Source organism: Paenibacillus sp. FSL R5-0517 (assembly GCF_037974355.1).
In the GTDB taxonomy this organism is placed as follows: domain Bacteria; phylum Bacillota; class Bacilli; order Paenibacillales; family Paenibacillaceae; genus Paenibacillus.
In genome coordinates, this window is sequence record NZ_CP150235.1 from 2,825,899 (window position 1) to 2,941,241 (window position 115,343).

90 protein-coding genes (2 of these 90 only partly in view) are annotated in these 115,343 nt (G+C 45.8%); 69 read left to right on the forward strand and 21 right to left on the reverse strand.

Features of this window, described 5'->3' with window-relative positions:
* Window positions 1-1,788: the 5' portion of a Na+/H+ antiporter subunit A gene (locus MKX40_RS12865; protein ID WP_339243040.1), read on the reverse strand. It extends 1,167 nt beyond the left edge of the window; 1,788 of the gene's 2,955 nt are visible here — the first part of the coding sequence; the start codon lies at window positions 1,786-1,788; its stop codon lies off the left edge, out of view.
* Window positions 1,789-2,085: 297 nt separating this feature from the next.
* On the opposite strand from MKX40_RS12865, the gene MKX40_RS12870 reads away from it, so the two are divergent.
* Together MKX40_RS12870 and MKX40_RS12875 are read left to right on the forward strand one after the other, a co-directional pair.
* Window positions 2,086-3,729 (forward strand): diguanylate cyclase, encoded by a 1,644-nt coding sequence (locus MKX40_RS12870; protein WP_339242072.1) that lies wholly within the window; start codon window positions 2,086-2,088, stop codon window positions 3,727-3,729.
* A gap of 71 nt (window positions 3,730-3,800) precedes the next feature.
* Window positions 3,801-4,322, forward strand: coding sequence for a hypothetical protein (locus tag MKX40_RS12875; protein ID WP_339242074.1), 522 nt, complete (start codon window positions 3,801-3,803; stop codon window positions 4,320-4,322).
* A 117-nt stretch (window positions 4,323-4,439) separates the two neighbouring features.
* On the opposite strand, the gene MKX40_RS12880 is transcribed toward MKX40_RS12875, so the two are convergent.
* Window positions 4,440-5,570, reverse strand: coding sequence for a GGDEF domain-containing protein (locus MKX40_RS12880; protein WP_339242076.1), 1,131 nt, complete (start codon window positions 5,568-5,570; stop codon window positions 4,440-4,442).
* A gap of 235 nt (window positions 5,571-5,805) precedes the next feature.
* On the opposite strand from MKX40_RS12880, the gene MKX40_RS12885 reads away from it, so the two are divergent.
* The 4 genes from MKX40_RS12885 (at window position 5,806) to MKX40_RS12900 (ending at window position 14,838) form a co-directional block, all read left to right on the forward strand.
* The gene (locus MKX40_RS12885; RefSeq protein ID WP_339242078.1) at window positions 5,806-12,519 is read left to right on the forward strand and encodes a hypothetical protein; all 6,714 of its coding nucleotides are present in this window, start codon (window positions 5,806-5,808) and stop codon (window positions 12,517-12,519) included.
* On the forward strand, window positions 12,516-14,207 hold the full coding sequence (locus MKX40_RS12890) for a DUF11 domain-containing protein (RefSeq protein WP_339242080.1): 1,692 nt from the start codon (window positions 12,516-12,518) through the stop codon (window positions 14,205-14,207). The genes MKX40_RS12885 and MKX40_RS12890 overlap by 4 nt, the downstream gene beginning before the upstream one ends.
* Window positions 14,208-14,360: 153 nt before the next feature.
* Complete coding sequence (locus MKX40_RS12895) at window positions 14,361-14,618, forward strand: YolD-like family protein (RefSeq protein ID WP_339242081.1); 258 nt, start codon at window positions 14,361-14,363, stop codon at window positions 14,616-14,618.
* A 100-nt stretch (window positions 14,619-14,718) separates the two neighbouring features.
* Complete coding sequence (locus MKX40_RS12900; protein WP_017688846.1) at window positions 14,719-14,838, forward strand: hypothetical protein; 120 nt, start codon at window positions 14,719-14,721, stop codon at window positions 14,836-14,838.
* Window positions 14,839-14,896: 58 nt separating this feature from the next.
* Here MKX40_RS12900 and MKX40_RS12905 read toward each other — a convergent pair whose 3' ends face one another.
* Window positions 14,897-16,156, reverse strand: coding sequence for an amino acid permease (locus MKX40_RS12905; protein ID WP_339242082.1), 1,260 nt, complete (start codon window positions 16,154-16,156; stop codon window positions 14,897-14,899).
* Window positions 16,157-16,328: 172 nt separating this feature from the next.
* Here MKX40_RS12905 and MKX40_RS12910 point away from each other — a divergent pair, with 172 nt between their 5' ends.
* The 3 genes from MKX40_RS12910 to MKX40_RS12920 all read left to right on the forward strand — a co-directional run bounded on the left by MKX40_RS12910 (window position 16,329) and on the right by MKX40_RS12920 (window position 19,034).
* Window positions 16,329-16,832: a ferritin gene (locus MKX40_RS12910; RefSeq protein WP_339242083.1), complete on the forward strand. Its 504-nt coding sequence runs from the start codon at window positions 16,329-16,331 to the stop codon at window positions 16,830-16,832.
* 471 nt (window positions 16,833-17,303) lie between these two features.
* Window positions 17,304-18,047, forward strand: coding sequence for a polysaccharide deacetylase family protein (locus MKX40_RS12915; protein WP_339242085.1), 744 nt, complete (start codon window positions 17,304-17,306; stop codon window positions 18,045-18,047).
* Window positions 18,048-18,125: 78 nt separating this feature from the next.
* Entirely contained in the window at window positions 18,126-19,034 is a 909-nt protein-coding gene (locus MKX40_RS12920) for a hypothetical protein (RefSeq protein ID WP_339242086.1), read from the forward strand.
* Between the two features lie 197 nt (window positions 19,035-19,231).
* Here the strand turns inward: MKX40_RS12920 and MKX40_RS12925 are convergent, their stop codons facing one another.
* From MKX40_RS12925 to MKX40_RS12935, 3 genes are all read right to left on the reverse strand, one after another.
* A complete protein-coding gene (locus MKX40_RS12925) occupies window positions 19,232-19,831 on the reverse strand; it encodes a response regulator transcription factor (RefSeq protein WP_307537205.1) in 600 nt (199 codons plus the stop codon).
* The gene (locus MKX40_RS12930; protein ID WP_339243042.1) at window positions 19,828-20,976 is read right to left on the reverse strand and encodes a sensor histidine kinase; all 1,149 of its coding nucleotides are present in this window, start codon (window positions 20,974-20,976) and stop codon (window positions 19,828-19,830) included. The genes MKX40_RS12925 and MKX40_RS12930 overlap by 4 nt, the downstream gene beginning before the upstream one ends.
* 87 nt (window positions 20,977-21,063) lie before the next feature.
* Window positions 21,064-22,122 (reverse strand): fatty acid desaturase, encoded by a 1,059-nt coding sequence (locus MKX40_RS12935; protein ID WP_339242089.1) that lies wholly within the window; start codon window positions 22,120-22,122, stop codon window positions 21,064-21,066.
* A gap of 375 nt (window positions 22,123-22,497) precedes the next feature.
* On the opposite strand from MKX40_RS12935, the gene MKX40_RS12940 reads away from it, so the two are divergent.
* From MKX40_RS12940 to MKX40_RS12990, 11 genes are all read left to right on the forward strand, one after another.
* Window positions 22,498-23,337, forward strand: a complete 840-nt coding sequence (locus MKX40_RS12940) for a YitT family protein (RefSeq protein ID WP_339242091.1) — start codon at window positions 22,498-22,500, stop codon at window positions 23,335-23,337.
* Between the two features lie 545 nt (window positions 23,338-23,882).
* A complete protein-coding gene (locus MKX40_RS12945) occupies window positions 23,883-25,109 on the forward strand; it encodes an ROK family protein (RefSeq protein WP_339242092.1) in 1,227 nt (408 codons plus the stop codon).
* 36 nt (window positions 25,110-25,145) lie between these two features.
* On the forward strand, window positions 25,146-26,204 hold the full coding sequence (locus tag MKX40_RS12950) for an ROK family protein (RefSeq protein ID WP_339242093.1): 1,059 nt from the start codon (window positions 25,146-25,148) through the stop codon (window positions 26,202-26,204).
* A 42-nt stretch (window positions 26,205-26,246) separates the two neighbouring features.
* Window positions 26,247-27,470, forward strand: a complete 1,224-nt coding sequence (locus MKX40_RS12955; protein WP_339242094.1) for an MFS transporter — start codon at window positions 26,247-26,249, stop codon at window positions 27,468-27,470.
* A gap of 21 nt (window positions 27,471-27,491) precedes the next feature.
* On the forward strand, window positions 27,492-29,735 hold the full coding sequence (locus MKX40_RS12960; protein WP_339242096.1) for a helix-turn-helix domain-containing protein: 2,244 nt from the start codon (window positions 27,492-27,494) through the stop codon (window positions 29,733-29,735).
* Between the two features lie 236 nt (window positions 29,736-29,971).
* Complete coding sequence (locus MKX40_RS12965; RefSeq protein ID WP_339242097.1) at window positions 29,972-30,343, forward strand: hypothetical protein; 372 nt, start codon at window positions 29,972-29,974, stop codon at window positions 30,341-30,343.
* A 395-nt stretch (window positions 30,344-30,738) separates the two neighbouring features.
* Window positions 30,739-32,340 carry an extracellular solute-binding protein gene (locus MKX40_RS12970; RefSeq protein WP_339242098.1) on the forward strand — a complete coding sequence of 534 codons (1,602 nt, stop codon included), beginning with the start codon at window positions 30,739-30,741 and terminating at the stop codon, window positions 32,338-32,340.
* 111 nt (window positions 32,341-32,451) lie between these two features.
* Window positions 32,452-33,354, forward strand: a complete 903-nt coding sequence (locus tag MKX40_RS12975; RefSeq protein ID WP_339242099.1) for an ABC transporter permease subunit — start codon at window positions 32,452-32,454, stop codon at window positions 33,352-33,354.
* Between the two features lie 39 nt (window positions 33,355-33,393).
* A complete protein-coding gene (locus MKX40_RS12980; RefSeq protein WP_339242100.1) occupies window positions 33,394-34,266 on the forward strand; it encodes a carbohydrate ABC transporter permease in 873 nt (290 codons plus the stop codon).
* Between the two features lie 205 nt (window positions 34,267-34,471).
* Window positions 34,472-36,190 carry a hypothetical protein gene (locus MKX40_RS12985; protein WP_339242102.1) on the forward strand — a complete coding sequence of 573 codons (1,719 nt, stop codon included), beginning with the start codon at window positions 34,472-34,474 and terminating at the stop codon, window positions 36,188-36,190.
* A gap of 55 nt (window positions 36,191-36,245) precedes the next feature.
* Window positions 36,246-37,211 carry a TIM barrel protein gene (locus MKX40_RS12990; RefSeq protein WP_339242104.1) on the forward strand — a complete coding sequence of 322 codons (966 nt, stop codon included), beginning with the start codon at window positions 36,246-36,248 and terminating at the stop codon, window positions 37,209-37,211.
* A 133-nt stretch (window positions 37,212-37,344) separates the two neighbouring features.
* Here the strand turns inward: MKX40_RS12990 and MKX40_RS12995 are convergent, their stop codons facing one another.
* The 4 genes from MKX40_RS12995 to MKX40_RS13010 all read right to left on the reverse strand — a co-directional run bounded on the left by MKX40_RS12995 (window position 37,345) and on the right by MKX40_RS13010 (window position 43,408).
* On the reverse strand, window positions 37,345-37,980 hold the full coding sequence (locus MKX40_RS12995) for a response regulator transcription factor (RefSeq protein WP_339242106.1): 636 nt from the start codon (window positions 37,978-37,980) through the stop codon (window positions 37,345-37,347).
* On the reverse strand, window positions 37,977-40,058 hold the full coding sequence (locus MKX40_RS13000) for an ATP-binding protein (protein WP_339242108.1): 2,082 nt from the start codon (window positions 40,056-40,058) through the stop codon (window positions 37,977-37,979). The genes MKX40_RS12995 and MKX40_RS13000 overlap by 4 nt, the downstream gene beginning before the upstream one ends.
* Window positions 40,059-40,444: 386 nt before the next feature.
* Window positions 40,445-42,490: a serine hydrolase gene (locus MKX40_RS13005; protein WP_339242109.1), complete on the reverse strand. Its 2,046-nt coding sequence runs from the start codon at window positions 42,488-42,490 to the stop codon at window positions 40,445-40,447.
* A gap of 333 nt (window positions 42,491-42,823) precedes the next feature.
* Complete coding sequence (locus tag MKX40_RS13010) at window positions 42,824-43,408, reverse strand: AAA family ATPase (RefSeq protein ID WP_339242110.1); 585 nt, start codon at window positions 43,406-43,408, stop codon at window positions 42,824-42,826.
* Window positions 43,409-43,679: 271 nt separating this feature from the next.
* On the opposite strand from MKX40_RS13010, the gene MKX40_RS13015 reads away from it, so the two are divergent.
* Both MKX40_RS13015 and MKX40_RS13020 read left to right on the forward strand, forming a co-directional pair.
* A complete protein-coding gene (locus tag MKX40_RS13015) occupies window positions 43,680-44,015 on the forward strand; it encodes a helix-turn-helix transcriptional regulator (protein ID WP_253434636.1) in 336 nt (111 codons plus the stop codon).
* On the forward strand, window positions 44,012-45,361 hold the full coding sequence (locus MKX40_RS13020) for an FtsW/RodA/SpoVE family cell cycle protein (protein ID WP_339242113.1): 1,350 nt from the start codon (window positions 44,012-44,014) through the stop codon (window positions 45,359-45,361). Before MKX40_RS13015 ends, MKX40_RS13020 begins: the two co-directional genes overlap by 4 nt.
* A gap of 60 nt (window positions 45,362-45,421) precedes the next feature.
* Here the strand turns inward: MKX40_RS13020 and MKX40_RS13025 are convergent, their stop codons facing one another.
* The gene (locus MKX40_RS13025) at window positions 45,422-47,212 is read right to left on the reverse strand and encodes an ABC transporter substrate-binding protein (RefSeq protein ID WP_339242115.1); all 1,791 of its coding nucleotides are present in this window, start codon (window positions 47,210-47,212) and stop codon (window positions 45,422-45,424) included.
* Window positions 47,213-47,347: 135 nt separating this feature from the next.
* On the opposite strand from MKX40_RS13025, the gene MKX40_RS13030 reads away from it, so the two are divergent.
* From MKX40_RS13030 to yidC, 3 genes are all read left to right on the forward strand, one after another.
* The gene (locus MKX40_RS13030; protein WP_339242116.1) at window positions 47,348-48,967 is read left to right on the forward strand and encodes a DUF4173 domain-containing protein; all 1,620 of its coding nucleotides are present in this window, start codon (window positions 47,348-47,350) and stop codon (window positions 48,965-48,967) included.
* Window positions 48,968-49,059: 92 nt separating this feature from the next.
* Window positions 49,060-49,410 carry a hypothetical protein gene (locus MKX40_RS13035; protein ID WP_339242117.1) on the forward strand — a complete coding sequence of 117 codons (351 nt, stop codon included), beginning with the start codon at window positions 49,060-49,062 and terminating at the stop codon, window positions 49,408-49,410.
* On the forward strand, window positions 49,347-50,234 hold the full coding sequence (gene yidC / locus MKX40_RS13040) for a membrane protein insertase YidC (RefSeq protein ID WP_339242119.1): 888 nt from the start codon (window positions 49,347-49,349) through the stop codon (window positions 50,232-50,234). Before MKX40_RS13035 ends, yidC begins: the two co-directional genes overlap by 64 nt.
* Window positions 50,235-50,410: 176 nt before the next feature.
* Here the strand turns inward: yidC and MKX40_RS13045 are convergent, their stop codons facing one another.
* Window positions 50,411-51,520, reverse strand: a complete 1,110-nt coding sequence (locus MKX40_RS13045; RefSeq protein ID WP_339242121.1) for a helix-turn-helix transcriptional regulator — start codon at window positions 51,518-51,520, stop codon at window positions 50,411-50,413.
* Between the two features lie 129 nt (window positions 51,521-51,649).
* Between MKX40_RS13045 and MKX40_RS13050 the strand changes: the two genes are divergently transcribed.
* The 13 genes from MKX40_RS13050 (at window position 51,650) to MKX40_RS13110 (ending at window position 66,973) form a co-directional block, all read left to right on the forward strand.
* Window positions 51,650-52,357, forward strand: coding sequence for a class I SAM-dependent methyltransferase (locus MKX40_RS13050; protein ID WP_339242122.1), 708 nt, complete (start codon window positions 51,650-51,652; stop codon window positions 52,355-52,357).
* On the forward strand, window positions 52,341-53,444 hold the full coding sequence (locus tag MKX40_RS13055; protein WP_339242123.1) for a saccharopine dehydrogenase NADP-binding domain-containing protein: 1,104 nt from the start codon (window positions 52,341-52,343) through the stop codon (window positions 53,442-53,444). The genes MKX40_RS13050 and MKX40_RS13055 overlap by 17 nt, the downstream gene beginning before the upstream one ends.
* A gap of 74 nt (window positions 53,445-53,518) precedes the next feature.
* Window positions 53,519-53,812 (forward strand): hypothetical protein, encoded by a 294-nt coding sequence (locus MKX40_RS13060; RefSeq protein ID WP_339242124.1) that lies wholly within the window; start codon window positions 53,519-53,521, stop codon window positions 53,810-53,812.
* 78 nt (window positions 53,813-53,890) lie between these two features.
* Entirely contained in the window at window positions 53,891-55,183 is a 1,293-nt protein-coding gene (locus tag MKX40_RS13065) for an amidohydrolase (protein WP_339242125.1), read from the forward strand.
* Window positions 55,184-55,375: 192 nt separating this feature from the next.
* Window positions 55,376-56,431 (forward strand): dockerin type I domain-containing protein, encoded by a 1,056-nt coding sequence (locus MKX40_RS13070; protein ID WP_339242128.1) that lies wholly within the window; start codon window positions 55,376-55,378, stop codon window positions 56,429-56,431.
* A gap of 91 nt (window positions 56,432-56,522) precedes the next feature.
* Entirely contained in the window at window positions 56,523-58,454 is a 1,932-nt protein-coding gene (locus MKX40_RS13075; RefSeq protein ID WP_339242130.1) for an S-layer homology domain-containing protein, read from the forward strand.
* Window positions 58,455-58,741: 287 nt separating this feature from the next.
* Window positions 58,742-60,706, forward strand: coding sequence for an ATP-binding cassette domain-containing protein (locus MKX40_RS13080; protein WP_339242132.1), 1,965 nt, complete (start codon window positions 58,742-58,744; stop codon window positions 60,704-60,706).
* Window positions 60,707-60,734: 28 nt separating this feature from the next.
* A complete protein-coding gene (locus tag MKX40_RS13085) occupies window positions 60,735-61,403 on the forward strand; it encodes a response regulator transcription factor (protein ID WP_339242133.1) in 669 nt (222 codons plus the stop codon).
* Between the two features lie 2 nt (window positions 61,404-61,405).
* A complete protein-coding gene (locus MKX40_RS13090) occupies window positions 61,406-62,737 on the forward strand; it encodes a HAMP domain-containing sensor histidine kinase (protein ID WP_339242135.1) in 1,332 nt (443 codons plus the stop codon).
* Window positions 62,738-62,949: 212 nt separating this feature from the next.
* Entirely contained in the window at window positions 62,950-64,785 is a 1,836-nt protein-coding gene (locus MKX40_RS13095) for a UbiD family decarboxylase (RefSeq protein ID WP_339242136.1), read from the forward strand.
* Window positions 64,786-65,068: 283 nt separating this feature from the next.
* Window positions 65,069-66,160, forward strand: coding sequence for an HD domain-containing phosphohydrolase (locus MKX40_RS13100; protein WP_339242137.1), 1,092 nt, complete (start codon window positions 65,069-65,071; stop codon window positions 66,158-66,160).
* A 163-nt stretch (window positions 66,161-66,323) separates the two neighbouring features.
* Window positions 66,324-66,797: an SRPBCC family protein gene (locus MKX40_RS13105; RefSeq protein ID WP_339242138.1), complete on the forward strand. Its 474-nt coding sequence runs from the start codon at window positions 66,324-66,326 to the stop codon at window positions 66,795-66,797.
* Between the two features lie 14 nt (window positions 66,798-66,811).
* On the forward strand, window positions 66,812-66,973 hold the full coding sequence (locus MKX40_RS13110) for a hypothetical protein (RefSeq protein WP_339243262.1): 162 nt from the start codon (window positions 66,812-66,814) through the stop codon (window positions 66,971-66,973).
* Window position 66,974: 1 nt separating this feature from the next.
* On the opposite strand, the gene MKX40_RS13115 is transcribed toward MKX40_RS13110, so the two are convergent.
* Window positions 66,975-68,195: an MFS transporter gene (locus MKX40_RS13115; protein ID WP_339242140.1), complete on the reverse strand. Its 1,221-nt coding sequence runs from the start codon at window positions 68,193-68,195 to the stop codon at window positions 66,975-66,977.
* A 228-nt stretch (window positions 68,196-68,423) separates the two neighbouring features.
* On the opposite strand from MKX40_RS13115, the gene MKX40_RS13120 reads away from it, so the two are divergent.
* Complete coding sequence (locus MKX40_RS13120) at window positions 68,424-69,005, forward strand: TetR/AcrR family transcriptional regulator (protein ID WP_339242142.1); 582 nt, start codon at window positions 68,424-68,426, stop codon at window positions 69,003-69,005.
* 80 nt (window positions 69,006-69,085) lie between these two features.
* On the forward strand, window positions 69,086-70,054 hold the full coding sequence (locus MKX40_RS13125) for a D-2-hydroxyacid dehydrogenase family protein (RefSeq protein WP_339242143.1): 969 nt from the start codon (window positions 69,086-69,088) through the stop codon (window positions 70,052-70,054).
* A 123-nt stretch (window positions 70,055-70,177) separates the two neighbouring features.
* Here the strand turns inward: MKX40_RS13125 and MKX40_RS13130 are convergent, their stop codons facing one another.
* On the reverse strand, window positions 70,178-71,215 hold the full coding sequence (locus MKX40_RS13130; protein ID WP_339242145.1) for a LacI family DNA-binding transcriptional regulator: 1,038 nt from the start codon (window positions 71,213-71,215) through the stop codon (window positions 70,178-70,180).
* A gap of 389 nt (window positions 71,216-71,604) precedes the next feature.
* Between MKX40_RS13130 and MKX40_RS13135 the strand changes: the two genes are divergently transcribed.
* The 13 genes from MKX40_RS13135 to MKX40_RS13195 all read left to right on the forward strand — a co-directional run bounded on the left by MKX40_RS13135 (window position 71,605) and on the right by MKX40_RS13195 (window position 87,569).
* Window positions 71,605-72,654 carry a 2,3-butanediol dehydrogenase gene (locus MKX40_RS13135; RefSeq protein ID WP_339242147.1) on the forward strand — a complete coding sequence of 350 codons (1,050 nt, stop codon included), beginning with the start codon at window positions 71,605-71,607 and terminating at the stop codon, window positions 72,652-72,654.
* A 183-nt stretch (window positions 72,655-72,837) separates the two neighbouring features.
* Window positions 72,838-74,151, forward strand: coding sequence for a hypothetical protein (locus tag MKX40_RS13140; protein ID WP_339242149.1), 1,314 nt, complete (start codon window positions 72,838-72,840; stop codon window positions 74,149-74,151).
* Between the two features lie 335 nt (window positions 74,152-74,486).
* Window positions 74,487-75,590: an NADH:flavin oxidoreductase gene (locus MKX40_RS13145; protein WP_339242150.1), complete on the forward strand. Its 1,104-nt coding sequence runs from the start codon at window positions 74,487-74,489 to the stop codon at window positions 75,588-75,590.
* A gap of 425 nt (window positions 75,591-76,015) precedes the next feature.
* Window positions 76,016-77,344, forward strand: coding sequence for a beta-N-acetylhexosaminidase (gene nagZ, locus MKX40_RS13150; RefSeq protein ID WP_339242152.1), 1,329 nt, complete (start codon window positions 76,016-76,018; stop codon window positions 77,342-77,344).
* Window positions 77,345-77,385: 41 nt separating this feature from the next.
* Complete coding sequence (locus tag MKX40_RS13155) at window positions 77,386-78,090, forward strand: response regulator transcription factor (RefSeq protein WP_339242153.1); 705 nt, start codon at window positions 77,386-77,388, stop codon at window positions 78,088-78,090.
* The gene (locus MKX40_RS13160) at window positions 78,087-79,070 is read left to right on the forward strand and encodes a sensor histidine kinase (protein WP_339242155.1); all 984 of its coding nucleotides are present in this window, start codon (window positions 78,087-78,089) and stop codon (window positions 79,068-79,070) included. The genes MKX40_RS13155 and MKX40_RS13160 overlap by 4 nt, the downstream gene beginning before the upstream one ends.
* Before the next feature lie 310 nt (window positions 79,071-79,380).
* On the forward strand, window positions 79,381-80,151 hold the full coding sequence (locus MKX40_RS13165) for an ABC transporter ATP-binding protein (RefSeq protein WP_339242156.1): 771 nt from the start codon (window positions 79,381-79,383) through the stop codon (window positions 80,149-80,151).
* On the forward strand, window positions 80,126-82,084 hold the full coding sequence (locus tag MKX40_RS13170) for an ABC transporter permease (protein WP_339242157.1): 1,959 nt from the start codon (window positions 80,126-80,128) through the stop codon (window positions 82,082-82,084). Before MKX40_RS13165 ends, MKX40_RS13170 begins: the two co-directional genes overlap by 26 nt.
* A gap of 127 nt (window positions 82,085-82,211) precedes the next feature.
* Entirely contained in the window at window positions 82,212-83,657 is a 1,446-nt protein-coding gene (locus MKX40_RS13175; protein ID WP_339242160.1) for a 4-hydroxyphenylacetate 3-hydroxylase N-terminal domain-containing protein, read from the forward strand.
* 226 nt (window positions 83,658-83,883) lie between these two features.
* Window positions 83,884-84,591: a response regulator transcription factor gene (locus MKX40_RS13180; protein WP_339242161.1), complete on the forward strand. Its 708-nt coding sequence runs from the start codon at window positions 83,884-83,886 to the stop codon at window positions 84,589-84,591.
* Complete coding sequence (locus MKX40_RS13185; RefSeq protein ID WP_339242164.1) at window positions 84,569-86,026, forward strand: HAMP domain-containing sensor histidine kinase; 1,458 nt, start codon at window positions 84,569-84,571, stop codon at window positions 86,024-86,026. The genes MKX40_RS13180 and MKX40_RS13185 overlap by 23 nt, the downstream gene beginning before the upstream one ends.
* Before the next feature lie 35 nt (window positions 86,027-86,061).
* Complete coding sequence (locus MKX40_RS13190; protein WP_339242165.1) at window positions 86,062-87,141, forward strand: AI-2E family transporter; 1,080 nt, start codon at window positions 86,062-86,064, stop codon at window positions 87,139-87,141.
* Between the two features lie 29 nt (window positions 87,142-87,170).
* Window positions 87,171-87,569: an Asp23/Gls24 family envelope stress response protein gene (locus tag MKX40_RS13195; protein ID WP_339242167.1), complete on the forward strand. Its 399-nt coding sequence runs from the start codon at window positions 87,171-87,173 to the stop codon at window positions 87,567-87,569.
* A gap of 77 nt (window positions 87,570-87,646) precedes the next feature.
* Here the strand turns inward: MKX40_RS13195 and MKX40_RS13200 are convergent, their stop codons facing one another.
* Entirely contained in the window at window positions 87,647-88,492 is an 846-nt protein-coding gene (locus MKX40_RS13200; RefSeq protein ID WP_339242168.1) for an AraC family transcriptional regulator, read from the reverse strand.
* A gap of 201 nt (window positions 88,493-88,693) precedes the next feature.
* Between MKX40_RS13200 and MKX40_RS13205 the strand changes: the two genes are divergently transcribed.
* The 3 genes from MKX40_RS13205 (at window position 88,694) to MKX40_RS13215 (ending at window position 93,039) form a co-directional block, all read left to right on the forward strand.
* Entirely contained in the window at window positions 88,694-89,698 is a 1,005-nt protein-coding gene (locus tag MKX40_RS13205) for an aldo/keto reductase (RefSeq protein ID WP_339242169.1), read from the forward strand.
* Window positions 89,699-90,015: 317 nt separating this feature from the next.
* Window positions 90,016-91,557, forward strand: a complete 1,542-nt coding sequence (locus tag MKX40_RS13210; protein WP_339243043.1) for an acyl--CoA ligase — start codon at window positions 90,016-90,018, stop codon at window positions 91,555-91,557.
* Window positions 91,558-91,794: 237 nt separating this feature from the next.
* Window positions 91,795-93,039, forward strand: coding sequence for an aminopeptidase (locus MKX40_RS13215; protein WP_339242171.1), 1,245 nt, complete (start codon window positions 91,795-91,797; stop codon window positions 93,037-93,039).
* Window positions 93,040-93,356: 317 nt separating this feature from the next.
* Here the strand turns inward: MKX40_RS13215 and MKX40_RS13220 are convergent, their stop codons facing one another.
* Entirely contained in the window at window positions 93,357-93,815 is a 459-nt protein-coding gene (locus MKX40_RS13220; RefSeq protein ID WP_339242173.1) for a GyrI-like domain-containing protein, read from the reverse strand.
* A gap of 157 nt (window positions 93,816-93,972) precedes the next feature.
* On the opposite strand from MKX40_RS13220, the gene MKX40_RS13225 reads away from it, so the two are divergent.
* Window positions 93,973-95,133: a leucine-rich repeat domain-containing protein gene (locus tag MKX40_RS13225; protein ID WP_339242175.1), complete on the forward strand. Its 1,161-nt coding sequence runs from the start codon at window positions 93,973-93,975 to the stop codon at window positions 95,131-95,133.
* Between the two features lie 49 nt (window positions 95,134-95,182).
* On the opposite strand, the gene MKX40_RS13230 is transcribed toward MKX40_RS13225, so the two are convergent.
* On the reverse strand, window positions 95,183-95,815 hold the full coding sequence (locus MKX40_RS13230; RefSeq protein WP_339242177.1) for a nitroreductase family protein: 633 nt from the start codon (window positions 95,813-95,815) through the stop codon (window positions 95,183-95,185).
* A 130-nt stretch (window positions 95,816-95,945) separates the two neighbouring features.
* On the opposite strand from MKX40_RS13230, the gene MKX40_RS13235 reads away from it, so the two are divergent.
* Window positions 95,946-96,185 carry a hypothetical protein gene (locus MKX40_RS13235; protein WP_339242178.1) on the forward strand — a complete coding sequence of 80 codons (240 nt, stop codon included), beginning with the start codon at window positions 95,946-95,948 and terminating at the stop codon, window positions 96,183-96,185.
* 139 nt (window positions 96,186-96,324) lie between these two features.
* Here MKX40_RS13235 and MKX40_RS13240 read toward each other — a convergent pair whose 3' ends face one another.
* Both MKX40_RS13240 and MKX40_RS13245 read right to left on the reverse strand, forming a co-directional pair.
* Window positions 96,325-97,098: a M15 family metallopeptidase gene (locus MKX40_RS13240; RefSeq protein WP_339242180.1), complete on the reverse strand. Its 774-nt coding sequence runs from the start codon at window positions 97,096-97,098 to the stop codon at window positions 96,325-96,327.
* Window positions 97,099-97,523: 425 nt separating this feature from the next.
* Complete coding sequence (locus MKX40_RS13245) at window positions 97,524-97,886, reverse strand: iron-sulfur cluster biosynthesis family protein (RefSeq protein ID WP_339242182.1); 363 nt, start codon at window positions 97,884-97,886, stop codon at window positions 97,524-97,526.
* Between the two features lie 167 nt (window positions 97,887-98,053).
* On the opposite strand from MKX40_RS13245, the gene MKX40_RS13250 reads away from it, so the two are divergent.
* The 7 genes from MKX40_RS13250 to MKX40_RS13280 all read left to right on the forward strand — a co-directional run bounded on the left by MKX40_RS13250 (window position 98,054) and on the right by MKX40_RS13280 (window position 104,808).
* The gene (locus MKX40_RS13250) at window positions 98,054-98,638 is read left to right on the forward strand and encodes a TetR/AcrR family transcriptional regulator (protein ID WP_339242184.1); all 585 of its coding nucleotides are present in this window, start codon (window positions 98,054-98,056) and stop codon (window positions 98,636-98,638) included.
* Window positions 98,639-98,791: 153 nt separating this feature from the next.
* Window positions 98,792-99,214, forward strand: a complete 423-nt coding sequence (locus MKX40_RS13255) for a nuclear transport factor 2 family protein (protein ID WP_339242187.1) — start codon at window positions 98,792-98,794, stop codon at window positions 99,212-99,214.
* Window positions 99,207-100,067 (forward strand): ergot alkaloid biosynthesis protein, encoded by an 861-nt coding sequence (locus MKX40_RS13260; RefSeq protein WP_339242189.1) that lies wholly within the window; start codon window positions 99,207-99,209, stop codon window positions 100,065-100,067. The genes MKX40_RS13255 and MKX40_RS13260 overlap by 8 nt, the downstream gene beginning before the upstream one ends.
* A 209-nt stretch (window positions 100,068-100,276) precedes the next feature.
* Complete coding sequence (locus MKX40_RS13265) at window positions 100,277-101,251, forward strand: ABC transporter ATP-binding protein (protein WP_339242191.1); 975 nt, start codon at window positions 100,277-100,279, stop codon at window positions 101,249-101,251.
* The gene (gene opuFB / locus MKX40_RS13270; protein WP_339242193.1) at window positions 101,244-102,758 is read left to right on the forward strand and encodes an osmoprotectant update ABC transporter permease/substrate-binding subunit OpuFB; all 1,515 of its coding nucleotides are present in this window, start codon (window positions 101,244-101,246) and stop codon (window positions 102,756-102,758) included. Before MKX40_RS13265 ends, opuFB begins: the two co-directional genes overlap by 8 nt.
* 50 nt (window positions 102,759-102,808) lie before the next feature.
* Complete coding sequence (locus tag MKX40_RS13275; protein WP_339243045.1) at window positions 102,809-104,155, forward strand: NAD(P)/FAD-dependent oxidoreductase; 1,347 nt, start codon at window positions 102,809-102,811, stop codon at window positions 104,153-104,155.
* 44 nt (window positions 104,156-104,199) lie between these two features.
* On the forward strand, window positions 104,200-104,808 hold the full coding sequence (locus MKX40_RS13280) for a DUF1349 domain-containing protein (protein WP_339242195.1): 609 nt from the start codon (window positions 104,200-104,202) through the stop codon (window positions 104,806-104,808).
* Window positions 104,809-105,027: 219 nt separating this feature from the next.
* On the opposite strand, the gene MKX40_RS13285 is transcribed toward MKX40_RS13280, so the two are convergent.
* Window positions 105,028-105,501: an SET domain-containing protein gene (locus MKX40_RS13285; protein ID WP_339242197.1), complete on the reverse strand. Its 474-nt coding sequence runs from the start codon at window positions 105,499-105,501 to the stop codon at window positions 105,028-105,030.
* Between the two features lie 197 nt (window positions 105,502-105,698).
* On the opposite strand from MKX40_RS13285, the gene MKX40_RS13290 reads away from it, so the two are divergent.
* Together MKX40_RS13290 and MKX40_RS13295 are read left to right on the forward strand one after the other, a co-directional pair.
* Window positions 105,699-107,255, forward strand: a complete 1,557-nt coding sequence (locus MKX40_RS13290; RefSeq protein ID WP_253434780.1) for an ABC-F family ATP-binding cassette domain-containing protein — start codon at window positions 105,699-105,701, stop codon at window positions 107,253-107,255.
* A 450-nt stretch (window positions 107,256-107,705) separates the two neighbouring features.
* Window positions 107,706-112,931, forward strand: a complete 5,226-nt coding sequence (locus MKX40_RS13295; protein ID WP_339242199.1) for an S-layer homology domain-containing protein — start codon at window positions 107,706-107,708, stop codon at window positions 112,929-112,931.
* Window positions 112,932-113,100: 169 nt separating this feature from the next.
* Here the strand turns inward: MKX40_RS13295 and MKX40_RS13300 are convergent, their stop codons facing one another.
* Complete coding sequence (locus MKX40_RS13300) at window positions 113,101-113,661, reverse strand: NAD(P)H oxidoreductase (protein ID WP_339242200.1); 561 nt, start codon at window positions 113,659-113,661, stop codon at window positions 113,101-113,103.
* A 175-nt stretch (window positions 113,662-113,836) separates the two neighbouring features.
* Between MKX40_RS13300 and MKX40_RS13305 the strand changes: the two genes are divergently transcribed.
* Both MKX40_RS13305 and MKX40_RS13310 read left to right on the forward strand, forming a co-directional pair.
* Entirely contained in the window at window positions 113,837-114,226 is a 390-nt protein-coding gene (locus MKX40_RS13305) for a winged helix-turn-helix transcriptional regulator (protein WP_339242202.1), read from the forward strand.
* A gap of 218 nt (window positions 114,227-114,444) precedes the next feature.
* Window positions 114,445-115,343: the 5' end (the start) of an assimilatory sulfite reductase (NADPH) flavoprotein subunit gene (locus MKX40_RS13310; RefSeq protein WP_339242204.1), read on the forward strand. The gene runs 937 nt beyond the window's last position; 899 of the gene's 1,836 nt are visible here — the first part of the coding sequence; its start codon is at window positions 114,445-114,447; its stop codon lies beyond the right edge, outside the window.

Below are 115,343 nucleotides of genomic sequence, written 5' to 3' on the forward strand. Positions count from 1 at the left end.
ATAATTACGAACCGAGCCATTCATATAGGCTTCCGTCCATTTGCGTGCATAATGCTGAAGATTATCCAGTACAACATGGTACATATTGTTAATGGTTAATCCTTGCGGATAATGCTCATAAATATTCCTCCATCGTGGCAACAGCTTGTAGAGAGTGATTCCGAGAATCACAACTCCGATCGTCATAATCAGTTCCGGAGTCCATCCATGCCACAGGGAAAAATGTACATCGAAGCGTTCAGTTCCATCTAAGAGGGATGGAAGTACGGCTGCCATGGCCGGTTCAATCAGTGATCCGGCCAGCAGATTCGGGAAGAGTCCGAATACAACGACAAGAACACCTAGAACAACGGGCGGAATGAGCATACCAACGGGCGCTTCGTGCAGCTTCTCGGCAGGGATCTCGCTTTGGCTACGACCGAGGAATGTTTTGAACACGATAATCAGCGCATAGATCAGGGTAAACACACTTGCAAGCCAAGCCAATACCGGCAATAGAATACTCCAGGAACCAAGTCCAAAGATTCGCAGATGCGTGACTTCGACCATCGCCTGGAAGAATAACTCCTTGCTCAGGAATCCGTTGAATGGCGGTATACCCGCCATAGCAAGTGATCCGATCAATGCTACGGTGAATGTAATTGGCATGAATGAAGCAAGTCCACCGAGCTTTCGGATGTCACGTGTACCCGTTTCATGATCAACAATGCCTACGACCATGAACAGAGCGGCCTTGAAGGTCGCGTGATTAAACAGGTGAAGCAGCGCAGCGGTTATTGCCACGGTGTACATCGCAGAGGATTCGCCATATCCGAAGAAGAGAGCAGCAGATCCCACCCCTAAGAGGGACATGATCAGACCAAGTTGAGAGATGGTTGAATAGGCGAGAATCGCTTTGAGATCGTTTTTTTTCACCGCCAGGAATGATCCATAACACAAAGTCAGGAGACCAACGCCGGTAACAAGCCAGAACCAGAGCCCCTGTCCACCGAAGATCGGTGTAAACCGGGCCACAACATACAGTCCTGCCTTGACCATCGTGGCGGAATGCAGATAGGCGCTGACAGGTGTCGGAGCTTCCATGGCATCCGGCAACCAGATATGGAACGGGAATTGGGCTGACTTGGTGAAAGCACCAATTAAGATCAAGACAAGTGCGGGGAGGAATAGTGCGCTTTCCTGAAACTGACCCAATCCTGCAATGGTTGCACGAATACTGAACGTTCCGGTAATGAGATACATCATCATGAATCCGGTAAGCATGGCGAAACCGCCAAATACCGTAATCAGGAAAGATTTTTGTGCTCCTGAAGTGGAAGCTTTGCGTTTGTAATGAAATGCAATCAACAGGAAAGACGTAATACTGGTCAATTCCCAGAACCCGTAGAGCACGATCATATTATCAGACAGCACCACGCCCAACATGGCTCCCATGAACATCAACAGATAAAGGTAGAAGCGGTTTAGCGCCTCTTTCATATCCATGTAGAAGATGGAGTAGAGAACAACGAGGACACCGATTCCGGTGATTAGCAGTGTCAGCATGAGGCTCAGACCGTCCAGATAGAGGTTAAATCCAATGTCCAGTGAAGGAATCCATGGAATATTTCCGGATACAGTATCGCGCTGTGACACAGCGGGTATGAGACTCGCAAAGTATACAAATAATAGTGCCGGGACGATGAGGACCGGCCATCCCAAATGAATTTTACGGAAGAAACGATGCAGCATGGCAAGGAGAATGCCAGCGGCAAAAGGCAGAATAACAGCAACATGAAGCAGGCTCAACATTACACCCCCAATGTTTAGTATTTCGACTACTCTCTCTGTGACATACAGGCGCATAATCCTCAAAGGGATATGCTTGCTCTCTATATTCATAACCCAAGTATGTATATACAGAATCGTGTCTATTCTTTGAATGGAAGAAACACGGTGAAGATTTCCGTAATTATTGTATGGGCTTGTATAATAAAAAAACACACAAGTTCCGATAAATATGAAAACGATTAGGTGACATCCCGTGTACCCTTTGCAGCATACTAATGTTGAAAAGCAAGATGGTTTCACCGTGTAATGGAGGAAATGATGTCATTCAAGATTAGAACTGTGCTTACTGTCATCTTCGCTGTGTTATCCCTGCTGGTTACCTTGACGATTGGATCTGTTTTTAGCAAAAAATCATTCGTTGCTGTGGAGACCGAGATTGGTCATTCACTTACAGGTACGGCCTCACAAGCTTCGGACAAACTGGATCGGTTTATGTCCGCGCGCGCCGGTGAACTGGATCTTCTGGGCAAAATGGCTTCGCTAGAAGATGGGTTTCAGCCTGATGAGATTCAGATGTTGCTGGATCAGCTACAAGATAGCTTTCCCTCATTCTCATGGGTTGGATTCATGAACCCGAAGGGAAAAGTGCTAGCCGCGACAGATGGTATATTGCTTGGAGAAAATTTATCAGAGCGACCTGTGTATCAGGAGGGGATCAAGGGTAAATTCATTGGAGATGTGCATAACGCAGTACTTCTTGCCAAGCTGTTACCAAATCCAACGGGAGAGCCGTTGCAATTTGTCGATATCAGTTTTCCACTGAAGGATAACAAAGGACATATTAGGGGTGTGCTCGCTGCACATTTAAGCTGGGCATGGGCGAAGGAAGTCGAAGAATCCGTGCTTTCCCCATTGAAAAGAGAAGAAAAGGACATTGAGTTCTTTATCGTAAGCAAAAAGGAACATACAGTGTTGCTGGGGCCAAAGGAATGGATTGGTAAACCTTTGGCATTGCCTGGCGTCGAAGAGGCCCAGCGCAACCAAAGCAGTTGGTCCATTGAAGAGTGGCCTGATGGTAAGGAATATGTAACAGGGTTTGCCTACAGCCAGGGTCATCTGGATTATCCCGGATTAGGCTGGACTGTGGTTATTCGTCAAGTCAAGTCGACAGCGTTTGCATCTGTTTTTGACCTGATGCGGTTTAATGTGTGGGCTGGTCTTGCGGTTACTGCGCTGTTTGCACTGATTGGCTGGTTTGTCTCACGTCTGATCTCTGCCCCGCTTGTACGTCTCACTAGAGTGGCCAATCGACTCCGGGCAGGTGAAGAGATTGAGATTCCTGAAAATAAGGGGATTAAGGAGATTGAAGTGTTGTCCCGCTCGCTTCGCGATATGCTGACCTCTCTGATGAATAAAGACTCAGAGCTGGTTGTAATGCAGAATCTGGCACATTTTGATCAGTTAACAAGTCTGCCGAATCGTACTGCCCTTGAAGTGTATCTGGAGGAGTCTCTGGAGACCGAAAGTGAAAATCACACGCTGACTTTTCTCTATCTGGATCTGGATGGATTCAAACGAGTCAACGATACACTTGGACATCAGGTTGGAGATGTTCTTTTACAAAAAGTGGCCCAACGTCTGTCCTCTCTTGGTCAGGAGAAGGGCATAACGGTTCGATTGGGCGGAGATGAATTCCTCATTGTACTTCAGTCGGTCGGAAGTCATCCGAGGGAAGAAGCCTGCGCTTATGCAGAAGCCATCATTCAAAGTCTGAACAAGCCGTTTATTATTGAATACGAGCGAATTCGAATTGGATGTAGCATCGGAGGGGCTGAATATCCAACCAACAGCAACAACCCATCTGAGATTATCCGAATGGCGGATGAAGCATTGTATGAGTCCAAACGTGCAGGCAAGAACAGAATGACATTTTATTCCGAGTTGAAGCAGAATCAATAGCGTATAATAACAGGAGCTGGGTTATCCCAATCACCTTACTGCGGATCATCATATAGACAAGGAGGGGTGAAATGTCTGGTAAATATACATCGGTACCTTACGGTTATGAGCCACCTGCGGCCAGCCATAAAGGGACACTGACTTTTTATGACTCGTTTGAACGTGTGACTGATGAGCAACTCGAACGTGCCGTTGCAACGATGGATACTCGTTCATTCTTACAGCTCGTGCTGTATCCTTTACACGAGAGTACATTTAAGCGAATGAGCAAGGATACAATCCAGGCATATTACAAAAGAGAAGACCGTCTGCATGATTGGCGGCGGGAGCATCCCAATTCACGTATACGTGTGGAGGGGCTTGAGGGCAAGAGAAAGAAATATACGCCTGTGGATAGTGCACTGCGACATATCACTGCGGAATATCCCGCTCCTCATTTTTTGTATATGACAACTGAGATGGCAAATATGTTTGCTTCGTTTGACTCTTTCAAGGATTGGATCAAAGAGCTGCGTCTCATCATTGATGGATCATCCGGTGATCTTCATCCCAGGCTGGAGCAAAATCGTCACCGCTGGGAATGGGCGGAATGAGCACATTAAACGTATGAAGAGAATCAGCCTGCTGATGTTATGCAAACCCAAAAAAAGTTGTGTTGTACAAACCGGGATTCCGGAGTACAGCACAACTTTTTTTTATTTATATTTTCTCTACGAATGCGAAGTCAGTTCAAGTGATGTTACGGTTTTATTTTTACCTGTTCGTTTGGCGGCATACAAACAGGCATCCACTTCTTCAAACAATTTGTCTTTGCTTAGATTAGGACTGTAGCTTTTGAGACCGATACTCACCGTGATGGGGGCTCCTTCAAGTTCCAGATGGCCCATCAGGGCAATCTTCTGACGAATCTGTTCCACCAAGGCATAGGCCTGCTTGAAAGATTGCTCAAACATCAATAAGGCGAACTCTTCGCCCCCGTACCGTGCGGCAATATCACTGGAGGTAATGGTTTCCTGAATGATCAGGGACACCTTCTCCAGAATGATGTCTCCAACCCGATGACCATAAGTATCATTAATGGATTTGAAGTCATCAATATCAATCAAAGCCAGATGCAGACTCATGCCGCTGTTGGCATACTCGAATGCCTTTTCGTAATAATCCTTGAATGAGCTTTGATTATAGAGGTTGGTTAAACCATCTGTTTTGGACTGTTTGGTCATAATGGCATTTCGCACAATAAGGTCCTGCTTGGCAAGCATACTGGCCTGAAGATCGTCCAAGACCTCAACGCCGCTAGTCACGATAACCTGTGCTACATATGTACCTAAGATTAGAAAAGCAGGAATGGATACCATATCAAATGAAGACAGGTACAACCGGTAGGCCGGATCGAACAACACCAGAAGGTAACCTGTCATCTGCATCAGAAAGACAATCCAGACTCTTTTTTTATTGAAGAACAGCACCGAAGCGAAGATGGGCAACAGGCAGATGGCTAATATAATCCGAATATCATAATTGACATGAATAATCGTCCAGGCAATAACGGTGCTGGCGATAGACATGGTATAGAAGGAATAGGAACTGAAGCGTCGATCAACCCAGCTTGCGAACAAAATGCAAGAACTGCTGATGGCCGTAGGCCAGAACAGGACATTCATCAAGAAATCTCGAGGTGTGCGATCATACTCCAGAAACAGGAAACAGCCAACCTGAATGGCAAAATGTGCAATGATGACAACCCAGTAGGCATGAAGCATTTTCTGAATCCATTTGGAATGCTTGAACTCGTATTCGGTTGGAATGTGGCTGCTATTGTATGTATGGAACCTTTTCATATATCACCGCTGACTGCATCATAATGGTACGACAGAATGACTCTCGTATATGATGATTATAAATCACAATGGACAAAACGCAAATCATTATATTCTAAGCATGAGAACTAAGCTTACATTATATCAAATAGAAAGGCAGAAACTTTCCGAAAAAGGGACATACAAATTTCGGTGAGAGCATCATAGACTGTTAAAAGGCTCCGAATCACAGGATTGTTATTTTGCTGAAGGGGAGGTGAAATCCATTCCTCTTGTCGTTCGTTCTACCGTCAACGCTACGGGAGCGATTACGTTTACAGGTAATACGCTTGGACTGAGTCGTTCGGAAACAGCAGGGGTACCCGGAACACAGGACAGTATTGGAGCTTTTACCACAACCAACACCAGCGTCCAGTACGGCACATATCCACTGGGAACCACAAGCTCGTACCAGAGTAACAGTTCCGCTGCCATCCTTGTTCTTCCTGCGGGTAGTACCGTCCTGTATGCAGAATTAATCTGGGGCGGAAGTTATATCAACGGAACGGTCAATCTGAGCTCAGCGATCAACAATCCGGTAACGTTCATCACCCCCGCAGGTTCATTCAGTGTTACACCTGACCCGGTGACTTACAACCAGTTTGACCTGGGTAACAATGCTGCGGGTTATGTACGTTCAGCCAACGTGACGACACTTGTGCAAAATGGGGGAGCAGGTACATATATCACCGGAGCAGTCGTGGGAACGATTGTGATTACGAATGATGCTACAGCCAATCATGCCGGATGGACGCTTGGCGTTATTTATCAGAATCCCAATCTCCCTTTTCGCAACATGTCTTTGCGTGCAGGCGGCGTACTTGTGCAATCCACTTCACCACCAGTAGTAACAACACTGACAGGATTCGCAACCCCTCTCTCCGGTGTGCTCGGGGGAAGGGCGCTGTTTAGTGCCCAGGAAGGTGATGCGAATCGAACAGGTGATCAGGCCTTATTCGGGCCGACCTCTGCGACTTCAGTGGCCTTATCCGGGCCGAACAATCTGGCTGCGAATTTTTTTGCATCTCAAATCAACGGTGACACGGGGGCACTTAACACAACGGGCACTTTCGGCACTCGAAATCAGACGAATGGTGCTCCGGGTTCCAACATTGTCGGTGGTCGTCAAGGCTGGGATATCACCAATGTGGATGTGTCTGCCAGACTGGTTAACAATCAATCCTCGGCAGTGCTTACGCTAACGACTTCAGGCGATGCGTACATTGTGAACGCCAATGCAATACAAGTTGATATCAACGCACCCAAAATTACGGTGGCCAAGGCATCGACTGCCTCCGGAGCAGTAGCGGGAGATAGTGTTCTTTATACCGTTACCGTCAGCAATGCAGGCACAGCCAGTGCGGCCAGTGTTGTGTTATCCGATTCACTGCCTACAGGGCTTACCTTCATTCCAGGTAGCGTCACGGTTGCCGGGATACCCCGTCCAACACTTGATGTCACAGCTGGTATTCCTCTGGGTTCGTTAAATCTGTCCAGTAGTGTCGTTATAACCTATCGTGCACTAATCGCTCAGGACGCAAGCATCTTGCAATTGGTAAATTCGGCAAATGCAGCTTTTACTTTTCAAAGCGTTGCAGGCGGTGCAGTTATCACAGGAGTCATTCCGTCAAATAATTCTACTTTACCTGTGTATTCACCGAACCTGTCCATTGTGAAATCAGCAAGCACAACGAACGCTACGGTTGGAGATCAGGTGACGTACACGCTACAGGTAACGAATGGGGGAAACGTAGGCGCCAACGTGACGATTACCGATAATATTCCAAGTGGCAGTACCTATGTTCCGGGCAGTTTCCGCGTGAACGGAACTGTCATCGCAGGTGCCAATCCGGTTACTGGTGTTAATTTGGGCAGTCTTGCAGCGGGAAGCTTAACCACGATAACCTTTCAAGTGTCGGTCACGAATCTTCCTACACCGCCTACGTTGGTGGATCAGGCTACGGCTTCCTATTCGTTCCTTTCCCCTGACGGGCGAACCATAACGGGTTCGCTAGCATCAAACACACTGACGATTCCGGTAACCTTACCGAACGTATCCGTTGTGAAGAATGCAACGGTTACAGACGTTGCTGTTGGAGAGACGTTTACCTATTCTGTGGTTACGACAAATGGCGGGATCCAAACGATAAATAACGCCGTCCTAACCGATAGTCTTCCGACAGGTCTGACTTTTGTCCCCGGAAGTGTTGTAGTCAGGGGGGTTAATGTAACGGCAGCCAATCCGGCCAGTGGTATAGCGCTGGGTACCTTAACAGCAGGAAGCTCGGCAACTGTCACATTTCAGGTCAATGTGCAGTCTTTGCCTACTGCGGGTTCGTTCGTCAATCGGGCGGCCGTATCATATAGTTCAGGCGCGTTCACTGGAATCTCTAACTCCAATTCCATCACAACACCTGTATACCAGCCTGTGATTACGATCAATAAATCGGCGAATGAGACCAATGCGACGTTGGGTGATCAGCTTGTGTTTACACTGCTCGTGTCCAATAGCGGGAACATTGCAGCACAAGTAAGCGTGACTGATACGATTCCATCAGGGCTCACGTTCATTCCTGATTCGGTAACCGTGAATGGTTCCGCGCGTCCAGGGGTCAGTCCTTTAACCGGGATCACGCTGGGGAGTCTTCTGCCTGGAGGGAGCGCCACAGTGGTGTTTCGTACGTCACTTACGACACTCCCGACACCGCCAACATTGGAGAATCAGGGAACGGGAAATTACACCTATCAGCTCCCGAGTGGGCGTAATCTGGCAGGAAGCGCACTTTCCAATATCGTTCGTATTCCCGCTTCCGCACCCAACATATCCATTGCCAAAACAGTCAATACAACAGATGCCACTGTAGGAGATGTACTTACCTATACAGTTGTAACCACGAATTCCGGCAGTGGGGCAGTTCAGAACCTGATTCTATCAGATATGCCTTCTACCGGTTCTGAATTTGTATCTGGTAGTGTCACGATTAATGGGGCGGCTGCAAGAAATGCAAACCCGGTTTCGGGCATTGCTTTGGGAACGTTGAACAGCTCCAGTAACGTAACTGTGACCTATCAGACAAGAGTGACCTCTGTTCCTGCCTCGGGTTCGGTCAGCAACCGGGCAAGTACAGCTTTTACGTCCGGCAGTTTTAATGGTGTTTCCTCATCTGTGACCGTAAATACTCCAGTATTTCAACCTGTTGTTCAAGTCTTGAAATCGGCTAGCACAACGAGCCTGACTGTAGGAGACACCTTTAATTACACCCTCCAGATTACGAATTCTGGCAATATTGCCGCAACGGTTACTTTAACAGATCCGGTTCCTGCCGGAGCAATATTCAATACGAACAGTGTCATCATTAATGGTTCTCCAGCACCCGGCATCAGTCCGAACTCCGGCATCAGTCTTGGAGTACTGGCATCGGGGGCAAGCGCGACAGTCACTTTCCTTGCAACAGTCACAAGTCTGCCAGATGCAAGGCAGCTAATCAATCAAGCCCTCGCATCCTATAGCTATGCTCTTCCTAGCGGGAGGAATATTTCAGGTTTTGCATCATCAAACACAATCACCATTCCTGTATCCCTGCCGAATGTAAGCATTGTAAACAGTGACAATGTGGATTACGCCGTATCTGGAGATGTCATCAGGTATACTTCAGTCATTCGTAACAACGGAACGGTGGCAGTGAACAACGTGGTATACACAAACCCTCTACCTTCGAACACCCCATTTATACCCGGAAGTGTCATTGTGAACGGGACTTCATTCCCGCTCTCCAATCCGACCGCCGGCATTCCAATCGGTACATTGGCCCCAGGGGCTGAAGTAACCGTAACTTTTGAGGTGAGGATAACTATGCCGATCCCTTCACAGATTAACAATCAGTCGACGGTCAGTTTCACATCCGGTTCATTTTCGGGTTCATCATCGTCCAATACCACACAGACTCCGGTCATACAGCCACAGATTTCCCTTGTCAAAACAGCGAATACAGTCAATGCAACTGTAGGTGATACGGTAGTATATACTGTGACGGTGAGCAATACAGGTAATTTGCAAGCCAATGTAACGCTGACGGATACCATTCCGGCAGCGACAACTATTGTTCCCAACAGTGTGGTGGTTTCTGGAGTGCCACAGCCGGGAGCAACACCTGGAGCAGGTATCCCGGTTGGTATTGTTGCAGCGGGAGCAACAGCTGTGGTTACGTTTGCCGTAGTCGTGAATTCACTTCCATCGCCTCAGCAGCTCAGCAATTTTGCAACGTCATCCTTTACATTTACACCCCCTGACGGGAGAACGTTGACGGGTACAGCCACTTCCAATACATTGACTTTCCCAGTATCATCGCCTAATGTCGCTGTGGTCAAAAGTACTACATCGACTGCTGCTGCCGTGGGCGATACTGTTAGCTATTCCATCCTGGTTACGAATAGCGGGATAGCTCCGGTAAGCAATATCCAGTTTTCAGATCCAATTCCGGCTGGGGCGACATTCAACACAGGCAGTGTTACCGTGAATGGGGGAGTCCTACCTAATGCTGATCCGGCAGGTGGGATATCACTTGCTACACTGGGACCTGGGACATCCGCGACAGTGACGTTCAGTGTCAGGGTCAACGAGATTCCGCCAGGAGGACAGTTGAGTAATCGTTCGACGGTCAGTTTTACTTCTGGAGCTTTCTCAAGTACGACATTTTCGAATACAGTGGTTACTCCGGTTTTCCAGCCAATTCTTTCGGCACAGAAGACAGCAAGTACTCAGAATGCTACCGTCGGTGATACCGTCAGCTATACGATTACCGTGAGTAATCAGGGGAACTACGGTGCCCAGATCAATCTGTCGGATAACCTTCCGGCCGGTACCATTCTTGTTCCGAATAGTGTCATTGTGAACGGTCAACCTCTACCTGCTGCAAATCCGGCAGCGGGTATTCCCGTAGGAACTGTAGCTGCCGGAGCTACAACTACAATTACGTTTTCCGTAGTTATTGATACACTGCCAACTCCACAGCAACTCGTGAATCAGGCTTCGGTTGCGTTATCCTTTACACTGCCGGACGGACGGAACATTACAGGCAACGTGTTATCCAATGTGCTTACCATCTCCGTTTCCGCGCCGGATGTGGAAGTGGTCAAATCCACCACATCCACAGCTGTTTCCGTCGGTGATACCGTCACTTACAGCATCGCTGTAACCAATAACGGAATTGCAAGTGTAAGCAATGTGATTTTTACAGATGCCGTGCCAGCAAGCACCCTTCTTACTGCAGGAAGTGTATCTGTTGACGGTGTTCTACGCCCGGGTGCGAACCCTTCAACCGGAATAACGCTGGGCTCCATTGCACCGGGCGTGACGGTGACGGTTGTATTCAGCGTGCAGGTGACATCACTTCCGGCAAGTGCCGTTTTGAACAACCAGTCAACGGTGAGTTTTACATCCGGTGCATTCTCTGCCACCACATTCTCCAATACCATTACAACGCCGGTGTACCAACCTATTTTGGCTGCTGTCAAAACAGGAGATCAAGCTGTAGCAACTGTCGGGGATACGGTGGTTTATAGCATTACCATTACCAATACCGGAAACTACGGAGCATCCGTCACGTTAACGGATACCATTCCGGCTGGAACCGAACTTGTACCGAATAGTGTCATTATTAATGGAGCTTCAGCACCAGGTGCTGATCCGGCTTCAGGTATTCCCCTGGGGGTTGTTGCCACAACAACCACGATTATATTCTCTGTTGTGATTGTGACATTACCTTTGAGTCAATCCATCACCAATCAGGCATCTGCGACATTTGCGTATACATTACCTGATGGAAGGACACTTGGAGGCACAATTACGTCCAACGCACTCAACATTCAAGTATCTGCTCCAAATGTCAGTGTTGTGAAAACCACTGCGGTCATTGACGCTGTGGTAGGCGATACGATTGTATACGAGATGGTTGTAAGCAATAACGGGATTGACCCGGTTAACAACATTGTGATCACAGATCCGATTAGCCCGGCTACCACATTTGTGACAGGCAGTGTTCTGGTGGATGGTGTCCCACGCGCCTTGGCCAACCCTGCACTTGGAATTGCTCTGGGGACACTAGCACCGGGCGCAACTATAGCCGTTTCATACGCGGTTCGGGTCAATTCACTTCCAACACCACCACAAGTGAGTAGCCAATCTTCTGTAAGTTTCACATCCGGTGTTTTCTCTGGAGCTACGTATTCGAATACAGTTGTAACACCTATTTATCAGCCGATAGTGTCTTTAAGCAAAACAGCGAGTACCTCAAATGCAACGATTGGTGACACCATCATCTATTCTTTCACCATCAACAATAGTGGGAATCTTGCAGCCAACTTGACCTTGACGGACAACATACCTGCTGGAGCTGTACTGCTCCCTAACAGTGTTCTGATTGATGGTGTTCCACAGCCAGGAGCTGACCCGGAATCAGGAATTGTGGTTGGTACGATACCCCCAGGTGGATCAGTGAACGTAACGGTTACACTTGAAATTACGGTAGATTCATTGCCTCAGAATCAGCAGTTGATCAATCAAGCCACTGCCAGCTATACCTTTAGTCCTCCGGATGGCCGTGTGTTGACGGGAACTGTATCTTCCAACGTGCTGGTGATCCCTGTATCTGCACCAAATGTTGTTGTTGCCAAAAGCACAAGTGCCATTGATGCAGTTGTTGGCGATGTAATCACATATACGGTTGTTGTAACCAATAGCGGCATTGAAGTGGTGAATAATGTTGTCATGGTTGACCCTGTACCGGCAGGAACGGTATTTGTGACGGGGAGTGTGACCGTGGATGGTGTAGCGAGACCTACCGGAAATCCGAATACAGGAATTACACTTGGTTCCATTGCTGCCGGTGCTTCCGTTACTGTTACATTCCGAGTAGAGGTCGTTGTGATATGAGTCCTAACTCAGGTCCGTTGTCCCACTGGCTTCAGAATCAGTCGCTGGTTCGATTCAGCTCGGGTACGACTGAACTGGAACAGGTGGCTTATTCCAATACAGTTACTACTCCATGGGTCGGGCCTAGGTTGGAAGTGAAAAAGCAATGCAATGTAGCTATCGCTACACTGGGCCAGTCCCTGACTTATATGATCGAGATTGTTAACACAGGCAATTGTACGGCTACAGTTCATGTTGTGGATTCATTGTCTGCTGAAACATCCCTTCTTCCTAATAGTGTATTACGAGATGCAATTCCACTACCGGGGGCATCACCAGAGAACGGGCTGCCTGCAGCAGAGATCGCACCGGGAGCAACGCTGAGATATCATTTTCAAGTCGTGATTTTGCGGATACCGGCTGGCTTAAAGCTGCTCAATCAAGCTGAGGTTAACTATGCATTTGTGGCATCTGAAGGCAGAACAGTCAGAGGTGTGGAGAGATCCAACACGGTGGAGGTGAATATGGTCTCGTCCAGGCTTGAAGTCAGCCTGCAAGCCGAGCGGGACCAAACCTTCTCAGGGGATATTATCATGTACACCGTCATCGTAAGCAATCCGGGTTTTGTTGCAGCGACGGGTGCGCAGGTAACGATCGCTTTGCCGCAAGGTATTGTTTTTATACCTGCCAGTGTCATAGTAGATGAGATGTTTGCGCCACAAGTAACGCCTGATACGGGCGTAGAACTTGGAGAGATTTTGCCCGGAAGCTCCGTTAGGATACAATATCGGGTTCAGGTTGTGGGGGGAAGCGATGCGAACGGAATATCAAGTGTGGCTGTACTGACTTATATCTCCGCAGGGCAGCGCGAGACGGTTTACTCCAATCAGGTTACTTTGGAAGTGATACAGCCCCGAATTTCTGTGGTGAAAACGGTGCTCCCGGTAACGGCCACATGGGGTGATACCGTGCAATATAATATTACCGTCTCCAACGCAAGCAGCTACGCGGTAGACGGAACCCTCATGGATATATTGCCAACAGGTATGACATTTGTCGAAGGAAGTCTGGGCTGGAATGGAGTTAAACGTCCCGGAACTAATCTGGCTAAAGGTCTCAATCTGGGGACATTGACTGCCCGGTCTAATCTGAATATTCAGTTCGAAGCGAAACTTGCAGAACGAGGTGAATCGATACCTGATGACTATAAGTATGTGAATCATGCCAGCCTGATATATACCTTTCGCTTGCCGGATTCACGATCAGTACAGCGGATGATTACATCCAATGAAGCTGTGATTGAATTAAAAGCACCGTTCATTCAGGCTTATGTTCAAGTAAAACCCACGTTGGTCGAGCAGGGAGATACAGTGACTTTTGAGGTACGTGTGATGAATACGGGTAATGTGACGGCACGCGTGCAGTTGGGAGGCATTTTGCCTGAGGGCTCCAAATGGCTTGGGCAAGCTGCGGGTCAGATCCAGTGGAACATTCCGGAATACTCCACGCCTAGAGTTCTCCATGTGGGTGAGATTAAGCCTGGAGAGGAGAAGAACAACTCCTATGTAGTGCAGCTGGCATCCGACAAGACGGGTACGCTGCAAGGAGCCTTGATCGCTAGGTATACGTATGAATGGAATGGACAAAAAAAGGCAGGCGAATCCCGATCGAATGAGTACAGTATCATTGTGGAGTATGGAGAAGAATAAGGAGAATGTGGTTAAAGTTAAAATGCCTGAGGATTTTGCTGATTCTTGGATGCCATGACATTACACGAACGTAAATGAATGGTATACTAATTGAATATGAACTCGGCAATCAACCCGTGGAATCGGGACGTCGGAGTAGAGGAGGCAGCCACATTGGCAAAAGCAAAAGTAGCAAAAAGACCTACACGGGATGAGTTTGAACTTGAAGAGTTGGGAAATCAACTGGTTGAAGCCTTTCGTGAACGTTCGGAAGTACTATTGACCGTATGGGGCAAAGAAGACCAAGTGCAGGGCGTCATTGTCAAAATGGACTCGCGTACAAGACTCGTGCATGTAGAGTATACAGAAGAAGAGTTCACGGCGAAGGTGCCTTTCATGGATATCATGCGGGTGCAGTCTCCCAGATACTGAACGAAAAAAACAGCAATCTGAATAATTAGGGCATCCGCCCTGTCAAAGTCGTACTTCCTGCATAAGATAACCCATACCTGTTGCAGAGGAGGTACGGTCAATGAGCGAAGTATTAGGTGGAGAAACAAGAGGCTACGGATACGGAGGTTTCACTTCTGTAGGTGCCATTCTGGTTCTGTTCATCCTGTTGGTTATCATCTCCAAAGCGTTCTTGGTATAATTGCATATTTCTAAAGAATGAAAGAAGCTCTGCCATCACGGCAGAGCTTTTTTTTCGTTCAGATCTTGGATGGTTGTTTGCGGCTGAACAAGCCATAGAGAATTACAATAAGAACCGGGTACAGTACCGCCCATCCGGTAAAAGGGAATACGATCGCTGTGGCTACAAAGGAAATCCAGCTGATGGTCACGCCGGTGCGACTTCCTTTTAATAATCGGATTCCTGCTGCACAGCCCCCAAGATATGTGAGGATAAAGGTTGCATTGGGAAGCTGAATCAGTGTTGTAAGTGATACGATGCCGCTGGCATAGACACTTAGCACCAGAATGAAGCAGATCCCGAGGAATCCAATTGCTGCTACGGGTGTGTGGAATCGCTTGGACAGATGAGCCATCCAACGCGGTGCAGCACCTTGTCTCGCGAGTGCATAACCAACTCTTGAAGCTGCCCCGGCATAGGCAATGACGGTTGCTGTACAGATAAATATGCCAGTCAGTCCAGCGATCCAGGCACCCCAGATACCAAGGGGTTGACTAATGATCCATACGAGGGACACATCGGCCCCGCCATGCAGATAACTTTGCGTGCCTACGGTAGCCAGGGCTGTCAGGAAGTAGAGTACACCTACAATAATCGCAGCGATAGTCACACCTGTAATGGCTGCTTTTCGAGGGTCAGTGAATTCTTCGGAAAGATGGGATACCGCCTCCCAGCCAATAAAACACCAGAACAGAATCGCTCCGGCTTGACCGATGCTGACCCAGCCATGCGGCATGAATGGGGTGTAATGGATGGAGTCCATGTTGGGAAGAGCCAGTACAAAGGCCATCACGAGCACGGCAACAATAGCGATGACGACACCAATCTGTACTTTACCAGCAACTTGCATACCAACGATATTAATGATCAATCCAATCGCCAGCATTATGGCGGCAATAAGGATTCTGATATGTTCACCTAACCCCAACGCTGCCGTCATATATCCTGCACCCGTCAGAGCTGCTACAGGAGCTCCTATGGGTACCGACATCAAAAAGAACCAGCCAATGATTGTTCCGGCACGTTGTCCGAAAGCAAGGGTAACAAAATGGGATACACCACCTGCATCGGGATATCGGGCAGATAATAGTCCCATGGATAAAGCGAGTGGCAGAATTAGCAGGACCATGCCGCCCCAAGCCAATAGCGAAGCTGGACCGGCCAGTTCAGCAGCCAGTCCGGGTATAATCAGGACACCTGAACCGAGTACTGCACTTACATAGAGCGCAACGGCTTGCGGCATGCCGATTGTTTTTTTGAGCTGTGAAGAGGTGTTCATGTTCTTGTATTAGCCTACCTTCCAGATTGGAATTATTCTGATAATGACTATGTAATTATATAGGAGGACAACCATTCAGTCATTGGCGAATTTTGTAGAAAATCGGTGTAAGTCCTGCTGGCGTTATGTTAGAATATAACCATCCCTAGAGAAAGAAAGAGGTGTTTGGATAATGAGCCAAGAGTTAACAGCATCTTTAAATGAACAGATGAATTTCGAGTTTTATTCCGCTCATGTATATCTGGCTATGGCAGCCTATTGTTCCAGCAAGAGTTTGGATGGATTTGCGAACTTCTTCATCGTGCAAGCCGAAGAGGAGCGATTCCATGGTATGAAAATATACAAATTCCTGAATGATCGTGGACACCGTGCTACATTAGCCGCTTTGCCAGAACCGAAGAATGAATATGCTTCGATGCTGGATGTCTTTGAGCATGGTTATGCTCATGAACAGCAGAACACGAAAAAATTCTACAATCTGGCTGACATCGCCTTGAACGAACGTGAACATGCGACAATGTATTTCCTGAAATGGTTCATTGATGAGCAAGTGGAAGAGGAAGCCTTGTTTGACAACATTATTCAGAAGCTGCGTCGCATTGAAAAAGACAGCAATGCCTTCTATATGCTGGATGCCGAATTTGGCAAACGTTCATTCACTGCTCCCGCTGAATAAATGCACGTAGGGAGTCGAGAAGATTCCAAGAACAAAAGACTTTTACATACGGCGTAAGGAAATCACCCTCAAAGCATTAGGAGTTAGGTCTCCATGCAAAGGATGACCGGTTGATGCCATATGCTGAAGAAGACGAAAGAAGCTTGCACTTGTGCAGGCTTTTTTTGCATGTATAGTTATTTTATTTTTGTATTGATTTGCTTGAATTGGAGCAAAAGTCTATCAAAATCCTGAATGTGGGTAATAAAGGATATGTCACAATTGATCTATCCTGACGGGATCTTTATTTTGCTCAAATCTATCAAATTCGTATTAAATTTTAGGTTTATCTGACAAAAGTGTAACTCTACCGTAGCCTTTGAAGCGAGAACAGGAGTCTATTCCTTTGATAGTATTAAGATTATCGCCAAGGGATGAAGGTAGAACAACATGGACACCCGGGGAAATATAACACACAAGGGAGATTTTTTAATGATGTTACATATTCGCAAATCTATCATGGTCACACTTGCTATTTTACTAATCATTCCACTTTTATTGCCGCAGTCGGTATCTGCCCAATCCGCTTCATCGAAGGATCGTGCAAGCAAAGCAAATGCCAAAATCATATATCTGACTTTTGATGATGGGCCAACCGCTCATACGGGTCAGTTACTGGATATTCTGGATCAGTATAATGCGAAGGCTACGTTTTTCATGCTGGGTCCTCAGATGGAGAAATTTCAGAAGGCTACCAAACGAATTGTAGCTGACGGGCATGGATTGGGTCTGCATGGTGTGAGTCATGTTCCAAGCAAATTCTATAAATCCGCATATAGCGGTTTGAAAGAGATGCAACAGGCCAATGTAAGTCTGAACAAGGTTGCTGGAGTTAAAACAAGTCTCGTTCGGACGCCATATGGTAGTAAACCATATCTCAAACCGGCATTCCGTAACGTGCTGCTGGGTCAGGGTGGATTCCATCTATGGGATTGGAATGTGGATTCGGAAGACTGGAAGTACAAGCAAGATCACCAGAAAGTCTATAACAGTGTAATGAAGCAGATCCACACCGTACAAAAGAGTGGAACAACGCCGGTTGTGCTGATGCACGACCAGGAAGCAACGCTGAAAGTATTACCGCAAGTATTAAAAACATTGAAGGCAGAAGGGTATCGTTTTGAAGTATTAAGCAAGAAGGTGCAGCCGGTTAACTTCTGGAACGACAAACGTTAATATTTTCAATTTTCCGATTCGATCGGACGATAGATAGAGCCTGATAACAGATTGGTTAAAACGAAGGAGGTACACATCATGAAGAAACAATCATTATGGATGACCATTCCGGTAACGACAGCCGTTTTACTTGCACTGGCAGGATGTGGCGGACCGGACTCGAATGCAACATCAGAGAGTAGTACTTCGCCAACGACAACAGTGGGTGAGCAAACCGAGACCGGCAGCGGTGGTGCTGATTTCTCTAATGAAAATGAAACAGGAACCAAAGAGAACACGGGTACAGTGAATAGTGTAGAAACATCAGGAGCGCAGTCGGGCGGAAACCATACTGCGACAGGTCAATCCGGTGTGAATGATGTGATCAAGCAAGTTCGCAACCAGTTGAAGATGGAGGATGCAGCGTTACCCACTTCGTTCCCCTTGGATAAAGGCGCATATTTGGGTGCGGCAATACCGTCCAATACGGCTGATGCATTCAAAGTGAACTTCTACGCGTCCACGCAATCCGTTGCCGTTAATGATCCATCTTTAACGGCTTCCGACAGTAAGGTACCTTTACTGGCTTCCTATGAAGTGAAAACGTATAAGGACCCTGAGCAGGAAAGTATTTTCCCAGAGACAGACCTGAAAGATATTCCAGCAGATATGGCTGTGGATCTGGGACATGGCATCAAAGGCATGGCTGAAGGTGCCGCAGGCAGTCAATATCTGACTTGGCAAGAAGGCAGATGGACGCTGCAAATTCGTTCCGTCTCCGAAGATGAAATGAATAACCCCGGCATAGCGAAGAAAATGGTGGAGTACTTGGAATCACATACATTGCCTGTACCCAAAGATAAAGGGTATATCAAGGTTGAATATCCAAGTGGTGGAAAGTCTGTTCATGTAACGGTCTCATGGCAGGACGGTCATAAAATTCATCAGCTTAAGACTGATCAAGTACCACTGGAGGCTCTTGGCATGACTGTATCTGTGAAATCTTAAGGATTTAATGGATATTCTGAGTTGTAGAAGAGACGCGTATTGGATGGTTGTAATAAACTAAAAGAGCTTGGTCCAGATTGGTTTCTGGGCCAAGCTCTTTTAGTTGTAGCATGTTATGGCAACGTGTGAAAAATTATTGCGGCTTATGCAGTCGGGGTACATACTTATTTTTGTTTCAATGGGTTAAAGCGGTACTTTCATTTGAACCACCCTTTTTCCTTAGAGCGAGTGATGGCCTCAATGCGGTTACTGGCATTTAACTTGTTGAGAATAATGGAAATATAGTTACGCACCGTACCCGTTGTGATGAATAGATGCCCGGCGATTTCCTTGGTGTTTTTGCCATCGGCCATGAGGCCTAGTACGGCATTTTCGCGCTCTGTCAGAGGATTTTCTTCTACATAAGCTTCGTCTACCAAGTCGGGAGCGAAGATACGTCTGCCATTCATAACTTGGCGGATCGCCTCAGCAAGTTCTTCAATTGGACTGTCCTTAAGCAGGTAACCACGGACACCACCCTTTAAGGCGCGTTCGAAATATCCGGTCCGGGCAAAAGTGGTTAGGATAATGACCTTACAGCTCATTCCTTTGAGTTCTTCTGCGGCTTCGAGGCCGCTTTTCACGGGCATTTCTATATCCATCAGACAGATGTCTGGTGCAAGCTCCTGTACAAGGGTAAGGGCTTCCTGGCCGTTGCTGGCACGTCCGACGACTTCCATATCTTCCTCCAGATTGAGAAGGGAAGACAAGGCACCGAGCATCATGCGCTGATCTTCCGCGATTACAATTCTAATCATGATTCTGCCTCCTTTATCGGTTTGCGGACGAGTTTGGGAACATGAATAATTATCTCTGTACCCTGAATGTCTGCATCAGATCGAATATCCAAACAGCCATTTACAAATTCAAGTCGTTCTTTCATGCCCAAAATTCCTGTTCCGCGCCGCTCTTGTCTGTGTGATCGTTCTATTCCGACGCCGTTGTCTTGTACTGTGAGTACATTATTGGCGGGTGTTTCCTCAATGACGATGGTACATGCTGTTGCCTGACTATGTTTGACCACGTTGGTGACCGCTTCTTTCAAGCACATGCCAAGCACATTTTCATTCAATTGAGACGTGTCTTGTAGCTTCGGATTGCCATCCAGTATAAATTCAATTGAAGCGGCCTTCAGAATCTGCTCCGCCCGGAACAGTTCATCGACCAATTGTGTACCACGCATGGTGGTGACCATTTCCCGGACTTCCTTCAAAGCTGTACTTGCCGTTTGCCTGAGGTCGTTCAATTCAATCTCGGCCTGATCGGGATTATTACGGAGCAGCCGCTTCGCCAGATCGGTTTTTAGACCGATCAGAGAGAGCTTCTGTCCAAGGGTATCGTGCAGGTCACGAGCGATACGCTGACGTTCTTCCATTTTCACGAGATCGTCAAGTCGCTTGTTCGCATTCTCCAATTGGCCTTCCAATTGTTCAGTCTTATTTTTATTATACGTACTGATTGGAAGCAGGATGGAGGCCATTAAACTGATGAATACAAACGGGAACTGACTCACGAGCAATGAACTCTGATTGATAAAACCATAATTAATGGTTAGGAAACTGGCTCCCAGGTTCACCGAATAGAGCGTGAAGAAACCAGCTTTATTTTTAATATTCCCAATAAAAAAAGCAAGAAACAATGAAAAGTAGGCATAATCATAGGCGATTGTCATCGTAATGGATATGGCAATGAGCAATCCAATCCACATGTATACCTGCCAGCCCTTGGTGATGAAGGCGAGCAGATAACATACGAAGAAAACGAGAATGATTACAATGCCGGTTACCATCGTCCATAATTTGGAATATTGTGAAATGTAATAGAAGGGCAGGATGAAAAAGACAAGCCATACATAAGGATTTAACCCTGTATTTTTATAAAAAATCTGCATCCACTTCTGAATATGATTCTCCTCCTTGCACTTGTACTCAACCGTAGCATGACTGTAGCATGACTATGGCTTGAACACAAGAAAACGAATCCGACAGAGTTAAGGCTTCTCTGTCAGACCCGCTGGATTCGTTACACGGATAGTTGGTTGAACATAAGGTTTGCGGGATAGATGTTTGAGCTGTCTAAAGCTAATGAACTGTTTAGAATCTTCATCCCACAGACGGAAGCGCAGGGCAACCAAACTTGAACGCAGTGTAATGGTAGTTGCCTTTTGCAAGGGTGGTGTTGCATTATGTGCTTCTTCCAAGAAATAGTTAGGTACACGCGGGCTCAAGTGATGCACATGGTGAAACCCAATATTGCCACTGATCCATTGCAATAATTTTGGCAATTTGTAATAAGAACTACCTTCGACAGCGGCTTTTACATAACTCCATTCATCTTCGTGTTCAAAATAAGTCTCTTCAAACTGATGCTGCACGTAGAACAGCCAGATCCCAAAGAAACCGGAGAAGAAGAATATAGGTGCCTGCACCATTACAAAAGCCTGCCATCCGACTAACCAGCACATGAATGCATAGAGGGCTACGATTAATACTGTAGTCAGATGTGTATTGATGCGTTCTTTACGTCTTGCACCTTTACGGTTGAAACGGTAAGCCAACAGAAACACGTAGATAGGTCCGATACAGAACAATACGAACGGATTACGATAAATCCGATAGAAGAGGCGTCCCCAAGGAGAAGCTTCTTTGTATTCGTCAACCGTCATAACCCAGATATCACCAACGCCGCGTTTGTCAAGATTACTGCTTGTCGCGTGATGGATAGAGTGCTCATTTTTCCACTGTTGATAGGGTGTCACTGTTAATACACCAGTAATGGTACCGAGAATATCATTGGCACGTTTGCTCTTGAAGAATGAACCATGACAGCAGTCATGGAAGATAATGAATGTCCGTAGTACAAATCCGGATGCCACCAAGGCAATCGGGAAGGTCAGCCAGTAGGATACTGATAAGCTAAAGTAAGCCGCAGCCCATAGCAGGAAGAGCGGAAGCAATGTATTGATTAACTGTCGGATACTTAATCTGAGATCATTTTTTTCGTAAGGGGTGACTTCTTTTTTTAGCGCCATTTCTTTATTTCTACTCATTGACGTGTGTCCTCCTTCAATCGTTATAACTGTATCAGCTACAACTTGACGTTTCCCGGTAAGACTTTCCTCTAGGAAGCGTTTTTATCATTGTAAAACAATCGGATCATGACAGTAAGTCATAAACGTCAGCCCTCTGTAATGATGAATATCAATGATGGACCATGACATTTGTCATGGGTGTATGATGCTGAAAGGCTTGGCGGAAGTCTAAAAGAGTACGTTTTACAAATTCCTTTGCACAAATCACGCAACAATTTGTATTATGTATACAATTTTTGTTGTGAGCATGGTAAAATCTATCTTTGAGTGATTATGACAACTTATGAGACGGGTCGATTAGGTTGATTTCTGATGGATTGGATGGAATGCTTAATGAAGAAACGAATTACGGATATTCTATTTATTATGGCAGGTGCATTTCTGTTTGCGCTGGCGGTGAACCTGTTCGTCATCCCGAACGATTTGGCTGAAGGCGGGGTAACGGGTATAACGATTATTTTGTATTACCTGTTTGAATGGTCACCAGGACTGATGAACCTGATCCTGAACGGTATTTTGTTAATTGTGGGATACCGGTTTCTAGATAAAACGACTACGGTGTATACGATTATTGCGGTTGTGTTCAATTCATTGTTCCTGCATCTGACAGAGAGCTGGACCATTGACTCGCATGAGCTGTGGATTAATACGATATTTGGTGGATTGTTTGCCGGTCTTGGGATCGGCTTGATTGTTAGAGTAGGGGGAACAACAGCCGGAACCGTTATCTTGGCACGGCTTGCCAATAAATATTTGGATTGGAACATCAGTTATGGATTATTATTTTTTGATCTGATTGTGGCATTCTCATCTTTCTTCATTATAGGGCCGCAAGGTCTGATGTGTACGATTGTCTTGCTGTTCGTGGGGACCAAAACGATGGAGTTCATTATTGAAGGACTCAATCCGAAAAAGGCGGTTATGATCATCTCCTCCAAACAGGATGAGATTGCGAAGCAAGTGATTGAGAAGATGGACCGTGGTGTAACCGTGTTATCCGGACATGGGTATTACACGAAAAATAAGAAAGAGATCCTCTACATTGTCATTAGCAAGCAGGAAGTTTCCATGCTGAAGAAGATTGTACGAGCGGAAGATGAGATTGCTTTTATCACCATTCATGACGTGCGTGATGTATTCGGGGAAGGATTTATCGAACTTTCCAAAACTTAAGTAATAGGTATATATGCATTAGGTATATATGAAAGAAGGGAGTTGCGGTGAAATATCACCGCAACTTTTTTGATAGGATTGAACCGGGTATTAATCTAGTTCAAAAAGAAAGAACCCTTCTCATAGAGAAGGGCAAAAGAATATTAATAATGTCTTCTTTTTTTGACTCCACAGTATTCAACAGTGACATGACAGTGTTTTTTACATTTTGTAGGGACATATTTAATTTTAGTAACACAAGTTTTCGTGATTTTTTTGTAAAAACACTTTGGTTTTGGGTGACATCCTTTATGCTTTCTGTACATATTGAACCCTCCCTGATTGTGATAAGGTATTGTATGAACAGGGCAATGTATCGGTAATGTATAAACGTCTATTATTGTATAATAATTCCTTTATTAGGCTTTTGTGTTACTAGTGAAGGCGTGGTTCTTTCTATTAAAAGAATACAATGACAAAAAGCTGTACACCTATCAATCACGATGATATATTAAATTTAATTAATTTGTTAATAAACTTAACTAACTATTAAAGGAGGCGATTGCATGGCTGGCACACCGCAATATATCCGTAATCTGAATGAAAACCTCATTATGGATGCCCTGATAACTCAGGGAACCATGTCTAGAGCGGATATCAGCCGTCAGACCGGACTTAGTAAACCAACGGTGTCGTTGGCTGTAGAACATCTGATTGACCGTAATCTGGTGAAGGAAATGGGGAGAGCTGACAATGCTCAGGGTCGCAAAGCAACCCTCATCCGTTTCAATGAAACGGCTTATTATGTCTGTGGTATAGATATCGGCGCAACACGTATTCGGATCGCATTATCCGATCTGACTGGAGAAATCATTGCCTATCGAACACATCCCATGGTTGTCCAAGAAGGTCAGGAGCGAGCGGAAGCGACGATGCTGGAGCTTCTTCGAGGCCATCTGAATGAATTGCTTGATGAGAATCATCTGAACTGGGATCAGATTCAGTGCATCGGGTTCGGTATACCGGGCGTAGTCTTGCCTGATTCGGGACGTATCCATCGTATTGTGGACCCGTTAGTTGGTCTGGAACAAGCATTCTCTCTAGAGTCGTTGTCAGGCGCTTTTCCCTGTGAAGTGATTCTGGAAAATGATGTGAATCTTGCGGCGCTTGGGGAGTATCGAAGTGGTGCAGCAGCAGGTTGTAACTTGTTTGTTTTTTTCTCCATCGGTACAGGGACGGGCGCTGGCATTATGGTACATGGCCAACTGCTACGAGGTCTTGGTGGGTTAACCGGAGAGATCGCAGAGATGTTGATGGAGGATGGCCGTCGTCTGGAGGAAGTGCTGTCAGCCGATGGTCTGATGCAGTTGGCGAAACGTCACCTTAATCCGCATGATGAACTATTGCAAGTTGCTGATTCGGGTGCGGATGTAAATGTAGTTGCAGTTGCAGATGATCTTCACAGACACTTGACTCCCGAGAAGTTATTTGAAGCCGCACGCAATGGAGAAATAGATGCCTTGGATATTTTACAACAATACAGCCAGATGATTGCTTCAGCTCTGCGTCATATTAGCGTTGTGCTTGCTCCAGATCTTATTGTGCTTGGCGGGGGCGTAGGAGGAAATGGCGATGTATTATTGCCTTTACTGAGACAGGTCATATCTGAGCAATTCCCGGTGCAACCACAGCTAATCTGCTCCAAGCTTGGTGAGCAGGCTGTTGTCACTGGCGCAGTGCAGGTGGCCATAAAACAAACGATGCTGAACCTTCAGCAGGAAGCGTTGGAATAAAAGATTGGATACACAATATCTGAGGAGGGAAACGGGATGACAGAATTCTTGAAAAACGTAAGTAATGATTATTCGTCTAATCAGGATGGTACGGTTGGAGGTGATCTATCCGGTTGGATTGCAGGTATTGATATTGGAGGCACCAAAACATTGATGCTTTTGTCATCACGACAGGCTGGAAGCAAAGTTCATGAACGTATCTTGCCTACGCGTGTCAGTGATCAGCCGGATGAGTTCTTCCGATGGTTATTCGCTGAACTGGACACCTTCTGCCGCGAGGTTGGATGCCGTCTGGATCAACTTTCTGGTGCAGGCTTGGGATTCCCTGGTGTCATTCTGCAAGATGAGGGAGTACTGCGAAGTGCTCCGGCTTTTCAGTGGGCTGAGCAAGATATTCGCCCTGTGATTGCGAAGTATTACAGCGGAAACATCATGTTGGATAATGATGTGAATATGGCTGCAATGGGAGAATATGATCAAGGGGCAGCACAGGGACATCAACATTGTGTAATGGTCACGGTTGGAACAGGTATTGGAGCTGCTCTTATCCTGAATGGGCAACTCTACAGCGGACAAAATGGAGCAGCAGGTGAGATTGGGCATTTCATTGCAGGAGATGAAGGACTTCATACGGGTTATGTTGCGGATGCGGATTCCTTTGGTGTATTTGAGCAAGCGACTTCAGGTACGGGAATTACTGAACAAGCAAGACGTTATTTTAAAGAGGGTAAGGGAAGTGCCTTATCTCTGGTCATGAGTCTGGCAGGAGGTGAAGTGCAGCAGATTGAAGCCAGACATGTATTCAAGGCAGCCGAATCAGATGATGTTGCTGCACTTGAGATTCTTGAACTGCCTATGCGTTATATGGCTAGAGGTCTGGCGAATATTACGGCTTTACTTAATCCTTCCATGATTGTAATCGGTGGAGGTGTGGCAGCATCCAACCCATCCTATTATCTAAATGAAGTGCGTACACGTCTCGAGCGTTATACCGTTCTGCCTGCACGTTTAGCTGTAGCTGAACTTGGTAATAGAGCAGGAGCAATCGGGGCATTGGCTGTAATCAGGTCGAGTCTGGCACGGACATACCATTAGAGATAGGTGAAGCTACTATAGAATTAAAGGATGGAGATCCGGATGAGAAATAGACATATGAAGGCTTACACAGAGAAAATAAAAGCCGATTCTACTGATGCAAGACGTGTTTTGCTCAAATTACAGGGCCTGTATCTGTTTATGGGACTTGCCGGGGGGATGTTTAACCCGTACATCAATCCCATTTTGGTTGCACAAGGTTTTTCCAGTAAAGAAACCGGATTTATCATGGCGTTTGGCACACTTGTATCTATTATTCTTCAACCTATATGGGGAATTCTGGTAGATAAATTCAAAAAGACACGGTTCGTACTGATAATTAGCCTGCTCGTTCCTGCATCGTTAGCGTACTTCTACAATATTCAAGTGTACATTATATTAATATTGATTTATACTTTATGCACTATATTCCAAGTGACACAAATACCTGTGGCTGACTCCTATGCGGTTACCGCCGCGAGAGCAGCCAACACCTCATATGGCATGATCCGACTCTTCGGGAGCATAGGAACCGGAGTTGGAGGATTTGCAGCAGGGATGTATCTCTCTCAGTTTTCCATTCACATGTTATGGCTGCCGTTTCTGATGTTTAACGTTCTAAGCGCCATACTGGCAAGCACACTCCCCCGGCAGACGAGCATATCCTCGTCCTCGGTAACCTTCTCCGTAGGTTTGGCAAGATTGCTCCGAAACCGGACATTCCTTCTATTTCTAACAGGTTGTTTCCTGGTTAACCAAACGCTCACTGCGTTTAACTCCTTTTTTGTTATTTCATTTCAGATGGCTGGCGGTTCTGTGAAGATGACAGGTACAGCGCTATTGCTTGCATCAATCACCAATGTTCCATCCATGTTGGCAGCGGCATTCGTACTCCGAAAATGGGGGCATGAACGCACGATGTTGCTTGCAGCCGGTGCGTATATGTTACGTTGGGGAATACAATGGCTATGGCCAACGCCTGAGGTAATGATTGGCGTTCAGGTACTGCATGGGTTGTCCTTCGGATTCTTCTATATCGCAGCAGTGGAATATGTGGCTTCGGTTACGGGACGGGAAATGCAGGCCACGGGACAAAGTTTATTTAACATGGTGTTTGCCGGCCTGGGCGGAATTGTTGGTAATATGCTTAATGGATATTTGCTCGATTCCGGCGGTCCATCACTGATGTATCTGGCTTGTACGATTAGTGCAGCATTAGGATCGGTGATTCTGTATATCGTCAGCAGGCAGGCCAAAGATGAAAGAAGATCATACTCATTAGAATAGCGATGGAAGGAGTTGGAGCCTATGAGAGTAAATCTGAAGCGGAATTGGCACACCAAGTTGCTGTATTCCTATTTTCCTATTTTTCTGCTTACGATTTCCATTCTGATCTTTCTCTCCTTCCTGATTGTCAACGAACTCTCACGTAACGAAACGCAAAAAGCAGACATGATCTCCACCCGTTATATCGTGGATACACTGGAACGCTCGCTAAGCGATATCGAACTCCGGTTGCTTGAAGACATTGGTGCGAACAAGACATACAGTCGTTTTTTGGAGGCCGGACAGGGACAATTGTCGAGTCAGTTCATCTATGATGCGGCAAGTGGACTGGGACGTATGTTGGATCAGCAGGATATGATTCAATCCATTTATCTCTATCGCATGTCAGATTCCCAGATCCTTACGCCGAGAGGCATGATGCGCTTGGAAGATTTCGAAGATCGTGCCTATATTGAACAAGCTTTGAAAGATCGGGAGAACCTCGGTTGGAACCTGCCACGTGAATACAAGGAACGTTCTTTTGACGTACCTTCACAGGTGATTAGCATGAATAAGTGGCTTCCTTTACCGTGGGGCGGAGAAGGTCTGCTCGTCATAACAATCCGCATGTATGCAGTCGAACGGCAGATTGATAACATGACGAATGAAAAGTTATCCGTTCTTCAGGTACGGGACAAGAGCGACAATCTGATCTATACAGCGCATCAAATGGACCCTTCAGCAGGTGAAATCCTTAATCATGTGTCTTCCGACAAGCTTGGTCTCGTCTTCGAGAGCGGCATTCAATCCGGACAACTGTATTCATGGGTATCGCTTGTCTCTTATGTGTGGATTGGCATTGGATTATTAACGATTGTTGGCGCGGTGGCGGGACTGATCTACATTACGCGTAGAAATACGCGGCCAATCCAGCTCATCATGAATCGAATTCAGGCGTTACAGCCACGTGCCGAGGAGGATGAAGCAGCTCCATCCGTCAAGGATGAATTGGCTCTCATCGACCGTGCGCTGGAACATCTGATTGCTCAGACGGTTGATTATGAGAAACAGCATCATGAAAACTTGCTGATTCATCGCAGACAATTACTTGTTGATCTGATGGAAGGGGAACGCATGGATTCGTTCCGTCAGCGACTTCGCCATCTGCAACCGCTAGAGGAACGTTTCATGGAACCGAAGAGTGTGGCTGTCCTGATTGCGGAGATGAATGGTGACGACCTCTCGACCAATCAGAATATTCTGAAGATTGCGCTTATGAATGTGGTGGAAGAACTTGTGCAGAACGAGACCCAATTCGGCGGTTGGGCTGAATGGTTTGGGAACCGAAGGCTTATTGTGGTGATTGCATCGGATGAGCAGGAAGGACTGGATCGTGAATTGCTTATGGATCTGGCTAAGCAGATGCATATGTGGATTGCGGAAAACTTCCGCCTCCGGTTTACCTTCGGGATTGGACGAACCGTATCGGGCTGGGAGGAGATTACTCGATCCTATGCGAGTGCCGATGCGGGGTTGCAGCATAGACTTACCCTTGGTAAAGATGCGATCGTTCTCAGTGAGCAACTGCCGGATCGTATTGAGCTGCAATCGTATAAGTACTTGCAGATGCTCGCGGACTTTGTCCGTGAATTCAGGCTTACTGGTGATGGCTGGCGGACACAACTGGATCAGATGTTTGTTGCGTTCAGCGAAGATCAGATTACGGATAACGATATTCGCATGTTACTGCAGGCGTTAATTCAGATGTTGTCCCGTGAATTCGGAGAGCTGTCTGAGCGGTTACAGAGCCAATTTGCCGAGGAAATTCTGACACGTCTTCGCAGTGATATCCAACAGGTAGAGACACTGGAGGGAATTCAGGACATTTTGCAGGAATGGTTGAAAGAGGTCTATCGCAATTATGTGTCTGTGAATGAAACGAAAAGTCATCGCGCAATGATTAACGAGCTGCGGATTTATATTGAAGAACATTTTGATGATCCGGATCTGTCCCTAAAACATCTAAGCGATCGGTTCCAGATTTCGGGCAAATATGCGAGTTATTTGTTCAAGGAAGAGTTTGAGATGAAGTTTGTTGATTTTCTGGTGAAACTGAGGGTCGAAAAGGCCTGCCGTTTGTTGTCTGCATCCGATATGGCAGTTCAGGATATTGCGCTGCAAGTAGGTTATGCTAACGCCATCTCTTTCGGCCGAGTATTTAAACGGATTATGGGTGTGACACCGGGGGACTACCGCAAGCAGAGTGGAAAACAAGGGGATCAATAATGATATTGGTCGTGTTAGAACACACGTTAGCGGGTGAAATCGATTAATCTTAGAAATATCTATGAAATCTCCTGTATGAGGGAATAGGGTTCGTACCTTATCGCCCTCTGCAGGAGATTTTTTGGATGCTCAACCACGATCTTGGGCCAGTGTAGCTGGTGCGTTAAGGAATTTTACGAGTGTCCTATACTAAGCAATATGACAATTCATTAATTTATAGGGCAGGAGTTGCATAGATGTACAAATACGGACAGCAAGTGTGGGGATCGGTAGATATCAGTAAACGGGTTACCATCACAGCAAGCAATAACACATTTACATTTAATGTAGATAACTCGTCATACACGATAACGCTGCCTGTTGGTACCTACACAACAAGTCAACAAAGGCATGAATCCGAACTTATTCAGGCCATTTCGAAGGCAGGGGCGGCTCAGAACATTCCAGTACGATTTATTTTGGGCGGAATGCATTATGATGAGAAGTATAATGTATTGATATTGGAACATACGGACACGAGCAACGAACATGTTATTGATCAATTTGTGGGAAATGCCATCGATACGTTGTTTGGTCAAGTGAAGTTTAATCTTCCGCCGAGGAATTAGTGAGTTCAATCGTTCTACAAGTGTTGTTAAACAAGGAGATCACATAAGATGTGGTCTCTTTTTCTTTCTTTTGAAGAAAGATTCATTGGAAAAAGGATTATTGCAAGCTGGGCGATGCCAGATAGCGTATGAGAATCCAATGAAATGCAACATATTGCGTTATCATAGTTTACATATAAGGCGTGAAAATTGTATATTGTCAGGAAATATGTTTATATATCGCGGTTTTTAACTAAAAAAACGTCATTTTTGCATTTTGAAAATAGTTTATTGTCTAATGTCGAATTCGTATGTAATGATTAGTGACATTCACAGGTGCAACGAAATGCACGAACCAAGTGGAGTGGCAATCATGTGAATCCATATCAGAGTGTGTGCGAAAGGGGAAAGGTCAAATGAGATTATTTCAAAGACGTAAGGCAGGCAAGGCAAGTTCAATCCTCGCAGTGGTAACAGCATTCACTCTATTATTATCCGCATGTTCATCAGGAAGCGAATCTGCATCTTCATCCGGAGAATCAGGTTCGGGGGAAAAAACGACTTTGAAAGTAGAAATCTTCGACCGGGGAAATACGCCGGCGGGCTACACCATTTCAGACAGTTATCTGACTCGCTTCATTCAAGAGAAGTTTGGTGATCCAAACAACATCGATGTTCAGTTTGTTCCGGTACCTCGCTCGGAGGAAGTACAGAAGCTTAACGTTCTGATGGCGAGTGGCTCTGAAGTACCTGATATCGTATTTACCTACGACTCAGGAACATTCAACCGATATGCAGAGCAAGGAGGTCTGACTGAACTTACCGATCTGCTCAATCAAAGCGGCCCTAACCTGAAGAAGTTCCTGGGTGATGAAACGCTGGCCTACGGTCAATACGATGGGCAACAGTTCGCGGTTCCGGGTAAACGTCTTGTACTTGGCAAATACGCATCCTATGTTCGTCAGGATTGGCTGGACGCACTCGGATTGCCTTCACCTGAGACAGCTGAGGAGCTGCATACCACATTGAAGGCCTTTAAGGAAAAAGATCCGGGTAAGGTGGGCACAGGACTTATCCCAATGGGGATGTCCATTGCTTCGGCTCAATATGAACCTCTGATCTGGTCATTCATTGAACCGCTGACGGAAGAACAAAAATATACATTAACACAACAACTGGGTTCCAATGACTATCCAACGTTGTTGCCGGGTTTCAAGGACGCCTTGAAATATATGAACACACTTTATAATGAAGGTTTGATGAGCAAGGACTTTGGACTCGACAAAGATAAGAAAAAGCTGTGGGAAGATGTATCTAACGGCAAAGTTGGATTTTACACCGAGGATGCAGGGGAGATTTACATCTCCGGTACGTACAAAAACCTGCAAACCAATCAACCAGGTGCAGTGATCACACCGATTGATGCATTCAAAAACTCCGAAGGCAAATTCGCCAAACCAGCATATGCTCCCAATGCGATGTATGTCATGATTCCAAAATCAAGCAAAAATGCGGAAGCAGCGATGAAGTACCTGGATTGGATGGCTTCTGACAACAACTTGTTCGACCTGCAATTTGGTGTTGAAAATGAGAACTATGAGCTTGTGGACGGTGTGCCACTGATCAAAGATGATGCTTCTCCTGAAATCGCAGGTCGTATCTATAATTCCGGTGACATTGCCATTATCGTCAATGGTAAATACGTTGGGGATGACAAGAAAAATGAAGAGGCTTATGTCGTACAGGTAGAATCGAAGTATCGGGATGATATGCGCAAGTCGGTAGCCATTTCCAACACGGACACGATTCAACCGGTACGCTTCTCCAAACCGATTGATGCAGAAGCGCGCTACGGTAACGGCCTGAAAGACAAGTTTATGGAGTTCTTCGTGAAAACAACCATTTCCAAACCGGCTGACTTTGAAGCGACGTATGACAGCATGATGAAGGATTACATGGCGAGCGGTGGTCAAGCAATCCTGGATGAACGTACAGAAGCTTACAAAGCGATGAAATAAGCAGAGTAGAGAACACATCTAATGTGAACGACAACAAAGAACAGGGATTTCATTAGGGCGATGGCAACATCGCCTTGATGAAGAATCCTGAATGACATGGGGGGAAGGTTTATGAAAACAAGCATCTATTTCCGCAGAAACTGGCAACTATATGCGTTGCTCCTACTGCCCATGATCTACTTCATTATTTTCAAGTATGGGCCAATGTATGGTGTGCAGATTGCGTTCAAGGATTTTAACTTCTTCCAAGGGATCTCTGGTAGTGAGTGGATTGGCTTGGATGCATTCAGAGAAGTGTTTCAAAATCAGGGGTTTTACACGGCATTACGCAACACGTTGGTACTAAACATGCTGGATTTATTGGTTTCCTTCCCGGCGCCGCTTATACTGGCCATCTTATTATTCGAGCTGAAAAAGGCTTGGTTCAAAAAGATGGCACAGACGTTGCTCTACATTCCACACTTTATCTCATGGGTTATTATTGGAGGGATCGTGCTTCAGGTTTTCGGAACGCAGTCCGGTTTCATCAACAATATCTTGATGAGCATGGGGTTTGATCCATTGCCATTCCTTTCAGACAAAAACTATTGGCTCTTCACGTATCTTGCGGTAGGCGTGTGGCAGAGTGCAGGGTGGGGAACGATTCTGTATCTGGCATCCCTGACAGGCATTAACCGGGAACTGTATGAAGCGGCAGAAGTGGATGGAGCAAGTCGGCTGCGCAGAATCTGGCACATATCCTTGCCCGGCATCAAAACGACGATTGTTACCTTATTGATCATCAATGTCGGCAACATGATCTCCATCGGCTTCGACCGACCGTTTATTATCGGAAATGTGGCTGTACGTGAATACTCGGATGTGCTCAGCACGTTTGTCTATCGTGTCGGTTTACAATCTGGTCAGGTCACGCTTGCAACAGCTGTAGGTTTGTTCCAGGCCTTAGTTGGACTTGTCTTCATACTCGGAGCAAACTATACGTCCAAGAAATTAACCGATGAGAGCATTATGTAGTGGATTTGATTCACATATGATCTGTAAGGAGTGAGTGGGATGTCTGAAAACACGGCGAATCGAATATTCAACACGGTAAACGTCATTCTTATTATCATTACGATGGTGCTGTGTCTTGCACCATTCATTCATATTATTGCGATCTCGCTCAGCTCGAACCGAGCGATCGGTTCAGGTGAAGTTTCCTTTTTCCCCAAAGAGTTGTCCTTTGAAGCGTATAGCAAAGTGTTTGCAGATGGATCGATGATTCGTTCCCTCATCTATACCATTTGGCTGACCGTCCTTAGTACGGTGCTAAGCATGGCGATGACCATTGCAGCGGCATACCCGCTGGCGAAGAGTAACCTGAAGGGACGCAAGTGGTTCATGCTTGTCATTGTGGTGACGATGTTCTTCAGTGGGGGGATTATTCCCGAGTACATTCTGATCAAAAATCTTCATCTGCTCGACAGCACATGGGGGCTTATTCTGCCTGGATTAATTAGTCCGTTCTATATGATCATTCTCATTACCTTCTTCCGAGGTATTCCCGAAAGTCTGGAAGAAGCGGCGGGCATTGATGGAAGCAGCCACTTCGGAACACTGATGCGCATTATCTTGCCACTATCCCTTCCGGTTATGGCAACACTGAGCCTATTCTACGCGGTAGGACGCTGGAATGGTTTCCAGGATGCACTCATGTATATTACCAAGCCTGAGTTATACCCGTTACAATTGAAATTGTATCAGATGATTCAGCAAAACCAGATTACAGAACTGATGCAGAACGAAGGCATTGGTGCCGTTCAGGTCTTGCCTGAGAGTCTGAAAGCAGCCAGCGTTATATTCTCAACATTACCGATCCTGCTGGTGTATCCATGGTTGCAGCGGTACTTTATCAGTGGCGTAATGGTAGGTGCTGTAAAAGGTTAATAGAGGTTGTTCAAAAAGTTCACTTTTGATTACGAATGATGCCTTAGTGGCATCATCAGCATCGAATATGAAATTCAGCCGAAATGTCCGTTGCTCACGTAGTTGTCCTACGCTCCGCTACTCCATTTCTAGCTTAATTCCATCTTCTTGGTACTGAAAACTGATCTTTTTGAACACGCACCTATAGTCTCGGGAGGTCCATGACATGACACAACGAATGGTAGAGAAGATGTCAAAAGAACAGCAGTATCTAGTGAATCAGTCCATGTTGATGATGGATAGCTTCTATGACAAGGAAATGGATCTGCTTCGCAGTTTCGAAGAAGAGGATTCATCGCAACACAGCACACGAGCCAGTGCGCATTATGCGCTAGGGTTGTTGATTCGAAATGAACCTGGTGATGTGGAACGCGCGATACGAGTGTTCCACAAGGTGCTCGATGTTCAATATGACGCTCCGGATGAGATCTATCACGGAACCTTCGCGACCCGACCTAATGATGTGCATCCACCAGCGGGTCACTATGCTTGGAAATCTTTTGCGCCAGGCACGGCCTATTTCCTGGAACGCACCTTTGAGAAGGTGTCTGCGCAGTTTATCCATAAACTACGGGAAGATGGCTCTCTACTCACAGAGACGGCAGATCCCAAACAACTGAAACGTCTGTTTCATTCGGCAGTAAATCAGGTACTGCCACCGGTCTGGATCAGTTATGATCCCAATTGGCGCGAGTTTATCGCTTGTGTCTGTGTGGTCGTAACTGCCGAATTCTCCGAACTTCTGCCAGATACACTCATGAAACGAATGGATCATGCCATGGAATTGGCTGTTCAAGGGTCCATAGAACGAAGGTTATCCGACGTAATCCCCATGAACACCAATATTGAGTTAATGCATATTTTCATCACCCACTACTACGGCCATCGCTTGAACCGAACAGAATGGATTCAGCATTCGGATGAACAGGCAGAGGGATTCATGAAGGAGTTTGAGCAGTTCGACGGTACATTCGCTGAATTCAATACGACAACGTATTACGGGGTGGATCTGTCCGTGCTTGGCATGTATCGAAAGTATGGACTCACTCAACGTTTAGTTGAAATTGGACACCGGATTGAACACGGGCTGTGGAATAACATTGCGCTATATTACAATGCGAACCTGGAGAATCTCTCCGGCCCATTCTCTCGGGCGTACGACATGGAGATGCGAGAGCATAGTTCGATCGGTGTATTTATCTATCTTTTGCTCGGTGAAGGCTATGAATATCTGGCAGGAATCAACTGTGAGTCAGGTCATGATCCACTGATTGCGCTCCTTGGGGTGGATGTGCCCGCGGAAGCCGTGCCTTATTTCAAGGCTCATCAAGCGGATCGGCTTGTGCAGAAACAGTTCATGGAACTGTGTGAGCGCAATGATCCAACGTCCAATCGGAATCTATGTACGGCCAAAGCATGGATTGGTGAGGACCGGATGATCGGAGCCATGTCGGGAAGTGTGAATACCAACGGCCAGATGCATCCCGCCACAATTCACTGGCAGACCGAGACGGGGGAACGTTATTATCTTCGCTTAATTCGCCGTGAGGTAGGCGAGGGGTGGAACAGTCATCTGCGCGGAGTGACGTTTGATGCGGATCTCACGCCAGATTCGTTAACCATTGATGTGGAATTGGATACGGAGGAAGAGATCGACGTTTATTTTGAAATCAGAGGGCCTTCCCTTCGTCAGCAGGATATTACGCCAGCCTTATGGCAGTTCCCTGGACTTACGTGTACCGTGAAGACTGAGGCGCCTGAACCATCCGTGTTAATGTACGTGAATCATGCGGAGATCATCTATCGTTATGTGCCTGGGAAGACTGTGAATAAGATGAGATTTGAATTGACCCTGCGTGAAGACAATGGACAGAGGAATGAATAGATAGAGATCAATGGAATATGAATAGGCGATAGAATGAGAGGCAGGAGGAATAATCATGTACACGGACAAGCAGGAATATTCGTTTTCAACATGTTGGAACATCAAACGTCATACGACCGGACAAGGCATGATTGAAGAGATCAAATCTCTTGGATTCAGACAGGTTGAACTGAACTACAACGTCACGGAAGAGATGCTGAAGACGATAGAGCCGATGATTGAACGAGGAGACATCGGTGTATCCAGTGTGCATAACACATTTCCGCATGTGGCTGATCCAGATTATGGGACGGATTCCGTCCTGCTCGGATTTGATGACGAGCCGCGCCGCAAACGAGCGATTGAACTGTTACTTCGCTCTGCCGAGTATGCACATCGTTATGGCGCCAAGGCTGTTGTTGTGCATCCGGGTGAGGTGCCGTTTGAATACAATATAGATGAAGTATTGAAAAAGATATACCACGATCAAGGGCCGGACTCCCCGGCATATCAATCTTTATGGCAAGAGATGCTGGAAAAGCGGGAAGATGGCAGCGCACATTACCTGAGCCGGATTCAGGAGAGTCTGGAAGAGGTATGTGACTTGTCGGAGCAGCGGGGGTATGGAGTGAATTTTGGTATTGAGACCCGTTCACGCTGTTATCAGATGCCGACTTTGCACGAAGCGGGAACGATTATTGGACGCATGAAGGGCGCGCCGCTTGGTCTATGGTACGATATTGGTCACGGCATGATGATGGATCGAATGGGACTGTACGATAATGTACGTGAGGCTAACGCGTTGATTGATCACGTGGTTGGCGTGCATATTCATGAAACCGTAGGGTTGGCAGATCATTGGTGTCCGTACATTCATAGTAAAGACATGACTTTCTTTGATTCATTTTTGGATATTATCGACCGTTCACCAGTGAAAGTATATGAGCTGAAGGCGGCTTGTACACCGGAAGAGATTGATGAAAGTCATGGAATGATTACGTCTCGCATTGCTGAACGTCATGCGGCGCGTCAGCGAGGATAGGGAGCACACGCATCAAGCATGAATGCTCTTATAGGAAAGTAATTAACAAATAGAGCGGTTAAGAACCAACCTCAGGTTGCATTACAGGGGTGTTCTGCCGCTCTTTTGTTGTTCTTTTAAAGTGGTGAATGTTTTAGCGTTTCTCAGGGAGTGTTACGTCACCGAGAATACCTCCCTGATAGCCTTTGACAACTGCCCCGATTCTGGATTTAACACCAAATTTCTGTGTAATAGAGGTGATATGATACTCCACTGTACGTTGGCTGATCGCCATATCTTGTGCAATTTCCTTATTGGTCATCTCCAGTGCAATACGGTTAAGCACTTCGCGTTCTGTTGCAGTGAGTGATTCCTCCAGATTAGAGGATAACATGGTCTCTGGAACAAGCACATGACCCAACATACTTTGGTGAATGGCGTTGATAATCTGTCCATATGTTGCTTGTTTCGACAAGTAGGCATGGACGCCCAGATCATAAGCCTTCAACTGGAATTCGTGATAGTTGTACCCGGAAAGCAATATAATTTTGACGGATAACCCATATTGATCTTTCAATCTTCGCACAACCTCAAAACCATCAAGCTGGGGCATGCGGATATCCATGACAACAACATCTGGTCGCAACGTCTCTACTTCGGACAAGAAAAGCAAAGGATCGCTGAAAGTCTTCAGTACCTTTATGCCTGGTTCGCGGGTTAAGCGGTTGTTGAGACCTTCCATGACCAGGGGGTGATCATCAAGCAGGACGACTGTAATAGGTTCGCTCATTGTTCAATAGCTCCTTTGGTTAAAGGCAAACGAATGTTGATTGAGGTTCCTTTGCCAAGGATGGAATGTATAGTGAATTCACCACCGAGGTGCTGAATGCTGCTTTGTATGGAGATCAAACCGAAGTGCCCAGTTTCAGTGTCGAATGTGGTATGAACATTAAATCCCAAGCCGTCATCCTTTACTTGTAGAATCAAATCATGATCCTTCGTATGTACCTGAATGGAGCAAAACGATGCCTGTGCGTGCTTCATCACATTCATAATAAGTTCACGGATCGTCCGAAAGACGGTGGACTTCAGAGGTTCTTGCTTCAACTCTTCAGCGAGGGCGTTGTAACTCAGCTCCATCCTGATGCCACTTTGCATTTGAAGTGTACGGATGAGCCATTGCAACGCTTCTTCCAGTTCGCTCCGATCCATAATATGAGGGTAGAGATCATCACACAGTTGGCGAATATCTTTCTGTGAAGCATATAGGCACTCCAGCCAAACAGCCGTTTGATCAGCATTGGTTTCTCCGGTATTATGAAATTCCTCCAGATCACGAGACAGGAAGATTAGGTTTTGAAGCAGTTGATCATGAAGGAAATAAGAGGTTTTCATACGCTCTGCCTGCTGTGCTTCCATCATAATATGATTGAACTTCCGATGACGGCTTATCTGGTGTTCATGAAGAGCTGTCTGATCTACATGGTGTTCATATCGCTTCTGCAGATCGGATAAGAGTCTGCCATTGACGAGCATCCGAATCGCTTCCAGTCTGCCTTTATCAATGATATCCTGCTCTTCTGCTGAGAAAAGGGTTCGATTTTCTTTGTGACCAATGCCCAGAAATCCTAACATCTCCGTCGCTGGTTCACCTGACAGCTCCCAAATCTGTGCCAAATCATACTTCTGTCGTAACACTTCAATATCCAATGCCTCGTTATCGATATTCTGTATGGAAGCAAAAACCCCTGTACCTTCCTGAGAATATCTGTGCTTATCATCAATCCATATCACAATTACGCCTTCAATATCCAGCATCTTGTGGAACATCTCGGCAAACACGTGGATCATGTCTCGCATGTTTTGCTGCTCAGCCATTCGCACAGTCAATCGCAGTTGCTGGTGTTCCAGCCAGTCCTTATTGAGTTTGTTTTTCTTACGTGAGCGGGTGAGCGTGTACTGATACACCCAAGTGATCAGCATAAACGAGACGAACAGCCAGCTGATATGAATTAATGTTTCCAGGTGAGAAGCAGTCAGAAATAGTAAAAATAAGATCAGCATATATAGTCCATGAATCATCAATCTTGGCATAACCAGTTTGAAATCAAGCATACTCCGTTGTACAAGTACATAAGTGAACATCCATGATAAAGGCAGGAATCCAATTAATGTGTACTCTACAGGAAGTAAAGGTTCACCTTGAAGCAGGGTTGGAATGGCAAAGCAGATGATAAAGGGAATCAAACTAATAATAATTCCCGTTAACATGAGCAATAGCTGGTTCTGTTCCTTGCGATTGTAGCTTTTACGATTAACCCATGTCATCCAGATTAAGATCAGAAGGGTTCCGCAAAGAATAAAGTTAAGCAGATTGGTTGGACCAGACGGTGCAACAGGGGTGCTAACGATGCTAATGCCTGGATTGAACTGAACATCGGTCATCATCCACTGCTTGATGTATAGAAATACTAGGCATGTAGAATAAGCAATCGCAATTCCTCTGCTGATGATTAATAACCACCGGAAACGATGCAGACGGGTGCGAAATACAAAAGACACATAAAATGCGGTTAGACAGTAAGGTAACCATGCCGCACAAAAGGCGAGAATATAATTAGATATAGGCAACTGGGAAGTATATATCGTCAGTATACATAAGGCCATGGACAGGTTAAGCAGGTAGAACAGACGCATCACTCGTGAACCGGGTTGGTTAAACAAAGCGTAGCTTCCGGTCAACAACAGCAATAATTCTACAGTGGATGAGAAGCCGATGTTGAACCATTCACGTAATCCAGGCTTCATTGTATGTTCGACTGCCTGACCGCGAGAATTCTCAATACCAATGGTGTAGGCTTCAGTCACTAAGAATTCACCTTTTTGATGGAGTAATCGGACTGCTCCTTTGGATTCCAACGAGATAACAGTGTCACTCGATCTAATCCCGGATGTATATGCTAAACCTTGCGGATCTACATCATGTACTGCCCAGGAATTAGAGGCATTTGGTGTTAACGAAAGACCGATATAAGGATTTAAAAATGAAGAGATATGGATATACGTGGCTGTCAGTATAAAGCACAACATCGTGACAAACCAAACAGAACCAAATTTATATGTGGTGACTCTATGCAATGAATTTCTTAATCCCATGCGAGTAATCATCCGTTCTTATGATGTGTATCATTGGTATATGATGTAAAAAAGCAAGCCATGAAGCAATGTCATGGCTTGCCGTGCATCACTCTATGTTAATGTAGCAGAGTGCCTAACATTTTGTACATCAAAACTGATGATTCCTGTCTGAGCATAGGCTGCTTCGATCTATAATCCACAGCACCGCTGCTGGATATGGATACTTCCGGACCGTAGAGACCTAAAGCGACTACAAATTGAACACCTTCTTTAGCCCAACGATCCTGTGAACCGGCAAGATTGGCAGTTACGGCAGGTGCACCAAGTAGTTGTTGAGCCGTTCTCGAAATAATCACCGCGGCCTCTTGCCTTGTGATAGCTTGGTCAGGATGGAACAATCCACGGGTATTTCCTTGCACAATACCCAGTTCAAGGGCGGTTTGAATGTAGGCGGCATAGGGACTTGATTGGGCGTCTTTAAATTTTGGTGATTGAGTCGAAATCGACATCCCGCTTATGCCTACGACCTGTGTTACAAACTCTCCACGACTTACAGGCTTCTCTGGTTCAAATCGGGATTGATCCTGTGGATACAGGCCAATCTGTGTTAAGCGATAGATGTACGGAGCATAAGGATGGTTTTCTGGCACATCTTCATAAGGATTGGCTTCAGGCAATTTTTCGGACCAGCTGTCTGACTTGTTGTAATAGAAATAAGTGATTTCACCTGACTGATTTTTTTTGAAACCAGCGAGCTTACCGTCCTCATCCATGAACAGCATGTCCTTAACGGGGGTTAAGGTGTGCGTGCCATAAGCATCAACAACCTGGAGCCCTGTCTCTGTTGCTGAAATATCATACAACCATGCGGGCAAGCGGATATCCCGATACAGTCCCTCGTAGGTAAGGAGTAAAGACTCGGGTACGCTATAATCGGCATAATGTGTCTCGTTGTTTGGATAAAAATGATCCATAAATGCGTGGAAAAGCGTTTCTCGCAGATCAGGTCCATCACTGTTGGAGACGATAAATAGTCCAGTCTTCTCGTTAGGCAACAGCCACATATTGGAGTGGAAGCCCGCTAGATCGCCTGCTTTACTCACGACTTTCCGTCCATGATTATACTGCGAATAGGTGGATTCGAATCCATATCCTGTACCGGGGATATCAGGGTGTATGGAGACATCCAACGTTTGCATGTCCTGGACGGAAGAAGGATCGAGTATACGTTCGCCTTGGTAGGAACCTTGATTGAGTTGGGCGAGCATAAAATGAGCCATATCCCGTCCGGTTGTTATTAATCCGCCTTCAGGTGAACTGTCGGGTACATTGGGATACTGCGAAAGTTCCTCTCCTTTAGCGCCATAAGGAGTCGCGAGTTTACTGAGCGAGTCTTTGCTTAGTGTAAAATGGCTATCTGACATACTGAGTGGCTGGAAAATATGCTGTTGTACATAAGTCTCAAACGGAAGTTTGGACTGTTTCTGAACAATGTAGCCCAAGAGTGCATAGCCGTAGTTGTCGTAACGGAAAACTTCTCCTGGCGTGCGGACAACGGACGGTTGGTGTTCTTTGATGAATTGCTCAAGCGGATAAGAACTTCCCAGCTCTCTGTCTGTAGCTGCTGCATCTGTGAAATCAAATCCGCTGGTGTGGGTCATCAGATGTTCCAATGTTAATGCTGTTCCGGTATGGTTGGTCAGGTCCAAACCATCTGTGTATGTGCTGATATCCTGATTAAGCTTGACTGGTCCTTGCTCAGCCAATTGCATAATGGCCGTTGCTGTCAGGGTTTTCGAGATCGAGGCTACACGAAACAGGGTGGAGTCGGCATCGACAGGAATCTCTTTTTCCACATTGGCATAACCATATCCTTTATTAAGTACGATCTGTTCATCTTGAACAACGGTGACTACCGCACCTTTCAGAGCAGACTTCATTTCAGGCTGGGCGAAGAATTGATTGATGAACGATTCCGTTTCCTGAACGCTTATCTGCGGATGAGGTGTGCTGCTCTCTGCCGATACGCTGGTCATTGTGGTAAAGCTCAGGGATGCAACGAGCATGATGTAGACTACAGCGCGCTTCCACTTGTCATTCGATTTGTAGCTCTGTTGTTGATATTGTTGTTGAGTTGGACATGTTGCTACGTGAGATTTCATGAAATTCTCCTTTGTGTTGTGATCTTTACGCAGTCTTACAACTGAGTAACTTCTATAATCTATCAGTTCGAATGTAATGGCGATTCCGTAGTACGCACTTATTATGGGCAGGAGTACCGCAAACCTTTTTGCGTGATCCCGCAATCGCAGAGGGTGAATAGTGAGTTGCGAATGATCTTGAACATATGAAAAGATGATCTGGAATATATGAAAAAGAGGTATCTGTCATGATGGACCCAACGGGGGTCTCGACAAATACCTCTTTTTGTTTCTTCTTTTATTTTCCGGGTGAAGCTACATGGTGCAAAGGAATTCGGATGTAGATTTTATAAGCTACTCGTACATCCGTCGTTCAAGTTCGGTATAGGCAATCGCAGGATCATCACTGGAGTTGTCGATATAAGCGACGGATGAAGCAGGGAGGGGCCATGCTACTTCTTTACGGACTAGAGAAGCTGTGAAGGTATCCCAGTTATCAAGTTTCCAGTCATCCAATGGAGATTGTCTCGCTGTAATCCGCTCGTGATACAACGATTCATTCTCCAGATAAATATAAGCCACCCGCACATCCGTGTCTTCCAGAGAACGCTCAATTCTTGCAAGTTCCTGAGCAATCCAATCCGGGGTTCCGATTTCTTTGGTAAATGGCCCGACAACGATCGTGTCGATACCCAACTGAACGTTATCCAGAGCTGCGTCCATCGTAATGCGGTACCCAAGATCACGGCACAGCCGCTTGTATTCAGGCGAATCCCGGTCGGATGGATCGAGTCCCTGAAGGGTCATAATTGCCTCAGCCGCGGGACGAAGCAGGATATCCATATCGAAGAAAGCCGCTTTATGTTTACGGGAAAGGGCTTTGGCAAGGGTGGTCTTGCCACTTCCGGCCCCGCCGAGAAAGAAAATTAGTTTGCTCATGAATGTAATGCCTCCTTAATTCTATTGAAAAAAATAGGTTATGTAATTGGATTATACGAATAGATAGATTCATCATTAGAGTTCGTGAATGAAAGGACTTGTTTATTTTAACATAAATAAAGAAGGTTGATAGCTAGACAGAAAAGGAAGGATAAGGTAATATCATACCTAGTTGTTCTATGCATAGATTTCCGATGTATATGATCAGAAGAGATTTAAAAGTGAATTTTTTCGAAATCCAAAATGAATTGATAAGGAAGGAGTGAGCGCATTGCAGGTTAACAAACAAATGATTAAAGGTAGTACCGAAACATTAATTCTGACCTTGCTTCAGGAACGACCCTTGTATGGTTATGAATTAATTAAGGAATTACATCGTCAATCCGAGGGTGTGTTTAATCTGAAAGAGGGCACGTTATATCCTATTTTGCATGCCATGGAGATTGAAGGATGGGTAGAGTCGTACTGGATGGAGGTTGAAGGCCGTAAACGTAAATATTATTCGATTCGTGACAAGGGCATGGAGGCCTTAGAAAGTAAAAAAGCGGAGTGGAATTTGTTCCGTAGAGCTGTGGATCGGGTGCTTGGGGAAGGAGGCCTGACATGACGAATCGAGATGAACGAATTCAGCATTATCTTGATCACATGTGTGTTGAGGTTAAAGCTCGCGAAGTACATAACGACTTGCGTGATGAGTTGGGAAACCACATGGAAGAGATCATTTTGGACAAAGAACAAGAAGGTTATACAGAGGAAGAAGCAATTGCATACGCCATTGAACAGATGGGCGATCCAGCTGTTGTAGGCAAGAGTATGCACCGGTTACATCGTCACCGAATGCATTGGGGGCTGTTAGTTGGATTAATTGCTTTGTCTATAATAAGTCTGTTCTTAATGTGGGTTTTTACGATTAATGTAGCAGATGAAAAGTATCAGTTCTTATATCGCAATCATGTCGTGTACACCGTTATAGGTGTAATGTTGATGTTGTTCTTTATTTACTTTGATTATCGTAAGTTGAAAAAAGCTGCTTGGTGGATCTATATTCTACTGAATGTCATGTTATGGATCAGTCCAATGATAACTACAGATATTTATGGTAATAGCAGATATTGGAGCTTATTTGGCTTAACACTAGACCTTACCACAGCTTCAGTGTGGATTTTGCCACTTGCTATAGGTGCCATTATGGTGGACAAGCTTCGTTCCAATTGTAATATGCAATCCATATTGACCTACATTGCGATGGTAACGATTCCCGCAGTACTATTGTTTCAAACGTTGGACTGGGTTCGCTTGTTTCTGTTTGGCATAATGTCCATTATTTTATTTGGCTGGCTCACGCGAAAATGGCTTTATACAGTCATAGGTGCTGTTATAACAGGAATTATTTTTGTATTGTTATTGTTCTTTGCAGATCAATACGGACGACTGGTGAGGCTCACTGTCGTTTTGAATCTTCAGGATGATCCTTATGGCAGTGCCTATAGTAACTATTCCATTATCGAAATTATTCGATCATCAGGTTGGTGGGGTAACGGGATTGATACAACGTTTGACAGGTTTAAAACGAGTTATTTCAATTATCCAGGAGTGCTGCTCATTGATGTGTTTGGCTGGTCTGCCGGGATACTGCTATTGGTGGCGATCATCTGGTTTGTTGCCAATATGGTGAAAATGCTTCCTCGCATATGGGATGATTTTGGTCGTATGATTATTGTCAGTATCACAGCTATGTTTGCAATGCAAATCATCTATTCGCTGGCTATGACTACCGGAAAAGCACCTATTATCAGTATCACTTTTCCTTTAATTGGATACGGAAATCACTTGATGTTTGATTACGCCATGCTCGGTTTACTGCTCGGTATTTACCGCCGGAAGGATACTACTTCGAAGAAAAATGACGAAATGCCGAAGAAGATGGATGCCGACCTACTGACCAATTCATAGGCATCCAAACTCATTACCGCATTATGAATGAAGGTATTGTTATGCTCGTTTAATGAGCATTCACGGAAACCAGATATGACGCAGGTTCACCCAGCCCTGGCTGTTGAAAGATAGGCCACGAACGGAAGGCAAATAAGCGGTTTCTACCGGTTTTTTGGATAAATGGAACAGTAAATTCTGATCAACCAAAAATTGCTCAATTCGGTCTAATTCAGAAGTTCGATCTGCTGCAATCGGAGAGGCGATAATGGTTTGCAACATCTCATGAATCGTTATACGAGCAGAATCTTCCAGATGCTCGGACAACGTGGAATAAAGATCATACCTGCGCAGTTCTTCGTCTCTATCCCGAATCAGAGAAAAGAGAATCAGATCAGATTCCAGCCGCAGATCTCCTTTGAACTGCTCCATCGTGCCTGTGCGGACGGTACAGGAGTAACCGCACTGCTCCAATGTAGATGCCAGTTGTTGGGCATCCCTGCGATATTGTGGAATGGTTGCAATGTGCAGGGATACGGGACGAGTGGCAGTGAGTCGTTGAGATATATGGCTACATCCCTCCGAATGTACCTGGACCATTTGGGTACTCGCTTTACTAAAATGAGGTACCACAACCTCAGAGTCATCTGCATGTCCGTCATCTCTATACATTCCAGCAAGACATGACTGGACGTGTGCTCTTACTACCGGATCGTTTAACGGTCCGGTTTTTTGCGTATTACACGTGAGTAATTTATGAACCATCACACCTGCGCTAATCTGAGTCCAGTCTGCACCCTTGGACGAAGACGGATTATGAACAAGATGGAAGAACGGAGTTTCGATATCTTGGCTATCATCCATTTTGGCCGAGGCACTCCACGGAATTTGCAGGATATCTACCCGGTCCATATGTGCTCTACCCTGAAAATACGATGAAAAGGCTTCAAGTCTGCACAAGTGATCATCCCAGGCAGTAACCTTGAACGGTCCCGTCCCGACAGGTTTTTGCATTGCATGCAGATCACCCGCATGATTCATCTTAAGTTCGTGTGTTCCCGGTGAGGGTACAATCGCCGCACGACTTGTTGTAAGAAAGGACAAAAATAATTCGTGAGGTTTTTTAAGCCGGAAACACACGGTCAAGGGACTGACCGCTTCAATAGATAGAATCTGTTTACTCACATCACGGTACAGTGTTCGGCGGTCTGTAGATTGCAACCGTTCAAACGTATGCACAATATCATGGGACGTCAGCATCTGACCATTGTGAAATGTAATGCCTTTTCGTAAATAAAACGTCCAGGTCTGTCGGTCTGCACTGACATCCCAAGTATGAGCGAGACAGGGGAGAATCTCCCCTTTTTCACCACGTTGAACCAACCCGTCAAAGACATGGCTGGTCACAAAGGATTCAGCCAACAGATTAATGTACAGCGGATCAAGCGCATGAAGCTGTTGGCGCAGGGGTAGCCGTAGTGTATCAATCTGCTCATTATTGGTGCCGGCTTCTGTATGATGTCCCGAATACCCGAGCAACCACTGGTTTAGATGATCCTGCATGGTTGTTGAACTGGAGAATGCACTCACCTGCTCGGCAGCTTCCTGCAATTCCCGGCGATTCATGGCTTGCATCATGTATTCAGCCGCGATTTGATCGGCCGGAACAAGCAAAGTCAGTGATGAACGACGACCGCGACCACGTTGGGAAACCCAACTAATCCAGTCATGAGCAACCATCTTTTTGACAATCGTTAATGTATTACGATGCGTGCATTCGAGCAATTCAGCGAGGTCGGCAAGCGTAAGTTCATGTTCTGTATGATGACCGTATTGGCGATGTAACAGCAGATATTGCTGATGTAATTTCAAAGTGATGATTCCCTCCTGGAGGTGAACTCTGACGTATTCCTCTAAAATAAGAAGTTTTATCGTTTTTAATTTCTATTTATATTCCTATTTTATCATCTAGAATATAGCATAGAAAGGTTAATGGAGGTTTTTCCCATGATTGATAAAATAATGGCTTCACCGCATCGTGCTCTAATCACGCTACTGTCTGCATGGATACTTGCTATCATTCACCAGTATTTATTCTATGGTAATGATTTGGGCGTATCGTATCCGATCTTTGTCATTCTCTTATACGTGTTTATGTATCTGTTTGCACGGGATCGTATGAGGTCTTTCCGGTGGATTGATGCTTTTGTGGCGGGTGTTGTGCTGTTGTTATCGCTAACGTTCCTCTTATATGACAACGAACTGCTGCGTGTACTTAATTTTCTAGTTGTACCGGGCCTGATCATCTTACATATGACGTATCTAATGGGTAGAAAACAGAAGCAGTGGTGGGAGATCGGGTTGATTGGTACGGCGATTGACCATTTACTGCCTCAAGCCATACGTCATTGGGGGACTGTTGGGGCCCTTGCTGTGAGAGCAGGGGGGCGTGGCATAGGCAAATCACAGAAAACAGTTGTTTTTAAAGTGCTCATCGGTCTTGTGGCATCTTTGCCTATTCTTATTGTTGTGATCACGTTATTGTCATCCGCTGACGGGGTCTTCGATCAATATTTATCCGGTTTCCCGGAGTGGTTAAATCAACTGGCTTTTACACCAGGACTGCCAAGAATCATCTGGATGTTCATCGGAGGTATATTGTTATTCGGTTATGTATGGGGATTTGTCCAGCCGATGCAATATGAGACAGAGAAGAGAGAGAATGCACATTGGAAAAGTGGAGCAGCAACCACGCTTGATAAGAGTGATCACACTTATATATACTCTCCTGTGGATCCACTCCCTAAGGGTCAGGTTACGAATAAAATTACACCCGAGCCCGAACGCACTCCGGTTCTTCGAGGACCATTCAGATTGGACCCCATCATTGTGGGCACCATGCTGATCGTCATCAACTGTGTGTACGTTATGTTCGTACTTGTGCAGTTTTCGTATCTGTTTGGTGCCGGAGAGGGACATCTTCCGGTAGATCTGTCATACGCTGAGTATGCGAGAAGTGGGTTTGCGGAGCTGATTCTCGTTACGGGTATTAATTTCTTTATTCTTATTGTTGCATTGCAATTCACACGTCCGAGTGGAAAAGTAGGCATGATCGTGCATCAGGCACTTCTCCTGATTCTGGTCAGCTGTTCAGCAATCATGTTGTATTCCGCGTTTATGCGCCTAAATCTATATGAACAGGCATATGGATATACGTACATCCGGTTCCTGGTACACGCATTTATGATCTTTCTCGCACTTCTGTTGCTGATTGCCGGCCTTCGTATACGTTATACGTCGATTCCGTTGATCCGTTGGTATATTGTGCTCGCACTGACTGCATATGTTGCCGTCAATTATGTGGGCATGGATCGCAGGATTGCCGAATTGAACATAGAACGTTACCGTCAAACTGGCAATATTGATGCATCCTACCTGGCAGGTCTATCGGCAGATGCGACTCCGTTACTTCGAGAGTTTGCTCTGAAGGAGTACCCGGATCTCAAGAGAGAAATGCTGGAACGTCAAGCCTATCTGGAGAGGGATACAGCCAATCGTTCCTGGCCTTCTTATAACGTTGCAAAACACAGAGCTGAGCTAGAAATGTCCAAATTGAGAACGGAATAGTTGAATACTGGCTATTTTCACGAACGGATTTATGCAAAAACAATATGTAAGTGTTATAATATAAAAACTAACCTATAAAGGGGGTGAATCCCTTGTTTGAACTGCACGAGTTATTACCATATTTATTCTCGATTGGACTCATCTTCACCGTCAGTTATGCCTATATTGCCCATCTTCATTGTGGCATGACGGAGTACTGGGTGGAAGGTGGCGTCGGTGGTGGACTTGAACCTGTACTTCCCGCCCTGTGTTTGGACAGACAGCACAGACAGGAAGACTGGAGCCGCATGATTAGACGAAGAGAAGCGCCCGATGAAGATGAACCAGATTGTCATTCCTCGTTGAACGATTGGTCAACAAATCAACGAGGAGGATATATATGGAACATAAGACGAACAAGGGATTCACTTTTACATCGGACAAGGGACGGATCTATGGCCTGATTGCTATTTTGTTTGCAGTCATGCTGCTTGCCGGATGCAGCAACAACGTGTCGGAGATTACCTCATCGACACCGGGATTTTTTAACCATTACATTGTATTTCCACTGTCGTATCTGATTCAGCATATTGCCACCATATTTAATGGAAGCTATGGGGTGGCGATTATTGTGATCACGCTGGTCATTCGTCTAGCACTGTTGCCATTGATGATGCGTCAAGCGAAGTCCCAGCAGGGAACACGAGTCATCATGAACGCCATGAAACCCGAGATGGATGCCCTCAAGAAAAAATATGAAGGCAAAAATGACCCTGCTGATAAGCAAAAGCTGTCTCAGGAAACGATGGAGCTATACAAGAAACATAAGTTCAATCCGCTGAATATTGGTTGCTTGCCGATGCTCATTCAGTTGCCTATCCTGTCAGGTATTTACACGGCTATCCGACTTACACCGGAGTTGTCCTCCCATTCGTTCCTGTGGTTCAAACTGGGTGCACCGGATTACGTGCTCGCTGTGGTGGTCGCGGTCATTTATCTGATTCAAGCGAAGGTATCCCAAGCTAATATGGCGCCTGAACAGCGAAAACAGTTTGCCATTATGGGATATCTCTCCCCATTAATGATGGCATTCTTTTCTCTAACAGCCCCTGCAGCCATGCCGCTCTATTGGACGGTTGGGGGTTCGTTCCTGGTACTACAGACGTTATTATTCCGCAAGATGTACCCTGTAGAACACCCGCAGGAGCCTGTAATAGTGGAAGTGAGTCAGAAAAAGAATAAAAAATCTGGTTCATCCAAATCTACTCGGAAACCTGCGAAGTCGTAGGAAAAGATATGGACGTAATCATTGCATCGTCAAGATATTTAGTACGAACGTGTTATACGTTGCAAAAGCCTAAGAAAGAAGCCGATCCTTTAGGATCGGCTTCTTTGTATTCAAGAAACGAAGTAGATTAAATGTACTCGCATTCTATTGAGCAGCTATTCATCTGTTCCGTCACGTCATATTGCCGGTTCATTCGACAGTTGGAAACGGGAAACGAAATACCAGATAAGCTCGCGACGTGAGGATACCTTGGTTTTGGCGAAAATCGATTTCAAATGATCCTGAACGGTGTAGACAGAAATATGCATCGCTGCAGCAATCTCTTTGGACGAATAGCTGCGAAGCACATAACCCAGCAGTTCCCGTTCTCGACTGGATAATCCATGGCTCTCGGCGAGCAAGGGCAGCAAATCTTGTGGCATCGCCTGCTCCAAACGAATAGCGATCTGATCTTGTCCTGTAATCTGTTGCATAAGACTGGCATGAAGTATGAGGTAACGGCCATCCGGAAGCTGGATACAGACTTTGGAGGGCGATTCGGGAGTGAGTTGAGTATCGTCAGCCCGTTCTACCCGATTCTTGCGCTGCAAGTGCGAACTGACTGCACGTACCGGACGGGGCAGAACACCCGGCCCTATATGTTCCAGCATACGCAATTGGGACAGCCAATACTCTGCCGGGGCGTTCAGGGATAAGAGCTGGAACGTATCCGAGGTGATGATAATCCCGGGTTCCTCAGGACTTCCACTCGTGATTTCCTCCACAAGGGTCAGACTTGTGGACCGCAGCATCGATGCAATCGAAGCAGTCCAGGTCTGAATCAGCAACCGTTCTTCTTCTGTAAAAAAAGAATTCTCAGTCTTGCGATACAGCGTCAGATATCCCCAACAAGCGTCTCCACTGACGAATACGGCGCGCAGTTCATCACCGAACCCCGCTGGCTGAAGAATGTTGATATAACGTGGGCTTTGTTCATGCTGTGCGTTCATGGCCGTGTGAAGTATAGCTGTATGTTCACCGCTGCGAATTAACTCAGCGTATTTATGTATATCTTCTTCCATGTATTCATTGATGAATAACCGATCATGAATAGCTTCAATGCCTTCTTCTGTCACAGCTCCAGTGGAGAGAAGAGTCAAAGGATCAACGGTGGTGAAACAGTATGCGTCGTACGGTACAACCGATTGGATCTGTTTGAGAACAGCTTCCCGGTAGGTACGTGAGGTCCAGGTTCCTTTTTCAAGAGAAGTGATAAGTCTGTGGCTCCGGTCAATAGGTGATGTCAACAAGGTTTCTCCTCTCTCTATGTGAATATCCCAATGTTCTGGGATTGTAGGCTCAGCGTATCCTTCTATAATGAAATTAGACGAACAACGAGTCAAGTCTAACTTCAATTCAAGAGGAGCGCGGTGCCCATGAATCACAATCCATCACCGATGAGCTGGGAAACAGCAGATGTTCATCGTTACGAACAATCGATAGCCTTGAAAATTCCGGGTTATTCTCATATGCATGATCTAATGGAACGGCTGCTTGCAGCATATTTTGCGGATAACAACGAAATTCATATACTTGTTGCTGGAGCTGGAGGGGGAAAAGAATTAGCTCTGATGGGTTCACGCCATTCCAACTGGATGTTCACGGGAGTAGATCCTTCGCTGCCGATGCTGCAACTTGCTGAGAAACGAGTCGCGGAAGCGGGTATTGGCTCCAGAGTGACGCTGCAACCTGTCACGGTTGAAGCATTGCCGGAGGATATTTTATATGATGGGGCGACAAGCATGCTCATGTTGCATTTCCTTCAAGGGATGGAGGCCAAACGAGCATTCCTGACAAGTCTGGCAGCGAGACTTAAACCGGGTGCACCACTGATCATTGCGGCTGTAAATGCCGATCTTCGTTCTCCGGCACATTCAATCATGATGCAAGCTTGGCAGGATCACATGCTCAGTGTGGGTGTGCTTCCTGAAGAGTGGGAGCGCTTTGCTGCTTCCCTGGGCCGTGAATCCGATCCAATATGCTCTGAAGAGATGACTCAGCTACTGACCGAATGCGGTTTCTCACATATTACACGTTACTTCGGGGCGTTCTGGGTGGAGGGGCATTATGCAATTCGAAACTAACGTGAAGCCTATGAAAGATCAGATCTGGGTCGTTGGCGGTTATGGTCAAGTAGGGCAGATGATATGTACTCAACTGGGACGTTTGTTCCCGGGGAAAGTATGGGCTGCGGGTACACGCATAAATCGTGCGGAAGAATTCAGCAGGTCTACAGGTGGTGCGGTACTGCCGCTACAACTGGATGTGACCAAACCTGTGGAGCCGTCCATGTTACGGTCTGTGAAGCTGGTCATCATGTGTGTCGATCAGAGTGATACCCGGTTTGTTGAATCCTGTGCACAAGCCGGAACCGATTATATTGATATTTCTGCAAAGTATGATTTTCTCGCTCAGGTTGAACAGCTGCACACCACAATGCAACATTCCAAATCGACCGCAATACTCAGCGTTGGACTATCACCGGGAGTAACGAACTTGCTTGTACGCGAAGCGACCATGCATATGGATCAGGTGGAGGAAGCAGACATTACCGTGATGCTGGGACTTGGAGAGAAACACGGAAAAGCAGCCGTGGAGTGGACGGTTGATCAGATGAATGCCACCTACCAGGTGATGCAAAAGGGCAAGCCTACGGAGGTGCAAAGTTTCGGAGATGGCAAAAGGATCGATTTTGGAGCGGAATTGGGTAACCGGAAGGCGTATCGATTTAACTTTTCGGACCAACACGTGGTTGCTCGGACCTTACGTATTCCAACCGTATCGACCAGACTATGCCTGGATTCCCGCTGGATCACAACATCCATGGCAATCTCCAAACGTATAGGGCTGTTTTCCCTGCTGCGTATCCCGTCTATTCGGAATGGAACAGTGAAGGCCTTTGGTCTTATTCCTGGAGGAGAGCCGATGTATGCGGTCAAGGTCGATGCCATTGGGTGGGAAAATGGGGAACGAATCCGCGTCGAACAATTGCTTGTTGGCGATAAGGAAGCAGATGCAACAGCAGCCGTAGCAGCAGCTGTGGCCGAACATGTATATAAAATAGAGTCAGCTTTGCCGCATGGTGTGTTTCATATCGAACAGGTTCTCTCGTTGCAGGACATTCAGGATGCACTTCATACGCCACTAAAGGTGACGACCAGGATCACCTAGTTTCATATTCTTTTGCTGGCACCCTCCGATCTGCTATGATGTAACAATAATCATGGCATGAATGGAGGGAGATCATGAACTGCGTTGCTGTATTACCTTATTACAAAGTACAGAGAGAAGTGACGGGTCTCGCCCAAGAGATTGAAGTGAATGCCCGTTCGATGATTCTGTATTCAGATAAAATCGTGACCAAATACCGTGAGTTCAACATCACGGAAGTGTTTGATATGTCATTTCGCCGTATGGGTAATGAAGGTGGATTTTTCTATCTGCACACGAGCACTGGAGTATATCCATATATGGTCGAAATTGATCCCAAACCTTTTATACAAAGTTTCAGAAAGATGACGATTCAAAAATTAAAATGACTTGACCTTGCCGTTACGTGAAGGCTTAACCTCGGATATGGAAGGAACGATAACCAATTCAGAGGAGCTGTGAATGTAATGAGTATACTGATTCAGCAAGCTACGATTCTAACGATGAAAGATGCCGATGCCCCCTTTACGGGGGATATTCGTGTTGAAGGAGATCGCATTACGCAGATTGCTGACCACATTTTGCCTCAACCGCAAGATGAGATTATTGATGGCCGCCATAAGATTGCCATGCCGGGTCTCATTAATGCCCACCAACATACACCAATGAGCCTGCTCCGGGGATTCTCGGATGATCTGAAGCTGATGGACTGGCTCGAACGCAAAATGCTGCCTGCTGAAGCGCGGATGAACCCGGAAGATATCTATTGGGGAGCTAAGTTATCCATCGCCGAGATGATCCGTTCGGGTACCACTGCCTTTGCCGATATGTACATTCATATGAACGAGATTGCCGAAGTGGTCAAGCGAACAGGTATCCGGGCATCGCTCACACGCGGAATGGTATTCATGGAGGACGATGGGGGACGCAGGTTGCAGGAAGCGATTGATCTTGTAGAGCGCTGGTCTGGAGCCGCCGATGGGCGAATTACAACCATGTATGGACCCCACTCTCCTTACACATGTCCCGTAGAGCCACTCCGTGAAGTCATTGCTATGGCTGTCAAGGAGGATATCCCGCTGCATATTCATCTGGCTGAGACGAAAGAGGAAGTCGTGAAGATTCGTGAACGTTATGGTATGACCCCGACGGAGTATTTGGAAGAGGCGGGGATGTTCGAACAGGCACATGTGTTGCTTGCGCATGGTGTGCACCTCAATCGAAGAGATATCAGCAGATTGAAGGGTATGTGTGGTGGTGTAGCACACAATCCGGTCAGCAATCTGAAGCTAGGGTGTGGAATCGCTCCGATTACCGAGATGTTGGCCCAGGGGATTAACGTGGGGATCGGAACCGATGGAGCGGGAAGTGCCACAACCGTGGATATGTTCGAGGAGATCAAAGCGGCGACCTGGCTGCAAAAGCTAGACTATGGCGATCCCACACGCTTGCCAGCCAAGGACGTTCTACGCATGGCTACACGCGGAAGTGCTATTCTGCTTGGTTTACAGGATGAAGTGGGTGTACTTGAGGTGGGGCGCAAGGCGGATCTGATCCTGATCGATCTGGCGAAACCACATCTTCAACCGGTACATGAAGTAGAATCGTTACTGGCTTATAGTGTAAACGGTGCGGATGTGGATACCACGATTGTGAACGGTCAGCTCCTCATGCAAGGCAGGAAGTTGTTAACGATTGATGAGGATGAACTCTACCGTGAGGTGAAGGTTAGAGCCAAAAGGATTGTTGAGGGAATTTAATTTTTAGTGAATTTAATCCAAACTGGAAAAATATTTGTGCTCAAAACGCTATGGAGGCTTACTCCATGGCGTTTTTTGTCGAATTACAACTGGGAATAGTTCCATGGTCCTGTTCAGAATTGGTTCAGAATGACTCGTTATACTGAGCGTGTAGTTGTTCAAATTAGAAATGTACACGAGGAGGAACATGAATTGAAGGGGAAACAAAACAAAAAACGGCTTAAGCCAATATTGAAAAAAAGCATGTTGACTGCGCTCGGATTGGGCATTGCATTGCCTATAGGTGGAACGCTTCCGCAGGCTGACGCAGGTGCAATTGGTCCGGTAATAAACATTTCACAACCTGTTCTTAATGATGGCATCAACTGGTTAAGTTATTCATCGAAACCAAATGATCCTTCTTTACGCGATGTGCCCATCGAGGTGACCATCAATAGTATCATCAGAATCAATCTAAGTACACAATTTCGATCCGATGAGTATAGCCCGCCTACAGCCAGCTCAAGTGATAGCAGTATCGCTGAGGTGTATGTAGAAACCAGACAAGATGAGAATATGCCAACACCTGAGAGCACATTGGTGGTTATTCCTCGCCAAAGCGGCAAAATCAGCATCGAATTAAAAGCGAATTATATGATCTCTGGTGCACCAGAGACTGTTACGGATAACATTGAACTTTACATTAGTAAAAAAGGGGATGTAAATGCAGACGGAAAAGTGAATTCCCTGGATGCATCTGACCTTTTCAGTTATCTTCGTAACATGATGACTCGTCGCAGCTTTTCTTATGTAGAGATGAACCGAATGGATGTGGATCGTAATACGGAACCCACGCTCGGGGACATGGATGCTTTGTTAAAAGGGTACAAAGGCAAAACACTTGGCGGAAAAAACAATGACTATGTGTTGACCTTCAAGCAAGTAGATGATGCGCCGTATGTACTAAATGGTGAATTGATGAATGCCATGTTAATTGGAAATGAAATTGGGGTTCGTCATTATATAATGGATATTGATTACAATGATTCCCTTAATACTCCTTCTTACCAGTGGTACCGCGCGACAGAAGCTACGGGAGAAGATATGCTGCCAATCGAAGGGGAAACAGGAGCACAGTATACCGTTAAAGAAGAGGACGAAGGTTATTATCTTGTGCTCGAAGTTATTACTCAGTCCACTTGGGACTCCAATACGGAGCCTAGAAAAGTATACATTGTTGGAAAAGAAAAAATACAACACCTTGATTAATTCATTTTTTTTAATTTGGATAAGGAATAACAATACTTTTTCTATCTTTACCATACGATCTATTAATTGATACAGACATGGAGGCTATTACATGTTTCAACCGAAAAAGAAACGTCCCAGAATCAGAAAAACAATGTCGGGTCTCATTGCACTGACATTACTCTCTTCACTCATATTGCCAAATGTAGCTGGAGCAGAGCCGGTAGAAGCAGCTCAAGTACAATTCGCAAATGTAAGCGTACAGGCAGGGCAGAGCGTTCATGTACCTGTTGCATTGAAGAAATCCTATTTCGGAGTGAAAGCTTATAATATGCAGATTGATTATGATACGTCTGCACTGGAAATTGTTCGGATCACGCCTAAATCCATCAACGCCAACACCATATCCTCCAATGAAGAAGGTGTAGCAGATTTCCAGTATGAAATCAATAATGCAGAAGGCTGGGTACGGATCATTTGGGTTGATTTTTCTGGAGGGAACAATCCAATTGTAGATGAACAACAAATGTTTGATATCGAGATCAAAGCCAAAAACAATGCGACGCCGGGAACAAAACAGCTCTCTGTAGATCAAACGGATTCAGAGCATTGGCATTTTACGAATGTTGAACATCAGAGCTACACTCAATTGTCCGGTGGAACCATCACAATTACAGCAGCAAACTCGGGCGGTGGTAATTCTACACCTAATCCAGGTTCCTCCTCGGGAGGGAGCCTATCGCCAACTTCACCAGTGGTTACAACTGTTCCTTCTACTCCAGCGGTAACCAAAGGTGTAGACATCTATGTGAACGGACAGAAACAGGAACAATCTGCTTCGGCTACCACATCAACGGTAAACAATCTGGTTACCACCACTGTTCACGTGGATAATGACAAAGTCATCAATCAGATTGGAAGTGGACTAAGAACACTTCTGCTGCCGATTACAGGTACTGGCAAGGATGCGGTCGTTGGTGAACTGAACGGCAAACTGGTTAAAACGATGGAAGGAAGTAATGCCGAAGTTGTCATTCAGACAGACAGTGGTACGTACACCCTCCCGGCAAATCAGATTCAGATTGATCAGGTTCTGAACCAATTCGGTAGCACTGTTCCACTCGAAGATATCACCATTCAAATCGCTATTGCACCTAGTGCTGCATCCAAGCAATCAGCCATTCAGGCCGCAGCGGATAAGATGCAGAACACTTCGGTCGTTGCAGCTCCAGTTGATTTTGAAGTAAAAGCCATCTGGAATGGACAACAAGTTAATGTGGATCGGTTCAACTCTTATGTAGAACGCTCCATCACATTGCCAGAGGGAGTAGATGGTTCAAAGATTACGACTGGTGTTGTGCTTCAGCCGGATGGCAGTCTTCTGCATGTGCCGACGAAGGTTATCAAAGGTAACGTGCAAGATTCTGCTATTATTAACAGCTTGACGAACAGTACTTACGCCCTGATCTATCACCCGACAACATTCAGTGATGTAACGAGTCACTGGAGCCGTGATGACGTACAAGATCAGGCATCCCGTCTGATCGTACAAGGAACCGGTGAGAACGTATTTGCGCCAGACCGGAGTATTACGAGAGCGGAGTTCACAGCTGTTCTGTTAAGAGGTTTGGGTCTGCACTCCCCGATTAGCACAGAAGCGACATCATTCACGGATGTGAAGACAGGCAGCTGGTATGAGGATGAGGTTCAAACTGCCGTGTCCTACGGCTTGATCTCAGGTTATGCTGATGATAGCTTTCGTCCTAACAGCGAAATTTCTCGTGCTGAAGCGTTGACGATTGTGTCACGTGCGATGAAACTGGTCGGTCTGGCACAGGCCGACGCGTCAGAGACAACAAGTCTGCTGAGCACATATAGTGATAGTGCTAAAGTACAGGCTTGGGCTGCAGAGCCGGTTGCTTCGGCAATTAAACAAGAACTGGTACAAGGTGCTGATGGCAAATTGATGTCAGAAGCAGATATTAGTCGTGCGCAATCGGCGGCGATTGTGAAAAGGTTGCTGGCAAAAGCCGGATTAATCTAAACGATATAAGTTGAACTAAAGATTATTTACACAGACACTACGATGACAGAATAGTAACGAAATAAGACAACCCGAGTCCTTATATCTGAGGATTCGGGTTGTCTTGCACCTACACTTACTTGAAATGATTTATTTCAAGCAAAGCTGTAGGTGTTTTTTACATATCGTTCTATTGAACCACTCCTACAGGCCAATGGCCCAGTTCATTATCAGTTCATACAGATTTGGTACGATATGAACATCAAATAGATAGATATTGTGCTTGATCAGGAGAGGAAGAGATCCATATGAAAATACTAGAAGTCAAAAATGTGAAGAAGTCATACACCTTATATGGAAAAGAAAGAGTTCCGGTCCTCCACGGTTTGAACCTGAGTTTTGAGACGGGGGAATTTGTCTCTATCCTTGGTGAATCTGGCTGCGGTAAGTCGACACTGATGAATATCATTGGTGGGATGGATTCCGATTATGAAGGGGACGTCGTTGTTCGTGGCAAGAACTTAAGTGCCATGACAGAGAAGGAAATGGACGATTACCGAAAGAATAATATCGGCTTTGTCTTTCAAAATTTCAATCTGATCCCGCATCTGTCTGTCCTCGAAAATGTGACGATTGCGATGCAAATGACGGATACCAATGAAAAAGAGCGAAATCAACGTGCCGTTGATATATTAACAGAGGTTGGACTGAAGGATCATCTGAACAAACGTCCCAACCAGTTATCCGGAGGTCAGAAGCAACGGGTTTCCATTGCACGGGCTTTATCCAACAATCCGGACATTATTCTCGCAGATGAACCGACAGGCGCGCTGGATCGAGAAAACGGAGATCAAATCCTGGCCCTGCTCGACAACATAGCCCAAAAGGGAATGCTTGTGATCGCCGTCACTCATTCGCAGAAAGTCGCTGACTCCGGTACACGTATTGTGAAGGTAGAGGAGGGGCGCATCAGTGATGATATTCATCTCAAAGATCCTTCTACGACTGTCTACGAAAGTGGTCAAGGTTCTTCCCGGAGCCTGGGCTTGCTTGCTTCCTTTAAGATGGCACTCAAAAATATGAAACTCAACGCCAAGCGTAATGTCCTGGTCGCTTTGGGTGGATCTATAGGTATATTAAGTGTACTGCTGATGCTTTCCTTGGGGAATGGGATAACGACGTATATGAACGACGAAATCAATTCAAGTATGGACCCTTTGCTTGTGGATATAACCAAGCCGAGTGAAGAAGCCAAAGACATGCAAGGTCCCGAAGCCTTGATGGCAACAGGTGAACCGTTCACCGAAGCTGATATCGAGAGGATTCGCAATTTTCCTAATGTGGATCATGTAGAGACAATTACGACCATTACAGGCCAATCAACGATGGTGAATGAAAAACAAAGTGTGGGACTTACGCAGTTAACGACATTAACGGATGCTTTTGATCCCGCACTGATGACAACGGGAGTTCTCCCGGCAGAAAATGAGATCTTGTTACCCCTTGATACGGCGAATAAATTAAGCGGAAATGACCAAGCTGATTCCATGATCGGCAAGTCCGTGCTTCTATATATCAATGAAATGGATAGCAATAATAAACCAGTGACTTTGGAGAAAGAAGTAACCATCTCAGGGATCTACGAAGCGGCAGATCAACGATCTCCAATGCAACAATCCCCGGGATACATCTCATCAGAGACGTTAGAGCAGATGTTCTCGGACAAAGGAATATCAATTGGACCGATTCAGGTTAATGCCTATGCCACCGATATGAAATATGTAAATGATATCAATGAAGCTGCTGTTGACGCTGGCTTCGCAGGCTCCCAGATGGCCAAGGTCATGGAGAATATCACGACTTACGTAAGTATGGCTTCCATTGTACTCGCGGGTATTGCAGGCATTTCGTTGATCGTATCCGGTATTATGATACTAGTTGTACTCTATATTAGTGTCGTGGAACGCACGAAAGAGATCGGAATACTGCGGGCAATTGGAGCGAGAAAGAAGGATATCAAGCGAATATTCTTCTCGGAATCTGCTTTATTAGGCGTATTTAGTGGTATTATTGCGGTAATCTTTGCAGTGATCATAAGTTATGTGTTAAATATACTTCTGGACAATGCGTTTGGAGCAAAACTGATTCATCTCTCGGGATATTACATCTTGTTTGGTCTCGTGGTAAGTACAGCGATTAGTATCGTGGCTGGTTTGATGCCATCATCAAAAGCGGCGAAACTGGACCCGATGGAATCCTTGCGATACGAATAAAACGAATGGCGGAAAGGATAATGGCTACATGAACACGATTCTGGTGGTGGACGACGATTCCCATATCCGCAAATTAATCCGAATCTATCTTGAAAAGAATCAATTTTCCGTGCTGGAAGCAGCAGACGGTCAAGAGGCGTTAGATCTTCTCTCTCGTACGAAAGTTGATCTGGCGATTGTGGATGTAATGATGCCTCGAATCGACGGCATTGAATTGACAGAAGATATCCGATCCTATCTGGATATTCCGATCCTGATGGTCACCGCCAAGGGAGAATCCAAGGACAAGGTCAGAGGATTTAATGCCGGGTCAGACGATTACCTGGTTAAACCTTTTGATCCTGTGGAGTTAATCCTGCGTGTAAAATCGTTATTGAAACGATATAACAAAAGTTCATCGAATATCATTCAGATCAGCGGTGTAACGATTGATTTGGGCAATCTGATGGTCGTTGCGGACGGACAAACGATTGAATTGAAAAAGAAGGAATGTGAATTGTTATTTTCTCTGGCGAGTTCGCCAGGGAAAATATTCACACGTACACAGCTTATCGATGATCTATGGGGCATCGATTATGAAGGCGATGAGCGTACAGTCGACGTGCACATCAAGCGGTTAAGGGAACGGCTTGAACCTGTACCTGAACTGGTAATCTCAACGATAAGAGGACTTGGATATCGACTGGAGCGGGCATGAAGATGCTGAGGAAGAGCCTGCGACTTCGAATTGTAGCTACCTTTATCGGGATTGTTCTGGTGAGTTTGATTCTCTCCTTTATGATCAATAACGGGTCCCGCGAAAAAGCGCCGAATCGTTTTATGGTTACCTTTGCTGAAGACATCGCTACAATGATTAACCTGATCGATGATCCGGAAAAAGTGAAATCAAGCTTCGATATCTTTGCCCGCTATGGCTTAAATATCACGCCCGTGAATGAACAAAGTGACGTGTTGTCTTCCTTGCCAGAGGATAAAGTTCATTCGTTATTTGAGGCGGGGACAACCGATGCCATGTTTATATCCAGTAAAGATGGCATTGCGACCATAGGTGTTCCCGGAACAAACGAGGGGATCGGCACATTTCTGATACAAAGCGATTTCTCTTCTCTTTTTCACACACTGCGCAACACGCTCTTAACCTCACTATTAACAGTACTGGTCATTGGTAGCCTATTAATCCTGTTCATGTCCGGGTACATTGTGAAACCGATTAAGAGGTTAACGGTTGCGGCGAAGGAGATGTCATCAGGTGACCTGTCGGTTCGCTTGAAACATAATAATCAGGATGAGTTCGGGGAACTGATGGAGAGCTTTAATCATATGGCCAGTGAGTTGCAAAAAATCGATTCGGTTCGTGATGACTTTGTCAGTAACGTCTCTCATGAAATGCAGTCTCCGCTCACTTCGATCAGGGGATTTACCAGAGCACTGCAGGATGGTGTTATTCCTTTGGAAGAGCAGAAAGAGCATCTGGATATTATCTATGAGGAAACGCTGCGCTTATCGAGGCTCAGTGATAATCTGCTTCGGCTAGCCTCGCTGGATTCGGAGCATCATCCGGTTCATTTCACCACGTTCCAGGTCGATGAACAATTAAGAAGGGCGATCTTATTGGCGGAGCCGCAGTGGTCGCAGAAGGATATACAGATCGAATTGGACTTGTTGCCCTGCGAGATCACCGTGGACAAAGATTTGTTTGATCAAGTCTGGCAGAATTTAATAAACAATGCGATCAAATACACCGGTCCTGAGGGTACCATTCATGTCGAGATTGAGACGTCATCTTCATTCGTGAAGGTATTGATTAGAGATTCTGGACAAGGAATACCTGCGGAAGCCCTCCCGTATATCTTTGATCGATTCTATATGGTGGACAAAGCGCGAAGCAGCTCACTTCGAGGCAATGGGTTAGGGTTGTCCATTGTGATTAAAATTTTGAAATTGCATCAATGTACCATTGATGTAGAGAGTGAAGTTGGAAAAGGTACGCAGTTTGTAGTCACGATTCCCAGATCGCTTATCATATCTTAGGCAACCCAGAATTGAAAGTAGCAATATGAATACAATCGGCTCCTGTACGTTCAGGATTCAGATTGCTTCATATTGCTTTTTTTGATATTAGGATACTTAACAAAATTTCATATATAGTTTTGTTTAGCAGTGAATCATTTGATAAAATAGAAGAGACGTTATGTGAATCTATGAACTTAATCAATTTATCATACACAGAATGGAGCCATTCAATGAACTATCGCAATATGGAAGATTGTATTAACGATCTGGAGCAGCACGGTCATTTGATTCGGGTCAAAGAAGAGGTTGATCCTCATCTGGAAATGGCAGCCATCCATATGAAAGTGCACGAGGCTAAAGGCCCGGCATTGTTATTCGAAAATGTAAAAGGCTCGAAGTTCCAGGCCGTATCGAATCTCTTCGGCACGGTGGAGCGAAGCAAATTCATGTTCCGGGGGACGCTCGAAGGCGTACAACGGGTCATGGCTGTTCGTGACGATCCGATGAAGGCGCTTAAGACGCCATTTCAGCATGTCCGCACTGGTCTTGCCGCATGGCAGGCGCTGCCGAAACAGAAGTCTATTAGCCTACCCGTGTCGGCACAAGAGATTCAAATCTCGGATCTGCCGCTCATCAAGCATTGGCCCATGGACGGTGGGGCATTCGTGACACTGCCGCAAGTGTATTCCGAAGATCCAGATAAACCCGGCATCATGAATTCGAACTTGGGAATGTACCGGGTTCAACTGAATGGCAATGATTTTGAAATGAACAAAGAAATTGGATTACACTATCAGATTCATCGCGGAATTGGTATACATCAAGCCAAAGCGGTCAAAAAAGGAGAACCACTGAAAGTCAGCATTTTCATTGGGGGTCCCCCAGCACATACACTCTCAGCGGTTATGCCTCTGCCTGAAGGACTCAGTGAGATGACATTTGCCGGTTTGCTCGCCGGACGTCGCTTCCGGTACAGTTACAAGGACGGGTATTGCATCAGTAATGATGCTGATTTTGTCATCACGGGTGATATCTACCCAGGCGAGACGAAGCCGGAAGGACCGTTTGGGGATCACCTGGGTTATTACAGTCTGACACATGAATTCCCGTTAATGCGTGTGCACAAAGTCTATGCCAAACCTAATGCTATCTGGCCTTTTACGGTTGTGGGTCGTCCGCCTCAAGAGGATACGGCATTTGGTGATTTGATACATGAGATTACAGGGGATGCCATTAAACAGGAGATTCCGGGCGTCAAAGAAGTACATGCAGTCGATGCGGCAGGGGTCCATCCATTACTGTTCGCCATCGGCAGTGAACGGTATACGCCGTATCAGGCGGTGAAACAGCCAACAGAGCTGCTTACGATTGCCAACCGTATTTTGGGTACAGGTCAGCTCAGTCTGGCGAAGTACCTGTTTATAACTGCTGAGGATCAGCAGCCTCTGGATACCCATAAGGAAGTTGAATTCCTGACCTATATTTTGGAGCGTATCGACCTGCAACGGGATATTCATTTCCACACGCATACAACGATTGATACGCTGGATTACTCCGGTACAGGACTGAACAGCGGAAGCAAGGTTGTGTTTGCCGCATATGGGGACAAGGTTCGGGATCTGTGTACGGAAGTTCCGGAGTCTTTGAAAAACATACGCGGATATGAAAATCCACAGCTCATCATGCCGGGCATCGTCGCAATCCAGACATCAGCCTTCACAAGTTATGCGGATACAGCGCAGGAGATGCAAGCATTCACTTCTCTATTGAAAGAACAGGGAGGTCTGGACTCTTGCCCGATGATTATCCTCTGTGATGACAGTTCGTTCCTGAGTGCTAATCTCAGTAACTTCTTGTGGGCCACGTTTACCCGGAGTAACCCTTCACATGATATGTATGGAGTTAATAGCGGATATGACCACAAGCATTGGGGTTGTGATCAGGTGATTATTGATGCGCGGACCAAACCTCACCAGGCACCGCCACTGATTCCCGATGCTTCGGTTGAGAAGAGCATTGAACGTTTATTTGTTAAAGGGGCAAGTCTGGGTTCAATCAAAATCTAATACGAGTTGTCTTAAAGAAGTTCAAACGGAGCGTTTGAACTTCTTTGGCTTGCTCTGATCCAGCGATAAGACACAAAGGTGTGTAAAAGTTTAAAACCGGGACTAATTTGGATATTGGAGTGAGGATAAAGTCTTACATGTTCGTATTTACCTTTGTGATTAAGGTCGTTTGAACTATGTATGAAATGAAGAATTATAACGATATAAAGAAGTATAGGTATTTTTGTGGCCCCGTTCCATTGGGTGCTGTTACTATAATGAATTGTTCAGGGGGAATACCGATTTGAGAATCCATATTATGAACCTGCAAGACGGAGACCGTCTGACTGCGGATACATTCAGCGATGCAGGATTACACGTTCTCGGGAAGGGAACAGTAATCAGAGGTGAGGATATTACCTTGCTTATGCAGCACCGTGTAGATTATGTAGATATTGAATCACGCGAAGAGGAAATCACTGAGGCAGAATTTTTTGCTGCAGCCGCCAAGCATGCTTCCGGGTTAAGTACAAGTACGAAGGAAGAGCCGCCAGAAGAAGAGATGAAGTCCCAATTTATTCAGACCGTACATAATTATCAAAATGCTTTTCTTGAAGCTCTGACTGTTGGCAAGTTCAACGCCACCATGGTGGATGATGCACTGCAACCGATGGTTGAAGGACTGGATGAGCAGAAAGATGTCGTTCATCTCCTGATGATGCTGGAGCGGGATGATGTCAATAACTATACACATTCAATTCAAGTCGGATTGTTGTCCTTCTACCTCGCGAACTGGCTTGGATATTCTCAAAAAGAGAGTTATCAGATTAGTCGCGGTGGTTATCTGCATGACATTGGAAAGTGCAAAGTCTCCCACCGGATTCGGAACAAAACAGAACCGTTGACAGCGGACGAGCAGCTTGAAATGCAGCGTCACACGATATATGGGCATGAAATCATCAAAAATTCCATGACGGATGAAGCGACAGCACTGGTTGCTCTACAACATCACGAGCGGGAAGATGGGTCGGGTTATCCGATGCAACTTGAGAAAAGTGAAATTCACCCCTATACCCAGATCGTATCTGTAGCTGATATCTATATCGGCATGAGATCCGGGAGTCACGGGGGAAGCAATCCAAACCTCATCAACAACCTAAGAGATATTTATGGAATGGGATTTGGTAAATTGAATGAAAAGCCAGTTCAGGCATTGATGCAGCATTTACTTCCTAATTTTATCGGAAAACAAGTCCTGCTCAGCAATGGAGAAAAAGGTGTTATTGTCATGAACAATACGTCTGATATTTTCAAACCGCTCATCAAAGTGGAGTCGGAAGAATATCGCGATCTTTCCAAAGAGCGTACGCTTGCCATTGATGAATTGCTTATTTAATATCGGCAGCCTTTGCCATTCTGCCAATGCATGAAAGACGGGCCTCCTGTACTAAGACAGGGGGCCCTTTTTTTGTTATATCCCCCTTTGCTGTGTTGTTCGATCAACGAAGCAAGGTTATACTTTGCAAAGACCTTATTTTTCCTGCCAAGGAGCGATCGTCATGATTGAAGTGACAACAGAGATTACGATACTTGCCTCGATTGAACGGTGCTTTGACTATGCCCGGGATATTGACCTACATACACAGACTGTCTGGAAACATACGAGAGAACGAGCGGTCGCTGGAGTAACCACAGGAAAAATTGGAGCCGGGGATACCGTTACCTTTCAGGCTACCCACCTGGGTGTCAGACAGAAGTTGAAGTCCCGAATTGTGCAGTTTGAACAACCGTTTTTATTTGTGGATCAGATGGAGAAGGGGGCTTTCAAGAGCATGCGACATGAACATCATTTCAGCGCAATTGGAGAACAGATGACATGCATGAGAGACACGCTGCGGTTTGAAGCACCACTTGGATTGCTAGGGGGGGCAACGGAGCGACTTGTGCTGAAGAGATATATGCTGGCATTTCTGGAGAGTCGTAACCGTAAACTCAAAGTGATCCTTGAGCAGTATCCGGAATTGAAGGAATAAAGGAGAGAAGACGTTTGATGGATAATGAATATTATGTAGGTTGGGGCACCCTTGCCTTGATTAATGCCGGACTTGCACAGGGAAAAAACAGAAGTGGTCGGAACTGGTTTCTGATTTCCCTGTTGTTGGGTCCTTTGGCAACCCTCTTTATTGTGGTGTGGAATAAACTGGACTAATTCAACGATCGAGATTCCGATGCATATGACGATCAATCATCCAGAACAGAAGTGCGGCTGCACTAACACCCGCACCTAACCAGCAAACCGCTGTCCAACCCGCCCATGCATACACCTGGGTAGAAACGATGGAGCCGGTTGCACTGCCGATGGAGTAAAAGATCATATATGCTGCCGTCAGGCGGCTCTGTGCTTCGGGACGAACTTCGTAGATCAGGCTCTGATTGGTAACATGTACGGCTTGCACGGCGAGATCGAGCAGGATAACGCCGAGGATCAGGAACCACAACGAGTGATGGACATAGCCGATGGGCAGCCAGGACAAGAGCAGAATGACAAGAGAGATACCGGTCGTTTTTTGCCCAAGGCCCCGATCGGCGAGTTTACCTGCACGGGCAGCGGCCATTGCTCCGGCCGCTCCTGCGAGACCGAATGCACCTATAAGCGTATGAGACAGGGACAGTGGAGGGCTACTTAGTGGCAGAACCATGGAAGTCCACAAGATGCTGAAGGCTGTAAAAATCAGCATCGCCAGTACACCTCGTACTCGTAATACACGCAACTCACGATACAGTTGCAAGACAGAGCTGAGTAATTGGACATAGCTTTGTTTTACTTGTGGGGACTGTTGCCTTGGGAGAACAAGATATAAGGCGACAATTCCGAGTAAAGTAAAGCTGGCAGAGAAGAGATACACCGATCTCCACCCGAGCCAATCGTTAAGCGTACCTGCAACCGTTCGTGCAAGTAATATGCCAATGACGATTCCACTGGTGACCTGCCCGACAATACGACCACGTTCGGTAGGGGCTGCCAAGTGTGCAGCAAAGGCAACCAATGTCTGTGTAATGACCGCGAGTAGACCTACGACGGCCATACCAGTGAATAAAAGTGAGCTGGACTTTGCGGTTCCTACCAGAACCAGTGCAAGTACGGATAAGAGCATTTGGATAATTATCAACTTGCGGCGGTTTAAGAGATCCCCGAGCGGAACGAGAAGGAACAGCCCCAGGGCATAACATATTTGAGTCACTGTGATGACGATCCCTATGGATGATGGAGAGAGGTTGAACTCTTGAGCAATGGAGTCCAGCAAAGGCTGAGCATAATAAATATTGGCGACCGCAAGTCCGCTGCACACGGCAAAGAGAAGAGCAACTAACCTTGACATGGCAGGACGATCCTTATTGGATAATTGTGCATCTGGAGAAGAAGTTTGCATGAATGGTTGTCACCTTTCTGTTTTGTACTGATTGGTATGATATGTTTCGGGATAACCATACTTTATTTGCATGAACACTGTCAACAGAGAATTGGACGAGAGTTTCAAAGTAGTTAAAAACGCTTTTTAGCTGGACTTATTTCATTTCAAATGAGTGATCTTTGACTTATTTATTGTTATGAGTTTAAAATATAAATATACTGATCGATACATAAAGAGGTGAATTGTATGGTTAGACAACGGGAATTTGATACGGATAAAGCACTTGATGCTGCGATGCATACGTTTTGGGACAAGGGGTTCGAAGCGTCATCTTTGAGTGATTTGACGACCGCAATGGGCATTCAACGTCCCAGTCTGTACGCAGCTTTTGGCGATAAAAAGGAATTATTCGAAACCGCACTTCGCAGGTATACCACGCAGCATGCGGCCCAAGTCAGAGCCAGACTTCAACAGGGCTCCACGGTGCGAGAAGCCTTCCGTGGGCTGTTTGAACATATTGGAGCTGAAGGGAGTGTAACCGAGCCTAGTCATGGCTGTTTTTGCATTAATACGATGGTTGAGCTGGCTCCACATGACCCCAAATTCGCTGTCCTCACACGGGAGCATCAGATGTATCTGGGTGTTCTTTTCAAGGAAACGATTGAAAAAGGCCAACAGAGCGGGGAATTGTCCGCTGACTTGAATGCGAGTGCGGTAGCACAGTCTTTGGTTGTATCCATGATCGGACTAACTGTACTGATGAAATCAGGACCGGACCGCTTGTTTGTAGAGCAGAGCATCCAGGTTACGCTGTCTTTGCTGCAGTAATAGGGATTTATTCTGTTTAAAGTGATGCGGAGTTGCTACAATATAGTTAAGACTTGAGCAGATATAGGAGGAGATCAGGAATGGATACGAAGTTGCGCTGTGCCGTTTTGGATGATTATCAAAACGTTGCGTTGACGTCGGCAGACTGGGGTTCGTTGATGGATCGGGTGGAGATTCAGACATTCAACAACTATATGGGCTCGGAAGAAAAAGTCATTCAAGAATTGCAGGAATTCGATATTGTGGTCCTGATGCGGGAACGTACACCATTTCCGGAGAGGGTTATTTCGCAGCTCCCTAAGCTGAAACTTATGATTACAAGTGGTATGCGTAATGCGTCCATAGACCTTAAGGCTGCGGAGCAAAAAGGGATCATTGTATGTGGAACCGAGGGAAGCTCTAATCCTCCAACGGAACTGACGTGGGCGCTAATACTGGGACTGTCCAGACAGCTGGTTACGGAGAATAATGCACTTCGCTCCAATCGAAACTGGCAGAGCACTGTAGGATTGGATCTGCATGGGAGAACACTTGGATTGCTCGGTTTGGGCAAGATAGGCACTCGCATGGCTGAGATCGCACAAGCATTTGGCATGAATGTGATGGCCTGGAGCGAGAATCTGACACGAGAGAAAGCAGAAAAACATGGTGTCATTTGGTCCGAGACCAAGGAGCAACTGCTTGCACAGAGCGATATCATATCCGTTCATCTGGTATTAAGTGATCGTACGCGCAATCTGATTGGACAAGCCGAATTTCAACAAATGAAATCGAGTGCGCTATTCATTAATACGTCGCGAGCGGGTATTGTTGATCAGGAAGCTATGGTAGATGCATTACAGCGTGGTTTGATTGCTGGCGCAGGTCTGGATGTATATGAGCAGGAACCGCTGCCGGTTAACCATATTATGCGAACATTGCCCAATGTCCTGGCCACACCGCATCTGGGTTATGTGACTCGTGGCAATTATGAGATCTATTATAGTCACACCGTAGAAAACATAGCGATGTTCCTGAACGGAACACCGATCAGGCAAATGCTTCCTTAGAATAAACGGTGCTGAATAAAGACGTAGTTTTAGATATATGGGATTATAGACAAATAAGGTGCTGCCAGGAAAGAGTTAGACCTGAGCAACACCTTTTTAGAGTATCTGTGTAGCAAAACAAATCTAACTGTGTCGTCCTCGCTGGGAAGAATGAATCATGGCGACGCTTGATTCACGAACGATTAAGCGCGGTTCGAATTGAATGTGTTCGTAATCGGTCGTGTTCATCTCCCGAATCCGCTTTAACAACAGTTCGGTAGCAAGTCTGGCAACCTCCTCACCCATAATGGACACAGAACTAATCTGCGGAGACGAGACCGTGGTCCACTGATTGTTATCTACACCCACTACAGCCACATCTTCAGGTACACGAACCCCCAACTCCTTGAACCGATTAACCAATCCGATGGCAACCATATCATTAATGGCATAGACTGCATCTGGCATATGCGTAAGTCCGTAGAAATAATCTGCAGCATTGGCACCTGTATTCAATGAAAAGTCCTCACCAAAATAGACGAGAGAAATGTCCACATGGCCTACAGCTTGCTCATAAGCACGGAAGCGCTCTTCAATAATGTCTTTGGGTGCACCGGCATAGGCGATTCGCGTCCGCCCAATTTTGAACAGATGCTCCATGACCAGTTTGCCTTCGGGTTGAGACAGAGAGACGATATCTGCCCTCATTCCCGGTTCTAGTTTCTTGCCGTAGTTAATCATAGAGATGGGGAGCGGGGCTTTATCAATCAGTCCGGGTAACGTTTTGGGATAGGCCAGAGGCATGAAGATCAATCCATCTACATGCAATTTTTTTACATTACGTATTGTCTCCAACTCGGTACGGGCATTGCCTGCGGTATTGATCTGCACGACATGGTAACCATGCTGCTTCGCCGTTTGCTCAACAGACCATGAAATCTCCGGAATAATGGCGTTACGTATGTCGGGTACAACGAGCGCGATCTGGTGCGTTTGCCGGATTTTCAGACTCTGTGCGGAGGTGTTGGGTACAAAACCCAGTTCTTCAATGGCCTTCATCACCTTATCTCGTGTTTTACTGCTTATGCCTTCTGAATTGTTGATGGCCCGGGATACGGTAGCGATGCCCACGCCGGCACGCTCAGCCACGTCCTTGATCGTCAGTTTCTGTTCTTTCCTCAATGTACGTTTACCTCACTTTATCGGAAACGATTCCGAATATTTAGGGATATGTATGCACTTCGCGATAAGTATATAACTTAATTATAACATTTGAGCTATGAAGTATCCCGTGATTGGACCACATTTATGCCGAAGTATGATTATATTTCATTCCGTCTGTAGTATTATTTGCCAGGATATATCTTAATAACTTGGATTAGAGCGGTTACACAATACCGCTAAAATAACTTTGATAAAAGTGTAAGCTTTCTTAATTAAAACTCGATATGATCACGAAATAGACATATTAGTGTAGAAATATGTTTGACAGCGTATCTAAAATGTGACATATTTAATTTACGGAAACGTTTCCGATTATACTATAAATTATGATCTGGGAGATGAAATGAATGAAAGCATTACGTTGGCACGGAGTCAAAGATTTACGTCTCGAAAATATTAACGAACCTCATCCTGAAGAAGGTAAGGTCAAAATAAAAGTGGAATGGTGCGGCATCTGCGGCAGTGACTTGCACGAGTACACAGCGGGTCCGATTTTTATTCCGGCTCAAGCACCACATCCGCTAACAGGGGAACAAGCGCCTGTAGTCATGGGACATGAATTCTCAGGACAGGTGGTTGAGGTAGGGGAAGGCGTTACACGCTTCAAGGCGGGCGATCGTGTAGTTGTAGAACCGATCTACGCATGTGGACACTGCGAAGCTTGTAAACAAGGTAAATACAATCTGTGCGATAAAATGGGTTTCCTTGGACTCGCTGGAGGCGGAGGCGGATTCTCCGAATATGTAACTGCTGAAGAATACATGGTCCATGCCATACCGGATTCAATCTCGTATGAGCAAGGTGCACTGGTTGAACCTTCGGCTGTAGCACTTCACGCTGTGCGCCAAAGCAAGCTGAAAGTGGGCGATACGGCAGCCGTGTTTGGTGCTGGCCCGATTGGATTATTGGTCATTGAAGCACTTAAGGCCTCGGGAGCTTCTGATATTTATGTTGTGGAATTATCGGACGAACGAAAAGCTAAAGCGGAAGAACTGGGTGCGATTGTGATTGACCCAACACAGTTCAATGTCGTAGAAGAAATCCATCAGCGTACACAAGGTGGCGTTAACGTAGCTTATGAAGTAACCGGTGTACCACGTGTGCTGCAACAAGCCATCGATTCCACACGTATTGGTGGAGAGTTGATGATCGTAAGTATTTTTGAACAGGAAGCACCGATTCATCCGAACTCTATTGTTATGAAAGAGCGTACGGTCAACGGCATTATCGGTTATCGCGATGTGTTCCCGGCAGTCATCAGTCTGATGGATAAAGGTTTCTTCCCCGCAGACAAGCTGGTAACCAAACGAATCTCGTTGGATGAAGTGGTGGAACATGGTTTTGAAGCACTGCTAAAAGAGAAAAATCAGGTTAAGATTCTGGTTAAAGCAGAATAGAATCCACAAAATAGTAAGAACGAGTAGACAACACATCAACAGATGTGGTTGTCTACTTTTTTTTGTCCAGATCGGGCGAAATTTGTTGCATGTACAGATGGTTTTACATAGTATAAAAAGATACAAATTGTATCATCTCGGTATGAAGGGAATCATTCTGAAAATATGAAGGAGGAAGCGGACATGCAGAGACACACGAAATGGACAGCCGTAATTTTGACCATCGTTGCAGGAATGAGCTGGATGCTCATGGGCAATTCCAAACCCAAAAATAACACGTCAACTAGTCAACCACCTGCTACGGAACGTCAGCTTGCCAAGGTGTCGAATGCACCGATCATTTCAGCGGATGTAACATCCAAGATAGAACTGCTGGGAAGGCCTTTTACCAAAACACCATATGCCAATAACGTCTGGGATATGCAACTGTACAACGGCAAAATATATTTGGGTCACGGGAACAGCAGTAATCTGGGCGTAGCGCCGAATTCAGGCCCTATTCCGGTCATTTATTATGATACAGCGAACGCGAAATTCAAGACCCAGTCGGTGACCAACAGCAACCCTGGCATTTTGCCATCGACGAAGATGTATGTTGATGAGGAACAGATTGACATTTACAGAGTGCTTAACGACAAGTTATATATTCCTGGTAATGATTCGGATAGTGAGAAGTGGGAACTCGGCAATTTCTATCGTTTGGATGGAGAGGTTTGGACTAAATATCGTAATCTTCCACTCGGAGTACACGTATACGATTTGGCTTCCTATCAGGGCAAGATGTTTGCCGCGCTAGGTACAGAGTCCAAACCAACGATATTAATCTCTCATAATGAAGGTGAAACTTGGCAGAAATATGCAACAATCAATACGTATGGCTTCCGGGCTTATACCATGTTCCATCTTAATGGCAAATTATATGCATCTGGCATGATGTATCCGGCCAATAAAATATGGAATGACAAAACCAATATCCTGGAGATCAATGAAAAGCTTGAAAAACGGGACGTTGTCATCTATGGAAACAAAATGCTGCCAGGACTCACTTATCAAACGGGCACCATTCCCTATAATAAAATAGGCAAAAATATTAACTTTAATAATAAGTTGCTCTATATAGCGGGTGGGGTGTTCAATGATGGACAACTGCTGCCCAAATCCTTGAATGTTATGACAGATATTAACCAGGCCAAACGAGTTAACCTGCCAGATGCCAAGGCGCTTCCTACGGATGTACTGTTGCGTGATGGTACGGTATATGTGCTTACGTATACGCGTCAAAGTGCCAATCTATATATCAATCGGGTCTACCAATCCACGGATCTGACAACATGGAATGAGATTTTACGGTTTAGTCAGGACACGTATGCCAAGTCATTTGAAGAGAACGAGGGCGACTTCTACTTTGGTCTGGGTACCGATCCCGATGTGTTATCGACTTCATCGGGGAAATTGCTTCGAGTGAATCGCAATGATATCCCCGTAAATGCTAATTAAATTGGAAGGAAGATTATGGATTATATACTATGCGACATCCACATTATTGGTGACCGGGAAAATCCGTTAAGATGCATCAGAGTGCAAGTCAGACCGCTTCGGTAGAGTGATCAAACTGAGGCTGCCGTTAAGGTAGCTTTCTTTTTTTATCTAAAAGATTAGTTCGAATGACTCACTTCGAAAATTTGAAAATAAAATTAAGAAACTATAGAATGGATAGAGAAATAATCCTAAACCAGTCAACGGAGTTACTAATGTTATGATATACAAAAGCATGTCGCATTTCACATGAATGCGAAAGTTCCATACTTCCAATTGCAAAGGAGCAGTATACGATGAACGTACCTTCAGCATTATTTAAACCTTTTACCTCGGACAAGCTAACCTTGTCTAATCGAATCGTTATGGCCCCTATGACTCGCGGATTCTCACCAGAGGGCGTACCTGGACCGGAAGTTGCTGAATACTACCGTCGAAGAGCAGCAGGCGGAGTAGGACTTATCATTACGGAAGGTACAGGCATCAATCATCCTTCTTCGGTCAGCGGAGCGAGTATACCATTGTTCCATGGTGAAGATTCGTTGCAAGGATGGGCTAGTGTAGTTAAAGCAGTGCATGAAGCTGGTGGCAAAATCATGCCACAATTGTGGCATGTGGGTACAGCACGTCGTTCCGGTGACTTGCCTAACGCAGAAGCTGAGCCTGTAAGTCCGTCAGGGGTTAGCATGGCAGGTGAGCCATCACGTGAACCATTAACGGAAGATGAGATCCAAGGTCTTGTGAAGGCATATGCTCAAGCGGCAGCGGATGCACAGCGAATCGGGTTTGACGGAATTGAATTGCACGGAGCACATGGATATCTGATTGACCAGTTCTTCTGGGCGCAGACGAATCGAAGAACCGACAAGTATGGTGGTGATTTGGTACGAAGAACCCAATTTGCGGTTGAAGTGATTGAAGCTTGTCGTGCTGCGGTTGGTCCTGATTTCCCAATTGTGCTCCGGTTCTCCCAATGGAAGATGGGGAATTATGAAGCACGTCTGGTGGAAACGCCGGAGCAATTGGAGCAATTCCTGGCACCACTCAGTGCTGCTGGCGTAGATATATTTCATTGTTCTACACGGCGGTTCTGGTTGCCTGAATTCGAAGGATCCGAGCTGAATCTCGCGGGTTGGACACAGAAAATCACAGGCAAACCAGCCATTTCGGTTGGATCGGTAGGGCTTGAAGCTGAATTTGTGGACAGAGCGACCGAGAACCAGGGAACAGGGGATGCCCATTTGGATCTACTAAATGAGAAGCTGGAGAATCATGAGTTTGACCTGATCGCCTTGGGTCGCGTTCTGCTTAGTGATCCAGAATGGCCTGCCAAAGTTCGGGAAGGTCGCATATCCGAAATCATTCCATTTACAACGGAAGTGTTGCAAACCCTTCATTAATTGAAGGCTAAGAACGTTTCGCAAAAAAAGTGAACCAACGCCGAATGGTGACGATTTACAACGAAAAATGAAACGAAAACAAAACATAAACGAAACAAAAATGAACAAATAAGCCGCCTTTGGGCGGCTTTTTCACCTACCTATACTTATAATTTCAACATATGAAAAATTCACAATAGAAAAACATTTTCCGCACCGCTGCACCTGTTTATTACTCCCATACTTCACACACGCGCATAGTCACAACACCATTGAAGTTCCACATCTCAGGTTCTATAGCAACCAATTTTTTCGCTGCATATTATGTCAGCACAACGATTCAATCCTCAGAAGCGCTCATTTTGAAAATCATTCACCTTGTGATAAGGTTACTCCTGAACCTTTGAATTTAACAAGACGACATTACATAAGGAGGATGAATATCCTTGTACAACTATAGTTACACCTCGAACAAAAAATGGAGAAAACCACTGCATATGATATGTCTTCTGCTGGGGATCATTCTGATTTTATCGGCATGTGGCCAAGCACAGAAATCTTCCTCCACGACGGACTCGAATACCAGCTCCAATGCTGGCTCTAACTCAGGGCAATCTTCCTCATCGCCGGAGCAGAATACCGCTCCACCGCAGGAAGAAGTACCAGAAGAAGTCGATCCGGTGCAGGAGCAGCTCAGTTCATTAACGTTAGAAGAGAAGATTGGACAGATGATACTCGCTGGTGTTCAGGGTACAACGCTGGATGATCAGGCCAAACAGATGATTGCGGATCAGAAGGTAGGAGGCATTATTTTCTACGCCAACAATGTAACGACGCTTGAGGGAACAGCCAAGTTTGTACAATCCATCAAGGAAACAAATCAGTCCAATCCGGTACCCATCTTCATGAGTGTGGATCAGGAGGGCGGCAAAGTCAGCCGTATGCCGGAGAACGTGGAATCCATTCCATCCAACCAAAAAGTAGGCAAGACAAAAGATAGCGCGCTCGCTGAAACGATGGGAGAATTGCTGGCCAGACAAGTCCAGCTTGCAGGTTTTAATGTGGATTTCGCACCTGTGTTGGATGTGAATAGTAACCCGAAGAACCCGGTGATCGGTGATCGTTCATTCGGCAGTTCGGCAGACCTGGTATTGCGTATGGGGATTGCGGAGATGAAAGGTCTGCGTAATGAAGGCATTATTCCGGTAGTGAAGCATTTTCCGGGTCATGGCGATACGTCCGTGGACTCCCATCTGGATCTGCCTGTTGTGAACAAAACGGAAAAACAACTGGCTGAGCTTGAATGGATTCCGTTCCAGGCCGCAGTGAAGGAGCAAGTGGAAGCAGTCATGGTGGCACATATTCTGTTTCCGAAGCTTGATCCCGATCATCCGGCTTCCTTATCTGATGTCATCATTGGTGAACATCTGCGCGGAAAATTCAAGTATAACGGTGTCGTCATCACAGATGACCTGAGTATGGGAGCAATCGCGAAGAACTTTAAGTTGAATGAAGCTGCACTAGCAACTGTTAAGGCAGGTAGTGACATTCTTTTGGTAGCTCATAGTTATGAGAGTGCCAAGACGATTTTTGATACATTAGTAAGTGCAGTGAAGTCAGGGGACATCTCCGAATCCAGAATCGATGAAAGTGTATATCGTATCCTGGCATTGAAGCAGCAGTATAAATTAACGGACAAACAGCAAGCCAATGGAGACTTGAAGCAGCTGAACGCAGATATTGTGGACTGGCGTAATCAAGTCGATGCTCGATAATACAACCTGTGTTATGATTTTGACAGAGGTGAGATCCAACCATGTATACCATTATGATTGTAGAGGACGATCCCAAGATTGCGGGATTATTGAAGTCACATATTGAGCGTTATGGAGATAAGGCCGTTTTGGCCGAGGATTTTGAGATGATTGTGCAGCAGTTTGAACAGGTACAACCGCATGTTGTGCTTCTAGATATCAATTTGCCCAGCTATGATGGTTTCTATTGGTGCCGCCAGATTCGTACATTATCTACATGCCCAATTCTGTTTATCTCCGCCCGGAGCGGAAAGATGGATCAGGTCATGGCACTGGAGAACGGAGCGGATGATTATATCACCAAGCCATTCGAACACGAGATTGTTATGGCCAAAATTCGGAGTCAGTTACGCCGGGTGTATGGGGACTATGCCGCACGTGATGAAGAACGCAAGGTGGAACTGGACGGCTTGGTCGTTTACTTGGAAAGACTGGAGATTCAACTGGGCGATCGCAAAGTGCAGCTGACGAAGAAAGAAACGATTCTGCTGGAAACGTTACTGCGCCGCAGTCCCAAGCTGGTAAGCAGGGAAACGATCCTGGAGAAGCTGTGGGATGACTCTTTTGTAGATGACAATACACTCAGCGTTAACGTTACCCGGGTTCGTAAGCGATTAGCCGAGCTTGGCATTACGGATGCACTGGAAACGGTCAGAGGTTCAGGTTACCGATTGAACAACAACTGGAAGGCTTCCTCTCCATCATGAGATTGTTTATTCGTGAACATCTCGCTTTAACTTGCTGGGTGGTTGCTATCTTGTTCACCGTGGTGGCGGTGTTCTGGTATGACGGTTATACTGATTGGATTACGGCTGCTTATGCTGTAGCGTTGGGATTATTTTTGTATGTTGGCTATTTGGTCTATCGTTATTATTCACATCGCTCGTTTTATGCCCGAATATCCAGATCGATGGATTCGTTGAAGGAATTTGTACCCTTGAACGAAACAAGTCCATTATCACAGGCATTGGAGAAGCTGCTGGATTCACAATACGGACAGTATCATGCTCACCTGCATCGACTGGAACAGCGACAGCAAGAATATCTGACGTTTATGAATCAGTGGGTACACCAGATGAAGACACCATTGTCGGTCATTGAGTTGACCTTGGAAGATCAGGAGGATGACGATCCTCGGCTCATAAGCATTCGGGAGGAAGCGGACCAAATGAGACGTGGATTGGAGACTGTGCTGTATGTGGCCCGTTTGGATACCTTTGAACAGGATTTCACCGTTGAACCCGTAGCACTGAAAACTGCGGGTGAGGAAGCAATTCACGAGCTGAAGCGATTTTTCATTCGCAATCATGTCTATCCAGAGATGCATATCGATTCCTCACTGGTTGTGCAATCCGATGCCAAGTGGATTCGTTTTGTCTTGGTACAGCTACTATCTAATGCGATCAAGTATTCTGCGGGCAGCGGGCAAAAAATTCATATGCGGGCATATGAATCAGAACGCTCCATCCTACTGGAAGTGCAGGATCAAGGCATCGGGATTCCAAAGTCCGATCTGAACCGGGTATTTCAGCCTTTCTTCACTGGGGAGAACGGACGGCATTTCAAAGAGTCCACTGGCATGGGGCTGTATATTGCGAAAGAAGTACTGACCCGAATGAATCATCGGATCAATCTTGAATCCGTGTACGGTGAAGGAACAACTGTCCGAATTACATTCAGCTCCTGAAGTGGCAGGTGGAAGACGAGAGTGGAACGTGTGAATTTGGGCTGAAGCATGATGAGTATTAACATAATGATGTGTAAAATGGATATGAAGACGTCTATTGCCTGGTTGAGGCGAAGGCGTCTTTTTGGATTTTTACCATGCAACCTTACAACATTGTCATGTTGATGAAAGGTTAAACCATAGGAGAATGACCGAAACTTCGATAGACTGTAGTCATGAAGATCACAATAAAGGCCGCACTTATTATGCAGACACACAGCATCAGCGTATCTTAATTTTCGAATTCACTTTCATTAGAGGAGTTGTAACTATGGAGATTTGTTCTGTCAATCAGATCAGTAAAATCTATAAAGGCATCGTGTCCTATGAAGCATTATCCGGCATCGATCTCAGTATTCAGAAAGGTGAGTTTGTCGGCATTATGGGACCATCCGGCAGTGGTAAAACAACGCTGCTGAACATGATCTCCACAATCGATCATCCGACATCAGGAGAACTGCGGATTGCAGGGAAGAATCCGTTTGAATTGAACCAAGACGAACTCGCGCTCTTTCGGCGCAAAGAGCTGGGATTTGTTTTTCAATCGTTTAATCTGTTAAATACCCTGACAGTCAAGGAAAATATCGTGCTGCCACTGACGCTTGACGGCGTTCCCTTAGCAGAGATGAACACACGTGTAGAACAGCTGGCAAGCAAGCTGGGAATTGAAAGTATTCTGAACAAACGAACCTATGAGATATCGGGTGGACAGGCACAACGTACAGCCATTGCCAGAGCACTCATACATTCTCCGAAACTGATTTTGGCGGATGAGCCAACAGGTAATCTGGATTCGAAGGCGGCCAGAGATGTGATGGAGATCCTCGAAACCCGCAATCAGGAGGATCAGGCGACGATGCTGTTGGTCACTCATGATGCAGTAGCTGCAAGTTATTGCAGTAGAGTCGTCTTTATCAAAGATGGAAAGCTATACAATGAGATTCACTACGGCGATAATCGGGCAGCCTTTTACCAGAAGATTATTAATGTATTATCCCTAATGGGAGGGTCAGGACATGAATTTTCGCCAGTTCGCCATTAATAACGTTGTTCGCAATAAACGAATTTATCTGGCTCATTTTCTGAGCAGTACATTCTCTGTCATGATCTTTTTCACCTACGCATTGCTATTGTTCCATCCCGATCTGAAAGAAGGCTTAAAGGGTTCCAATGGAACGGTTACTTTACTTGCCAACCAGGGGTTTATGATTGCGGAGATCATTATATTCATCTTTTCATTCCTGTTCCTGCTCTACTCGGTAGGTTCATTTCTGAAGACACGCAAGAAGGAATTTGGCATTTTCCTGATCATCGGCATGACACGCAAACAGATGAACCGGCTCTTATTTATGGAGAATATGTGTATCGGATTAGCTTCGATTATTACCGGTATTGGACTGGGAATTGTTTTTGGCAAATTGATTCTGCTGATCTGTGGCTCTATGCTGGCTGTTGAGAACAGCCTTCGATTCTATTTTCCGCTGAAAGGCATTGCCTTGACGGCTGGCGCATTTTTGCTGCTGTTTGTAGTGATTGCCATGTCATCATCCTTACTCATACGGAAAGGAACACTTATTGACCTTGTGAAATCAGAGGAAAAGCCAAAACCGGAACCGAAAGCATCACGTCTGCTCGCCTTGTTATCCGTATTGTTCATTGGCGGAGGTTATGCTGGGGTATTCACCTTTGTCTGGGTAAGCTTCTCGTTTCCGCTATTAATGGCGAGTGTTATGGTCGTTATTGCAGGTACATACTTACTGTTCACACAGCTCAGTGTGTACGTTATCCGAGCCCTCAAAGGCAACTCACGGTTATTTTTCCGTAAAACCAATTTGCTCTTTCTTTCAGAACTTACGTATCGAATGAAAGATAACGCGATTATGTTTTTCATGGTAAGTATCATTTCGGCTTCTTCATTTACGGGAATTGGCACCATGCTTGCGATTGCTGACCCGGGTCTGTCATCCATGTCGAATCCGTACGCATTCAGTTATATGAATATGTGGGATACTCCCAACTCCGAGCGACATATTCGGCAGATTGAAGAGACGTTGATTGATCATCAAGTTCCCTACGTGAAGGGCAGTTATGCTCCTATATCTGAAAATAATAATGGAGAGATTATCAAATTAAGTGATTATAACCGTTTGGCGAAGGCACTTGGGTATGAAGAACGTGCGTTGAAACAGGTCGATGAGTCATTTATGACACCAAGCAATTTGGCGGTTCGCAAGAAGTACCGTGAACAGGCTGAACAAGGATTCTCCGGAGCGGAGGTCAATCTGGAGGTGGATAGTCAGCGCGTACCTGTTCAGCTATCGACACCTGGTACCGAGATTGTGATTCCTTATCAAGGTGAAATTAATCTCTACATCGTAACTGACGAATTGTTTAATCAGATGAGGCCTGCGTACAACGAGGAAGTTGGCATGCCTGAAGGTTTCTATTCGAGGCGAACGGTCCAATTTATCGTGAAAGATTGGATGGGTACACGGAGCTTTGCTCCTGAATTAATCGAATCAATTCAACAGAATCATTCCAATAGAGGTTACTTCCAGGTGAGTGCACTAGTGGTGGATTGGCTCAATTCGAAACAAACGAACGGAATTATCCTGATCCTGAGCGGACTGATTGGCATTGTTTTCTTCACCTTTGCAGCAAGCTTCACCTATTTCAGACTCTATGCAGATCTCGAACGGGATGAAGCGCAGTATCGCATGATTGGCAAAATGGGACTCAGCCGCCCCGAACTTCGTAAGATTGTGACAAGGCAGCTATTGCTTATGTTCTTCCTGCCGATTCTGATTGCCGTTATCCACAGCTCGGTTGCCTTCGTAGCATTGCAGCAGTTGGTTGATTTCTCAGTCTTCGGATACAGTCTGCGCATCTTCATGGTGTTTGCTTCCATGCAGATCCTGTATTTTGCACTCGTACGCTGGCGGTATCTGCGTCATATGTATGCCAAGTTAGTCTAAAAATGAATGTCCCAACAGACACCGAACTCATGGCTCGGTGTCTGTTGACTTTTCCATCCAAGGCACAGTACTATTTCATTAGATACAGAATGTATCATTACATCGTTTCACAATAGGGAGGACATATATGAGCATCACGTTGTCTCGTGGACAGGCTTACATTCAACGATTGAATGATGAGCGGAATGTATGGCTGGATGGTGAGCGTATCCGGGTAACCCGCCATCAGGCCTTTCAGGGAACACTTCAGACCATAGAAGGATTATTCAATCTGGTGGATGACCCGGAGACAAGGGAAACTGTGGCCTATTGGGACGAACAAACGGGAAGTTACGTTCATCGCTCCTTCCATGTGCCCCGTTCACTTCTCGACGTGAACAGCAGAGCGGGGGCTTTTCGGCTTTGGTCTGAGCGGACGTATGGGGTAATGAGCAGACTGTCTGATTATGCTCGCTCCCGCCTGACCGGTTGGTATGCAACACGACATGAGATGACAGCATATGATCCCGCATTTGCAGGTAAAATATCGACTTATTATGAACAAGCCAAACGAAAAGATGCCTTCCTGACGATTGTCCAGCGGGACCCTCAGATTAATCGTTCCTTGCCTGTTGGGGAAGATGAGGATGCCATGCTGCGAATTGTGCAAAGCAATGCGGAGGGCGTGGTGATCCGCGGAGCCAAAATGGTTGCAACGGCTGCGCCGTATGCCGATGATATCATTGCGTATCCCGTTCAACGAATTCCAGGCCACCTGCCAGAGCTGGCCCATATGGTAATTGTAGCCGCGGACAGTCCGGGCTTGCACATGATGTGTCGAGAAACATTCGCGGCAAAAGATTCGGATAGATCACATCTACTAAGTGCCCAGTATGATGAGATGGATGCTGTGTTATTTTTTGACGATGTATTTGTGCCCTGGGAATGTGTATTGCTGCACAATAACCCTGAAGCTGTATGGCAGATTCGCTGTAATACAGCTTCGTCCAGTCTGGCTTATCATCAGAGCGTTATCCGATTACACTCGAAACTGGAGTTCATTACAGCCGTGACCTCCGCCATTGCCAAGGAGATCGGGGTGGACTCCTTCCTGAATGTGCAGGAACAACTCGGTGAGATGATTAGTCAGATGCAGACTATTGAGGGACTGATTATTGCCGCTGAAGCACAGTCCAAGCCGGACACATACGGCAACTGGCTGCCGGAATTCAAATATATTGAAACCGCACGTAATCTGGGCAATCGTTATTATCCGCGCGCAGTGGAGATTTTGAAGACGATTGCTGCGGGTGGTCTGATGCAGATTCCTTCAGGTATGTTTGAGGGCAATGAAAGGATAGGCTCCATGATGAACAAATATCTTGGTGGAGTAACGTTGCAAGCCCCGGAGAAGATTCGTCTTTTTCAATTGGCATGGGAACTGACCGGAAGTCCACTCGGAGCAAGGCATGATCTGTATGAACGTTTCTACGCCGGTGATCCTGTGCGCAACCGGGCGGTTCAATATGTGCAATATGACAAGGAACGTTTATTGGCCAGAGTTGAACCGTGGCTTCGTTCGGGTAAGGCATGATCTGATAATCTAATACGGACAGTCTGCAAGAAGAATGAACAGCTAGAATACATAAATGAGACAGTCTTATTTTTAGTTAACCTGCTCCTAGAGCCTTGGCCAGTGTCAGGGCTTTATTTCTATTTATTTAGATTATCTTTAGAAATGATTTAGGTTGAATTAAGAGACGTAGTATATAGTAATAATGTAGAGATAGGCATAGAGTATAGGAAATGAGAGGAATAACATGAGATACACCGTATTAATTGCAGATGACGAACCAGAGATTGTTGAACTGCTTCAGCTCTATCTGGAGAAGGATTATACCATTAAGACTGCCGTGAATGGGGCCGAGGCGCTACAATGTATACGTTCAACACAGATTGATCTGGTCATACTGGACATCATGATGCCTGTAATGGACGGATTGCAGTTAATTAAGCAGATCAGGGCTACGCATCACATGCCTGTGCTATTCCTGTCCGCCAAAAGTCAGGATCACGATAAAATCCTTGGACTCGGACTTGGGGCAGATGATTATATAGCGAAGCCGTTCAACCCGCTCGAGATTGTCGCCAGAGTAGAGGCATTGCTCAGAAGAGTGAATCAATTTGATGCAGCGGAGATCCCCGCTGCCAAAGAAGAGAATCTGGTCTTAGGTGATCTGACGCTGGATCGATCCCAATGTATGCTTTTTCGTTCAGGAACAGCTGTAACATTAACCTCTACAGAGTATAAAATTATGGAATTGTTGCTTGATCAACCTGGCCGAGTGTTCACCCGTAAAAAAATATACGAAGCGGTCTGGAGCGATTATTATGCGCACGAGGACAGCACCATCATGGTACATATCAGCAACATTCGGGAGAAGATCGAGCGTGATTCCAGACAACCGGAATATCTCAAAACGATAAGGGGACTGGGATACAAAATTGAAGCGCCCATGGAAAGCTAGAGAAAAGCGACTGTTGCAGACATCCCTGACACTGGATTTCTTGCTGTTCAACTTCTTTTTGCTGTTACTGGTATTGATTGTATACCTTATAGTGTCACTGGATGTCGTGGATTTCCGCATTTCGGATCAGGTCGTTGATCCAGAGCTGAATGTTGAAGCCCACGTGTATGTGGCAGAGCTGGAAAACGAGTTTTACTCCGGTGGAGGTTCGGTGTCGAGAGGGAAGGATACAGAGATTCAACGTCTCAAGGACAGCGGGGGTTGGATTGAGATTCTGGATGCGAATCGTAACGTCATTCATCATGTGGGAGACAAGCAGGATTCGTTCACCCAATACAGTGAAGCCGAGCTGTATGCAGGACTGGAGAACCGAAGCGACCAACCGTACTATTACTCCATCACTTCGTTTTCGGCAGAAGGACCGCCAACGTATGTGTTGCTCAAGATCCCGCGTGATCTGGTCAGCGTAAGGATTAATGATAATCAGTTGATTACCAATCTGAAGCACCCGTTATCCTTTTACATTATGATTGGTATTGGTTTAGTTTTGTTGTTGATCTTTGTATATAGCTATTGGGTCGCACGGAGAATCAAAAAGCCACTGGGTATTCTCTCCTCGGGTCTTACGCAGATGATTCAGGGAAATTATAGTACACGGATGTCGATCTCTGCCGAGAGGGAGTTTGTCCAGATTGGTGAGACCTTTAACTACATGGCGGACGTCATTGAGAACACCTCTGCGGAGAAACGTTATGCGGAAGAGAGCAAGCAGCGACTGATTGTAGACTTATCCCATGATCTGAAGACACCGATAACATCTATACAGGGATATGCTCAGGCTTTGGTGGAAGGACGTGGAGAGGACAAGGACAGGCAGCAAAGATATTTGGGATACATTTATAACAAATCTGTTCAAGTTGCACGCATGATACAGAATATGCTGGAGCTGCTCAAGGTGGATTCGCCTGATTTCCACATGCAGATTGAGAGAAGAGAAATTGGAGAGTTCGTGCGCGAGATTATGGCAGATACGTATGGGGAGATTGAGCAGAAACAGTTTGTCCTTCATGTGCTTGTTCCTGATGAGGAGATTTACGCAAGGTATGATCCCGAGCTGCTATCCAGAGTCATTCAGAATCTAATCACCAATGCCTTATCATATAATCCGCTCGGGACAGAACTGCGTGTGGAACTCATTCCGCTGGATACCCATGTGGTGATTGAAGTGGCAGATACCGGGGTGGGCATACCCCAAGAACTGTGGTCAACGATCTTTGACCCGTTTGTACGAGGGGATGAGGCGCGCACAGCGACAGGAGGCACCGGACTGGGGTTGTCCATCGCACGGCGTAATACAGAGAAAATGGGTGGACGGCTGATCCTTTCCGGGCGTGGTCGAGAGACCACCGTGTTTACCATCCAGATTCCAAATTAAATTAGAGAAGAAATGTCCATGTGGAGGGGAAAATTTTGTTCAAAGGAAATACGTTTGTCCGGTTCAGTATCGCACTGGCGCTGATATTGGTTAATATCTATTTATTATCACGTGTGAGCTTCATCTTTCAGCCGCTTGTCACCATGATCACGGTCATTACCGTACCGATGATGTTGTCCGTGTTCTTTTATTATCTGCTAAGACCGCTTGTGAATTATATGGAGAAAAAGAAAATCAATCGTACACTAAGTATTTTGCTAATCTACTTGGTTATTGCTATTCTGGGTGTATTCTTCATCATTGGCTTATGGCCATCGTTACGTGAGCAATTGGTGAATCTGGTCGATAACGCACCGAATCTAATCAATTCATTAAGTGAACAGCTGAGAGAGCTGGAGCAGAATGGTGCCATTCAAGCCTTGTTCCCCGAGGGCTCAACACCTTTCTCTCAGATTACGGAGTATATCAACAAAGGATTTAACTTTGTGACCAACTATGTAAGTGGATTTTTCTCACTCGTTTCCAGTTTTGCGATCATCTTGTTTACATTACCGATCCTTTTGTTCTACATGCTGTTACAAGGTGAGAAATTTGGCCGTAAACTGGCCCATATCGCTCCAAAACGTTTCCAAAATGACAGCCGTGAAGTTGTGCTTGAGATTGATCAGGCCCTGAGTGGTTTTATTGTGGGTAGAGTCTTGGTAAATCTGGCGCTGGGTGTACTGATGTATATCGGTTTCCTGATTATTGGACTGCCGTACGCATTACTGCTCACAGTAATCGCGGTCATCATGAACTTTGTTCCGTTTATCGGAGCGATTGTGTCATCTGTCCCTATTGTGATCATGGGTCTCGTGGTATCGCCATCCGTTGCCATCTGGTCTCTGATTATTATTCTCGTCGCTCAGCAGATTCAGGACAACCTGGTTGCACCGTACGTATTTGGCAAAAAGCTGGATATTCACCCGCTTACGACGATTATTCTGGTCTTGGGTGCAGGGGACCTGGGTGGGATTATTGCCATCCTGATTATTATCCCGGTGTATATGATCGTTAAAATTCTTTTGGTTCGAATCTATACTATGTTCTTCAAGGACAAATGGCAGAATGCCTAGCATGTAAATTATTCGAAGGAGTGGAGCACATGTCTGAAATTATCGAAAAACCATATAACGAACCTGAATATATCGCACCTCAATCTGTTCAAATGGGTACCATTCACATCTCGAACGATGTGCTGTCCAAGATTGTGGGGATGGCCGCGCAGAGCACGAATGGCGTATCCTCCATGTCTGTGGGGCTGACTGAAGGGATTGCCAAAAGCATCAGCGGCAAGAGTCTGCAAAAAGGGATTGATGTGCACGTCAAAGACGATCAGGCGACCATCCAGCTGCGCATTAACATTCAATATGGCAACAAGATGCATGAGGTATGCCGTGAACTTCAACATAACGTTCAACAGGCCGTGGAGCAATTAGCGGGTGTTATGGTTAATGAAATTAAAGTGCAAGTCGTCGGCATATCCATGCAGGAGACGGTATAAACAAACGTAAGGAATAACGAATGTAAGTATTGAACAAATGCAAGTGATATCGATTGGCAAAAAACAGCACCTTCCCATTAGCAACTTAACTGGGAGGGTGCTGTTTTATGTTTGCGATAATAAGTGGGCGCTTCGCCCATCACTTTTTTGAACATTTTGGAGAAAAGCAATGCATCAGTGTAGCCCACCGAGCGGGCAATATCACCAATGGTCAGACCGGGATCAAGGGTCAATTCGGCTGCCCTGCGCATCCGGTAATGGACCAGATACGACTGGATACTGCTCCCCATCTGATCCTTGAAGAGAGAGCACAGGTAACTGCGCTGCAAGCCCACATGGGCCGCGATGGACTGAACGGTAATAGCATTGGCGTAGTTCATTTCAATAAAGTCCATGACCTGCGTTACGTATGTTTCCTTCGAATAATCCTGCATGGGTTGAAGATGCTCTGAGTTGGCCTGATCAATCAAAATGGAGAAAAATTGATAAAGCAAACCAGTCATACTGATCTCCCAGCCTTTGTGGGTGTGTCGCGAATTAATCATTCGATGCAGACAGGATCGCATCTCGTCATCCTCATTGCCCAGCTCAAAAATCGGGTGATGCTCAGACAGACAAGCCTGCTGTAAAAAGGTTTGGCTATTGCTACCTTGAAAAGCAACCCAGCTGTATTCCCAAGGGTCATCCTGATCTGCTTCGTAATGAACAACAGAATGCGGAACGATCAGAAAACCTTGACCTTTGTGCAGGGTGTATGTTCTGCCTCCTACTTCGAAGGTGCCTTTGCCATTCAAAATATAATGAATTTTGTAATAGTCTCTCATGGCAGGGCCAAAGTGATGACCTGGTGTACAGGCTTCCGTACCATAATGAAGGAGCTGAAGCTCCTGAAAATGATTGCTTTTAAACATATATGTAATCAAGGGTATTCACTCCTGTACGATTTCATCTCATCTTGCATTTTAACATATTAATTAGATTAAAAGATCAATGATTTAACATTCGTTGGTATAGATAACAGTCATTTTTCCATATGGTTATAGTGAAATGCCATATCGTTTTGCCCGAGAAATGACTAAGATTAGAAGCAGCAAGGCAAACCTTACAGGAAAGTGAGAATAACGATGCCCTATACTGCGAGTGAACAACGATATGATGAGATGAAATATGTACGTTCCGGTAAATCCGGAATCAGACTGCCGCAAATTGCGCTGGGTCTATGGCAGAACTTCGGTGGTAACCGTACGTTGGATATTCAGGAAGAGATGATTTTGCGTGCCTTCGACCTCGGAATTAACCATTTCGATCTGGCGAATAACTATGGTCCACCTCCAGGATCAGCGGAAGAGAACTTTGGTGTGATATATAAAAAACATCTGCGTCCTTATCGGGATGAGCTGCTTATTTCGTCAAAGGCTGGCTATCACATGTGGAATGGACCTTATGGCGAATGGGGTTCCCGCAAAAACCTCATTGCGAGCCTGGATCAAAGCCTTGGCCGGATGGGACTGGATTATGTAGACATTTTCTATCATCACCGTCCAGATCCGGATACACCTTTGGAAGAGACCATGACAGCGCTGGATCATATCGTGCGGCAAGGTAAAGCACTGTATGTGGGGTTATCCAATTATAATGCAGAACAGACGCAAGAAGCGGTGACCATTCTCCGTCGTCTGGGTACGCCGTGTCTGGTTCATCAGCCGAATTACTCCATGTTGAACCGCTGGATCGAAGACGGTTTGCAGGACGTACTGGATGAGCAGGGCGTAGGTTCAATAGCATTCTGTCCACTCGGCCGCGGCCAGTTGACGAATAAATATGTCGACAAGATTAAGGAAGAACGAGCCAATCCAACAGGCAATTTGAAAAAAGAAGCTTATACGGACGAACGGATTGCCAAGTTCGATGCGCTTCAGGCGGTTGCAGAAAGAAGAGGTCAGACGATCTCTCAACTGGCTCTGAACTGGATCTTGCGCGGTAACCGTGTAACCTCCGCACTGATTGGTGCAAGCCGTGTGTCCCAGATCGAAGAAAACGTAGCTGCGCTCAAGGCACCGGACCTGACAACGGAAGAGTTGAATGAGATCGAAAGCATTCTTGATGGCATGGGTAATTATCCGTGGTAACATACACAGTATAGCTGTGTGAAAATTATAGTTAGACAAAGATTATGGTAATAGAAAATTAATATGAAATGGTGCCGTCCTGATAACCAGGAAGGTGCCATTTTTTTATATGTCATTTTCTTTATAGGATAAGATCTATTATAATAGTTCATTAATTGACCTATGTTTATTTTTTTGGAATGAGCCTAGTTCATAGCACCTGGTCCTAGGATTTAGGGTATAATATATAGAAGCTTTACATTTGAACTACGAAGGAGAGGCTCCATTTGAACTTTGAACAGTGGATTTCGCCTGAAAGCTATAACCTGACATCCGAGATGGAGAATCATCCATCAGACCGGATTGCACTTAGATGGCTCAGCGATCAACGAGAATTGGAAGAGATCACGTATGGTGATTTGTTCAAGCAGGCGAATCGTCTTGCTGGAGGTTTGCGTGAACTAGGACTGGTGAAGGGTGATCGGGTGCTGGTCATGGTACCACGCCGTATCATTGCCTATGTCATTTACATTGCTTGTCTTAAATTGGGGATTGCCGTTATTCCGTCCTCTGAGATGTTACGGGCTAAAGATCTGGAATATCGTCTGCGTCACTCTGAGGCGCGGGCTGTTATTGTATGGTCCGAGACAACCTCGGAAGTGGAAAAGATGGACGCGGATCTGCCGTCACTGGCACATCGTATCGTAGCATCTCCTAATGGTGAAGTTGGCGTACCTGCTGAAGGTTGGGTCAATGTGCATGAGTTAATGCAAAATCAACCTGAAGAGATGGCTGCAGTGGACACTCACCGTGATGATACAGCTATTCTTGCCTATACTTCGGGCACAACAGGTAATCCCAAAGGAGTTGTACATAGCCACGGTTGGGGATATGCCCACCTGCGGATCGCTTCTTCACTATGGCTGGATATTCAGCCTTCAGATACCGTATGGGCAACAGCGGCACCTGGCTGGCAAAAATGGATCTGGAGTCCGTTCCTGTCGGTACTCGGAAGAGGCGCGACCGGACTGGTCTACAATGGATCATTCCAACCCAAGCGTTACCTGGAATTGATGCAGGAACATCAAATTAATGTTCTATGCTGTACACCAACCGAATATCGGTTAATGGCCAAAGCCGATGATCTTGGACATTATGATCTGTCCCATCTGCGCAGTGCTGTTTCAGCGGGTGAACCGCTCAATCAGGAAGTCATTGAAATCTTCCAGCGTCACTTTGACCTCACTATTCGAGACGGATATGGACAGACCGAGAGCACGTTGTTGATCGGCAGTCTCAAAGATGCGCCTGTACGTATTGGTTCGATGGGTCAGTCGATTACACCTGGGTTGATTGAAATCATCGATGAAGAGGGACAACCTGTACCTGCGGGTGAAGTTGGAGATATCGCGGTACACAAAGAGATGCCGGCTTTGTTCCGATCCTATTATCAGGATGAGGGACGGAAGGAAGCGAGTCAGCGTGGCGATTATTTTGTAACAGGGGACCGTGCACGTAAAGACGAAGAAGGTTACTTCTGGTTTGAAGGTCGCAGTGACGATATCATCATCAGTTCGGGTTACACCATCGGACCATTTGAAGTGGAAGAAGCACTTATGAAACACGCCAGTGTGAAGGAATGCGCGGTGGTTGCAAGTCCGGATGAGATCCGTGGCAATGTGGTGAAAGCTTTTGTTGTACTGCGAGATGATTCACTGGCTTCACCAGAACTGATGCGTGAATTGCAGCACCATGTCAAAGAAATTACAGCACCTTACAAGTATCCACGCAAGATCGAATTTGTTATGGATCTGCCGAAGACCAACTCTGGTAAAATCCGCCGGATTGAGTTACGTGAACAAGAAAAACGTAATGTATAAATCATTTTGTATAAAATTTTGGAAATTAAGTCTGCGGAGTGAAAGAGAAGGATTCGATTCTGCAGAAGCGAAAGCGGTCGTATTTGTCTCCGAATTTTAACCTTTGAAAAATACGATGAAGAAAATTTGGAGACAACGACGATCTAAAGAACGATCCTTCGCTGTAACGGCCAATCAGCAGATTCCAAGTCACTTGCAAACCATGTCATAATATATGAAACAGGAGTGAACACAACCATGAGTCAATTTGAACAAACCTTTGAAAAGTCATTGGAACAATACGCGGAACTGGTTGTCAAAGTCGGTGTAAATATTCAAAAAGGACAGGACTTGCTCGTCACTGCCCCCATCGAATCGCTTGAATTCACACGTTTGATTGTTCAAAAAGCGTATGCAGCCGGAGCGAAGTACGTGCAAGTGGAATTCGATGATGATAACATTACCCGCAGTCGTTTCGAACATGGCTCGGATGACAGTTTTGACTACTATCCGGCCTGGAAAGGCGACATGATGGAGAAGTTCGCTGAAGCCGGCGGAGCAACATTGACGATCAAAGTACCTGACCCGGATCTGTACAATGGGATTAATTCGGACAACGTCTCCCGTGCGACTAAGGCTGCTGCTCAAGCACGTAAAGGATATTCCAAATATACACGTAATCATGAAATTAGCTGGTGTTTGATCAAAGCACCGACCAAGGCTTGGGCGAACAAAGTGTTTGCCGACATCCCGGAAGAAGAACGAATCAATGTGATGTGGGAAACCATCTTCAAAATGAACCGTGTTGATGGCCGAGACGCCGTACAAAATTGGAGAGAGCATCTGGATACCCTGAATACCATGAGTGATCTCCTGAACCAAAAGAACTATAAGAGCCTGCATTACCGTGCGCCAGGTACAGACCTGAAAATCGAATTGGTTAACAATCATATCTGGGGCGGTGGTGGCAGCGAAAATAAACAAGGCGTATACACGGTTGCCAATATGCCGACTGAAGAAGTATTCACCATGCCTAAGCGCAGTGGGGTGAACGGTTATGTTAGCAGCACCATGCCTCTGAACCTAAACGGGCAACTGGTTGACCAGATGAGAATCACCTTCAAGGACGGACAAGTTGTTGCCTTTACGGCAGCATCTGGTGAAGAGCATCTGAAGAACCTCTTTGCCACGGATGAAGGAGCACGTTATCTGGGTGAAGTGGCACTCGTGCCTCATGACTCCCCGATCTCCAACTTGAATCGTATTTTCTATAATACGGGCATTGATGAAAATGCATCTTGCCATTTGGCTGTGGGAAGTGCGTATCCATTCAACATGAAAGATGGCACTACGATGTCTAACGATGAATTGTTGAAGCATGAGTGCAATGTGAGTCTGACCCACGTCGATTTCATGATCGGTTCCGCAGAGCTGGATATCGATGGTGAGTTACAGGATGGCACAATCGAGCCGGTATTCCGTAAAGGCAACTGGGCATTTTAATTTCTAATCTGGCTATATAACTTGAACTAAAGATTATTTACACTGACACTACGATGACAAAATAACCTTCCAATCGCTGTTATCACCGGATTTTTTTTTGATTCCCTTTTTCGAAGGGGAAATTCCGGGGATAGCGTATGCTTCCGATGCAGCTTTCTTTCAGAAAGCTTTTAGGCGAACGCTTCGCTTTTTCAGGTTTTTTCTGTCCTCTCCGTTATCGTGTAAATGATTAGTTCAACTTATATAGTATTAATAGTATTTAATCGAGAAAGTGACTTCAACTTGAAGTCACTTTTTTCGTTTTTTCATAACATGGATTACACAGGCCTCACAGGCACACATATTTCGCACCAATGCTGATGGAGCAGTTCCCATCGATACCGTTCAATAACTGGTTTGTTGTCCATCACATAACCACTTGCATGCAAATGGGGAATGATCACATTCCAAGCCTGCTGAATATCTTCTGCCGTATGTCTCACCTTACAGATGAGATAGTCTCCGCCTGATAACTCGCCAATCTCAACTATGTCATCTTCCAGACGTTTAGATTCCGTGATAACAATACAGGCATCATATCTACATTCTTCGGGTGGTGTGGTAGTCGGGTCATCTTGGGGGATGCCCAGTAATGTTGCTGATTCATGAAGCAATTGGTTTTTGTCTGCCCATTGTTTGAGTGTATTCATCGCTTGGGCATTGGCCGGACCGTAAGGCCCCACTTGTCGAACATAGGCAAGGCGACACGACGGGAGGTTTTCGATATACATTTGCATGGAAATCTTCCTCTCAATATGGTTTTCTCTTACATATTGGATGCTAACATGGTATAAAAAATATTGCATAATGAATTGATTCCCCGTACCAAAACTCGTAGAATAGGAAGGATATGTTAAAGGATGTTTTAAGAGAACAGGAGGGGAAGAGTGAGATATGGATATCACCTATGCCTTCACGGATGAACGGTTCAGGCAAGTTGTGTTGGATCGTTTTTGTAATGAGAGGGGATTTATTCAGGAGAGTGATGTTCGTGAGGTTGAGACATTGCAGCTTTCAAATCACGATATTAGTAATCTGGACGGGATTGAGTATTTCAAAGGTCTTCAAGAGTTGGATTGTGCCTATAACCAATTGACGGGTCTGGATCTTGCTCAGAATCACATGCTCAGGACGTTACGTTGCAGAGAGAATCAGCTTCTTACTCTGGACCTCCACTCCAATTCAGAATTGCAGGTACTCGATTGCAGCTTTAATCGACTTCGCCAATTGGATCTTTCTCATAATTCCAAACTTGTCACGCTGGAGTGCCATTGGAATATGTTGTCGGAGCTGGCTTTGGAGCGCCTTGAGCAGTTGGAGGAACTGAGCTGCAGTTATAATGCTCTTTTCACGCTTGAGCTTGAACACAATATACACCTGCGGCGACTGGATTGCGCTAACAATTACATGTTGGATCTCGATGTATCCGGCTGTCCAAACTTGCTTGAACTTCGATGTAATCACAACCATATCAAACAGCTGGATCTTACTTTAAATCTGGCTCTGGAGAGTATCCGTTGTTTTAACAACCATATTAGCAAGCTGGATCTTCGTCATAACGTGCAATTAAGAGAGCTTTATTGTTCCGAGAACAAATTAACCGAGTTGGATTATAGCGTTAATCCCAAGCTGGAGAGACTGCAATATGCAGACAATCTGATTTTTGAATCCAATCATGAAGTTCAGGGGATGGGTGTGTTTCAGTATGACGCATCAATGTCCAACTATCAGATGCGCTTACATATTCAGGATAAAGAACTGGTAGTCACTGCACAGGTTTCAACCAAGGCTGAGATGGAGGAATTGTCTCCATATATGGAAGCGACGTGGGATCGATGGGACATGCTTCAGGAGCAGGCCCTTAAAACCATTGCCGAGGCCCATCCGGACGAGGATATCAGTGAATTGGTTTTGGCTGATGCAGAATTTCAGGGAGATCGTTACCTTCGATTGGGATATGATGCGGGGGATACACCTGCTGGTCGATTGTACATATACGCGGAGTTTGACGATGAATTTCATATGTTGGACACATTAATCTATGAAACGTATTAAAGCCACGAAACCGTGGCTTTTTGCTTTGTTAGTTTGGCAGGTTATCTGTTTATTCAGCGTGCATTTTATTGAAGCTAACATATTCATTGATTGGTTTACGGTAACCGCGCGGACGTTGTTTGGCTTCCGACTTTTTGCCGATGGTAATCAACATAACCGGTACGTAATGATTAGGGATATCCAAGCTTTGTTGTAATTCTTCTGCGTCAAAACCAATCATTGGACAGGTGTCCCAACCGCGATCTTGAGCGATCAGCATCAACTGCATGGCAGACAGGCTGGCATTGCGAATCGCATCCTCACGTTGGAAGAACCTGCCGCGAGATTCGTAAAATTCGGTTACACTTTGGGATTCTTGCTCATATTGGAACGGAGTGAGGGCGCCCAGATTCAGCAAACCTTCGTTAATGGTGCGGATATGATGGTGTGCGTTGACATCGCCCAGAACCACGATGACCGCAGAAGCTGTTTTTACTTTATATTGCTGGGAAGCTTCATAAACTTTCTCTTTCTGTTCCTCGTCTTTGATCACAAGATAGTGGGTGTGTTGCAGGTTAAAGGCAGATGGTGCAAATTTGTTCAGGGCAAACATCTCTTGCAGTTCAGACTCCGAAATCTCAATTCCTTCTTCAAAAATAACAGCCGACCTGCGGTTTTTAACCAGGTTCTCGAACTCACTCATGATGGTTTCCCTCGCTTATGTATGATTTATAAAATTACTATAACACACTTAGTTACTTTATGTAAGTATTATTTTTGAATAAGACAAGGATTGCCTGCCATACGTTAAAATAAAACACTAGAGGTGATTCATGAAAGCTCTCATCACAAGATTTAAGGGAGGGCATGACCCGCATGAATTTCGGGTATATGTGATCCAATCTTCAACGTTGAAACGTTTTGTCATTATGGAGATTATTTTGGGTTCAATCGTGTACAATGTCGCACTGTATTTGTGCCATAATGCACTACTTGCTGGCGCAGGCTCTTGGGCTGGAACTGAAAGTCTGAAGAGATTGCCACTGGTCTTTAGGAGAATCGTTGGGACGTGATGATGTGTTCAAAATGAAAAAGATTGAAATTGAAGATGGGGCCACTATCGGCCCCATCTTCAATTTCAGCCTTGATATCTATATTCATCCTTCTTTTATCTGATCAAATAGCTGACTAAAGATAAGGTAGATACCTACCTTATTTGGCTCGTTCCAAATATTGCTCCAGCGTAAGTTTCTGATTGGTAATTTCACCAGCAATATAGACTCCGACATAACGTACATGCCATGGCTCATAGGAATAACCCGTTAATTTCTCTTGATCTTTGCCATAACGAATGATGAATCCGTATTTGTGGGCATTGGCTTTTAGCCATTTGCCTTCTTTGGTGTTGCCGAAGCTTTGCTGAAGATCATAACCGGCGGAAGCGCTGGAGATATCCATTGCAAGACCCGTTTGATGTTCGCTTTGTCCTGGACGAGCACTTGTTTTATTGGCAACAGCTTCACCTTTGATGCTGGCATTCCGGTCAAAGATTGATTTCTGAGTCGCATAAGAGCGATAACCAGACACGGCTTTGATATCAATGCCGTCTTTTTTGGCAGCGGCAAATAATTTTTCAATTGCGGTTGCAGCCACTTTACGCATCTGTTTCTTCGGACTTGAGCCTGAGAAGCTAAAAGGAATATTAGGTACAACCAAATCTTGTGGTGCGTAAGTTGAAGGCAGATTTCTCTTTTTATTGACAAGCACAACTGTACTGGAAACATTGGTCACGGTTGCCACATTTTTGATGGTTTTGATCGTACGACCAGGTGCATTATCATGCAGAAATTGAGTGAAGCTGGAGCTAGCAGCAGACGCGACGGGATTCAGGTTTGAAGTGATGGGAAACGTAGTAAAAGCAGAACCTGCTACAACAGAGCCTATGAGAATTGTAGATATGATGGATTTACGAGTAAAAGGTTTCATGATGTGTGTTCCTCCTCGGAATATATGAATCTATATACCGAGTATACTAGAGGATTATATCCATAGGTTCTCTAATTGTTTCCGAGTTGTAAACAAAGTTTGCTATAAAATCTAACTAGAGGGTATTTACCCTGCCACTTTGATGACAGAACGACCTTCCGATCGCTGTTATCCCCTGATTGTTTGATCAATTTATAATGGTGAAAATCCGGGGATAAAGGCGAGCGCTACGCTTCTTCAGGTTTTTTCTGTCCTCTCCGTTTCGTGTAAATATTTAGTTTATCTATCTTTTATAGAGTCTTTTTTGCAACTCTGATAAGAGGTATATAAAGAAAAGAACATTAAAAGCCGTTGCATTAGTAGATGCAACGGCTTTTGTTGTGAAGAGATAATGCTAGATTACTGCAATTATGCTGGAGACTGGGTTACAACATGCAAGCGTCAGATCCACCGGAGCTTCCCACAGTTACGGCACGGGTATCGCGCACACGAACATTACCGCTGAGCACGCCGGAGTCACTGCTTAATTTGAAGGAAGGATAATTTTCTTCTGTATCCAGCTTCATGTGTTGTTCCAGGTTCAGTTGCTGTTTCGGATCAACATAGAACGGAACCAGATTGGTTTCAATCTGAGCATCAAGAGCCGCGAGTTCATCGACAATGATAATCGCGATAACTCCGTTACATCCGCAACCTTCCAGATCATAGATTACTTTGAAGTATCCAGGTTGATCATTCAGGCTTTCCGTCAATCGTTTTGCAGCCAGGTCTGTAATTTCAATATACATATGGGTACACTCCTTTATATGTGGTCGTGGTTATAAGTGGTAAAAGAGCTCATTCAGCTTCTATTCTCATTATACCACTTTGTGAAAAATCAAAGCATTTATTTTCTTGACTGATCAGTCTGGAAAAGGTATTCTTTATTTAATGAACAGGGAGGTGAGGTCTGAAATTGGGAAGAGCCAAGGAATTTGACACGGAAACTGTTCTAAGAAAAGCAACGTCCGTATTTGGAGCGTATGGTTATGAAGGTACATCTTTGAGCTTACTGCTGAGTGAACTTGGCATTGCGCGGCAAAGCCTGTATGACACATATGGAACGAAACATGATTTATTTGTCTCTGCGCTTAAATTCTATATTCAGCAGAAGACAGAAGCGGGCATCAGACTATTAAACGAGTGCACAAGTGTGAGGCAAGGCATGGCAGAGTTGTTCAACGAAGTGATTAACGTGCTCACAGACGATGAACGTCGTAATGAATGTTTTATCATTAATAGCGCGGTGGAACAGGCACCACAAAATCACGAAATCGCATCCTTTATTCAAACCACTAATCAACAAATGGAAGATGTTTTTCATATTGCGCTGTTACGAGGCCAGAGGAATGGTGAATTGAAGCACGCAGAGGAAGAATTGCCTGGGCTTGCCCGTTATCTGAATTATTCCCGACTCTCATTGACCTTTACGGCGAAGAGCGGTGCAAGTGTAGAAGCGCTGCGAGATTTTGTACAAATGACTCTAAAGGCTATGGATTAACGATTCACATGATTTGAGCATGAACCTTCATAAATGTTTTTTTGAAAATGAACGCGTAAGGCGTTTATTTTTTAACTTTTATAGACTGATTGGTCTGAAAAAATTCGCCAAACAAAACTGAAGGAGGAAGTAAGGAGGACACAATTTCAGCAGTTGGAAGCAGATAGTATACCGCATCAGATCATGCACGGATTTACTCAATTGTTACTGGAAGGAAAACTGGAACAGTGGTTGAACCTATATACATCTGAGGCTATCTTCGAATTCCCATATGCACCAGCAGGATATCCTCAGAAACTGGAAGGCAAAGCCGAACTTGCGAATCATGTTCATAATCTGTTGGGGATGATTGAAATCCAGCAGTTTTCTGAACCGGTAATCTTGGCCGATTCCACGAAACAACAGTTTGTGGCTGAATTTACTTGTACAGGGCGCTCATTAGTTACAGGCAAGCCATACAACCAAACCTACATTTCTGTGGTGAGCCACAAGAATGGAAAAATTACACATTATAAAGACTATTGGAATCCGATGATCGTAATTGAATCGGACTTAGGAGGAAGTAAACATGAATAATGATAAACCGGTGACACTGATTACAGGGGCTAATGGAAAAACAGGAAGCCGTGTTGCGGCTATACTTCAAAAGCAACAATATCCGGTGCGCTTGGCAGGAAGAACTAAAGCATCTCTTTCTGGTTCTGGTGATAACTATGTCTATTTCGATTGGTACGATTCCGATACGTATGCTCAGGCATTGAAAAATGTGAACCAGGTGTACCTTGTCGTGCCAGTCATGGACATGAATCCAGAAGACGTCATGATTCCGTTCATCAAGGAAGCATTGTGGAGCGGCGTTAAGCGATTTGTCTTGCTCGGCAGTGCTTCGATCGACGAGAATGGTCCCATATTTGGCAAAGTACATCAGTATTTAAAAGCGCATGCTCCCGAGTGGGCTGTTCTCCAACCATCTTATTTTATGGAGAATTTTACGGAGGGACCGCATCGGGAGACGATGAAGCAACTCGGTAAAATCTACAGTGCTACGGGTGACGGGAAAATCGGTTTTGTCAGCGCAGATGATATTGCAACTGTTGCCTTCCGAGCACTTACAGATGTTATTCCTCATAATACAGAGCATATGATTACAGGGCCGGAGACGTTGTCCTATGGGCAGGTTTCCAACATCATTAGTCGTTTACTGGGTCAGTCCATCCAGCATGAATCTTTGTCCGACGATGAACTGAGGAACAGCATGATTCAAGCCGGGATGCCTGAAGACTATGCAACAGCTCTGGCAGGGTTGGATATTGCCATCCGTGAAGAAGGCCGCGAAGATCAAGTAACGGATACCGTGCTGAGATTGACGGGGAATGGCCCAATCTCAATGGAGCAATTTGTTCAAAATCATATGGCAGTATGGAATTAATGGAAGAAACATATTGTAATTAAAGAGAAGACGGTGCCTAGTGCCCGTCTTTTTGCCTGTCTACCAGCATGTTGACATCGTTGATTGAAATATGGATCTATGCATAACCACAGGCACGACGGACAGCAGTGATTATACGAACACACTTTTGGGGAAATAGATGAGAATGAATGTTTGATAAAGGTTTGATAAAGGGGCGAAGAGAGCGGATGATTCAGTTCGAAAATGTATCAAAACAATATCCTGATGGAACTACGGCTTTGCGTCAGGTTAACCTCAACATTAACAAGGGAGAATTGTTTGTCATGATTGGTCCGAGTGGATGTGGCAAAACCACCATGCTCAAAATGATCAATCGCCTGATTGAGCGAACAGATGGAGCAGTGCTCATTAATGAACGCTCAATTGATGAATACAACATTCACGAATTGCGCTGGAATATCGGATATGTGCTGCAACAGATTGCACTATTCCCGCATATGACGATTGCCGAAAATATTGCGGTTGTTCCTGAGCTGCGAAAATGGAAGTCAGATCAGATCAAGCAGCGCGTACATACGCTACTGGACATGGTTGGATTGCATGGAGATACGTACAGTGAGCGCAAACCTGCCGAACTATCTGGTGGACAGCAGCAGCGAATTGGAGTGTTGCGTGCACTCGCTGCCGATCCCGAGATTGTATTGATGGATGAACCATTCAGTGCACTCGATCCGATGAGCCGTGAGAAATTGCAGGACGATATTCTGGATATCCAGCGCCAGATGAAAAAAACAATTGTGTTTGTCACCCATGATATTCAGGAAGCGATGAAGCTGGGTGATCGCATCTGCATTATGAAGGATGGACAGGTTCTGCAGGTAGGCACCCCGGAAGAACTGATCCGACAGCCAGCTAATGATTTCGTACGTGAATTTGTTGGAGGTCCTGATGCGGACACGAGTCCACCATTCGTATTTGATCTGGAAACCATCATGTCACCACTCTCACCGGGTCATGTGCCAAAGTCAGCTAAAACTGCCGTTCCCGTATCAACTACCTTACCGGAGTTGGTTGAGATTATGAGTTCTCACGACCATTTGCTGGTTGAACGTAACCGACAGATTATTGGCGAGATCAATCGGGCAGATCTGATGAAATACTGGTCTGAACAGTTACAGGAACGAGGTGAGGGACATGAGTAGATTCACGGAGGTGTTCAGCGAGCGTAAAGGCCAATTATTGTCTGCTCTTCTGGAACATATTCAGATCTCTTTTATCGCATTGTTCTTCGCTGTCCTTATCGCCATTCCGCTTGGTATATACCTTACACGCAAACCAAGAGTCGCTGAACCCATTATTGGGATTACAGCTGTGTTGCAGACTATACCATCCCTGGCGCTTCTCGGATTACTCATCCCATTGTTTGGTATAGGAACACTTCCTGCAATCATTGCACTTGTGGTGTATGCGCTGCTTCCTGTACTCCGCAATACGTACACAGGCATATCCGAAGTTGATCCTTCCATGGTCGAAGCGGCGAATGCAATGGGCATGAATAGTCGGCAACGTCTAATCAAAGTGGAACTGCCACTGGCGATGCCTGTCATTATGGCCGGAATTCGGACGGCTATGGTCCTGATTGTAGGAACGGCGACACTTGCAGCCTTGATCGGCGCAGGAGGCTTGGGTGCATTAATCTTGCTGGGTATTGATCGGAATGATACCGCACTGATCATCCTTGGAGCTATTCCGGCAGCATTGCTGGCTATTTTGTTTGATGTACTACTGCGTCAGTTCCAGCGGTTATCCTTCAAGAAAACGCTGGTTACCCTTGGTTCGCTGGCTCTAATCGCAATACTTGTGATTACCATTCCCTTCGTGGCACGTGGAGGGCAGAAGGATCTCGTAATTGCTGGCAAACTGGGAGCTGAACCGGAGATTCTGATTAACATGTATAAATTGCTGATCGAAAAAGAAACGGATCTGACCGTTGAACTTAAGCCCGGATTAGGTAAAACACCATTCCTTTTCAACGCACTCAAGTCGGGTGATATTGACATCTATCCCGAATTTACCGGGACAGCGATCTCCGAATTCATGAAGGAAACAGCAGTCAGCACCGATCGGACAGAGGTGTACGAACAGGCAAGAGATGGAATGCTGAGCCAGTTCAACATGGTGCTGCTGAACCCTATGGATTACAACAATACGTATACGTTGGCTGTTCCAAAGAGCATCGCAGATCAATACAATCTCAAGACCATTTCGGATCTCAAACCGGTAGAACAGCAAATGAAGGCAGGTTTCACGCTGGAATTCTCGGATCGGGAAGACGGTTACCTTGGTATTCAGAAGAAATATGGAATTGAATTCCCGAACGTTGCAACCATGGAACCGAAGCTTCGCTATGGAGCTGTTCAACGAGGCGATATCAATCTCGTAGATGCTTACTCCACCGATAGTGAGTTGAGACAATATGAACTCGTCGTGCTGGAAGATGATCAGGAATTGTTCCCGCCGTATCAAGGTGCGCCGATGCTTCGTCAAGAAACGGCAGATCAATATCCACAACTGGTTGAGGTGCTGAATCAGCTTGCTGGCAAAATTACGGACGATGAGATGCGTCAGATGAACTATGACGTGAACGTAGAGGGAGCGAATCCTGAACAGGTGGCAGCAGAGTACCTTAAACAGGCTGGATTGCTGTAACTTCAGGCATCCCTGCAATAGATGTATCAAAAGCATGAGGAGGAACCATGATGACACAAGAAACTTATGACTTGATTGCAATTGGAACAGGAAGCGCGGCAAGTTCTGTCATTACCCGTTGCGCTGAAGCTGGCTGGAAAATCGCTGTAATTGATGAACGTGAGTTCGGCGGAACCTGTGCACTGCGCGGCTGTGATCCCAAGAAAGTGCTGGCCGGAGCCGCGGAGCTGATCGACTGGAATGAACGGATGCAAGGGAAAGGTATTCAGGGACAGGCGACCATCAACTGGTCTGAACTTATGGCCTTTAAACGCACCTTTACCGAGAGCATACCTAGAGCAAGTGAGGATAAATTCAAACAAGAAAGAATGGATACGTTCCATGGTAAAGCTTCATTCGTCGATGAAGACCATATTCAAGTGGGAGAAGAAGTGCTTCATGGCAAACACATTCTGATTGCTACTGGTGCAAGACCTGCGCCACTTGAGATTGAGGGATCAGAGCATCTGATATATAGTGATGACTTTCTGGATCTGGAACAGCTGCCTGATCGATTAGTGCTGATAGGCGGTGGATACATTGCATTTGAATTTGCGCATATTGCGGCCAGAGCCGGGACGGAAGTCCATATCCTGCATCGGAGTGAACAGCCGCTGAAATCATTTGATGCGGAACTGGTTGAATCTTTAATGCAAAAATCGAAAGAGATCGGCATTCATGTTCATTTGAACGCAGAGGTGAAGTCCGTACGGCAAGAGGGGAACGCCTATATCGTTCATGGCACACGCAATGGTGCAGATCACCAGTGGCAGTGCGGACTTGTCGTTCATGGAGCCGGGCGTATTCCCAATGTGGATGGGCTGGAATTGGAGAAAGGCAACGTTAGCTACAGCAAAAAGGGTATTACGGTGAACGAGTATTTGCAAAGCGAAAGTAATCCGAGAGTTTATGCTGCTGGCGATGTAACCGATACGAAAGGGTTGCCTTTGACCCCGTTAGCAGGTCAGGAATCCCGGGCAGTATCGTTCAATTTGTTGGAGGGAAATCAACACAAACCCAATTATAAAGTGATGCCTTCCATTGTGTTTACTGTCCCAGCACTTGGTTCTGTAGGGATGAGCACGGAACAAGCCAAAAAAGAGGGCTATGAGGTGCAGGTAAATGATATGTCGAAATGGTATACTTACAAAAGAACTCATGAAAAATTTTCCATGGCCAAAGTGGTGATCGACAAATCAACCGGTCGCATTCTGGGTGCGCATGTACTCGGGGGCAAGACAGAAGAATTGATCAACCTTTTTGCAATGGCTATTCAGTTCGATCTGACTATCGATCAGTTAAACACCATGAATTTTGCATATCCTACTGCTGCATCGGACCTGGGTTCTCTAGTGTAGAAATGATGATAAAAGCCCCTTGGGACGGAAGGATGAAAATAACGATGTCATCGGATTTTGTAGGACTTCTTGAAGGCAAGTGGACGAAGGAACCCGTTGCCGCACGGATGGATGGGGATCGTTTCGTTGTGGAAGCTCGGGAAGGCAGTGACTTCTGGGAGGAAACATTCTATGGGTTCTGTCATCGGGATGGACACGCCATACTTGCTCCATGGGACGGAACGGAAGCGATTGAGGTATCTTTTGATCTAAGTTCATTCACCGAATTATATGATCAGGCGGGGTTGATGTTATGGCACGGAGAAGATCAATGGATCAAGGCCGGAGTTGAGGTTAATGACGGTGTTGCTCATGTTGGAGCTGTCGTGACGGATACATATTCGGATTGGTCCCTATCTCCTGTACCTGAGTGGGGTGGACGAATTGTGACGATCAGAGCCTCGTACAGTAATGAGGCTGTTGTCATTCGGGCTCGTACAGATGAGCATCCTTGGCGTACGATTCGCGTTGCACGGTTTGCCTATCCGACGAATAAACACGCAGGCCCATTTCTGTGTTCACCGAAGCGTGCAGGGTTCGAGGTAGCCTTTACCAAATGGAGATCCACTCCACCCGATACTGATCTGCACACAGATCCTCCGATTACGGATTAAAACAAGTTAAGATGCACGCTAAACAATGATATTTGAGCAAGTATATCTCGCTTACCAAGAAATACAACACAAATAAGCAAGTCTTCCGTTCACGGAGGGCTTGCTTATTTTCGTGCTTAAACTTTGCACCCTGAAGAGTATTCCAGGTGTTCATTTTACAATTCACCGGGGGCGCAAGTTTTTTCGCATTTACAACGACAGAACTTTTGAGTTTAACGTTTATTTACTCGTATCCGTATCCTGGGATTGGGGGTTGGTCTCTTTTTCACCCTCATCATCATTGGACTTATTGAACTCCAGCATACGCTCCTCGTAATCGTCCAGGAACCATAACGGGTCCATGCTGTCTTCCTCACCGTTGTAATTGATGACGATTTCTTCGCCAGCCTTGATGTCTGTATACGCGTAGAAGTCAAAGGTGTGGTTATCAAAATTGATATCATAGGTAGCGTTAGGTTCATAGGAGTGGTTGATCAGACTGCCGTAGCCGAGCAGAATGGCGGTATGATTCGCCCCATATTCGAATACGTAATCTTCCAAAATCGTTTTTTCGACATGCTCATGATCTTCATTCGGGTAAGGCACGACGGGTGCCTGATGGATCAGCGTTCCTTTCGCAATATCAACGGTAGCAAAGACCCCGCGGTTAAACTCACCACCATCACCCAACTTGGATTGTTTCACTTCAATCATATTTTTCACCTGATGCTCTTTGAAGAGCTCCGTTCTATATAGTAATAATTCGTTAAGGCAAAATTTTAACCCATCCTTTCATATAAGGCAAATTTCAGACAAAAAGGTGCAATATTTTTGAATAGGGCGTTGAGTTGTGCAGGATATAACGCTTATAATATACAAAGAATTAAGTCTATATAGAAAAGGTGTCATGAATGAGCATATTAAATGTAGAAAAATTAAGTCACGGTTTTGGTGACCGTGCTATCTTTAACGACGTTTCATTCCGCCTGTTGAAGGGCGAACATATTGGTCTGATCGGGGCTAATGGTGAAGGTAAATCCACCTTCATGAACATTATTACAGGAAAGCTTCAGCCAGATGAAGGCAAAGTGGAGTGGTCCAAACGGATGCGTGTTGGTTATTTGGACCAGCATGCTGTATTGAACAAAGGCCAATCCATCCGTGACGTGCTTCGCGGCGCGTTCCAGTATTTGTTCGACATGGAACAGGAAATGAATGATATGTATGGCAAAATGGGCGATGTAACTCCCGAGGAGCTTGAACAACTTCTTGAAGACGTGGGCACGATCCAGGATACACTGACTAACCAGGATTTCTACATGATCGATGCCAAGGTGGATGAAACCGCACGTGGTCTGGGTCTGACGGATATCGGTCTGGATAAAGACGTCAATGACCTGAGTGGTGGACAACGTACCAAAGTACTGCTTGCCAAGCTGCTGCTGGAAAAACCGGATATTCTGCTCCTTGATGAGCCTACGAACTATCTGGATGAATTGCATATCGAATGGCTGAAACGCTATTTGCAGGAATATGAGAATGCTTTTATTCTGATCTCACACGATATTCCGTTCCTGAACAGTGTTATCAACTTGATCTACCACATGGAGAATCAGGATCTGACCCGTTATGTGGGCGATTATGATCACTTCCAGGAAGTGCATGAGATGAGAAAACAGCAGCTGGAGTCGGCTTACAAACGCCAACAACAAGAAATTGCTGACCTCAAGGATTTTGTAGCTCGGAACAAAGCAAGTGTGGCAACCCGTAACATGGCAATGTCCAGACAGAAGAAACTCGACAAGATGGAAGTCATCGAGATTGCCAAGGAAAAACCGAAACCACAGTTCAACTTCCGTGATGCAAGAACGTCTGGCAAGCTCATTTTCGAAACCAAAGGTCTTGTGATTGGTTATAACGAACCGTTGTCCAGACCACTGGATCTGCGTATGGAACGGGGACAGAAGATTGCCCTCGTTGGTGCAAACGGAATCGGTAAAACAACCTTGATGCGCAGTATTCTGGGTGAAATTCAGGCTCTGGAAGGAACCGTTCAACGCGGTGAACATCTGGAGATTGGTTACTTCCAACAAGAGATGAAGGATGCCAACTACAATACGTGTATTGAAGAGATCTGGCAGGAGTTCCCTTCATATACCCAATTCGAAGTGCGTGCTGCACTTGCAAAATGTGGTTTGACAACAAAACACATTGAGAGCAAGGTAGCTGTACTCAGTGGTGGCGAGAAAGCCAAAGTGCGTCTCTGTAAGTTGATCAATAACGAAACCAACCTGCTTGTACTCGATGAGCCGACGAACCATCTGGACGTTGATGCCAAGGAAGAGTTGAAACGTGCGCTCAAGGCTTACAAAGGCAGTATTCTTCTGATTTCCCACGAACCGGAATTCTACCGTGATGTAGTTACAGAGACGTGGAACTGTGAGTCATGGACAACGAAAGTATTCTAAATAAAGGTTGTTCAAAAGTCACGCACTAATAATACGAGAGAGCTTGCGAACAAGCTCGAACGGTGAGAAAAGGCGCGAATTTTGCTTGCAAAACAGGCAGAACTCGCGCTTTTTTTTGCTTGGTTTTAACGAAAAATGTTGGTGCCCAATTCACAGTTGACAGCTTGAATAAGGCAATAATATAATTCAAGAAAGCGATTACATTTATATATTAGAAACCTGTTTCACTGCATAGGGGCGAAGAAGACACGGTATTCCGTATGGGTACCATTTTGCACTTAGAAGGGAAGACGGGTCTTTTTTTACTCTTCAATGAAACCGGTTTCATTAAAATAAGGAGGTGGACCCTGCTTTTGTACTGACCGCCGGTTCCAGAGGATAGGCTGAGCAACAACATCGCGTCTTTAAGAACCATGCTTTCATCTTTCACGCCAAAGGAGAGAATGAACATTGGATAAACTCAGAAAACCCATGATATTCATGTTATCTGCAACACTTGCGCTGTCTTCCGGACCGTTGATGCTACCAAGTAAAGCGTATGCTGATCTGGGGAGTATACCCGCCACGTTGCTGCAGGACGATTTTTCGGATGGGGATTACACGGAATCACCTGCTTGGAACGTAAGTTCAGGCAACTGGGAAGTGATCGCGGACCCGACAGATGCGTCGAACTTCACACTTTTCCAGAGCGATACCAATGAAGGCATCATCTCTACTGGAGAATCCATGTCGGACATGACCGTGTCCATGCGCTTTTACACGGGGAACGGTCAAGGATATCCGGGAATATTGCCGCGGTTTCAGGATAAGAGCAACTTTTACTATTTTCAAATGCAGGTTCCCAATAATAAGCTCGTTTTCTCAAAAAGGGTGAATGGATCAGATACCACTTTGAAAACGGTGGACTATGCATTTGCCAAGAATACATGGTATACCCTCAAAGTGGTGTTATCAGGTACAACCATTCGAGGGTATATCGCCGAAAACGGCTCCGATCGATTGATATTCGATCTGGTCGATCCTACATACGGTTCAGGTACCGTGGGCATTCGGAATAAGTGGCAATCGGTACATGCAGATGACGTGATCATTGCCGATCGACCGCCGGAGAACAATACTCAGCTCTCTATTGCAGAGCAGACGGCGTCTTCGGTTTCCCTGCAATGGTCTGAACTCGTGGGTGCATCAGGCTATCGACTGTACCGTTCCAACACGCCTGAAGGGGGCTATTCCCTGGTAACCAACACCGGAACTTTGGGACACACAGATGAAGGATTAAGCGGGGATACGGTCTACTATTACAAACTCGCCTATGAATACGGAGGTCTGACTGAGTCCTTGTGGTCCTCGCCGTTGGAAGTACGAACTTCAGCGACCGCCCCTCAGGCTCCGAGCGAATTGAAGGCCGAAGCACTCAACGCAACGAGCGTGAAGTTATTATGGTCGGCCGTAGACAAGTCAACGGGTTACCGTGTGGTTCGGGCCGAAGCTGGCAGTGAGCAATACGAGCAGATCTATGAAGGGAAGGGGCTCACTTATACAGATCAGGAACTCGAGCCTGGCACCAGCTACAACTATCGTGTAACAGCCTTCAATGCAGCTGGGGAGTCAGCCTTCACTGTTGCAGAAGCCACGACGTACTCCATTGACTCTCCTACAGATTTTGCTGCAACAGCTGTTACGGATACATCCATCTCTCTGGGGTGGAATGCTCTTACTGGATCTGATGTAACGTATACGCTCTCCAGGTCTACCAGTGCTGCGGGTACGTATCAGCAGGTATATAGTGGGAATGAAAGTACGTTTAACGATAGTGGTCTGACGATGGGCACAGGATATTTTTACATCATCCAGGCGACCGTGGACGGCGTAACTTCTCCAGCATCCGCGCCGTTGGGTGTTGCCACAGTTCGCACAAGCATTACACCAGGGCAATTGTGGCCAGGTCTGGACGGTCAACCGATTGATGCGCATGGGGCTGGCTTTTTCTACGATGAACAGACGGAGACCTATTACTGGTATGGTGAATATCATAAGGGCGGCTGGCCAGCTGTTGGGGTGCGTGTGTATTCCTCCAAGGATCTGATGAACTGGACAGATGAGGGCATGGCTCTATCGACACTTCAATCCATGGATGATTTTGACCATGACCCGTTGATCTCCAAATTGTATGCGGGGCGTGAGGACCGCGTGGATATCTGGGCAGATATTCGCAAAGGACGGATCATTGAACGACCGAAGGTCATCTACAACGACAAAACAAAGAAATACGTGATGTGGGCTCACATGGACGGTGACAAGGACCCGTATAACGATAATGCGAACTACGGTAAGGCGCGGGCCGGTTATGCGATCAGTGACTCTCCAACAGGGCCTTTTGTGTATCAGAAGAGTTACCGGATGGACAGAGCTCCGGAAGGGGAGAAAGATTACTTCCCAAGCGATAAGGGCATGGCACGTGACATGACGTTGTTCAAGGATGATGATGGTACCGGTTATCTAATCTACTCGAGCGAAGAAAACCTGACACTCTATATCTCCAAACTGAATGAAGACTACAGTGACGTAACTGGGTGGCATAAGGAAGGACGAACGGATGACAAAGGTAATCCGGTTCGTGACTCGACCTATCAGGCTGAATATGGCGTAGATTACGTGCGTGTGTTCCCTGGAGGGCAACGCGAAGCACCAGCGATGTTTAAGTATCAGGGGAAATATTATATTTTGACTTCCGGAGCTTCCGGATGGGCCCCTAACGAAAACAAAGTGACGGTGGCGGATAACATTTTTGGCCCGTGGTCAACGCAGACCAATCCGTTCGTGCGCACGTTGCCGAGTGATCCCGATCCAGGCAAGGCTTTCGGCACACAGACCACATCCGTCATTCCGGTCGATCCGGAAAAAGGCAAATTCATTTACGTTGGGGATACGTGGAATGGTGGCAATTTCTCGAATGATGCTGCAAAATACGTGTTCTTGCCCATTGAGTTTGGAATAGGCTCCGACATTGCGATCAAGTGGTATAACAGTTGGACACCGGATCTGCTGAATTCGATGGGCAAGGTGGATATCGCTGATCCGTTGCCGGAAGCCGTGGCGCTTGGCAAAGTACCATCTCTTCCAACGACATTGAACGTTCGCGACGGTGGTGAACTGGTGTCAACGCCAGCAGTGTGGACGATTGATAACCGGGCCATGACGGCAGAAGATTTTGCTAAGCCAGGACCCCTCACGTTACAGGTAACGACACCGGAATATAACAACAAAAAGCAGGCGGTTCGTGTAAACGTCATTCCAGAGAATGCCCTATATTTTGTGAACAGCGGAGGGTACGAAACGACTGATTACAATCTTATGGGTGCGTATATGAAAGGAACACTGGCCAACCCGGGAACGGCAGACCAGATGTACGCTCCGGCAGAGGGTCGCAATTGGGGATACACCAGCGCAGACGCACTGTCATCCGGCTCTAATGGCGGAGATATTTTCTCGACCGTACGTTATCTAAACGGGGGCAATGTCAGCAATTCTCCAAAAGGCACAGACTTAACCTACAGATTTGATGTACCGAATGGAACATATGATGTGTACGCGGGATTCAACGATCCGTGGACGAATGCATCGCGCAGAGCCAATTTCATCATCAATGGCACGAATACCGGGGCTGTTACGTTTACGCCTGCCAGTGTTAGAGCACACAAAGGCATCATTGTGTCGGACAACAAACTGGAGTTAACCGTGCGCAATACGGCATCACAGGACCCGATGATTAGTTGGATAATGATCGTTCAGCCAGATGCTATGCCACCTGTTAATGACAGTGCTGGTCTCAATGCGGATGCGGTGGATTCAACGAGTGCAACGCTTCATTGGGATGCTCATCTTGGAGCAGCAAGCTACAAGCTCTACCGCTCAGATCGTGAGCAAGGTGAGTACAAGGTGGTCTATAGCGGCAATGGACGGGAGTACACGGACAGTGAACTGAACCCTGGCACGGAGTATTATTACAAAGTGGAAGCTTTGGATGCGACAGGGCAATCCGTGAGAGGTGTATCTTCCATATACCAGGTGCATACGGCTCAGCAGACTGCTGCCGATGTAGCTACAGGCATTACAGCACTGGAACAACCTTCAGTAGGTGCGAAAAAAATGAAGTTGCCATCCGTGCCGCAAGGTTTCACAGTGAAGATCGCTTCAAGTTCGTTACCGTCCGTCATTCAGACGGATGGAACGATTGTCCCACCTTCTAAGGAAACAACAGTAATACTGGAGTTGGAAATCACTCGAATTTCTGACGACACAAGAGCCCTGACTGTACCTTTGACGGTGAAGGTGCCTGCATCTGTTTCTTCCCCAGGAGGATCGGACCCTGGTTCGGGTAGCAACCCGGGCGGCAATTCCGGTGGAAATTCAGGAAGTAGTTCAGGTTCAAGCAACAATGGCGGACAATCAGAAGGTGTTAGCCCAGGTGCAGGAAATGCTGCACCACAACCTAAACCGGAGAAAGACCGTTCTGTTCTGGAGTTGCAGGCACAGCCTGACCAGAAAGGTGTAGTGCAGTCCAACGTGGATGCTTCAACGATCAAAGATGCTTTCGAAGTTGCCCCTGTAACAGATGTGGGTAAGCGCTTGGTCGAACTTCGGTTGAAGCCGGTTTCGGGAGCAACAGCATATGAAGTATCTCTGCCTGCCTCTGCGTTGATAGATCAGGGTGAGTCCCACGTGTTCAACATGGTTACAGAGCTGGGCATGTTGGAACTTCCCGCGTCACTGTTAACGAAGGACATCGTTGGTGATGGAATGGCATCCATCCGATTGGTCAGAACAGAGTTACCAAAAACAGTGGCAGATCAGCTTGGCACGCAATATGGAGTCCAGCTTGAGCTTCAACTGGATGGTCAACCATGGCCATTGCAAAGCGGATTCAAACTTCATCTGCCTTTCCCATCTTCTCAAAATGTTCAGCAGGATCGGATTGTTGCATTTGTCATTGGCGAGAACGGTGTGGCAAGTCCATTGCCGCAAAGTTACTACGATCCAAACAGCGGGCAGCTTGTATTTTCCGTAACGTCACTCACAGGAAATTATGCTGTTGTGTCTGTGGAGCAGGCATTCGCAGATATTGCAGAAGTGCAGTGGTCCAAGAAAGCGATGGAGGCATTGGCAGTCCGAGGTGTGATTGATGCCGAAGCAAGTGGGGATTCCACCCGGTTGCATCCAAAACAGGAGATGACTCGCGGTCAATACATGCAATGGTTGATGACTGCGCTCGGCTTGAATGCTTCTTCCGGGAATGCGTTTACGGATGTAAACGAAAAGGCTCCATACTACGAAGCAGTTACAGCTGCGCGTTCACTAGGTATCACCAGTGGTACTGGTGACGGGCGCTTCCTGCCAGAGTCCACGATCACTCGTCAGGAGATGATGACGTTGACAGTTAGAGCACTTGCAGCCGCTGGTCTGGTTGACGCCGAGACAGCTGCAACGGATAAACTGACTCGTTTCCGCGATGCTTCCGAGATTCGCTCTTATGCCCGGGATAGTGTGGCCTTACTTGTGGATCTGGGCATCGCTCATGGGTACAACGGTGAGGTGAAACCACTTGATGAAGCGACACGAGCTGAATCGGCTGCGCTGCTATATGCGATGATGAGCAAATTGGTATGGAATAAGTAAGGTTACACCAGAATCGTAGTGTATGAAAAAGAAGGCTTACTTTGACCTGGGACCAGGTTGGAGTAAGCCTTCTTGATTATGCGCCTGCCATGGGGAGAGTTGGTTACTCAACGAACGAGTTACTTCCTATCCTTTTGCAGTTGTTAGTTGTACTATCAGTGAAGAACTATTAATTGTAGTGTTTACCAATTTGATAGGCTTGTTCCAGCAAACCTGCGATATGTTCTTTGGATTCTGAAATCGTTTCATAGAGAAATTCGACTCGGGATTCCTGCATTCTTGCATAACCCGCGATCCCGTTATTCAGATAATTGGAAATCATGTTGTAATAGTCGTATTTATGGAATGAAGCCTCCGTTCCCCCGGCTAGTGCAATCCACAGTGCTTTTTTGGAGTTTGCCTTGTTGAACAGCCCCATATTCCATACCTTGTCCAGATAAGCTTTGAGCATGGAGGGAACGTTATACCACCAGATCGGGAAAACAAATACAATGGCATCAGCCGCAAGCACACGATCCAGCTCTTTGCGAATTACAGGGGCATGCTGTTTATCGGGATTTTGCCAGTCTCGCTCATCTTCTACACCATATAATGGATCGAATCCGTCATGATAGAGATCGAGGATATCAATTTCATGGGAATTCTCCTGCATACCTTCTATAAAACGATTCATTACGGCAAATGTTAGGGAATCCTGTCTTGGGTGAGTAACGACCAGTTTAACTTTCATGTAGGAGTAACCATCCTTTTTTCTTTTTTTTGGTTAAACATTCTGACCAATGTTATTATAAGTTTCATGACATCTTATTGAGAAGTACGCACCTTCGAGTGCTGTAGAAACCTTGAGGTTCTTCGGTTACTTTTAATAATGGATATACATATATGTGAATTATGGGGGAGTACAAGTGGAACAAGAAATGAAAAAATATGAGAGTGGTGTGCAGGCGATGCTGGAACTGGTCGGTGGAAAATGGAGGATTCTTATCCTGCATCAACTGATATCAGGTAAAAAACGAACCAGTGAACTTCGCAGGGCCATTCCTGGCATTACCCAGAAGGTCCTTACCCAGCAGCTTCGTGATTTGGAAAAGAATGAAATCATCCATCGAATTATTCATCCTGAGATTCCGCCCAAGGTAGAGTATGAGCTGACCGAATATGGCCTGACACTACAGGACATCATTGATCGCATATGTATGTGGGGAGAAAATCATTTGGACAGAGTATACGGAGATAAAAGCAGCGTGCTGGGAGATCATTTTAGGGACTATATTCCACTTTCAACTTCAACTTGAGCTGACCGTCCAATGAAAAATAAATCAAAACCTTCCTTGATCTCAAAAGGAGGGTATTTGTTGTTTTTTGTCCTTTATCAGTGAAACTGATAAATGCTATAAAATCATTGAAATTGACCCTCAACACCCGGTGTGTTAGGTTTTAAAGAGAAGAAATTAAATTAATATGATAATTTTAGTCGGAATTAAAATCGAAGCAATGCGCGAGGTGGCAAACAGTGGAACTTCAAGTGACAAATAGCCCTTTTAATCAAGAACAAGTTGAACTGCTTAATCGTCTTATTCCTACATTGACCGATGGACAACGGACTTGGTTGAGCGGATATATTGCAGCAATTCAGGCAAGCGCAACAATAGCGGTTCCAGCGAACCTGGTACAGGCTGCACCAACTACAGGTGTCGCACCTGAAAGTGCTACGCCAGTATCCCGCGAAGTTACCGTGCTCTTCGGTTCACAAACCGGGAATTCCAGCGGCCTATCGAAGAAGCTGGCCAAGAAACTTGAAGAGCAAGGTCTTCAGGTAACGTTGTCATCGATGGGAGATTTCAAACCGAACGGACTCAAGAAAATTGAAAATCTCCTCATCATCGTCAGTACGCATGGCGAGGGAGAACCGCCGGATAATGCGATTCCCCTGCATGAATTCCTGAACAGCAAACGGGCTCCGAAGCTCAAAGGGCTTCGCTACTCGGTGTTGGCTCTTGGAGATACCTCTTATGAGTTCTTTTGTCAGACAGGTAAGGACTTCGATACACGATTGCAGGAGTTGGGTGGTACAGCACTTGTACCGCGTGTAGACTGTGATGTTGATTTTGATGAACCGGCTGCGGAGTGGATGAATGAAGTGCTGGCTTCCTTAAGTAGCACATCTGCTGCTGCGAGCACGGTAACTACTGAGGCTGTTACAGCTGCATTGAGCGGCGGGCAATCCGAATATGATCGCACGAATCCGTTCAAGGCTGAAGTATTGGAGAATCTCAATCTGAATGGCAGAGGATCAGACCGTGAAACACGCCATATTGAATTGTCCTTGGAAGGCTCCAGCCTAGATTACGAGCCTGGTGACAGCCTTGGGGTATTCCCTGAGAATCACCCGCGCCTTGTCGATGAATTAAT

Coding starts and splice junctions, on each gene's coding strand:
- MKX40_RS12870 (WP_339242072.1), top strand. CDS start 2,086: ATGATGTCATTCAAGATTAGAACTGTGCTTACTGTCATCTTCGCTGTG.
- MKX40_RS12875 (WP_339242074.1), top strand. CDS start 3,801: ATGTCTGGTAAATATACATCGGTACCTTACGGTTATGAGCCACCTGCG.
- MKX40_RS12880 (WP_339242076.1), bottom strand. CDS start 5,570: ATGAAAAGGTTCCATACATACAATAGCAGCCACATTCCAACCGAATAC.
- MKX40_RS12890 (WP_339242080.1), top strand. CDS start 12,516: ATGAGTCCTAACTCAGGTCCGTTGTCCCACTGGCTTCAGAATCAGTCG.
- MKX40_RS12900 (WP_017688846.1), top strand. CDS start 14,719: ATGAGCGAAGTATTAGGTGGAGAAACAAGAGGCTACGGATACGGAGGT.
- MKX40_RS12905 (WP_339242082.1), bottom strand. CDS start 16,156: ATGAACACCTCTTCACAGCTCAAAAAAACAATCGGCATGCCGCAAGCC.
- MKX40_RS12910 (WP_339242083.1), top strand. CDS start 16,329: ATGAGCCAAGAGTTAACAGCATCTTTAAATGAACAGATGAATTTCGAG.
- MKX40_RS12915 (WP_339242085.1), top strand. CDS start 17,304: ATGATGTTACATATTCGCAAATCTATCATGGTCACACTTGCTATTTTA.
- MKX40_RS12920 (WP_339242086.1), top strand. CDS start 18,126: ATGAAGAAACAATCATTATGGATGACCATTCCGGTAACGACAGCCGTT.
- MKX40_RS12925 (WP_307537205.1), bottom strand. CDS start 19,831: ATGATTAGAATTGTAATCGCGGAAGATCAGCGCATGATGCTCGGTGCC.
- MKX40_RS12935 (WP_339242089.1), bottom strand. CDS start 22,122: ATGAGTAGAAATAAAGAAATGGCGCTAAAAAAAGAAGTCACCCCTTAC.
- MKX40_RS12940 (WP_339242091.1), top strand. CDS start 22,498: ATGAAGAAACGAATTACGGATATTCTATTTATTATGGCAGGTGCATTT.
- MKX40_RS12945 (WP_339242092.1), top strand. CDS start 23,883: ATGGCTGGCACACCGCAATATATCCGTAATCTGAATGAAAACCTCATT.
- MKX40_RS12950 (WP_339242093.1), top strand. CDS start 25,146: ATGACAGAATTCTTGAAAAACGTAAGTAATGATTATTCGTCTAATCAG.
- MKX40_RS12955 (WP_339242094.1), top strand. CDS start 26,247: ATGAGAAATAGACATATGAAGGCTTACACAGAGAAAATAAAAGCCGAT.
- MKX40_RS12960 (WP_339242096.1), top strand. CDS start 27,492: ATGAGAGTAAATCTGAAGCGGAATTGGCACACCAAGTTGCTGTATTCC.
- MKX40_RS12965 (WP_339242097.1), top strand. CDS start 29,972: ATGTACAAATACGGACAGCAAGTGTGGGGATCGGTAGATATCAGTAAA.
- MKX40_RS12970 (WP_339242098.1), top strand. CDS start 30,739: ATGAGATTATTTCAAAGACGTAAGGCAGGCAAGGCAAGTTCAATCCTC.
- MKX40_RS12975 (WP_339242099.1), top strand. CDS start 32,452: ATGAAAACAAGCATCTATTTCCGCAGAAACTGGCAACTATATGCGTTG.
- MKX40_RS12980 (WP_339242100.1), top strand. CDS start 33,394: ATGTCTGAAAACACGGCGAATCGAATATTCAACACGGTAAACGTCATT.
- MKX40_RS12985 (WP_339242102.1), top strand. CDS start 34,472: ATGACACAACGAATGGTAGAGAAGATGTCAAAAGAACAGCAGTATCTA.
- MKX40_RS12990 (WP_339242104.1), top strand. CDS start 36,246: ATGTACACGGACAAGCAGGAATATTCGTTTTCAACATGTTGGAACATC.
- MKX40_RS12995 (WP_339242106.1), bottom strand. CDS start 37,980: ATGAGCGAACCTATTACAGTCGTCCTGCTTGATGATCACCCCCTGGTC.
- MKX40_RS13005 (WP_339242109.1), bottom strand. CDS start 42,490: ATGAAATCTCACGTAGCAACATGTCCAACTCAACAACAATATCAACAA.
- MKX40_RS13010 (WP_339242110.1), bottom strand. CDS start 43,408: ATGAGCAAACTAATTTTCTTTCTCGGCGGGGCCGGAAGTGGCAAGACC.
- MKX40_RS13020 (WP_339242113.1), top strand. CDS start 44,012: ATGACGAATCGAGATGAACGAATTCAGCATTATCTTGATCACATGTGT.
- MKX40_RS13030 (WP_339242116.1), top strand. CDS start 47,348: ATGATTGATAAAATAATGGCTTCACCGCATCGTGCTCTAATCACGCTA.
- yidC (WP_339242119.1), top strand. CDS start 49,347: ATGGAACATAAGACGAACAAGGGATTCACTTTTACATCGGACAAGGGA.
- MKX40_RS13050 (WP_339242122.1), top strand. CDS start 51,650: ATGAATCACAATCCATCACCGATGAGCTGGGAAACAGCAGATGTTCAT.
- MKX40_RS13055 (WP_339242123.1), top strand. CDS start 52,341: ATGCAATTCGAAACTAACGTGAAGCCTATGAAAGATCAGATCTGGGTC.
- MKX40_RS13060 (WP_339242124.1), top strand. CDS start 53,519: ATGAACTGCGTTGCTGTATTACCTTATTACAAAGTACAGAGAGAAGTG.
- MKX40_RS13065 (WP_339242125.1), top strand. CDS start 53,891: ATGAGTATACTGATTCAGCAAGCTACGATTCTAACGATGAAAGATGCC.
- MKX40_RS13075 (WP_339242130.1), top strand. CDS start 56,523: ATGTTTCAACCGAAAAAGAAACGTCCCAGAATCAGAAAAACAATGTCG.
- MKX40_RS13080 (WP_339242132.1), top strand. CDS start 58,742: ATGAAAATACTAGAAGTCAAAAATGTGAAGAAGTCATACACCTTATAT.
- MKX40_RS13085 (WP_339242133.1), top strand. CDS start 60,735: ATGAACACGATTCTGGTGGTGGACGACGATTCCCATATCCGCAAATTA.
- MKX40_RS13090 (WP_339242135.1), top strand. CDS start 61,406: ATGCTGAGGAAGAGCCTGCGACTTCGAATTGTAGCTACCTTTATCGGG.
- MKX40_RS13095 (WP_339242136.1), top strand. CDS start 62,950: ATGAACTATCGCAATATGGAAGATTGTATTAACGATCTGGAGCAGCAC.
- MKX40_RS13105 (WP_339242138.1), top strand. CDS start 66,324: ATGATTGAAGTGACAACAGAGATTACGATACTTGCCTCGATTGAACGG.
- MKX40_RS13115 (WP_339242140.1), bottom strand. CDS start 68,195: ATGCAAACTTCTTCTCCAGATGCACAATTATCCAATAAGGATCGTCCT.
- MKX40_RS13120 (WP_339242142.1), top strand. CDS start 68,424: ATGGTTAGACAACGGGAATTTGATACGGATAAAGCACTTGATGCTGCG.
- MKX40_RS13125 (WP_339242143.1), top strand. CDS start 69,086: ATGGATACGAAGTTGCGCTGTGCCGTTTTGGATGATTATCAAAACGTT.
- MKX40_RS13135 (WP_339242147.1), top strand. CDS start 71,605: ATGAAAGCATTACGTTGGCACGGAGTCAAAGATTTACGTCTCGAAAAT.
- MKX40_RS13140 (WP_339242149.1), top strand. CDS start 72,838: ATGCAGAGACACACGAAATGGACAGCCGTAATTTTGACCATCGTTGCA.
- MKX40_RS13145 (WP_339242150.1), top strand. CDS start 74,487: ATGAACGTACCTTCAGCATTATTTAAACCTTTTACCTCGGACAAGCTA.
- MKX40_RS13155 (WP_339242153.1), top strand. CDS start 77,386: ATGTATACCATTATGATTGTAGAGGACGATCCCAAGATTGCGGGATTA.
- MKX40_RS13160 (WP_339242155.1), top strand. CDS start 78,087: ATGAGATTGTTTATTCGTGAACATCTCGCTTTAACTTGCTGGGTGGTT.
- MKX40_RS13165 (WP_339242156.1), top strand. CDS start 79,381: ATGGAGATTTGTTCTGTCAATCAGATCAGTAAAATCTATAAAGGCATC.
- MKX40_RS13170 (WP_339242157.1), top strand. CDS start 80,126: ATGAATTTTCGCCAGTTCGCCATTAATAACGTTGTTCGCAATAAACGA.
- MKX40_RS13175 (WP_339242160.1), top strand. CDS start 82,212: ATGAGCATCACGTTGTCTCGTGGACAGGCTTACATTCAACGATTGAAT.
- MKX40_RS13180 (WP_339242161.1), top strand. CDS start 83,884: ATGAGATACACCGTATTAATTGCAGATGACGAACCAGAGATTGTTGAA.
- MKX40_RS13195 (WP_339242167.1), top strand. CDS start 87,171: ATGTCTGAAATTATCGAAAAACCATATAACGAACCTGAATATATCGCA.
- MKX40_RS13205 (WP_339242169.1), top strand. CDS start 88,694: ATGCCCTATACTGCGAGTGAACAACGATATGATGAGATGAAATATGTA.
- MKX40_RS13210 (WP_339243043.1), top strand. CDS start 90,016: ATGGAGAATCATCCATCAGACCGGATTGCACTTAGATGGCTCAGCGAT.
- MKX40_RS13215 (WP_339242171.1), top strand. CDS start 91,795: ATGAGTCAATTTGAACAAACCTTTGAAAAGTCATTGGAACAATACGCG.
- MKX40_RS13220 (WP_339242173.1), bottom strand. CDS start 93,815: ATGCAAATGTATATCGAAAACCTCCCGTCGTGTCGCCTTGCCTATGTT.
- MKX40_RS13225 (WP_339242175.1), top strand. CDS start 93,973: ATGGATATCACCTATGCCTTCACGGATGAACGGTTCAGGCAAGTTGTG.
- MKX40_RS13230 (WP_339242177.1), bottom strand. CDS start 95,815: ATGAGTGAGTTCGAGAACCTGGTTAAAAACCGCAGGTCGGCTGTTATT.
- MKX40_RS13235 (WP_339242178.1), top strand. CDS start 95,946: ATGAAAGCTCTCATCACAAGATTTAAGGGAGGGCATGACCCGCATGAA.
- MKX40_RS13240 (WP_339242180.1), bottom strand. CDS start 97,098: ATGAAACCTTTTACTCGTAAATCCATCATATCTACAATTCTCATAGGC.
- MKX40_RS13245 (WP_339242182.1), bottom strand. CDS start 97,886: ATGTATATTGAAATTACAGACCTGGCTGCAAAACGATTGACGGAAAGC.
- MKX40_RS13260 (WP_339242189.1), top strand. CDS start 99,207: ATGAATAATGATAAACCGGTGACACTGATTACAGGGGCTAATGGAAAA.
- MKX40_RS13265 (WP_339242191.1), top strand. CDS start 100,277: ATGATTCAGTTCGAAAATGTATCAAAACAATATCCTGATGGAACTACG.
- opuFB (WP_339242193.1), top strand. CDS start 101,244: ATGAGTAGATTCACGGAGGTGTTCAGCGAGCGTAAAGGCCAATTATTG.
- MKX40_RS13275 (WP_339243045.1), top strand. CDS start 102,809: ATGACACAAGAAACTTATGACTTGATTGCAATTGGAACAGGAAGCGCG.
- MKX40_RS13280 (WP_339242195.1), top strand. CDS start 104,200: ATGTCATCGGATTTTGTAGGACTTCTTGAAGGCAAGTGGACGAAGGAA.
- MKX40_RS13285 (WP_339242197.1), bottom strand. CDS start 105,501: ATGATTGAAGTGAAACAATCCAAGTTGGGTGATGGTGGTGAGTTTAAC.
- MKX40_RS13290 (WP_253434780.1), top strand. CDS start 105,699: ATGAGCATATTAAATGTAGAAAAATTAAGTCACGGTTTTGGTGACCGT.
- MKX40_RS13300 (WP_339242200.1), bottom strand. CDS start 113,661: ATGAAAGTTAAACTGGTCGTTACTCACCCAAGACAGGATTCCCTAACA.